The organism is Pseudomonas sp. SAS7 (assembly GCF_052112345.1).
GTDB lineage: Bacteria > Pseudomonadota > Gammaproteobacteria > Pseudomonadales > Pseudomonadaceae > Aquipseudomonas > Aquipseudomonas putida_Q.
In genome coordinates, this window is record NZ_JBEGGO010000015.1 from 1 (window position 1) to 113,908 (window position 113,908).

Here is a 113,908-nt window from a genome sequence, read left to right on the forward strand (position 1 = left end):
CCGCGAAAGGGCCAGCACAGGTTGAAGATCAGCCGCGGGCCTTGTCGATGATCTCGATGTACTCAGGTGCATTGCGCTGGTCGGCAATTTGCTCGACGAAGGTCTTGCCGTGCTCGTCCTTGCCATCCAGGTCCAGGCCAGCTTCGACAAAGAAGCCGACAAAGCGCTCGAAATCGTCGACACGCAGCCCGCGGTACGCCTTGACCAGCTTGTGGTGCGACGGCGAGGTCACGCCATCGGCCGGTTCGAACTGGAGGAACGACTTGATGTAGTCATCGCTGATTTCGTCGCCGATTACCTGTTTCTTGTCTTTACGCATTGCCGACTCCAACTGGGCCATCACGGGATTTCGAAGGCCGGCAGTTTACCCCTCGCAGGCTGCGTGCCTCAACGCGTACGTACGGTGCCGGTGTGCAGGTCGGCCCAGATGTGGCCGTTGCCATAGGTGAGAAACTGCACGTACAAGGTCTCGTTGCGCAGCAGGTCCATGATTACCCGGTAGTCACTGAGCGGGTAATTCAGGCTCAAAGTGCGGCTTTTTTCGTCATACATGGGCTTCTTCAAGCTCTTGGCCGCTTCGCCGTCGAAGGTCAACAACACCTGCGCAATGGTCGCGCCCTTGCTCAACGGCTTGCCCTTCAGGCGCACCTGCAACGACGAGGTGATCGGGATCGGCTGCTGGTCGGATTGGCGCTGGGCCCCCACCACCACCGAGTAGTCGGTCACCTGCAGCAGTTGCTGGCCGGTCGGCGCTTCCTGGCGCAGGGACTGGTCGTCAGGCGGCAGGAACTGGCTGTGCAGCGGTGCGGCGGCGAGTGGCAGGCTGACCGCCAGCAGGAGGGGAAGAATCGCACGCATGTGAGGCTCCTTGAATGAAGGAGCACTCTAGCATGCAGGGCGGCGCTGGATTAAAGCCCCTTGACGGCGAAAATGCCGTTGGCATTGCGCCAGTAGCCTTTGTAGTCCATGCCGTAACCGAAGATGTAGCGATCGACACACGGCAGGCCCACGTAGTTGGCCTTGAGGTCCGGGCTGGCCTTGCGGTCGTGGTCCTTGTCGATCAGGACTGCGGTGTGCACCGAGCGCGCACCGGCATGCTTGCAGAACTCGATGATGGCGCTGAGGGTGTGGCCTTCGTCGAGGATGTCGTCGACGATCAGCACGTCACGGTCGATGAACGACACTTCCGGCTTGGCCTTCCAGAACAGCTCACCGCCGCTGGTCTGGTTGCGGTAGCGAGTGGCATGCAGGTACGAGGCTTCCAGCGGGAACTGCAGGTGGGTCAGCAGTTTGCCAGAGAAGATAAGGCCACCGTTCATCACGCAGAACACCACCGGGTTCTTGTCGTGCAAGTCCTTGCAGATCTGCTCGCCGACTTTGGCGATGGCCGCTTCGACTTCGGCTTCGGTGTACAGGCAGTCAGCTTCACGCATGACTTGACGGATGTGCTCGAGATCGGCGGACATGGCGCTCTCCGGGGGTGCATTTTGGAAAAGCGGGCAAAGGTACGCATCCGCTCGTCCCAGATCAAGCATTTATGGACTAACGTCCAGAATGACCAGACGACAGCACAGGCTGAATAGATTAATCTAGCGCGGTTTTTTTGCCCGCCTTTCGGAGCCCCCCTATGCCCACTCGTGAGATCCGCCACCCGCTGATCCGCCACAAGCTCGGCCTGATGCGCCGTGCCGATATCAGCACCAAGAATTTTCGCGAACTCGCCCAGGAAGTCGGCGCGCTCCTGACCTATGAAGCCACCCAGGACCTGCCACTCGAAACCTACGAGATCGACGGCTGGTGTGGCAAGGTGCAAGTTGAAAAAATCGCCGGCAAGAAGATTACCGTAGTACCCATCCTGCGCGCCGGCATCGGCATGCTTGACGGCGTGCTCAGCCTGATCCCGGGTGCCAAGGTCAGCGCCGTCGGCGTTGCCCGCAACGAAGAAACCCTCGAAGCCCATACCTACCTGGAAAAGCTCGCGCCGGACATCAACCAGCGTCTGGCCCTGATCATCGACCCGATGCTGGCCACCGGCGCTTCGATGGTCGCTACCATCGACCTGCTGAAGAAGGCCGGCTGCAAAGAGATCCGCGCCATGGTGCTGGTCGCCGCGCCAGAAGGCATCGAAGTGGTGGAAAAAGCCCACCCGGACGTGAAGATCTACACCGCCTCGATCGACCAGCGCCTGAACGAACACGGCTACATCGTGCCGGGCCTGGGCGATGCCGGTGACAAGATCTTCGGCACCAAGCAAAAGGACGCCTGACCATGCAGGACGGCTTCAACGACCCGCTCTGGCGCCAGGTCGTTTCGGGCGCGCAGATGCTCTTCGTGGCATTTGGCGCGTTGGTGCTGATGCCACTGATCACCGGCCTCGACCCGAACGTCGCGTTGTTCACCGCCGGCATCGGCACGCTGCTGTTCCAGCTGGTTACAGGCCGCCAGGTACCGGTGTTCCTGGCCTCCAGCTTTGCCTTCATCACCCCGATCATCCTCGCCAAGGGCCAGTTCGGCCTGGCCGAGACCATGGGCGGCGTGATGGCTGCAGGTTTCGTATACACCTTCATGGGCCTGATGGTAAAAATCAAAGGCACCGGTTTCATCGACCGCATGCTGCCACCTGTGGTGATCGGCCCGGTGATCATCTCCATCGGCCTGGCCATGGCGCCGATCGCTGCCAACATGGCGATGGGCAAAGGTGGGGACGGCGCAGCACTGATGCCGTACAAGACCGCCATGCTGATCTCCATGCCAGCCCTGCTGACCACCTTGATCGTCGCCGTGTTCGGCAAGGGTATTTTCCGCCTGGTACCGATCATCTCCGGCGTGCTGGTCGGCTTTGCCCTGTCGTTCGCCTTTGGCGTGGTCGACACGGCCAAAATCGCCGCCGCACCGTGGCTGGAAATCCCCAATTTCACCGCGCCGGCGTTCAACTGGCAGGCCATCCTGTTCATCGTCCCGGTTGCCCTGGCACCGGCGATCGAGCACATCGGCGGGGTGATCGCGGTTGGTAGCGTGACCGGCCGTGACTACCTGAAAAAGCCTGGCCTGCACCGCACCTTGCTGGGTGACGGCCTGGCCACCACGGCAGCCGGCCTGTTCGGCGGCCCGCCCAACACCACCTACGCCGAAGTGACTGGCGCGGTGATGCTGACCAAGAACTACAACCCGAAGATCATGACCTGGGCGGCGGTCTTCGCCATCACCCTGGCGTTTATCGGCAAGTTCGGCGCGCTGCTGCAAAGCATCCCGGTGCCAGTAATGGGCGGCATTCTTTGCTTGCTGTTCGGTTCGATCGCGGCAGTGGGCATGAACACCATGATCCGCCACAAGATCGACCTGGCCGAAGCGCGCAACCTGGTGATCGTGTCGGTAACTTTGGTGTTTGGTATCGGCGGCGTGCTGATCGGCAGCGGTGACGGCCCGGATGACTGGGGCCTGAAGGGCATCGCCCTGTGCGCCATCGTGGCGATTGCCCTGAACCTGATCCTGCCGGGCAATGATGGCTGGAAGCACAAGAAGCTGGATGATCAGTTGCCTTGATCCGGCTTTAACCTGCACCGGCCTCTTCGCGGATAAACCCGCTCCTACAGGTTTTTCCGTTTCCCATAGGTTAACGCTATACCTGTGGGAGCGGGTTTACCCGCGAAGAGGCCGGTACAGACGACCTGAAAATCAGGCCTTTTCGCACATATCCGCCAGCACCCTCACCCACTCCGGGTGATCATTCAGGCACGGCACCAGCACCAGTTCCCGCCCGCCAGCCTCGACAAACTGTTCGCTACCGCGCATGCCGATCTCTTCCAGCGTCTCGATGCAATCGGCCACGAACGCCGGGCACATCACCAGCAGCTTCTTTACGCCGGCCTTGGCCAGCTCATCCAGCCGCGTCTCGGTGTAGGGCTCGATCCACTTGTCCCGCCCCAGCCGAGACTGGAACGATACCGACCATTTGCCATCCGGTATGCCCATTTTCTGCGCAAAGGCTTTGGCCGTAGCCAGGCATTGCCCGCGATAACACACCGCACGCACCTCGGCGGATGCACCGTGGCAGCAATCGGCGATACGCAGGTCGTGCTTGCTCCCCTTTGGAAACAGCTTCTTCAAGTGCCGCTCCGGCAAGCCATGAAAGCTAAGCAACAGGTGGTCGTAATCCTGTTCAAGGTAAGGCCGGGCGCTGGCAGCCAGTGCCTCGATGTAGTCAGGGTGCTCGTAGAACGGCTGCAGCACGCGCATCTGCAGCGGCAGCTGGCGCTCGCTGATCACCTGTTTTGCCAGCTCGACCACAGTGGTCACGGTACTGTCGGCGAACTGTGGATAAAGCGGCGCCAAGGTCACCTTGCGCACGCCTTGGGCTGTCAGGCGTTCCAGCACTTCGGGCAAGGCTGGCTGGCCATAGCGCATGGCAATTTCCACCGGGCCATGGGGCCAGTGCTCGACCATTGCGGCCTGCAGACGACGGGTCAGCACCACCAGCGGCGAGCCCTCCTCCCACCAGATCGAGCCATAGGCATGCGCCGACTGCTCCGGGCGCTTGATCAGGATCAACGACACCAGCAGGCGCCGCACCGGCCAAGGCAGGTCGACCACGTACGGGTCCATGAGGAACTGGTTGAGGTAGCGGCGCACATCGGCCACCGAGGTGGAAGCCGGGGAACCCAGGTTGACCAGCAGCAGGGCGTGATCGGTCATGCAGCGTCCTATGTCAGAGGCGGCTGGACAGGTTGTCCAGGGCCGATTGCAGATCGTTGAAGCGGAAGGTAAAGCCAGCCGCCAGCAAGCGTACCGGGCGTGCCCGCTGGCCGCCCAGCAGCAAGGTCGACATCTCGCCCAGGCCAGCCTTGAGCAACAATGCCGGCACTGGCAGCAGCGCCGGCCGATGCAGGGCCCGCCCCAGGCGCCTGGCGAACTCGCGGTTGCGCACCGGCTCCGGGGCGCAGGCATTATAAGGACCGCTGGCATCGTTGTGCTGCAAGAGAAAATCAATCAGGGCGACCTGGTCGTCTATATGAACCCACGGCATCCACTGCCGCCCATCGCCCAATGGCCCGCCCAGCCCCAGCTTGAAAGGCACGCGCAGGCGCGACAAAAAGCCGCCATCGCTGGCCAGCACCAGCCCTGTGCGCACCAGCACCACGCGGATACCTTGCGCCTGGGAGCGCTGGGCTGTCTCTTCCCAGGCAATGCACAACTGGCTGGCGAAATCTTCGCGCACCGGTGGCGAAGCCTCGGTCAGTTCGCGTTCGCCACCGTCACCGTACCAGCCCACCGCGGAGCCGGAGATCAGCACGTGTGGGCGTTGCTCACGGGTGCCCAGCCAGGCCAGCAATTGCTCGGTCAGGGTGACCCGGCTGGCCCACAACAGGTTGCGCCGAGCAGCCGTCCAGGGCCGATCGGCAATCGGCGCACCGGCCAGGTTGACCACCGCATCAAGTTGATCGTCCGCCTCCAGTTGCTCCAGGCGGGCGATACCGCGTACGCCACTGCCGCATATTTTCGCCACCTGTTCAGGTCGCCGGCTCCAAACCGTAAGCCGATGCCCCTGGCCAAGCCAGTACTGGCAAAGATGCTTGCCAATCAAACCGGTGCCACCTGTCAGCAATATATGCATGGCTGTGTCCTCGCAGAGTGCGGCGGTGGTCTATTTTTAACATCAAGGCACTTTTTTGACCCGACGCTCTCGGATAAACATAGGCCAACCTGACCGCCAAAGCGGAATAACCTTATACAGAATTTCTGGATTGTACAGGTTTGCCTGACAGCGTAGTCTGCTAACAGCAAGGTTTGAAGAGGCCATCATGACAGTACCTATTGCCATCATTGGGGCCGGTATCGCCGGCTTGTCAGCCGCCCAGGCGCTGCAAAAAGCGGGGCAATCCGTGCATCTGTTCGACAAAGGCCACGGCAGTGGTGGGCGCATGGCTAGCAAGCGCAGCGAGGCCGGCGCGCTGGACCTCGGCGCCCAGTATTTCACTGCCCGTGACCGCCGCTTCGTCGAGCAGGTGCAACAGTGGGTTGCCGCCGGCTGGGCCGAGCAGTGGAAGCCACAGCTGTACAACTACCGCGATGGCGAACTCACCCCCTCCCCTGACGAACAGACCCGCTGGGTGGGCGTGCCACGCATGAGCGCCATCACCCGTGGCCTGCTCAAGGATGTGACAGTTAACTTCGGCTGCCGCATCGCCGAGGTGTTCCGCGGCAAGCAGTACTGGCACCTGCAAGACACCGAAGGCTGCAGCCATGGCCCTTACAGCCGCGTGGTGATCGCCGTTCCGGCACCGCAGGCCACGCCACTGCTGGCCTCCACCCCGAAACTGGCGGCCGTGGCTGCGGGCGTGCAAATGGAGCCTGTCTGGGCGGTCGCCCTGGCCTTCCAGACACCTCTGGACACCCCGATGCAAGGCTGCTTCGTGCAGGACAACCCGCTTGACTGGCTGGCCCGTAACCGCAGCAAGCCCGGCCGCGATGAGCAACTCGATACCTGGGTGCTGCACGCCACCTCTGACTGGAGCCGGCAGCACATCGACCTGCCCAAGGAGCAAGTGATCGAACAGCTGTGGGGCGAATTTGCCGAGCTGGTCGGCTGCGTGGTGCCGGCGCCCACTTTCGCCCTGGCCCACCGCTGGCTCTATGCGCGCCCCAGCAGCAATCATGAGTGGGGCGCACTGGCCGATGCTGACCAAGGCTTGTACGCCTGCGGCGACTGGTGTCTGTCCGGGCGGGTAGAAGGCGCCTGGCTCAGCGGCCAGGAAGCGGCGCGACGGCTGCTCGAACACTTGGAGTGATGTAGCGTTATACACAAATTCTAGTTTGCATAACTTCCCGGCTGTGCTGGAATAAACTTGTACAAGATTTTATATTCGTACAAGTTTACCGGAGGCAGCCATGCACGATCCTTCAGCCCACAGCAAGCCGCGTATCGCCATCAGCGCCTGCCTGACCGGGCACAGCGTGCGTTACAACGGCGGCCATAAGGCCTCGGACCTGTGCCGTACGCAGCTTGATGCCCATTTCGATTGGCTACCGGTGTGCCCGGAAGTCGCCATCGGCCTGGGCATACCGCGCGACCCGATCCGCCTGGTGGGCAATCCGGAACGACCGGGAGTGGTCGGCACCCGCAACCCTGGTATGGACCTGACCGGCCCGCTACGCAACTATGGCGAGCAGATGGCCGCCGAACTCGACGGTATCTGCGGCTATATCTTCATGCAGAAATCGCCCTCCTGCGGCCTGGAGCGGGTCAAGGTGTATCAGGACAACGGCCACCCGGCCATCCAGGGGGGACGCGGCGTGTATGCCCAGGCCTTCTGCGCACAGCGCCCGGACCTGCCAGTAGAAGAAGAAGGTCGTCTGCATGACCCCGTGCTGCGCGAGAACTTCATCAGCCGCGTGTACGCCTACGCAGACTGGCAGCGCCTGCTGGCCGAGGGGCTTAGCCGCGGGGGCCTGGTGCGCTTTCATTCGCGCTACAAATACCTGGTGATGGCCAATAACCCCCAGGCATACCGCACCTTGGGCCGCCTGCTCGGCAGCATGAGCAAGGATGACGACCCACACAGCATCGGCCCACGCTACTTCAGTCAGCTGATGCAGGCCCTGCGCCGCTGTGCCAGCCGCGGCACCCACTGCAATGTGCTGCAGCACCTCAGCGGGTATTTCAAGGACAGCCTGACGCAACAGGACAAAGCCGAGTTGCAGACAATCATCAGCCAGTACCAGCAAGGCGTGGTGCCGCTGGTGGTACCGCTGACCCTGCTCAAGCACCATTTGCGCAAGCACCCCGACCCGTACCTGCTGCAACAGGCCTACCTGCAGCCGCATCCGGAAAGCCTGGGCCTGCGCAATGCAGTCTGAAACCTTGCTACCCATCGGTGAACTTGCCCGACGCACGGGCGTAAACCCGGTCACCCTGCGCGCCTGGGAGCGCCGGTATGGCCTGCTCAAGCCGCAGCGCACCGCCAAGGGGCATCGCCTGTATCCGCTGGACCAGGTTGATCGGGTCGAGGCAGTCCTTGGCTGGTTGCAGCGCGGGGCATCGGTCGGCCAAGTACGCGAGCTGCTCGACAAACCCTCCAGCACGCCCCCCAAAGGTGACTGGCAAGCCCGGCAATTCCAGCTGATCGAGGCCATCGCCAACCTGTCACAGCGCGCCCTTGACCAGCAGCTCAACCAGGCCATGGCCCTGTACCCGGCCGTTACCCTGTGCGAACAACTGCTGCTGCCGCTGCTCGACCTCCTCGACCTGCGCTGGCGCAATTACTTCAATGCGCAGCTGGAGCAGGTGTTTTTCCACAGCTGGCTACGCAGCAAGCTAGGTGCCCGCGTCTACCATGACAACCAGTTATTGCAGGGCCCTGCGGTGTTGCTGGTGGAAGACAGTGAACGTGCCTTCAGCGCCGGTTTATGGCTATGCGCCTGGCTGTTCACCAGTAACGGGTTCCCAGTCGAGGTACTGGAAAACCCCGTTGCTGGCCCGCACCTGCAACGCGCGGTCAGCACACTCAACCCCCGCGCCGTGCTCCTGCACCTGGGGCCGCGCATCGATGGCAAGGCACTGCAACGCACCCTGCACAACCTGCCCATGCCAATCCTGGCCGGCGGCCCGACGCTGTTGCTGCATGAAGCGCAGCTGCGTGCCCTCGAGCTGCCCAACCTCGCCCTGTTCGACACCCCGCAGGTGGCATTGCGCTTGCTTCAAGCCCCATGACCGCCAGCCTGTAGAGATGAATGCCCCATGCACCTGACCTGGCTGCGCAGCGACCTGCGCATCGATGACAACACCGCACTCAGCGCCGCCACCGAGCGCGGGCCGACCATTGCCCTGTGGCTGGTCAGCCCCGGGCAATGGCAAGCCCATGATGACGCCGCCTGTAAAGTCGATTTCTGGCTGCGCAACCTGCGCGACCTGCGCCAGTCGCTGGAAGGCCTGAACATCCCGCTGCTGATCCGCAAGATCGACACTTGGGACCAGGCACCACAAGCCGTGCTTGAGGTATGCCGCCAGCATCAGGTGCAAAGCGTGCACTGGAACGACGAGTACGGCATCAACGAGCAGCGCCGTGACGATGCCACCCGTGCCCTGCTGGAAAAGTCGGGCATTCAGGCCCACAGCCACCTCGACCAGCTGTTCTTCCGCCCGGGCACCATCCTGACCCGCAGTGGCGACTACTTCCAGGTTTTCAGCCAGTTCAAGAAAACCTGCCTGGAGCACCTGCACCGCAGCCTGCCTGCCCTGGCTCATCGGGTGAAGCGTCAGGCACCGCTGCACATCCCTGCCGACCCAATACCGCAACACGTGGACGGTTTTGAAACACCCGCGCGCGCCTTGCGTGACCATTGGCCGGCGGGTGAAGCCGAGGCGCAGGCGCGGCTGTCCCGCTTTCTCGACGAAACCATCGATGACTACCAGCAACTGCGTGACCTCCCCGCCAAACCGGGTACCAGCCAGCTTTCGACCTACCTGGCCGCCGGCGTGATCTCGCCACGGCAGTGCCTGCACGGGGCACTGGCCAGCAACCGGGGTGAGTTCGACAGTGGCAGTACCGGCGTGCAGACCTGGATCAACGAGCTGCTCTGGCGCGAATTCTACAAGCACATCCTCAGCGGTTATCCACAGGTCTCGCGCCACCGCGCCTTCCGCGCCCAGACCGAAGCCCTGCCCTGGCGCGATGCACCGGCCGACCTCGAAGCCTGGGAACAGGGGCGCACGGGTTTCCCGATTATCGACGCCGCCATGCGCCAGTTGCTGCACACCGGATGGATGCATAACCGGCTGCGCATGGTCGTGGCCATGTTCCTCAGCAAGAACCTGTTGATTGACTGGCGCAAGGGCGAGCGGCACTTCATGCGCCACCTGATAGACGGTGACCTGGCTGCCAACAATGGCGGCTGGCAGTGGAGCGCGTCCACCGGTACCGACGCAGTGCCCTATTTCCGCATCTTCAACCCGATTTCACAGTCTCAACGTTTCGACCCTCAAGGGCATTTCATTCGGCACTGGCTGCCGGAGCTACGTGACATAAGCGAGAAAACTATCCATGAACCGATGAAATCCACGGATCTATTTGCTAATAATTTGTATCAAAGTCCTATGGTCGATCTCAGCAGCAGTCGCCAGCGTGCACTGGAAGCCTTCAAGGCCCTTCCACGTCGGCAGGATTAGAGGACAACGTCTTGACTGACTCACGAAGTTTTTGGGTTACGGGCGCCAGCAATGGACTAGGTCTGGCTTTGGTGGAACGCTTGCTCGAACAGGGCCATCGCGTTGCCGCCAGTGCTAAGGAAAGCGATGAATTGAATAGGTTGGCAGCGCAACATGGTCGGCGTTTTTTGCGCCTGCCGTGGCGGCTGCATGCCGAACCCGATGCAGCCGATGCCTGCCAGCAGATATGCCATGCCTGGGGCTCGCTGGATGGCTTAATCATCAATGCCGGTACCAGTGATTACCTGCCGGACGATGTAGCAGATAGCGAGCTGTTCGAGGCGATAGCCTCTACCAACCAGCTGGCAGGTGAGCTGTGCCTGACCAAAGCGCTGCCTTTGCTGGCCAAGGGCGATTCGCCGCAGGTGATGGCATTGTTCAACCGTTATTCAGCGTTGCAACTGTATGCACCGACACAGGTCATTGCGGGCTGGAACAACCTGCCGCAATGGATGCGTGAGCAACGCAAGCCTCTGAAGGAGCTGGGAATCGGGCTGACTGTAGTGGCGCCACAGTCGCTGAAGGTGACGGTGACATCGGTGCAGGCGATACCGGAGCAATGGACGCCACAGAGTGTTGCACAAGAGTTGCTGCGTCGGTGGCCGCAGGGGGAACCGGAACTGATCCTGGAAACCCTGGACGTCAGTAGCCTGTGGCCGTTGACGCGCTAATACCTGAAAACAGGGTTAGCTTCTTCGCGGGCGCGCCCGCTCCCACAGGAATACCCAGATCTTTAATGCTGCGGTATCCCTGTAGGAGCGGGTTCATCGAAGCGTCGAACCGCCGCGAAGACCCAGGCGCAGGTGAACTCAGAGTGCCATGCGGTAATGGAGGCTGTAGCTCTCCACACCATCGTTGGGCTGTTTGATACCCGCGTTGGAGTAGTGGATCGCCCGCACTCCGATCTCATGCCCGCCGGCAAAGCGCAAACCGAAGCCGATCCGGTCCTCGAACTGGAATGCCGAGCCTAGCTCGTTACTTTCCAGCTCGGTGCTGGAAAACGCCGCCACACCGATCCCCGCCTCGATGTAGGGCTTCACCGACTCCCCGGCAAATTCATAGACGAAGACTGGCGCAAACGACAGGCTATGGTTGCTCGCCGTCTCGTCACCATCCCAATAGGTGTAGGCCCCATCCCAGTAGCCGGTCAGCCGACCAACGCTGGTCTGCCACCAGCTCGCATCCCAGTTCGATTGCAGCCCTAATCGGTAGACCATGGTCGAGTCACCGGTTTGCCCTACCGAAAACGAAACGTCGGCAGCCTGTGCCGACATCGCTTGCCCCAAGGTAAAGGCAGCAGCCGCCGCCAAGCCAAGCAGTTTCCTCATAAGAAACATCCTTCTTCCTGATGCTGTTATTAGTGTCCGCCTCAAGCAGGCAAGCGGTAGAAAGCGGAAGTGGAACGATAGTTCAGCTGTCTTTCACGTTTTTTTCACAACGCAAAGCTTTGCACATCGTCGGACTTATGCCACAGCACAGGTAGGATTTTTCTGAGATTTTCTGGATCAGCACTGGTCCAGAAGCGGGCATCGCCCGCCGGGCCTTCGGCCAACAGATCATTGGCACTCAGCAGCCGCTGCAGTTGGCGCGCCACAGCGGCGCCGGTGTCGATGATAGCCACGTCCGCTGGCACCAGGTCGGCCAGTAACGGACGCAGGAAGGGGTAATGGGTGCAACCGAGGATCAGCGTGTCGCAGCCGGCGGCCAGCAACGGCTGCACATAGCCAAGCAGCATCTGGCGCAGCGCCAGGCTGGTCAGGTCGCCGGTTTCGATCAGCTCGACCAGCCCCGGGCAAGGCTGGGTGATGACCTGTACGTCGTTGGCGAAGCGGTCGAGCAAGGCTGCGAACTTGGCGCTCTGCAAAGTACCTGTGGTTGCCAGTACACCGACTACACCCGACCGGGTAGCGGCCGCCGCAGGCTTTACGGCCGGTTCCATACCCACCAGCGGCCAGGTTGGGTACAGCTCGCGCAAGTCAGCGACCGCCGCCACCGTGGCGGTGTTGCACGCCAGGACCATGGCCTTGGCGCCTTGTGCATGGAAGAACGCGGCAATACGCCGGCAGCGTTCACGGATGTAGTCTGGCGACTTCTCGCCATAAGGCACATGGCCGCAGTCAGCCACGTACAGCAGCGTCTCGTTGGGCAGCAGGCGCTGGATCTCGGCGAGCACCGACAAACCGCCGACCCCCGAGTCCATCACGCCGACCGGCGCCGAGCGCTCAGCCATCGCGCTTGCCGCAAACAGTACAGGCCGGGTCACGCTTGACCCGCAACTCGCGAATGCGGGTGCCGAGGGCATCGATCAGCAGCAGGCGGCCAACCAGGGGCTCGCCGAACCCGGCCAGCAGCTTCATCGCCTCCAGCGCCTGCAGGCTGCCCACCAGGCCCACCAGCGGCCCGATAACGCCCGCTTCGCTGCAGGTCAGCTCATCTTCACTGCCATGCCCATACAAACAGTGGTAGCAGGGGCTGTAGTCGCGCCGAGGGTCGAACACCGACAGCTGCCCTTCCAGGCGGATCGCCGCGCCGCTTACCAGCGGTTTGCAAGCAGCCACACAGGCAGCGTTGACCGCTTCACGGGTAGCGAAATTGTCGGAGCAATCCAGCACCAGGTCGACCGCCGCCACAGCAGCGGCCAGCGAGTCTTCATCCAGGGCCTGGCGATGGGCGACCAGGCCGATCTCCGGGTTGATCGCCTGCAAACGCTGCAAGGCCGAATCGACCTTGCTCATGCCGACGCTGGCACTGTCGTGAATCACCTGGCGTTGCAGGTTGGTCAGGTCGACGGTGTCGAAGTCGGCCAAATGCAGCTCACCGACCCCGGCGGCAGCCAGGTACAGCGCAACCGGCGAGCCCAGGCCGCCGAGCCCTACGATCAGGGCCTTGCTCTGCTTGAGCCGCAACTGGCCGTCGATGTCGATCTGGGCCAGCAATACCTGCCGGCTGTAACGCAACAGTTCCTCATCACTCAGCATGGCAGGCGCCCCAGGGTAATGCGTTCATGGCCACCCAGGTCCGTGCGGCTGGCAACCTCGATAAAACCTTGCTCAGCCAGCAAGGCGCGTACTGAAGCTGCCTGGTCGTAACCATGCTCCAGCAGCAACCAGCCACCCGGCAGCAGGTGCGCTGGGGCCTGGGCCGCGATCACGCGCAGGTCGTCCAGGCCATCGGCGCCGGCCACCAGCGCACTGCTGGGCTCGAAGCGCACGTCACCGGCCACCAGGTGCGGGTCGGCGGCGGCGATGTAGGGCGGGTTGCTGACAATCAGGTCGAAACGCTCGCCGGCCAGGCTGTCGAACCAGTGGCTTACCCGCACCTGGGCGTTGCCCAGGCCCAGGCGCTGGCGGTTGCGCTCGGCCAGGGCAGCGGCCTCCTCCACCCGGTCAACCGCAGTTACCTGCCAGGCCGGGCGATCGCTGGCCAGGGCCAGGGCAATTGCACCGGTACCGGTGCCCAGGTCGAGGACCTTGGCTGGCGAGGCGGGTTGCAGCTCGAGGGCCGTCTCGACCAACAGTTCGGTATCCGGCCGCGGGATCAGGGTATGCGGCGCCACTTCCAGGTCGATCTTCCAGAAGCCCTGCTGCCCGAGGATGTAGGCGACCGGCTCGCCGCCACGGCGGCGCTGCAGGTAATCGGCGTAGGTCTGGGCATCCTCGCTGCTGACAATTCGCTCGGGCCAGGTGTGCAGGTAGCTGCGCGATTTGCCGATGGCAGCAGCCAGCAGCAATTCGGCATCCAGCCGCTCGGTGGGCGATTCGGGCAGCTGCGCGTTGCGCAGCAAGCTGGCGATGATGGTCATCAGTCCCCCAGGGCAGCCAGTTGATCGGCCTGGTATTCGGCCAGCAGCGGTTCGATCACTGCGTCCACGCCACCGCTGAGGATGTCGTCCAGCGAGTACAAGGTCAGGTTGATACGGTGATCGGTCACCCGGCCCTGTGGATAATTGTAGGTGCGGATGCGCTCGGAACGGTCACCGGAGCCCACCAGCAGCTTGCGCTCGCTGGCGATGGCGTTCTGTGCTGCGCTGGTCTGCATGTCGTTGAGCTTGGCCGACAGCCAGGACATGGCACGGGCGCGGTTCTTGTGCTGCGACCGCTCTTCCTGGCATTCGACCACGATACCGGTGGGCAAGTGGGTGATACGGATTGCCGAGTCGGTCTTGTTCACGTGCTGGCCACCGGCGCCAGATGCGCGGTAGGTGTCCACGCGCAGGTCTGCCGGGTTGATTTCGATGGCGGCTTGTTCGTCCGGTTCGGGCAGCACCGCCACCGTGCACGCGGAAGTGTGCACGCGGCCCTGGGATTCGGTTTCGGGCACGCGCTGGACGCGGTGCGCGCCAGACTCGAACTTGAGCTTGCCGTAGACGTTCTCACCCTCGACCCGGGCGATGATTTCCTTGTAGCCGCCGTGCTCGCCTTCGTTCTCGGACAGGATCTCCAGGCGCCAGCCGCGTTTTTCGGCGTAGCGCGAATACATGCGGAACAGGTCGCCGGAGAAGATCGCCGCCTCGTCGCCACCAGTGCCAGCGCGGATTTCGAGGAACACGTTGCGGCCGTCGTTGGGGTCTTTGGGCAGCAGCATGCGTTGCAGCTTCGCCTCCAGCGTCAGCAGCTGCTCCTTGGCTTCACGCACTTCTTCCACGGCCATTTCGCGCAGGTCCGGGTCGCTGTCCTTGAGCAGCGCCTGGGCACCTTCAAGGTCGCCCTGGACTTTGCACCACTCTTTATAAGCAGCGTAGACCGGCTCGACCTCGGCGTATTCACGGGAATACGCGCGAAAGCGCGTCTGGTCGGAAATGACCTCGGCATCACCAAGCAGTGCGGTGAGCTCTTCGAAGCGGTCCTGGAGGATATCCAGTTTGTTCAGCAGCGACGCTTTCATTGCGGGGATTTGTCCGTGGAGCCCTCGTTGAGGGCAAAGAGTTCCTGGGCCATGGCCAGCGCATCAAGGCGGCCCTCGGCCGAGAGCTTTTTCAACTGCACGCTGGGTGCATGCAGGAGTTTGTTGGTCAGCCCCCGGGCCAGCTGTGCCATCACGTCCTCGGGGTTGCCGCCGTTGGCCAGCAGGCGCAGGGCCTTTTGCAGTTCGTCGTCGCGCAGGCGCTCGCTCTGCTGGCGGTAGGCCTTGAGCACGTCCACCGCCGCCAGTTCGCGCAAGCGCACCATGAAATCTTCGGCGCCCACCGATACCAGCTCTTCGGCAGCCTGGGCGGCGCCCTGGCGGCTCTTGAGGTTTTCCGCCACCACGTCGTGCAAGTCGTCGACAGTGTACAGGTAGACGTCGTCCAGCTCGCCGACTTCCGGTTCGATGTCGCGCGGTACGGCGATGTCGACCATGAAGATCGGCTTGTGCCGGCGCTGTTTCAGCGCACTCTCGACCGCGCCCTTGCCCAGGATTGGCAGTTGGCTGGCGGTGGAGCTGATGACGATGTCGCTGTTGGCCAGTTCCTGGGGGATGTCGGCCAGCAGTACCGCGTGTGCACCAAACTGCTCGGCCAGGGTACTGGCCCGCTCCAGGGTACGGTTGGCCACGACGATACGCCGCACGCCTTGCTCATGCAGGTGGCGGGCGACCAGGGTGATGGTTTCGCCGGCGCCGATCAACAAGGCCTGGCTTCGGCCCAGGTCGCTGAAGATCTGTTTGGCCAGGCTGACCGCGGCAAACGCCACCGATACCGGGTTTTCACCGATGGCGGTGTCGGTACGCACCTGCTTGGCAGCGCTGAAGGTGGCCTGGAACAGGCGCCCGAGCAGCGGGCCGACGGTGCCGGCTTCGCGCGCCACGGCGTAGGCGGACTTCATCTGGCCGAGGATCTGCGGCTCGCCGAGCACCAGCGAGTCCAGGCCCGAAGCCACGCGCATCATGTGCTTCACGGCGTCGTGCTCTTCATGCACGTAGGCACTGGCGCGCAGCTCGTCCAGGCTGAGGCGGTGGTAGTCTGCCAGCCATTGCAGCACGGCGTCGGCGGACAGGTGGTCCTGCTCTATATAGAGCTCGCTACGGTTGCAGGTCGACAGGATCGCCGCTTCGCGGCTGGACGTCAGTCGGCAGAGCTGCTGCAGGGCGTCTACCAGCTGCTCTGGGGTAAACGCCACGCGCTCGCGTACGTCTACCGAGGCAGTCTTATGGTTGATACCAAGTGCAAGAAAGGCCATGCAAGGTCGCTGGTTGTGACGGGAAGCCGATAATTGTCCTCTTTCGCAGGTTTTAGAACAACCACCGTTCGCTATTGCGCTGATAGCGCTGCGGCTATCGCCGCTCGCGGGCCAGCATGAGCGTCGATTTCAGCTTTCACTCCCGCTTTTGATCTGGCGTTTGATCTGGCTTTTGATCTGGCCTTTGATCTTCGCGACTTCAGGAGGCCGAACGCAGGCCTTGCGAAGGGAGGTGACGGGCATGGATGCCCGTCAAGCGCTGGGCCCCAGGATGGGGCCTGCAGCGCGGTCCTCCCGGGAGCGAGGCCGGAGTGAGGGAACCCCGGAGCGCAGCGCAGGGGCCGGATGATCGGAGCGCAGCGTTTTTTGGTTACTTTTTGTCGCGTGTAGAGACCGTACACGTGTCCACCATGTGTCCGGTCTCTACAGTCGCGCTTGACAAAAAGTGACTCGCCGTAAGGGCGAAAAGGTGAGTCAGCGTCGGCATCGCAAACGGACTGTTCGCTGCACCAAAACACCCAGAACCGCTTTCCGCTTCGTGCGATGTGGGCCCTAACACAGTGTAGACATTCGTTCGCGCAGGTGGCGCTGAGTCACCTTTCCGCCCTTCCGGCGGGTTACTTTGGTCTTGGCCAAAGTAACCAAAGCCGTCCGCTCCCATCATCCGGCCCCTGCGCTGCGCTCCGGGGTCCCCTCGCTCCGGGCTTGCTCCCGGGAGGACCGCGCTGCAGGCCCCATCCTGGGGCCCAGCGCTTGACGGGCATCCATGCCCGTCACCTCCCTCCGCAAGCCCTGTGCTCGGCCTCCTGAAGTCGCAATCTGCGTCGCCTGAGCTATCGCGCGCTTAGAAGCAAGAGCAAGAGCAAGAGCAAGAGCAAGAGCCGGACCGGAGCCGGAGCCGGAGCCGGAGCCCTGGGCATTGTGGCAAGCCTGGGGCGAACCCTGCGCGCGCTGCGCGGTCTGCATGTGCTAAGCGTAGCTTCATACCTTCGCAGGTGGGTTTTGCCCCCGCGCTTGTGTCATCATGCTCCGACCGCCGGTGAGTCCTCCTATAAGCCTTTCTATGAACAAACCATACGCATTGCTGCTTGCCTTCGCCCTGCTCCAGGGCTGCCAGAGCCTGGCCCCGCAAAAGGCCGAGCCTCCCGTCGCCGAAACCGGCAAGGGCGAGGCGGAAAAGCCCGTGGTGTATGGCTCGTTCAAGCAGGACACGCTGTATAGCCTGCTGGTCGCGGAACTGGCCGGCCAGCGCAACCGCTTCGACATCGCCCTGGCCAACTACACCGACCAGGCAGCAAAAACCCAGGACCCCGGGGTTTCCGAGCGCGCCTACCGCATTGCCGAATACCTCGGCGCCGACGAGCCAGCGTTGGACAACGCACTGGTCTGGGCCCGCAACGACCCGCAGAACCTCGACGCCCAGCGCGCCGCCGCCATCCAGCTGGCCCGCGCCGGCCGCTATGACGACTCCATGGCCTACATGGAAAAGGTGCTGCAAGGCCAAGGCGACACCCACTTCGACTTCCTCGCCCTGTCCGCCGCCGAAACCGACCAGAGCACCCGCGACGGCCTGCTGCAAAGCTTCGAGCGCCTGCTGGTGAAATACCCCGACAATGGCCAGCTGGTGTTCGGAAAGGCCCTGCTGCTGAACCAGGACGGCAAGGCCGAAGAGGCGCTGGAACTGCTCGAATCGCACCCGTCGCAAAACGGCGAAATTGCCCCGATCCTGCTGCGCGCCCGCCTGCTGCAAGCCCTGGACCGCGGCCCCGAGGCACTGCCCCTGCTGCGCGGTGCAATTCGCGACAACCCGGATGACAAGCGCCTGCGCCTGACCTACGCCCGCACCCTGGTCGAGCAGGACCGCATCGCTGACGCCAAGGGCGAGTTCCTCAGCCTGGTCCAGCAATACCCCGACGATGACGAGCTGCGTTACTCACTGGCCCTGGTGTGCCTGGAAAACAAAGACTGGGATGAAGCCGAAGGCTACCTGCAGGAGCTGGTCGAGCGCGACAGCAACGTTGACGCCGCACACCTGAACCTGGGCCGCATCCGCGAAGAACGCCACGACCCCGCTGGGGCCCTGCGCGAGTACGCCCTGGTCGGCCCTGGCCCCGATTACCTGCCGGCGCAGCTGCGCCAGGCCGACATCCTGATTGCCAACGGCCGCGGCACCGAGGCCTCGCGCCTGCTCGCCGAGGCCCGCGAAGCCCAGCCGGACTACGCCATCCAGCTGTTCCTGATCGAATCGGAAAGCTATAGCAACAACAACAAGGACGCCCAGGCCAGCCAGGTGCTGCAGCAAGCCATCCAGCGCTACCCGGACGACCTCAACCTGCTGTACACCCGCGCCATGCTGGCCGAAAAGCGTGACGACCTTGGCCAGCTGGAAAAAGACCTGCGCGCCATCATCGCCCGCGAACCAGAAAACGCCATGGCCCTGAACGCCCTGGGCTACACCCTGGCCGACCGCACCACGCGCTACACCGAAGCCAAGGCGCTGATCGACAAGGCCCACCAGCTGACTCCGGACGACCCGGCGGTACTCGACAGCCTGGGCTGGGTCAATTACCGCCTGGGCAACCTCGACGAGGCTGAAACCTACCTGCGCCAAGCCTTTGCCAACTTCCCCGACCACGAAGTGGCTGCCCACCTGGGCGAAGTGCTGTGGGCCAACGGCAAGCGCCGCGAAGCCCGCCAGGTATGGGCCAAAGGCTTCGAAGCCCAGGCCGACAGCCCCATCCTGCGCAAGACCCTCCTGCGCCTGACCGGATCCGAGACCCTTTAACGCCATGTTTTTGCGCCATTGCATCACCATCACCCTGATCGCCCTGCTGGCCGGCTGTGCCGGCTTCGGTAGCCGCGAGGCCCTGCAAGGTCACGGCGACCCACAACAGTGGCGGGCCCATAAAGAGCAGTTGAGCAGCCTTGATGGCTGGCAGATCAACGGCAAGGTCGGCATCCGCGCCCCGCGCGACTCCGGCAGCGGCACGCTGTTCTGGCTGCAGCGCCAGGACTATTACGACATTCGCCTGGCTGGCCCGCTCGGCCGTGGTGCCGCACGCCTGACCGGCCGCCCCGGCGGCGTGGTACTGGAAGTGGCCAACCAGGGCCGCTTTGAGGCCACCAGCCCGGAAGCCCTGCTGGAAGAGCAGCTTGGCTGGCAGCTGCCCGTGTCGCACCTGGTCTGGTGGGTGCGCGGCCTGCCCGCCCCCGACAGCAAGAGCAAGCTGACCCTGGACGGCGACAGCCGCCTGGCCAGCCTCGAGCAGGATGGCTGGCAGGTGCAGTACCTGAGCTACACCGAGCAGAATGGCTACTGGTTGCCCGAGCGCCTGAAACTGCACGGCAAGGACCTGGACGTGACCCTGGTGGTCAAGGACTGGCAGCCACGCCAGCTGGGGCACTGATTTCATGCACACGCTCACCCTGCCCGCCCCGGCCAAGCTCAACCTGTGGCTGCATATCATCGGCCGCCGCGCGGATGGCTATCACGAGCTGGAAACCGTGTTCCAGTTTCTCGACCATGGCGACGAACTGAGTTTCGCCGTACGTGACGATGGCGTGATCCGCCTGCACACCGAGATCGAGGCCGTACCGCACGACAGCAACCTGATCGTGCGCGCCGCACGCAAGTTGCAGGAACAGTCCGGCAGCCCGTTGGGTGCCGACATCTGGCTGACCAAGGTGCTGCCCATGGGTGGCGGCATCGGCGGCGGCAGCTCGGATGCCGCTACCACCCTGCTGGCCCTGGCCCACCTGTGGCAACTGGACTGGGACGAAGACCGCCTGGCTGCACTGGGCCTGAGCCTGGGCGCCGACGTACCGGTATTCGTGCGCGGCCATGCGGCGTTCGCCCAAGGCGTGGGCGAACAGCTGACCCCGGTCGACCCGCAAGAGCCTTGGTATGTCGTGCTGGTGCCGCAAGTGTCTGTCAGCACAGTAGAAATTTTTTCACATCCACAGTTGACACGTGATTCCCTCCCCCTTAATATGCGCCCCGTTCCCGAGGGAAACAGTCGAAATGACTGCCAACCGGTGGTAGAGCAGAGTTACCCAGAAGTTCGCAATGCGTTGAATTCACTGGGTAAATTCACTGAGGCTCGACTAACCGGCACTGGAAGTTGTGTGTTTGGGGCCTTCCCAAGCAAAGCCGAAGCTGATAAAGTTCTGGCCCTTCTTTCAGCGACCCAAACAGGGTTTGTGGCGAAAGGAAGCAATATTTCGATGTTGCATCGCAAGCTGCAAAGTCTGGTCAAGAAGTCGAGCGCATAGGCGTTCGCAGCAACAGATACAGGGGCGTCGCCAAGCGGTAAGGCAGCAGGTTTTGATCCTGCCATGCGTTGGTTCGAATCCAGCCGCCCCTGCCATTTTCCTTATACTCATCCAGGTATACCCTCAGCCTTCAGGTACTGCGCGTGTCCAAGATGATGGTCTTTACGGGGAACGCTAACCCCGATCTGGCTCGGCGTGTCGTACGTCAGCTGCATATCCCTCTCGGTGACGTCTCTGTCGGTAAATTCTCCGACGGCGAGATCAGCACTGAGATCAATGAAAATGTTCGCGGTAAAGACGTTTTCATTATTCAGCCGACTTGTGCCCCGACCAACGATAACCTGATGGAACTGGTAGTGATGGCCGATGCCTTCCGCCGCTCCTCAGCATCCCGAATCACCGCCGTGATTCCTTACTTCGGATATGCCCGCCAGGACCGCCGTCCGCGTTCGGCACGTGTAGCCATCAGCGCCAAAGTTGTCGCTGACATGCTCACTGTCGTGGGTATCGACCGTGTTCTCACTGTCGACCTGCACGCTGACCAGATCCAAGGCTTCTTCGATATCCCCGTCGACAACATCTACGGCTCGCCCGTACTTGTCGACGACATCGAAGACCAGCGTTTCGAGAACCTGATGATCGTCTCCCCGGACATTGGTGGTGTCGTGCGCGCACGTGCCGTTGCCAAGTCCCTGGGCGTCGACCTGGGTATCATCGACAAACGCCGCGAGAAGGCTAACCACTCCGAGGTCATGCACATCATCGGCGACGTCGAAGGGCGCACTTGCATCCTGGTAGACGACATGGTCGACACCGCCGGCACCCTGTGCCATGCGGCCAAAGCCCTGAAAGAGCACGGCGCTGCCAAGGTTTACGCCTACTGCACGCACCCTGTCCTGTCGGGCCGCGCGATCGAGAACATCGAGAAGTCGGTACTGGACGAGCTGGTGGTGACCAACACCGTTCCGCTGTCCGCCGCTGCTCAAGCCTGTGACCGTATCCGCCAGTTGGATATCGCACCGGTTGTGGCTGAAGCGGTCCGCCGCATCAGCAACGAAGAATCGATCAGCGCGATGTTCCGCTAAGCGGAACGCGTGTTGATGTGAAGCGCCCCGCCCCAACATGTGTTGGGGCGGGGCTTTTTTGCCATCCCCGTTGGCGCTGGTCGCAAACGCCCTCGGGGGGCTATTTTGGAGAAACAAAATGACTGATTTTATTCTGAACGCCCAAGCGCGTACTGACCTGGGGAAAGGTGCGAGCCGCCGCCTGCGTCATGCGCTGAGCATTCCTGCCGTTGTCTACGGTGGTGACAAAGAAGCTCAATCCCTGACCATCCTGGCCAAGGAAATCACCAAGCTGTTCGAAGACGAAGCTGCCTTCAGCCACGTGATCGAGCTGAACGTTGACGGCGTCAAGCAAAACGTCATCGTCAAGGCCATGCAGCGTCACCCTGCCAAGCAGTTCATCATGCACGCTGACTTCATCCGCGTCGTTGCTGGCCAGAAGCTGACCGCTGTTGTTCCAGTGCACTTCATCAACGAAGAAGCACCGGTCAAGAAAGGCGGCGAGATCTCGCACGTTGAATCGCAGATCGAAGTTTCCTGCGAAGCCAAAGACCTGCCTGAATTCATCGAAGTTGACCTGGCCAACGCTGAAATCGGCACCATCATCCACCTGTCGGACCTGAAAGCTCCGAAAGGCGTAGAGTTCGTAGCTCTGGCCCACGGTGATGACAAAGCTGTTGCCAACGTTCACGCTCCACGCGTTGCTCCAGAAGCAGAAGGCGCTGCCGAGTAATCCACTCGCACGCCGGCGTTGATCGGGTTACAGTGCCGCGCGCACTGTAACCCACCAACTCCAAGGAAGAGCCCCTGACGTGACCGCCATCCAGTTGATCGTTGGCCTGGGTAACCCCGGCCCCGAATACGAACAGACCCGGCATAACGCAGGGGCTCTTTTCGTTGAACGCATTGCCAGCGCACAGCGTGTTTCGCTCGCCGCTGACAAAAAGTATTTCGGCCTGACGGCTAAATTCAGCCATCAGGGCAACGACGTTCGTTTGTTGATCCCCACCACCTACATGAACCGCAGCGGCCAGTCCGTGGCGGCCTTGGCCAATTTCTTCCGCATCAAGCCGGAAGCAATCCTGGTGGCGCACGACGAACTCGACCTGCCTCCGGGCGTTGCCAAGCTCAAGCGCGGCGGCGGCCATGGTGGGCACAACGGTCTGCGCGACATCATCGCGCAGCTCGGCAACCAGAACGACTTCCACCGCCTGCGGCTTGGCATTGGCCACCCGGGCGACGCCAAACTGGTCTCCAACTTCGTCCTGGGCCGCGCGCCGCGCGCCGAGCAGGAGAAGCTCGACGCCAGCATCGATTTTGCCCTCGGCGTGCTGCCGGACGTGCTTGCCGGCGATTTCGCCAAGGCGATGCGCGAGCTGCACAGCCAGAAGGCCTGAATTCCTTTAGAGAGGGGAATACCCATGGGTTTCAATTGCGGCATCGTCGGCCTGCCCAACGTCGGCAAGTCCACCCTGTTCAACGCCCTGACCAAGTCTGGCATCGCGGCGGAGAACTTCCCTTTCTGCACCATCGAGCCAAACAGCGGCATCGTGCCGATGCCCGATGCTCGTCTGGCTGCGCTGGCTGAAATCGTCAAGCCAAACCGCATCCTGCCGACCACCATGGAATTCGTCGACATCGCCGGCCTGGTTGCCGGTGCCTCGAAAGGCGAAGGCCTGGGCAACAAGTTCCTCGCCAACATCCGCGAGACCGACGCCATTGCCCACGTGGTGCGCTGCTTCGAAGACGAAAACGTGATCCACGTTTCCAACAGTGTCGACCCCAAGCGTGACATCGAGATCATCGACCTCGAACTGATCTTCGCCGACCTCGACAGCTGCGAAAAGCAACTGCAGAAGGTAGCCCGCAACGCCAAGGGCGGCGACAAGGAAGCCCTGGCGCAAAAGGCCATACTGGAAAAGCTGATCCCGCACTTTACCGAAGGCAAGCCTGCGCGCAGCCTGATGAAGAACATGGCTGACGACGAAAAGGCCGTCATTCGTGGCTTCCACCTGCTGACCAGCAAGCCGGTAATGTACATCGCCAACGTTGCCGAAGACGGCTTCGACAACAACCCGCACCTGGACGTGGTCAAGGCCATTGCCGAGGAAGAAGGCGCGGTGGTTGTACCGGTGTGCAACAAGATCGAAGCAGAAATCGCCGAACTGGACGACGGCGAAGAGAAGGACATGTTCCTCGAGGCCCTGGGCCTGGAAGAGCCTGGCCTGAACCGCGTGATCCGCGCCGGTTACGAGCTGCTGAACCTGCAAACCTACTTCACTGCCGGCGTGCAGGAAGTGCGTGCCTGGACGGTTCGCATCGGTGCCACCGCACCGCAAGCGGCCGGGGTTATCCACACCGACTTCGAAAAAGGCTTCATCCGCGCTGAAGTGGTGGCCTATGACGATTTCATCCAGTTCAAGGGTGAAAGCGGTGCCAAGGAAGCCGGCAAATGGCGCCTGGAAGGCAAGGATTACATCGTCAAGGACGGCGACGTGATGCACTTCCGCTTCAACGTCTAAGCGTTGGCCTGCAGTACACAAACCCCCTGAGGCTCGCACCTCAGGGGGTTTTGTTTTTCCCGGACATGCACGCATGCCATCACACGTGACTTGATCTCTCGCATATGAAGCAAGATCACAAATGATGTGCCTGGCCACTGGATACTCACCTCGCGCCATATCCCGCAAAGTAGTGGCCGTAGACGCAGCCCCAGGCGTCTCACCGGGCCACAATCATAACCTCCAGCCCGGCCGCCTCCCCCGCCCGCACAAAAACCAGAACTCCGGCGAAGGCACCCTTTCGTCTTGCGATCCCCAAATCCGGAGTACTGAACATGAGCAGATCCAGCACCGGGCTGCATCCCGGCATCCTCACTCTGGCTATCACCGCTTTCGCAATCGGTGTTGCCGAGTTCATCATCGTCGGTATTCTGCCGTCGATCTCTACCGCCTTTTCCATCTCCCTCGCTAGTGCCGGCAGCCTGGTAGGGCTATATGCCCTGGCCTTGGCCATCGGTACGCCGTTCATCGTCATCGGCCTGGGCCGTTTCCCGAAAAAAACCGTGCTGATGATGTTGATCGGCGTATTCCTGCTGGGGAACCTGGTGTCAGCCTTGGCGCCGAACTACCCGATCTTGTTGGTGGGTCGGATCATCACTGCGCTGGCGCATGGCAGCTTCTTCGCTATCGGCGCTACAGTGGCCGCGAGCCTGGCACGGGAAGGCCAGGCCAGCAAGGCGATTGCGGTGATGTTTGCAGGCCTTACCCTGGCGATGGTCATCGGTGTGCCGCTGGGCAGCTACCTGGGCAACGCCCTTGGCTGGCGCCTGCCGTTCTATGCCGTGGCGTTGCTTGCCCTGCTGGCGCTGCTGGCCACCGCGCTCTGGCTGCCCCGGCAGCCCGCCGACAAGACGGGCAATGCCTTGGGCCAGTTAGCTGCGCTACGCAGCCCGGCGATCTGGGCAATGATGTCGGTGACGATCCTGGGCTTCGGCGCCAGCTTCTCGGCGTTTACCTTCATCACGCCAATCCTGACAGACATCACCGGGTTCTCGACCTCCAGCGCCAGCGTGCTGCTACTGGTATTCGGCGTAGCAACCATGATCGGCAACCTGCTCGGTGGCCGGTTGTCCGATAGCCTGGGCTGGGAACGCACCCTGCGTCTGCTGTTTGGCGCATTGGCCCTGACGCTGGTAGCCGTGGCGCTGTCGCTGCAGTACAAAGCGCTGATGGTGGTTACCCTGTTTGTCTGGGGCATCGTCGCTTTCGGCATGACGCCAGCGTTTCAGACCGGCATGTTGTCCACTGCCCGGTTGCATACACCCAAGGCCGTGGACTTTGCCTCCGGGTTGAATATCTCTGCATTCAACCTTGGCATCACCCTGGGGGAACGGGCCGGTAGCGTGCTGGTGGAAAACGGCCAGCTGGCGCTGACCCCCTGGGTAGGTGTAGCTGCGGCCTTGCTGGTGAACCTGCCGCTGGCCTGGTTGCTGTGGCGCCGCAAGGTGACCACGGCGACCTGCTGATCGACGGTGCCTGATTCGCTCTGCTCCAGCGAGGTGTTGTATGCCGGCTGGAGCAAGAGCAAGCACCAGGAAGCTGAGAACAGCCATGACGCAACAGGCCGCAACCGCAGTCAAAGTATGCTGCGAATAGTCCCGCCTTCCACGCGCATGGCCATACCATTGAGCGCCGGGGACGCTGCCAGGTGCACCACACTGCGGGCCACCTCCTCCGGCTCGATCATGCGGCGGATAAGTGAGGTGGGCTCGGTCTGGTCAAAGTAGTCGGCCACCACCTGCTGCGGGCTGATGCCTTTCTCCTCGGCGATCTCGGCATGATAACGACGTACCGCCTCAGTACTGGTGGGCCCTGGCAGGATGCTGTTGACTCGCACCGCACTCCCCTTGGTCAGTTCGGCCAAGGCCCGGGATATGCCTAGCAGGCAGGACTTCATGGCACCGTAGTGGACCATCCACGGCTGGGGCTTGACGCCCGACTCACTGCTGATGAACACCACCGATCCCTCTCCCGCTGCCAGCATGTCGGGCAGCACCAGGCGAGTCATGCGCACTGCGCTCATGACGTTCACGTCGAAATAGTGAAACCACTGCGCATCGTCGGTCTCGAAGAAGTCGCGTACCTCGAAGATGCCCACGCAATTGATCAGGTAGTCGATGGGGCCATTGCGCCGAGCATGCTCGACAAGACACTGCGCGACACCCGGCTGGGTCAGATCGCCAGCGAGTCCGCTGCTGCGCGGACCGAGGGCTTCGCAAGCTTCGGCGACCATTGCGTCAGTCAACCCACTGACCACCACGTTGGCACCTTCATCCACAAAGCACTGGGCAATAGCCCTGCCGATACCCGTGGCGCCGCCGGTGATCAGGACGTTCTTGCCGGCCAGTTGGTAATCCATGATGCAGATCCTTTTGTAGTTGTTCTTGCAAGGAATCTATTACGAATCGGCGCGGCAACCGTATTCACTTCCCGTGGAAACACTATTCAGCAAACGTTGATACGAATCGGCGTCACAAGAGTTGTGCGTGATCAGCGGCTGGTGGCGCATTCGGCAAGTTCTTACCGTAGGGCGGTAAACCAGATTGCATCCCTCCACTCACCAACAAGAAAGGTCCACGATGAAAATCTTCATTACCGGCGCTTCGGGCTACATCGGTGGCTCGGTGGCCAAGTACCTGGCGGACGCCGGGCACGAGGTTACCGGCCTGATCCGCGACCCTGCCAAACGTGATGCCCTGCAAGCCTTGGGGATCACTCCGGTGCTTGGCACCCTGGATGACAGTTACATCCTCACCCAGCAGGCCCAGGCCGCCGATGCCGTGGTGCACACCGCCGACTCCGACCATCGGGCCAGCGTCGAGACCTTCATCAACGCCCTGCGCGGCAGCGGTAAGCCGTTCATCCACACCTCTGGCTCCAGCGTGGTCGGCGACGACGCGCGCGGCGCGTACGAACGGGAGGCGATCTTCACCGACGAGACGCCGTTCGAACCGATGGACATTCGTCGCGACCGCGTAGCGATCAACCAACGGGTGCGCAATGCCGGCGTGGAACTGGGCATCCGGGCCATTGTGTTCTGCCCGACCATGATCTACGGCGATGCACTGGGCCTGCCGACCGCCAGCGACCAGTTGCCCAAGCTGCTGGCCAAGTCGCGTCAGTTCGGCGCCGGCGCTTACCTGGGCGCAGGGGTACACCGGTGGTCCAACGTACACATCGAGGACCTCGCCGAGTTGTATCGCCTGGCATTGGAAAAGGCACCTTCGGCCTCGTTGTTCTTTGCCGAAAATGGCGAGGCTTCCTTCATCGAGATCGCGACCTCCATCAGCCACGCACTGGGTTACGAAGGGCGTATCGAAAGCTGGCCGGCAGACGAGGCGATTGCCGAGCTAGGTGACTGGGCACGCTTCGCGATTGGCTCGAACAGCCGCGTACGGGCGGTGAATGCGCGGGAGTTGCTGGGTTGGCAGCCCAAGCGTGAGTCAATTCACCAGTGGCTGCGCACGACCAACGTGCATTGGTAAAATGAAAGGTTCAGTCTGCCCGCCATCGAGAGGCAGACTGGATCACGATGGGGCGGGTGCAGGCCACCGCGCACCCGCCCCACTACCGTATCACTTCCACCAATACTCCACCTGCACCCCGAAGTTACTGCCATGCAGCGCACTGCCGAAGGCTCCGTTTTCAGACAACGCCGAACCTGCCGCAATCTCATTGGCGGCGCGCTGTGCTGCCCGGTTCCAGCGGGCATGGGTGTAGTAAAGGCGTATCTCCGGTCGTTGCCAGAAGCCCGGCCCTGCTGGTGACCATGTGGGTGCGATGGTGAACTTGCTCAACTTGCGCGTGCCCCCGGGGGCATCGATCTGGTCGCGGCCAAGCTCAGTGATAAGCTTGAAATGGTCGCTGAACGCGTACACCGGGCGCACCCCCACCGACAACCAATCCTGGTCATTCCCGTCAGGGCGCCGGTCCTTCTGGTAGACAACCTGGAACTGCCCGCCGAAGCGCGGCGTCAGTTGCCAGTCGAAATACTCGACCGCCCGCCAGCTCTGATTGCCGTTATCCAGGGCAGGGTCACCGGTGTAACCCAGGGCGGTGCCGGGGCCACGGCCGTATTGCAGGGCGAACGTGTTCAACCCGCCGAGAAAGCCTTTTTGTTTGTGCTGCGCAGCCACTGACCAGCCGCTGTGGGCATCGCGGCTGTCGGGCCGTTGCAGGTAACTCACGCCGAACTCCAGTTCGCCCCCCACGTTGCTCTTGAAACCACCTACGTTGAAGTCGTGGCGGTTGATGTAAGGCTCCTGAAAGACGTTGTCCTTGCGCGAGAACACGTAGCTGTACTTGAGGTCGCCAATGGCCACTTCGTCAAAACCGAAGCCTGTGGCGCTCTGGTTCCAGTAGAAATAGTCGGAGATGTGAATGTCGTTACGTCGATAGTAGCGGCGGCCGGCCCAGAACGCCCCACCGTTGAGTACCGGCATGTCGCGCCACTGGGCGTACATTTGCACCATCCGGGAATAGCCGTGCTGGCCAGTGAACTGTGGCGTATGGCCATAGCCCGCGAACAGCTGGGCCATGCCCACCACACTCAGGGTCGAGCCGTCGCCAGGTTTGATCAGATCCTGGGCCAACTGTAGTTCAGCGAGCTGTTCGCACTCGTTGCCCAAGCGGTACTTCGAGGGCGAGCCAGGCAGCTGAAAGCAGCTCTGGCTGCCGCCACTGGAAGCGCCGCCGACGCCGGTTCGCACGTAGCCAGTGAATTCCAGCGAGTAGGCTGGCAATACGAGGGTAGCCAGAGACACCCCGGCAATTGTGGTGAGGGACTTCAGTTTCATGTGGTGCTCCGCGTTGTTGTTTTTGTGTTGCGGGCGATCAGTTTTCTGCGGGCGTCAGCCGTCCGTGGCGAGGCGTCAGACACGCGCTCACCCGCCGCGCGATCGCGGCGAAAATCGTTTAGTGGGGTTTTGTCGGGGTTGTCAGCCTGAGGAACAGGTCATGGCTTGCTCTCTTGTTGTTTTTTTCGGGCAAGATTTGGGGGATGGCACGGTCAGCCCTGTCGGGTGTGGCCAGCACACCCCTGCAGATGTGGCGATGCTCGCTGCAGGAGGGTGCTTGCCCTGCCGTGGGGGAACCGCAGTTTCAGGTCAGTCGATCAACTCGCGCGCCACGCTCTCGATGCCTTCGGCATCCAGTTTGTAGTGGCGATAGAGATGGGTAGGCGGGGCGATCAGGCTGTACTCGTCGTAGATGCCGTGACGGCGTATGCGCGTGCCGATGCCGGCCTCGGCAATCACCTCGCACACCGCACCACCCAGACCGCCGATGATGTTGTGTTCTTCAACGGTAAGAATCGCCCGGCTCTCGCGCGCCACACGTAGCACGGCCGCTACATCCAGTGGCTTGACCGTGGTCATGTCCAGTACGCCAACCGAACGGCCTTGGGCGTTGAGCGCCTTGGCCGCCTGCAGCGCCGGGTGCACGGTGGAGCCGGTAGCGATGATGGTCAGCTCGTCACCGGTAAGCAACGTGGTGGCCTTGCCAAACTCGAACACAGGTTCCTCTGCATACACCACCGGATCACGCCCGCGCTGGATGCGGAAGTAGATCGGCTGCGGGTGATTGGCCGAGGCCTTGATCGCGGCCTTAAGCTGGTTGGCATCGGCCGGTGCGACGATGGTGATGTCCGCAATGGCGCGCATGATCGCCAGGTCTTCGGTGGCATGGTGCGAAGTGCCATAGAACCCCAGGGATATCCCGGCATGGTGGCCAATCAGGCGTACCGGTAGCGCCGAGTAGGCGACATCCATGCGAATCTGCTCGCAGCACAGCAGTGGCAGGAACGAGGCAAAGGTAGCCACGAACGGCTTCATACCAACGGCAGCCATACCGGCTGCGCACGACACCATGTTCTGCTCCGAGATACCGAACTGCACGAAGCGGTCCGGGTGATGCTGAGCGAACTTGGCCAGGCCATTGGAGTACTGAAGGTCCGCGGTACCCGCGACCACCGGCTCGCCCTGCTCGACCAGTGCCAGCAAAGCGTCGGACAATGCGTCCAGGCCGGGTGTCTGGGTATTGAGGGCACGGTACTGCCAGGAGTTGGCAGACAGGGGTGCAGTATTCATGGTCATATCACCTTGCTCTTGATTTCGTCGATGGCGCGCTGCGCGTCTTCCGGGTCCAGGTAACCCAGGTGCCAGCCCGGCTCGGTTTCCATGTAGGAGACGCCTTTGCCCTTCAGGGTCTGGGCAATGATGCACACCGGCTTCTCGCGGCCTTTCTCGGCCTTGATGCGGCGCAACAGTGGGGTGAGCGCGGCCAGGTCGTGGCCGTCCACGTCGTAGACCTCCCAGCCGAACGCGCGCCACTTGTCAGCCAGCGGCTCGACACCGATGACATCGTCGACGCTGCCGTCAAGCTGGAAACCGTTGCGGTCGACGATTGCCACCAGGCTGCCGACCTTGTGATGGGAGGCAGCCATGGCCGCTTCCCATACCTGGCCTTCCTGCATCTCACCGTCGCCGAGCATCACGAAAGTGGTGAAGTCCTGGCCGAGCATACGCCCGGCCATCGCCATGCCCAGCCCGCCCGATAGCGCGTGGCCAATGGAGCCGGAGGAAAAATCGACACCCGGCACCTTGCGCATGTCCGGGTGATCACCCAGCGGGTTGCCCAGCCGGGTGTAGCCATCGAGGATCTCCTTTTCGAAGAAGCCCCACTCCACCAGCACCGGGAAAAGGCCCACGGCGGCGTGGCCCTTGCCCATCATGAAGCGGTCGCGCAGCGGCCACTTGGGCTCGCCGTGGCGCAGGGCCATCACGTCGTAATACAGCGCGGCAAACAGTTCAGCCGCGGAAAACACCGAGGTGTAGTGGCCAACCTTGGCGATCTCGATGAGGCGGATGGTTTCCAGACGGATGAACTGCGCCTTGTCACGCAGGCGCGCCAGCTCGGTGGGCGTGAGGGCGTACTCGCCGGTGTTGCTCGGATCAACTGCTAGGGTCATGTTGCACCTTGGATCGGTAGTCTGTCAGAGGGCGCCGGTCAGGCGCTGACGGCCACGGCTGCATCGAGACGCGGCTGCATGTAACGGCTCAGTCGTGGCATCACTTCACGGGCGGTGAGTTCCATCGAACGCCGCCACAGGGCCTCGTTGTCCCACTCGTGGAAGGTGGTCATCAGGGTGCCGAACGGCCCGGTCTGCTCGCTGAACGCGACCAGTTGATCGACCACACTGCCGACATCTCCGTAGATCACCATTTCGCGAATGCAATGATCGACGGTGACTTCGGCGTCAGTCATGTCCGGGCGGGTCTTGAAAATCTGCATGTAATTGTTGCTGGCGAGGTTATCGACCATGTATTCGAAGTAGCGCCGCAGCGTGCAGTCCGGGTCTGCCAGGTAGTCCTCAGCCTGGGCCTGGGAGTCTGCGACGAACACCGAGCGCGCCACACGCCAGTTGCGCGGGTCGGCCTGGTGGCCGGCCTCCTCGGCGCCCTTGAGGTAAGCCTGCCAGTGCGACGCTACTGTGGCGGTTGGGTTGAAGTTCGCGGACATCAGGTCCCAGTCCTTGCTACCGGCCAGTTTCGCAGTGCTGGAGAACGGGCTCATGGCGGTAGTGGCAGGGCGCGGGAACGGCTGCTGGAACGGCTTGGGCATATAGCCGATCTCCAGCTCATGGTTGACCGTATTCACCAGCGACACATCGAAGAACTCACCAGCGAACTGGTACGGCGCATTGCTGCTCCAGATCTTGCGGATCATCTCGTAGCACTCGACCATCATCCGGCCACGGTCCTTGCCGTTACTGCCATAGACCTCAAAGTCGGAGGCCAGCCCGCCTGGGCCGATCCCCATGATGAAGCGGCCACGGCTCATGTGGTCAAACATGGCGGCATCGGCGGCAATGCGCGCCGGGTGGTGGTGCGGCAGGTTGAGCACGCCGGTGCACAATTTGATGCGCTGAGTCAGCGGGATCAGTGCGGACATGAACTGCAGGGCATTGGTGATTGGCTCGGTGCGCTGCGAGGTGTGTTCACCGATCCACATTTCGTCGTAGCCAACCTGATCGGCGTGGACGACACAGGCAATGTCCTGGTCATACATTTCATGGTAGTCCCAGCCCTTGTGGTGCAGGGGCTGCATGAACATCGCAAGTTTCATGATGGTTCTCCTTTATCAGGCGATAGCGTGCCCAGGCACCCGCACGGGCGCCTTGGCGGTGGGGCGAGGGAGTCAGCTGCCATGCAGCAGCCAACCGCCGTCGACCGTGATGTCGGTCCCGGTGATATACGAAGCCAAGGGCGAGGCGAGGAACAACGCCACGTTGGCGATTTCATAGGGTTCGCCGGGGCGGCCCAGCGGGATGTTTTCAAGCACACGGTTGTGCTGGTGTTGGCGGAACAATTCAGGTTCCAGGTTGCCGGGTGTCGCGGTCAGACCGGGCGAGATGGAATTGACCCGTATGCCATGGCGGCTCAGGTCCTTGGCCAGGCTGCGAGTCATGGCCAAAATCGCGCCCTTGCTGGTGTCGTAGGTCACATGATTTGCCATGGGCCGGTGACCGCATACCGAGGACAGGTTGATGATGCTGCCGCCCTCCCCGTGTCGGCGGATTTGCGCCTGGGCGCACTGGGCGCCAAAAAACGCGGCGCGGGTGTTGATCGCCTGCATGCGGTCCCAGAAGCCCCCGTCCACCTCGTCGATGGTCTTGAGTGGGTAGATGCCAGCGTTATTCACCCAGATGCGAAGCTTGCCCTGCCCGCTCGCTTCGGCCCCCAGCCGTACCAGTTGCTCACGGCAGCTGACATCGGTAGCAACGAAGTGCACGTCCAGCCCTTCGTCCATCAGCTCATCGGTGCGCTCGCGCGCCAGGCTACCGATTACCACGCGGGCACCGGCTTGAGCCAGGCGTCGAGAGATGTCCAGGCCGATGCCAGAGCTGCCGCCGGTGACCACTGCCACTTGGCCACGCAGGTCCAGCAGATTTTCGAACGGCGTTTCAGGTAGATGCTGGTATTCGATAGCGTCCATCGTTACCCCTCAGGCTGTCGCCAGCGCCATGATCTGCTGCGGTGCGACTTGCTCACCGTCGAGAATGCCCTGGCAGGTGCCACGGGCCATGACCATCACACGGTGGGAAAGCCCAATCACCTCATCCAGGTCCGAGCTCACCACCACCACGGCAGCGCCGCTGGCGGCGAGGTCGGCGATCAATTGGTAGATCGCCGCGCGGGCCCCCATGTCTATGCCACGGGTCGGCTCGTCGAGGATGATCACCTTGGGCTGACGGGCGATCCATTTGGCAATCACCACCTTCTGCTGGTTGCCGCCGGAGAGCTTGTCCAGTGGCTTGTCCGGGTCGCCCTTGACGCCGAGGGTGGCAATGCGCTCGTTGGCGAAGGCATCGATTCTGCCTCGCGTCAGCAACCCTCGAATGCCGAGGCGGTCGAGGTTGCAATAGGCCAGGTTCTCGGCGATCGAATGGTCCAACACCACGCCTTCGGCCTTGCGGTCCTCGGGCACCAGCACCACACCGGCGTCAATCGAGCCGCGCACACCGTTCAGGCGCAGGGCCTGGCCGTCGACTGTGACCTCGCCGCTGGCCACCGGATCGACCCCGGCAATAGCCCGGATCACCTCGCTACGCCCGGCGCCAACCATACCGGCAATGCCAAAAACTTCACCGGCGCGCACCGAGAACGAAATGTCCTGAAAGCGCTTGCTTCGGCAGGTCAGCTGGCGAACCTTCAACACCTCTCGGGCGCTGGGCGCTGCGATCACCGGGAACAGGCGCTCGATCGAACGACCAACCATCTGTGCCACCAGCACATCTACCGCTATATCCGCTTGAGCGTGATGGGCCACCAGGTGGCCGTCACGCATGACCACGATGCGGTCAGCAATGCGGCCGATTTCTTCCATTCGGTGGCTGATGTAGATGAACGACACGCCTTCGCGCTTGAGTGCCTCAATTTGCTCGAATAGCCGTTCAGTCTCCTCCCCACCCAGGGCAGCGGTGGGCTCATCAAGGATCAGCAGCCGTGAATTCAGGGTCAGGGCTTTGGCAATTTCCACCAGTTGCTGAGCAGCAATGCTCAGCTCGCGCACCCGTGTGTCCGGCGAAATATCCAAGCCCAGGCGCTCAAGCTGCACCAGTGCTTCGCGGCGCATACGCTGGCGGTCGACTACCCCATTGCGGGTCGGCAGATGGCCCAGAAAGATGTTCTCCGCCACGCTCAGCTCAGGCAGCAGCTGAATTTCCTGGTGAATCATGTTCACCCCCAGGGCGATGGCATCCTTCGGGCAGGTCGGCGCGTAGGGCTGGCCCTCGAGGGTCATGCGGCCACGGGTCGGGCACAAGGAGCCGGCGATGATCGACGACAGCGTGGACTTGCCAGCGCCGTTTTCGCCGAGTAGCGCCACCACTTCACCGCGGCCGATTTCCAGGCTGATGCTCTCCAGCACACCGATACCGTTGAAGGACATCCCCAACTGGTCGGCGCAGAAGAATGGCGCGAGTGTGCTTGCCATTTTCATGCTCGGCGTCCTTTTCATGGGTGGCGGGCGATGAACGTCTCGACGTTCTCGCGGGTAGTGACGAAGGCTGGCAGCGCCTGCACTTTTTCGACCTGCGAGCCAGCCTTCAGGGCAAGTGCAGTACGCAGGGCTGTACGGCCCATTTCCACGGCTTGCTGGGTGATGGTCATGTCCATCTTGCCGTCACGCACTGCCTCCAACGCGGGGCGCAGCCCGTCGTAGCCGAAAATCCACACCTTGTGCGACACATTGGCCACGCGTACGGCTTGGGCAGCCCCCAGGGCCGGGGCATCTGAGCGGCCGACGAAGACGTCGATCTGTGGATGCTTCTGCAACATGTCCTGGGCCACCTTGAAGCCGTTATCCTGCAGCCAGTCGGTGGGTTTGCGATCAACGATCACCATCCCCGGGGTCTTGGCCAGTTCCACGTCGAAGCCTTCGGCGCGGGTCTTCTCGGTGGTGTCGCCCAGCGTTCCTTGCAGCAGGCCGACCTGCGCATTGCCACCGGTAAGCTTCACTACCTGGCGGGCCAGCTCGGCAGCGGCGGCGGTGTTGTCAGTGGAGATGTAGGCGTCACACTCGACGTTCTTCGGGAAGTTATCGACGCACACCACCGGTACACCCTGCTGCTTGGCCAGGCGCACTGGCACAGCGGAGGCGGCGGAGCCGGTGGCGGTGTACAACAGCACGTCGATGCCTTTGCTCAGCAAGTCCTGGATCTGGCTGACCTGGCGGGCGGCGTCTGCCTGTGCATCGACAACCAGCACCTCGCTGACGCCATCCTTTTTGGCCTGCTCCAGCACCCCATCACGCACCATCAGGTAGAACTCCCATTGCAGGCTCGGGATCGACATACCCACTTTCAACGGTTTGCTTTCGGCACTGGCCAAGGCGGGAAGCAGCAGCAAGGCAAGAAATACGCGCACGCGGGGAGAGAAAACGTTCATTTGGACGCCTCCAGAATTGTTCTGATTGTCAAAGGCTGATGTGGGGTTAGGTGGTCTTTCGCTTCATGGCATCAAGCATCACTGCTGCGGCAATGACGGCACCAATGATCACCTGCTGGACGAAGGGCGAGATGCCGGCCAGGTTCAAGCCGTTGCGCAGCACGCCGATGATCAGGACGCCAACCAGCGTGCCGGCCACGCTGCCAGCCCCCCCTTTGAGGCTGCCGCCGCCGATCACCACCGCAGCGATCACATCCAGTTCATAGCCGACACCGGCGCCAGCGCCAGCAGTGTCAAGGCGTGACGTGAGGATGACCCCACCAAGGGCGGCGGTGATGCCGCAGATCACGTAGACAATGGCGGTATGGGTCCTGACCCGAATGCCGGACAGCTTGGCCACCTTGGCGCTGCCACCGATGGCGTACAGGCTGCGCCCGGCCACGGTAAAACGCAGCACGAACCAGAACAGCAGGGCCAACACCACGAAACAGGCCACCGTCAGCGAAACCACGCCGGCATAGCGGATGATGGAAAGGTTGCCGAACCATTCCGGGAAGCCGCTGATCTGCGTACCGTCGGTGACCATGTAGGCCAGGCCACGGGCAACGGACATCATTGCCAGCGTGGCGATGAACGAAGGCAAGCCGGCGCGCACCACCAGCAACGCAGTCACGCCACCGCAGGCTGCGCCGGTGAGCAGCGCCGCGCCAATCGCCAAGCCCATGGGCAGCCCCATGGCGTGCTCGGCCCAGCTCATCACCATGATCGACACGGCCAGCACCGCCCCGACCGACAGGTCGATGCCGCCGATCAGGATAACCAGGGTCATGCCCAGGGCCATGATGCCCAGCACGGTCACCTGGTCGAGGACGTTGAGGAGGTTGCTCAAGGTGAGAAACGCGTCGGTGGTCAGGCTGAGTACCACGCACAGCAGGACCAGGCCGAGCAACGGGCCGGTAATGCCCGACGCCTGGGCGTTGAGCTTGAGTGAAGGCGGAATCAGGCGGACCTTGGAAATGAAGCCATACATACGAACACCACTTCTTGTATTTATTTGAGGGGTACGAGCTTTGATTGCTGTCAGGCGGCCAACTCCCTGAAGCGCCCACCCATGTAAACGAGTGGCGACTCCAGCGACTGGGTCATGACGTTGACGACATTGCCAATGAAGATGGTGTGAGAGCCGTATTCCACCTCCTGGACGACTTCGCAGAAGATCGAAGCCTGGGCATCGGCCAGGTAGCGCAGGCCGTTGACGCCTACAGCCCAGTCGCCGTCGACGAAACGCCGGTCTCGCAGCTCAGGCTTGCTGAAGATGGCGCACAGGGCCTCATGCTCCTTCTGCAACATGTTCACGCAGAACAGCCCGGATCGCTTGATGATTGGTGAAGCGCTGGAACTCCGGTTGACGCAGACCAGCGCGGAGGCAGGGTCCATTGAAACCGAGGAGAACGCGGTGGCGGCCAGGCCGTGCGGGCAGCAGTGCTCGTCAACAGTGGTGACCAAGGTGACCGATGAGGCGAAACGCCCCATGGCGCCACGAAACAGTTCGGCGACGTCCTGATTGCCGTGGGTGGTTTGATTCGATGCAACAGACATCATTCAACTCCTCTTAGCATTGAGCCTGTTGCCATGTTAAGGAGCGTTCCGGCCCGACAAGTATTCGATTTTCCCGGAATGACTTTTCAGCTAACTTGAAAGCCTCCCCCCTGTATTGGCCGCCGCCAAGCCATTACATTGCCAAGCTTTAAGCAGGCGTGAAAAATGATGCCCTTGCACGCAATCACAACAACGAGGTGACGCCGTGGCAGACAGGCTCCAGGACCTACGGCTTTTCAGGCTGGTGGTGCAAAGCGGTTCATTGTCGATGGCTGGGCGTCAGCTTGGCCTTTCGCCGGCGGCCATGAGCGGCCGCCTCAAGGCGATGGAGGAGTTCTACGGTCTTCGCCTGCTCAAGCGCAACACACGTGGCCTGAGCCCTACTGCGGAAGGGTTGTACCTGTTTGAGTCGGCGCAGAAGATCCTGGAGGACGTGGAGGCGCTGGACAGCGTCATCCGTGGTGGTAGCGCGCAATTGCGTGGCACGATCGGCGTGACCTGCCCCACCGACCTGGGCCGCCAGTGGGTCAGCCACCTGGTCGACGCTTTCGTCGAGGAGCACCCCCATGTGACCGTGCGGCTGTTCTTTACCGACCGACTGCTGGATTTCGTCGAGTCCGGCTCGGACATCGCGATACGCTATGGCAACCTGCCCGACAGCACCTTGGTGGCGCGTTCGTTGGGCGGCGACCGTCGCATTGTCTGCTGCTCGCCCGACTACCTGGCACGCCATGGTACGCCGCAGCTCCCGGAGCAGTTGCTGGAGCACAACTGCCTGATCCATCTGCAGGCGGATTTCCCACAGGACAAGTGGCGTTTCACGCGTGAAGGAGAAACCTTTTCGGTACACGTCAGGGGTAATCGCCTGGTCAACGATGGTTTCACCCTGCGCCAGTGGGCGCTGCAAGGGTTGGGGATTGCCTGGAAGTCTGTCTGGGAGGTTGCCGAAGATATCCAGGAGCAACGCCTGGTCCCCTTGCTGGAGGATTTCAGTTGCCCGGCGGCCGGCTTCCACCTGCTGACCGAAGGTGGCAAGAAACTGCCGCAGCGGGTACGGGCGTTCGTCGATTTCGCTGTGCGTTACTTCAACGAACTGGAAACACCTGCGCGCCACCTGCTCAGGCCGGCAGCACATTGAGCATTCAAGAAAGTTTGCAACCGCAATGAGGCCAGCCCTCACCGGTTCACATACTTGCCAGCCTGGCCATGTCCCGAAACACTGGCCCCAGCGCATCCAGCATCCGGCCGTACACTTCCCGCCGCTGCTGGTACAACACGTGCCTTGACTGGTCCGGCAACGTGAAGCCGGTCACCGCCCCCGCCACCTGCCCGGCAGCCTTGCGCAGGTCAGTGAAAACCCCAGCGCCGTGGCCAGCCAACAGTGCCGCCCCCTGTGCAGCGGCCTCGAATACCCCGTGGCGACGATAGGCCAGCCCTAGCACGTCGGCCTTGATCTGGTTGAACACTGCGCTCGAGGCCCCCCCGCCTACCACCAGCACACCGCCATCCAAGGGCCTCAGGCCTGTGGCCAGCATGGCCTCGAGAAAGCTGGCGTACTCGAAGGCGGTGGCCTCGACCATCGCCCGTTGCATGTCAGCCAGGCCATGCTGCCAGGTCAGGCCGACAAAGGCACCGCGCATATCGGCAAACAACGGCAAGTGACGCCCCCCCATGTGCGGTACGAACAACAACGGTGGCACCTGTGTGAGTTCGCGCAATGCCGCGCTGACATCCTGAGGCGGGCGGGCTTCAGCCCGCAGCGACTCCAGCCAGTCACAGCACAAACCGCCGCCACCGACATAGCCGGCGCTGTAGTAAAGGCCCGGTATGCAATGACGCAGTGTCAGCAATGTGTGGCGCTGAGCGTCGACGCTGAAGTCGCCGCGTACGGCGCAGAACACAGAGCCGGTGCCAGCAATGTCTACCAGCTGCCCCGGCATTGATACGCCACTGCCCAGCAAAGTCGCGGCAACATCGCCGCACCCGGCGAAGACCGGCGTGCCCTGTAGAAGGCCTAGCGCCCGGGACATGTCGCGGGCCAAGCCACCCATCCGCTCCCACGGCTCCACGACGCGCGGCAAGTGCGCCGGGTCAAGCTCCAGGGTCCGGACCAGGTCAAGGTTCCATCCGCCAGCGGCAACATCGGCAAAACAGTTGAACCCCAGGCAGGTGGTATCCATGAAAGCCGCTTGCCCGGCCAGCCCACACAGCCGCCCGGCCACCAGAGCAAAAGGAACCGCCAACTTGCACAAGCGCTTGTAGAGATCTGGCTGTTGCTGGCGGATCTGCAGCCACCTGGCGCCATGGCTGGCGATCAGCTGGCTGCCCGAGCGCGCCACGATCTGCGCTTCATGGGGGCGCAGCAAGGTCACGCTCGAGGCGCAGGTCAGGTCGAGCCATGCATCGCAGGAGGTGGCGGGTCCTCCCCGGGCATCCACCGCGCACAGTCCGGCCATCTGCCCGGTCAATGCGATCCCGACGACCTGCGAAGGGCTCGCGCGGGCTTGGTCAAGTGCTTGCCGAATGGCCGCCAGTGGCGCCTCGAGAAACCCTTCCCGTACCATGCCCTGCCCGGCCCGTCGCGCCATTGGTACATTGCCCACACGCGCGACACCACGCGCTGTGCCCTGGGCGTCAAGGGCTACGGCCCGGGTGCTGGAGGTACCCAGATCGACACCCACGAGAATCGCCTGGCTGCTCACGTTGCGCACCTCGACCAAAGTGACCGGAGCAGGGCCACCGTCATTTGACGTGCACGTGCTCGACGAGAAAATCCAGCACCGCGCGAACCCGCAGCGGCACGTAGCCGTCCTGGCCTACGAATACCGCATGGACCTCTTCCAGATCGCCTGGGTTGTACGCCTCCATCACCGGTAGCAGACGCCCTTCGGCGATGTCCTCGCGCACCCGGAACGCGGCCAACCTTGCCAGCCCTGTGCCATTCAGTGCCAGGCGGCGCAAGGCTTCGCCATCACTGGCCTGAACGTTGCCGGCGGTGACCACCTTGATCACCTGACCACCGTCCTGCAGCGGCCAGCCATTGAAGGCTCGTGCATAGTTGGCTGTCAGCAGGTTGTGGCGCTGCAGTGCAGCGGGGCTATCCGGCACACCATGAGCTTGAAGATAGCCTGGCGCGCCAACGATCACCATGCGCGTGTGGCCAAGCTTGCGAGCGACCAGGTTGGAGCTTTTCATGGGGCCGGCCCGCACAGCGATGTCGGTGCGCTGACCGACCACGTCGACCACCTCGTCGGTCAGTATCAGATCGAGCTTCACTTCTGGCAGGTGCTCGATCAGCAGTGGGACCAGCGGCAACAGGTAGTGATAACCGAAGGCCATGTTGGCATTGATGCGCACCCGTCCTCGTGGCGCATCCTGGGAGGCAACATTGCGCTCCAGTTCGTCCAGATCGGCGAGCAGACCTTCACCACGCTCGTAGTAAGCGCGACCTTCATACGTCAGGCTCAGTTGGCGGGTCGAGCGGTTGAACAGGCGCGACCCCAACCGTCCTTCCAGGCGTGCGACCAGCTTGCTCACCGCCGAAGGCGTGATACGCAGGTCCCGCGCCGCCGCCGAGAAGCTCCCGGCCTGAACCACGCGCACGAATACTTCCAGTTCACCGGAGCGGTTGATATCAAGTCGGGCCATTGCTGATCCTTGGGCACAAATAGGGAAAGGTTAACGTGCGGTGCGAAGGCTGAGCAGGCGGGTAATGGTGAAAACTGTTTTCGAGGAGACTGAAAAATGGGCATAGCCCTTTCAACAGAATCGATAGCCCTCAGAAACATGCACGAACCTGAGTCACAACAGATATGAATTATTCGAGGCTACTGCACCACCTGAAGCTGCCTTAGGCTGAACGTTACTTCCTGCCTTGCGATCCCAGCCATGAACCCTACCCTGCACAAACTTGCCCCGGGAGGCCTGAGCATCGGCCTCGAACTGCCCTTGGACAACGATTGGAACCGCGTGCGCGAGCAGGCTCGGCAACGAGCAGGTACGCCGTTCGGGGTACCCGATCTAGCCGACCACGCACGCCTGGCCACGCTCGCCGATCGCCTGGGTTTTCGCGCGCTCTGGGTGCGCGACGTGCCCCTGTACGACCCACAGTTCGGTGACGCGGCACAGGTGTTCGAGGTGTTCACCTACCTGGGCTTCCTGGCTGGGGTGACCAGCAACATCCTGCTCGGCACTGCGGCGGTGGTGCTACCGATTCGCGAACCGTTACTGACCATGAAGGCGGCTGCCAGCGTCGACCTGCTCAGTGGCGGGCGTTTGCTGCTGGGGGTGGCCAGTGGTGACCGGCCCGTGGAATACCCTTTGTTCGGCCGCGATTTCGACAGCCGTGGCGAGGCGTTTCGCAAGCACATCACCTTGCTGCGCGAATGGCGCAGCAACGATCTGCCGGCCGGTGTCGAAGTACTCCCGAGGCCGCGCCACGCCCTACCGCTGCTGGTGGCGGGGCTGGCGCAGCAGAGCCCGGCCTGGGTCGGCGAGCACCTGGACGGCTGGCTGGCCTACCCCGGCACCCCGGCCGAGCACGTGCACCGCGCCGGGGTGTGGCGTGAGGTGGCGGGAGACAAGCCGTACGTGTCGTTCATTCACCTGGACCTGGACGAAAACCCCGAAGCGCCACTTCAGCGTCACCGCTTTGGCTGCAAGGTCGGGCGCCAGGGGCTGATTGCCGAACTCGAGGCCATGCGCGCAGCAGGCGTGGCGCATATCGGTCTGCATTTGCGGCACAACCGACGCCCGTTGGACGAAACACTGGAGGAGTTGGGAGCATTTGTCCTACCGCATTTCCATGGCTAGTCGGCTGGCCCGCTGGCATCAAAGAGCGCTGCGCCCGATCGATGCGCCACCATCCACGTAGATTGTCTGCCCGGTAATGAAAGCGCTGCGATCGCCCAGCAGAAAGGTCACTGCCGAAGCGATTTCGTGTGGCTGTCCGAGCCGCCCCATCGGCACCGCGTCGATATAAGCGGCTTCGCCTGCACTACCCGCCGGGTTGCCAGCGCGGAACAGCTCAGTCTCGATCGGCCCTGGCGCAACCGCATTGACCGTGATGCCTGTCTGCGCCAGCTCCAGCGCCCAACTGCGGGTGAAGCTCACCAGCGCTGCCTTTGCAGCCGCGTAGGCAGTGCGCTGGCGGATGCCGAGTACGGTCAGGCTGGAGATGTTCACCACCCGGCCCCAACCGCGTTCGCGCATGCCGGGCAGCAGCGCCTGGGTTACCTGCAACGCGGGGTGCAGGTTGACCCGCATGACTTCGTCGAAGCTTGCCAGGTCGATTTCGCCCAACGGCTGGGGACGGACCAGGCCGACGTTGTTCACCAGGCCATCGAAAGCATAGTGCCTGGTCAAGTCCGCCAGCAGCGCATTCACACGCCCTGCGTCGCTCAGGTCGGCGGCGATCAGTTCGCCGGGAAAGCTGACATCCCCGGCCTGGCGAGCGATGCCAACGACCTGATGGCCCTCCTCGACCAGTTGCTCGGAAATTGCCCGGCCGATGCCCTTGCTGGCTCCGGTAACAAGAAAAGTACGTTGGGTCATGGCATACCTCTACTGGTCAGTGTTTTTGCAGACGATGCAATATGGCTTGGCCCACCTGGGCCGCTGACGCCGGATTCTGCCCAGTGATCAGCTCGCGGTCGATGACAACGTTAGGCGCCCACGGCGACGGGTTGCTCTGATACTGCCCGCCCGCGCGCTCCAGGGCGGTCTGTGGATAGAACTTCATCTGCCCACCGCCGAGCAGGCCCTTGGCCTGTTCTTCCTCCTGGTTGCTGATGACTGTCATGCGATAGCCGGAGTAAATCCAGTCCTCGGGCGCCGCTGTCTGCTTCCCGGCCTCCAGTGCCTGGATCAGTGCCTGCGGCTGGTCCAGCGCCGAGAGCAGAGCGATGGGACCGTGACAGACCAGCGCGGTGGTTTTACCCTCGGCGTGGAAAGCGCGAAGCAGACGCCCCAGGGCCGGGTCGGCGAGCAGGTCTTGCATAGGGGCGTGGCCGCCAGGCACATACACTGCATCGAACTGACCGTAGCCAATCTGCTCGACACGGGCCAGGCTGATCACCGGCGAATGCTCCGCAGAAGTTAGCTGCAGCTGGTCCAGCAGCGCCTGGTATTGCGCCAGTTGCTTCGGGTCGTTGCCGAAGTACTGGGCAGCGGCCGAGCTGCGGTCCAACGTCGGCGCGCGACCGAGTGGCGTGGCGAAGGTGACTTGATGGCCTGCGTCCAGCAGCGTCTTGGTCGGTTCCAGCAGTTCGTTGAGGTAAAAGCCGGTCGCGAAGGCCTTGCCATCACGTAGCTCCAGGTGGCTCTCGTCAGACAGCACGACAAGTACGTTGGCGGCATGCGCGCCCAAGCTCGCACTGCCGATGACGGCAGCCAGGGCCAGTCGTTGATAAGTGCCCACAGCATTCCCTCCCATTCAGGCACAAGCCGGATGCCGTGCACTGATCAGTACTTTATTCATGATCACGCAGGCGATAAATTGGGCCTGTGGAAAAGCATTTTTGCTTTGGAGAACAAGATGGCGCGACGATTTGGTCACCTGGGCGATGTCGAGGCGCTGCTGGAAGTGGTCGAGCGTGGTTCGCTCAGTGCGGCAGCAGTGGCCCTGGCCACCACCCCGTCGGTGGTAAGTCGGGCGATTTCCCGGCTTGAGGCGCACCTGGGGGTGCAGCTACTACGCCGCACCACGCGTCGCCTGAGCCTGACCGACAGTGGCCTGGAATACGTCGAGCAGGCGCGCGCTGCGTTCCAGCAGATCGCCAGCGCAGAGCGAGCCCTGAGCGGCCATGGCGAGGTCCAGGGCCGTGTGCGCCTGAGCGCGCCGACCACCTATGGGCACCACCGGTTACCGGCCATGCTGGCAGCCTTCGCCCTGCGCTATCCGAAAGTGCAGGTAGAACTGAACATCACCAACCGGAATGTCGACTTGGTTGCCGAAGGGTATGACCTGGCTATTCGCCTTGGCGACCTGCCGGACAGCAGCCTGGTAGCGCGTCGGCTGGAGGAGGCTCGGCTATGCCTGGTGGCGGCGCCCGCTTATCTCGCGCGTGCCGGCAAGCCGCAATCACTGGCAGCGCTGGCTGAACACAACTGCCTGCCGTTCATCATGCCCAGCAATGGCAGGCCAGGCGTTTGGCAGTTCCGCCAAGGTGAGGAAGAACTGCTGTTCGTTCCGCAGGGCAATCCGGTGGTGGCGGACGATGTGCTGGGTTGCATCTCGCTGGCCGAGCAAGGTGTAGGGATCTGCCAGACGTACGAGTTCATAGTCGCCGAACGCCTGCAGCAAGGCCGGCTGGTGCGCTTGCTGGAAGAATACGAAGGTGCCCGCCGGCCTTTCTCGATCATCTACCCGCCACATCGCCAGCTGTCGGTGGCCAGCAGGGCGCTGATCGATTCTTTGCTGACCGCGGGAGTGGATGCAGGGCATGTGGGCGCGGCAGGTGGGGTTGATCGGCAGCCCTGAATTTCCTGTGCCGGCCGCTTGCGGGGTTAACCGCGAAGTAGCCCACGCCGATGCCGAAGCCGGTCAAACCAGATCAGCATCACACTGGCATACACCGACACCGCCAGAAACAGCGCCATGCGCACCGCAAACGCCTTGTACACATCCTGCCCACCCGCACTGTCCTGCACCGACTGCCCCAGCAGGATCAGCAGGGTGGTCAGGCAACTGACCCAGTACGCCGGGCTCTGCCGGTTGGGCACCGCCTGATACAGCCGCCGCGCCTGCCACAGGACGAACAGCAGCACCCAGAGGAAGAACATCCACAGGTGCACGAACAGGCCCAACGCGCCCCACATCAGGATCGCCAGCAAGCCGGCAAGCAAGGTCGAGCCGATCAACTCGCGGCTGGCGTGCCGAGCGCGGGTTTCGCCTGCTTGTTGCCCCACGCTCACTGCCTTCATGATCAGCGGCATGTACTGGTCAGGGGCGATCAACGCCAGCAGAAACGCAGGCATCACGATCAGCGTGGCGCGCAATGCCACCCAGCTGACATGCTCGCTGCCCAGCAGCGGTGGTACCGGTTGCGCCGGTGCACCAGCAGGTTCGGGAAACAGCACATGCGCCAGCGCCGTGCCCAGCACTGCCAGCAGCATGCCTTTGGCCAGCGCTTCGACCACCGACAGCGCCAAGATGAAGTCGCTGGTGCCGGCGGCCGCGATCATGGTCAGGCCGACCACCAGCAAGTTCGCCAGCAGGCCGTTGCCTCCCTTCAGCGCGTAGCGCAAGGTGAGGAAAACGCCTACGCCCACCAGCAACACCCCGCTCACCGCCGCGTGACGCAACAGCGGAACCAGCAATAGCCCGCTGCCACAGGCGAGCAGTACCAGCACCGCCAGTGCCGGTGCCGCACGCAGAGGCAGTGGCTGGCTGCGCATGGCCAGCAACAGCACGGCGAACACCGGTGCCAGGATCGGCACCGGCAAGCCAATACCAAAACTCACCGCCAGGCACAGCGCCACACCCCAGGCCAGGCGCAGGGCACGCAAGCGGCGCACCTCAATAGGCATAGGACAACCAGCTCATCAGCCACATGAACAGCCGGCCGAGCAGGTTCAGCGGGTTGCCTTCGCTGGGCAGCGCCATGACCTCGGCCTGCCCGCCTACCCGCAGCCCGCGCTTGTCCGGCAGCTGATCACGCTCCAGCTCGACAACCACCGGAAAGCGCTGGGCCGAACGCAGCCACTCGCGGCTGTTCTGCACGGTGGGCAATGTGCCCGGCGGGGTGCCCTGGCCCACGCTCACGCCGTAGCCGATGCTGCGAATACGCCCCTTCAACACGGTACCGGGCAATGCATCAAGCACCACCAACACCGGGGTGTCGGGGCGCAGGCGGCCGAGGTTGTTCTCGGTCATGTCGGCACTTATCCACACGTCATGGATACTGATCAGGGTCATCATCGGGCTACCCGCCCCAACATAGTGGCCAACGTCGGTGCGCAGGTCGGTGATGAGCCCGTTGGCATCGGCGCGCACCACGGTGCGAGCAAGGTCCAGGCGGGCCTTTTCCACATTGGCCGCGGCACTGCGCAACTGGGCGTTGTCATCTTGCGCCCCGCCCTGCTGCTCACGGGCGCGCTGCACTTCGGCACGGGCCGCTGCCACCTGGCTCATGGCCTGGTCGCGGGTGGCCTGGGCGCCTTCCAGGCGGCGCACCGATACCGTGCCGGGGTCCTCATCGATCAGGCGCTTGAGCCGCTCGGCATCCTGCCGCGCCTTGCGCTCGTTGGCCTGAGCGGCCACCAGCGCTGCCTGGGCCGAATCGATGCCGGCGGTACTGGCGCCGATCTGCCGGCGCACCGTATCGAGGTCTGCTTCGGCGCGGGCCAAGGCAATGCGGTACTGCTCCTGGTCGAGTTCGAACAGCACATCGCCCTGGCGCACTTCCTGGTTGTTGCCTACTGCCACGCGCTTGATCTGCCCTGCCACCTCGGCGGCCACCGGTACCACGTAGGCCTGCAGGCGCGCCTGCTGGGTGTATGGCGTGAAGCGGTCGGCCAACAGGTACCAGAGCAGGCTCACGGCGATCAGCAGCAGCACCCAGCGCATGCCGCGATCAGGGGCTGACGGGGGCGTGGTGTCGCTCATTGGCTTTCACCTTGTGCATGTGCGGTGGGGGCTGGCGGGTCGAGCAAGTCGCCCCAGTCGGTACGTTGTTGCATCTGCTGACGCGTGGCCGGGTCGATCGGTGCGCGGCTGGCGTCCCAGCCACCGCCCAAGGCCTTGTACAAGGTCACCAGGCTGCTGACGGCATTACCGCGGCTGACCAGGTAGCCGTCCTGTTGTTGCAATAGCAGTTGCTGGGCGTCGAGCACGCGCTGGAAGTCGGCGAAGCCCTCGCGGTACTGCGAGCTGGCCAGGTCCAGCGAGCGTTGCGCAGCTTGGGAGGCCTGGTCGCGAATGGTTGCACTCTGCAGCGAGCGCACCAACCCGCTGGCAGCATCGTCGGCCTCGCGGGCGGCTTCGCGCACGCCCTGGTGGTACAGCTCGATCAGTTGCTGCAAGCGGGCATCCTCTACCCGCACCGCGTTCTTGCGCCGGCCGTAGTCGAACGGGTTCCAGATCAGGCTGGGCCCGGCGGCGATGTCGAAGGTATTGGGCAGGTGGCTGGCCGAGACGAAGCTCCAGCCGATGCTGCCCAGCAAGCTCAGCTGTGGATAAAGATCAGCCTGGGCCACGCCGACCAGCGCCGATTGCGCCGCCACTGCCTGCTCGGCGGCGCGGATATCCGGGCGGCGCTGCAGCAGGCTGACAGGTACGCCTTGCAGCACTGCGCGGTCTGGCAACGGCAGCTGGCCATGGCCGGGCTCCAGCTGCGGCAGCGGCCCGGGTGGGCGGCCCAGCAACGAGCACAGCACGTTGCGCAGGGCGTTGAGCTGGTTCTCGAATTCGGGGATGGTGGCCAGGGTCGCCAGGTATTGAGTGCGCGCTTGCTGCCAGTCGAGTTCGTCATTTTCGCCATGGCGGAACAGCCGTTCGGTGATCTGCAGGCTGCGCGCCTGGCGCTTGCCGTTCTCTTGCGCGATTGCCAGCCGTGCCTCGGCAGTACGCAGGGCAAAGTAGGTGTCGGCCACTTGTGCACGCAGCAGCAGCATGGCGTCGGCATAGTTGGCCTGTGAGGCGAAGTAAACGGCATCGGCGCTTTCGATGGCGCGACTGAAGCGGCCCCAGAAGTCGATTTCCCAGCCAATGTCGACGCCGACACTGGATTGCCAGAACACCGAATCGCGCGCAGTGGCCGTGCCGGACTGGTTCTGCTTCAGGTACAGGCTCTGCGCACTCAGCTGCTGTAGCTGTGGATAACGCCCGGTCTGCACGATGGCCAACTGGGCGCGGGCTTCAGCAATGCGCAGGCCAGCCACACGCAGGTTGGTGTTGTTGGCATCGGCCTCGGCAATCAGCGCGTCCAGCATCGGGTCGGCAAACACCGCCCACCACTGGCGCAGGTCGGGTGTTGCGGCGCTACGCCCTGCCTGTTCCAGCAATGGCGTGCTCCAGCCGTCCAGCCACGGCGCCTGGGGCTTTTCGAAATCCGGGCCGACCTGGGTGCAGCCGGCCAGCACCATCAGCAGGCCCAGGCCACAGCGGCAGTTGGGCATGGCTCAGGCAGCAGGTGGTGCCGGTTGCTCCGGCACCTGCAGCGCAACCCATTTCCAGAACAACACGTAGGTTACGCCAAGGATCACCGGGCCGATGAACAAGCCGATGATGCCTTTGACCACCATGCCGCCCAGTGCCCCGATCAGCACCACCGGCATCGGTACGTCCACACCGCGCCCCAGCAGCAGCGGCTTGAGCACGTTGTCGGCCAGCCCGGCGACAAAGGTGTAGATGGCGAAGATGATGGTGGCCACAGTGAAACCTTCGACGTTGAACACGTAGATGATCACCGGCACTGTGACCAGGGTGGCGGGGGCCTGGGCAATCCCCAGCATGAGGATGACGATGGCCAGCATGCCGGCCCCGGGCACCCCTTTGATCACAAAGCCAACGCCGATCAGCAGCATCTGGATGAAGGCGATGCCGATCACGCCCTGCGCCACCGCGCGAATGGTGGCGGTACACAACTTGGCCAAAGGTTTGCCGCGCTCTTCGCCCGATACCCGCATGGCGATACGCTGCGCGGCGACTTCGCCGCGGTCACCGAAGGCCATGATGACTCCGGATATGATGATCGCACCGATGAACAGAAAAAAGGCCGCACCGGCGCTGGCCGCAGCGCCTAACACCGTAAGCCCGGCACCCTTGATTTGCGGCATCCACTGATTCAGTACGCTGGCCATGTTTTCGGAGGCCGCCAACCATAGCGCATGCACCTTCGGCCCGATCAGTGGCCAGGCGGCCACAGACTCAGGTGGCGTCGGCACGCTCCAGGCCCCGCTCTTTAGCAACGTCACGAGGCTGTCCACCGACTCGCCGATGGACATTACCACCAGGTAGATCGGCACCAGCAGCACCACCAATACCAGTAGCACCACCAGCGTCGCCGCATAGCCATGCTTGAGCCCGGTACGGCGCTGAAGGCGGCAATGCAACGGGTACAAGGTAACCGCCAGGATCACCGCCCACAGCATCAGCTCAAGGAACGGCTGGAACACCTCGAACGCGAATATCACCAAGGCAGCCACCAGGCCAGCCTTGATCAACACATCGAGCAAGCCCCGCGACAGCGCACTGTCCAGCTTGATACCCGGTTGCATGCTGCACCTCCGAACATTCAGTTCGCGTGTGTCTCGATTCAGGGGTCCGTTTCCGGGTTTGCCTGCGCGGGGGGGACGTCGCGCAGCCGCCGCGCCAAAGCCATCATCACCAACGGCACCACGGCCATCGACAGGGTGATGGCCAGTACCAGCAAGTCATGCACCTGTGGCGACAACACCTGATGGTCCCGCGCCAGCTTGAACACCACGAAGGCAAACTCGCCCCCAGAGGCCAGCACCACGCCCAGGCACAACGCCTGGGACGGGTTCAGGCCACCGGCCATGCGCCCCAGGCCATACAGCAACGGCAGCTTGATGCTCACCAGCAGCAGCGTCAGCCCCAACACCGCCAGCGGCATGCCCAACAGCAGGTGCAGGTCGGCGCTCATCCCCACGCCCACGAAGAACAGCCCCAGCAGCAAGCCCTTGATCGGTTCGATCTGGGTTTCCAGTTCGTGTCGAAACGGCGACTCGGCCATCAGCACGCCGGCCAGAAATGCCCCTAGCGCCATCGATACGCCCACGTGCTCCATCAACCAGGCAGTGCCCAGCACCACCAGCAAGGCCGTGGCGGTCGACAGCTCGGGCAGGCCCGAACCCACCGTCCACTTGAAAACCGGGGTCAACAGATAGCGACCAAAGATAATCAGCACACCAATGCCCACAGCCACAGCCAGCAACGGCCAGGCCCCTTCGTCGGCAGTGCTGACATCGCCACCGAGCAGCGGCACCACGGCAATCAAGGGAATGGCTGCGATGTCCTGGAACAACAGGATGGCCACAGCCAGGCGGCCGTGGGGCTTGCCCAGGTCCTTGCGCTCGGCCAGTACCTGCAGGCCAAACGCGGTGGAAGACAGCGCCAGGCCCACGCCCAGCACGATGGCGGCCGGCCGCGACTGGTCGAACAGCCAATAGGCCAGGAGCCCAAGCACCACGGCGCTCAGCCCCACTTGCAGCGTACCCACACCGAACAGCGCCCGGCGCATGGTCCACAAGCGCCGGGGCGATAGCTCCAGGCCAATGACGAACAGCAGCATCACCACGCCCATCTCTGACAGGCGCGCCACGTTATCGGGGTTGTTCAGCAGGCCGAGCACCGAGGGGCCGATGAGCATGCCGGCCAGCAGATACCCAGGCACAGCGCCCATCCGCAAACGCTGCGCCAGTGGCACCAGAAGCACCACGGCCAGCAGGAACACCACCGTCGCCTGCAACAGGCTGCCGTCATGTGGCATGAGCTCTTACCCTCGCAGCTCCCCGCAGGGAGGGGTTCAGAAGCGTTCTTCGACGACCTTGAACGGGTAGGCCACAGCCTTGTACTTGCCGATCTTGCCGCGCTTGGGCAGCTTCACCACCTGGTCACGGGTGATGTCCTTGTACGGAATCCGGCTGAGCAGATGGCTGATGATGTTCAGCCGGGCGCGGCGTTTATCGTTGGAATGGGCCATGAACCACGGCGCCCAGGCGGTATCCGACGCGGCGAACATGTCGTCACGCGCCTGGGTGTAGTCATCCCAGCGGGTATACGACTTGAGGTCCATGGGCGAAAGCTTCCACAGCTTGCGGCCATCGTTGATGCGATCCTGCAGGCGGAGGGTCTGCTCCTCGGCGCTGACCTCGAGCCAGTACTTGATGAGGATGATCCCCGACTCGACCATGACCTTTTCGAACACGGGCACACCGGTGAGGAACTTGTCGACGAGTTCGTCGGAGCAAAAGCCCATTACCCGCTCGACGCCCGCACGGTTGTACCAGCTGCGATCGAAGATCACCACCTCGCCCGCTGCGGGCAAATGCCCCAGGTAGCGCTGCAGGTACATCTGGGTTTTTTCCCGCTCGGTCGGTGCCGGCAGCGCCACCACGCGAAACACCCGCGGGCTGACGCGCTCGGTAATGGCCTTGATGGTGCCGCCCTTGCCGGCGCCATCGCGGCCTTCGAAGACGATGCATACCTTGAGCCCCTTGGCCACCACCCACTCCTGCAACTTCACCAGCTCCACATGCAGGTGCTTGAGCGCTTTCTCGTACGCCTTGCCGCCCAGTTTTTCTGGCTGTTCCTGGGTGGGTTTCTTCCTGGACGGCTTCGACATGACATTCTCCTGAAGGCGAATGAAGAGTCAGTATGGTCGATTCATGACGGTTTGCCGCTTCGCTTGCAGATTGGGAGGGGCTGCCTTGCAGCCCCCACGAGGCGCTATTTGGCCAGCTTGTTGTAACTGGTCATCAGGTTGCGGTAGTCCGGGATATGGTTGGAGAACAGGGTACCCAACCCCTCGACGTCGTTACGCCAGTCCCGGTGCAGCTCGCAGGCCACGCCAAACCAGGTCATCAACTGCGCCCCCGCCGCCTCCATGCGCCGCCAGGCCGAATCACGGGTCAGTTCGTTGAAGGTGCCGGAGGCGTCGGTGACGACGAACACCTCAAAGCCCTCCTCCAGCGCCGACAAGGCCGGGAAGGCCACGCACACCTCGGTGACCACACCAGCAATAAGCAGCTGCTTCTTGCCAGTGGCTTTTACCGCTTTGACGAAATCTTCGTTGTCCCAGGCGTTGATGTTGCCGGGGCGTGCGATGTAGGGGGCGTCGGGGAACTGCTCTTTCAGCTCCGGCACCAGCGGGCCGTTGGGGCCGGTCTCGAAGCTGGTGGTGAGAATGGTCGGCAGCTTGAAGTACTTGGCCAGGTCGGCCAGCGCCAGTACGTTGTTCTTGAAACGGTCGGGGTCGATGTCCCTTACCAGCGAGAGCAGACCGGCCTGGTGGTCGACCAGCAGGACGGCGGCGTTGTTCTTGTCCAGACGCTTGTATTGGAAGGTCACGGTGAACTCCTTGCTTCAGCGGGTTGGGAGTATCAGCGTAGGCAAGGATCAAGGGTGGGACAGACCGTCAGTCGGTTCGCTTGTTGTTGCCAGTATCGGCCTCATCGCCGGCAAGCCAGCTCCCACAAGGTACTGTGTCTTCCTTGGGCATCAGGCACGGGGAGATGGCAGAAATGTGGCTGAACATTCGCTGCTGTGAGATGGCAGTTGGATAACTGAGGCAGATCTCAATGGGAGCGGGACGTAGCCTACTTGGCAACCCGACGATACTGCTGCTTGGGACTGCGAGGTGAATTTGGATCTGTCATTTCGATCAAGCCAGCAGCCAAGGCCGGATGCAAATAACTCTTGCGGAATGTGGCACGGTGCGAGAGACCCAGCTGATGCATGAGATCACTTGTCTTCAAAGCAACACCAGCGGGCAGCACCTTGAGAAGATTCGCTACTTGGTCGGTTACTTGGTCGGTTACTTGGTCGCTCTCTTTGGCTTCTACAAGCGCACTTAGCAACGCTTCAAGCATGTACTCGACAAACGGGGTAGCTTCAGCAGCCTGGTCAGCCGCAGCCAGCGCTGCGTAGTAAGCGTCCTGCTGCTCACGGATAACGGTTTCGACCGGCAGGTAGGCCATCGCTGGTCGCCACCGGCTAAGCAGAAGGGTTTGCCATAGCCGTCCCATGCGCCCGTTGCCGTCAGCAAACGGGTGGATGAATTCGAAGAAGCATTGCCATCACTTCACAAATTCCTGAACTGATTATTTGCCTCCAGCGATTTGTCCCCTCTTCAACCACCACCAGAATCGCTTCACCATAATCACAAAAACCGTGAGGCCACTCCCGTGGACCAGACCCTTCAGGTGCGCCAAGCCGCCGCCGACCTCGTTGCCGCGTTCGCCAGCAACGACACCGCCCGCTATTTCGCCTGCTTCAGCGAAGACGCCACGTTCCTCTTCCACACCTTGCCGCAACCGCTGCTGTCGCGCCGTGCCTACGAAGACCTCTGGGCCCAGTGGCAGGCCGATGGTTTTGCCGTGCTTGCCTGCGAGTCGGGCAATGCCCACGTGAGCCTGCAAGGTGACGTGGCGATCTTCATGCACGATGTGGCCACGCATATCCGCATCGCCGGCGAAGAACACCAGTTGAGCGAGCGCGAGACGATCGTCTTCCGCCGCCAGGGTGACCAGTGGCTGGCCTGCCACGAGCACCTGTCGGTCGTCTCGCCGGCCTGAACACCTTTTTACGCGGCCCTGCCGCCCTGCCATCGCACCCACAAGAAGGCCCGCGCACTGCGCCGGCTACAACAACCGCGCTGGAGCATCACCATGAGCCACTCGACCGGTATCGAGACCAACGGCGTCGAACAGATCCCTGATGATCAACGCGACGCCTCCCCGCTGGACCTGTTCCGCCTGATTTTCGGCGGCGCCAATACCTTCGCCACCGCAGTGCTGGGCAGTTTCCCCGTGCTGTTCGGCCTGTCGTTCCAGGCGGGCGTGTGGGCCATTCTGCTCGGCGTTGGCGTGGGCGCGCTGATTCTTGCGCCAATGGGATTGTTTGGTGCGCTTAACGGCACCAACAACGCCGTGTCGTCGGGCGCACACTTTGGCGTGCACGGGCGTATCGTCGGCTCGTTCCTGTCGCTGCTCACGGCGGTGGCGTTCTTCTCGCTGTCAGTGTGGAGCTCGGGCGATGCCCTGGTCGGCGGCGCCAAGCGCCTGGCCGGCCTGCCGGAAACCGACCTCACCCTGGGCCTGGCCTACGGCCTGTTCGCGGTGCTGGTACTGGTGGTGTGCATCTTCGGCTTCCGCTTCATGCTGTGGGTCAACAAGATTGCCGTGTGGGCTTCAAGCCTGCTGTTCCTGCTGGGCATCGTCGCCTTCGCCGGGCCTTTCGATGCCGGCTACGCAGGCAGCGTCAACCTTGGCCAGGCAGGCTTCTGGGCGGCATTCGTCGGCGCGGCGATCCTGGCCATGAGCAACCCGGTGTCGTTCGGCGCCTTCCTGGGCGACTGGTCGCGCTATATCCCGCGTGAAACGCCCAAGGCACGCATCATGCTGGCGGTAATTGCCGCCCAGGGCGCAACGCTGATTCCGTTCCTGTTCGGCCTGTGCACCGCAACTTTGGTAGCGACCCAGGCACCGGACTACATCGCCGCCAACAACTATGTGGGTGGCCTGCTGGCGGTGGCGCCAAGCTGGTTCTTCCTGCCGGTATGCCTGATTGCGGTGATCGGCGGCATGTCCACCGGCACCACTGCGCTGTATGGCACCGGCCTGGACATGTCCAGCGTGTTCCCGCGCCTGCTCAGCCGCGCTGGCGCCACGCTGCTGATAGGCGTGCTGGCGATCGGCTTCATCTTCATCGGCCGTTTCACCTTCAACCTGGTGCAGAGCGTGTCGACCTTTGCGGTCCTCATCATCACCTGCACTAGCCCGTGGATGGTGATCATGATCCTCGGCCTTGTCACTCGCCGCGGCTTCTACCACGCCGATGACCTGCAGGTATTCACCCGCGGCCAGCGTGGTGGCCATTACTGGTTCCTGCATGGCTGGAACTGGCGCGGCATGGGGGCGTGGCTCCCCAGCGCTGCGGTCGGCCTGTGTTTCGTCAACCTGCCCGGGCAGTTCGTCGGCCCGCTGGGCGACCTCGCTGGCGGCATCGACCTGAGCCTGCCGGTCACCCTGGGGCTGGCTGGCGTGCTGTACCTGCTGCTGCTCAACCTGTTCCCTGAACCTGCTGGCGTGTATGGCCCCCAGGGCCCGCGTTGGGTGCGTTGCAAAAGCACCGCGCACACGCCTGTGACCACTGCCGAAATGGCCTGACTGGAAACCGACCATGACCAATTCCCACTACATCGCCGGCCGCTGGGTCGAAGGCCAAGGCAGCGACTGCATCAGCGTCAACGACCCTGCGCTGGGGCAACCGTTCGCCGAGTTCATGGCTGCCAGCGTGGCCCAGGTCGACCAGGCCGTAACCGCTGCCCGCAGCGCCCTGCCCGCCTGGAAAACCACCAGCGCCAGCGAACGCGCGGCCTACCTGCGCGGCTTTGCCGAACAGCTCGGGCAACGCCGCGAAGCGTTGATCACCTTGCAGATGCGCAACAACGGCAAGCCGCGGCACGAAGCCGAGATCGACCTGGACGACGCCATCGCCACCTTCGGCTACTACGCCGAGCTGGCCGAGCAACTGCCTGCCAAGAATCGCGACGTGCCACTGGCCGCCCCAGGCTTCACCGCGCGCACTCGCCTTGAGCCGGTGGGTGTGGTCGGCCTGATCGTGCCGTGGAACTTCCCGCTGGTGACCAGCGCCTGGAAGCTAGCCCCGGCGCTGGCTGCGGGCTGCACCGTGGTGCTCAAGCCGTCGGAAGTCACCCCGCTGATCGAACAGGCCTACGGCCAGATCGCCGACGCCCTGGGCCTGCCGGCCGGGGTGCTGAACATCGTCAACGGCAAGGCCGAGACTGGCGCCGCACTGAGCAACCACAACGGCCTGGACAAACTGTCGTTCACCGGCAGCAACAGCGTCGGCAGCCAGGTAATGCGCAGCGCGTCGGCGCAGTGCCGGCCGGTGACGCTGGAGCTGGGCGGCAAGTCGGCCATCGTGGTGTTTGACGATTGCGATGTCGACCAGGCGGTCGAGTGGATTGTCGCCGGCATCAGCTGGAACGCGGGGCAGATGTGTTCGGCCACCTCGCGGCTGCTGGTGCAGGACGGTATCGCCGATGCGCTGCTGCCACGCTTGCAGGCGGCACTGGAAAACCTGCGGGTTGGCAATCCGCTGACCGAAGAGGTCGACATGGGCCCGCTGACCAGCCAGGCCCAGTGGCTGAAGGTGGCCAGCTACTTTGCCACGGCGCGGGAAGAAGGCTTGCAGTGCCTGGCCGGTGGCAAGGCGTTGGACCGCGACGGCTGGTTCGTCAGCCCTACGCTGTACACCGATGTGCCGAAACACAGCCGCCTGTGGACCGAGGAAATCTTTGGCCCGGTGCTGTGTGCACGCCGGTTTGCCAGTGAGGAACAGGCGATTGCCGAGGCCAACGATAGCCGCTTCGGGCTGGTCGCGACGGTTTGCTCTGCCGATTTGGACCGCGCCGAGCGCGTGGCCGATGCGCTGGAGGTTGGCCATGTGTGGATCAACTCGGTGCAGGCGGTGTTCGTCGAAACCTCGTGGGGCGGTACCAAGGGTAGTGGCATCGGCCGTGAACTGGGGCCTTGGGGGTTGTCGGCCTACCAATCGGTCAAGCATGTGACCCGTTGCCTCGGCTGATATCGCAAGGGGCCGCGTTGCGGCCCATTCGCGGGTAAACCCGCTCCCACAAGTACGGCGCTGTCCTTGAAAATTGCACTGAACCTGTGGGAGCGGGTTCACCCGCGAAGAGGCCGGTACAGGTGGAACAAAACTCCGCCCCGCGTGACTTTCCCCGCCCGCTGCAAAGTCCCACTTCCTGGTACCCCAACAATCACAACACCAGGCCGGACCACCCATGCACCCTCAACGCACCGCCTTGCACAACGAATTGCACGCCCGCCCGTCGCTGTACTTCGACGGCCCTGCGCATGTCTTCCACCTGGCCTTGCTCGGCGGTGATGCTGCCTGTGCAGCGCTGCTGCAACGCTGCTGCCCGGAGGCCCTGGACACCGCTGCCGCCCAAGGCATCACCCGCCTGGATGGCCACCCGTTCAAGTGGGAACGCCACACCGAGTTCTTCACCCTGACACTGGTGGTGCCCTGCAGTAACACCGGGACTGAATGGCAGCCCCTGCCGCCGGTGCTGGCCGAGGCAATTGCCCCGCAGGCAGCGCAGGTAATCAACGCCGTGCAGGTGCTGGTGCGTGACGAACAGGACCTGAACCTGGCCCACTACGGTTTCAAGGACCCGTGCGGCTCGTGCGTTGGCGGGGGCGATGCGGTGGTGTGGAGCGATTTCCGCCTGACCGAAGATGGCACCAACCGTTTCCTGTTCATCAACCGCCGCCTCAATGCCTACCGCCAGGGCCGCATGATCCGCCGTCTGCTGGAAATCGAGACGTACCGCATGATGGCCTCGCTGACCCTGGCTACGGCCAAGGCCCTGAGCCACGAACTGGACACTTTCGACAAGACTCTGGTCAGCCTTTCGGAGCGTAGTGCCGGGGGGGACGGCCATGACTCCAAAGGGCTGCTGGACGCCATTGCCCACTTGTCACGCCAGGTGGTCAGCCACACGGTGAAAACCCGCCATCGCTTCGGCGCCACCCAAGCCTATGCGCAACTGGTGTTCGAACGCCTGGGCGAGCTGCGGGAAAGCCATGTGGGCGACTGCCAGCGCCTGGGGGTGTTCATCGAGCGTCGGTTCAAACCGACTGTGCGCTATTGCGCGGCTACCGAACAGCGGCTGGAGCAACTGGCGAAGAACGTGGCAAACCTGGGCGATCTGTTGCAGGCGCGGGTGCAGGTAGAGATGGAAGAACAGAACGCCGAGATCCTGCGCAGCCTCAATGCCCGCGCTGATGCCCAGGTGAAGATCCAGCGGGCGGTAGAGGGGCTGTCGATCATTGCCATCACCTACTACCTGCTGAATTTGTTCAAGCTGCTGTATGGCGGGCTGAATGTGCTGGGGTTGGGGCTGACGGCGCGCGATGGATTGCTGGCCATGGCGCCGCCGGTGCTGCTGGTGTTGTTGGTGATTCTGCTGCGGATCAAGCAGGCCAAGCAGCATTGAATTTGGGGGGGCGCAATGCGCCCCGCTCTTTACACCAATTCATCAGCGGGGCGCGTACCCTCTTGCACCAGCACCATGCTCTGCGGCGAAGACAGCGGAATACCTTCATCACGCAGCCGCCCAAGAATGGTGAACAGCAGGTCGCTGCGGGTACCCGATACCTGCCGCGGCCCCGCCACGTAACCACTGACGCCAATCACCATGCCACTGGCCGTCAGGTCCTTGAACGACACCGAAGTGGCGGGCGCATCCAGAATCGCCTCATGCTCGTGGTACGCCGCCAACAACAGCTCGCGTACCCGGTTGGCATCGGTCTCCAGTGGCAGGGTCAGGCTAATGCCGACCACGCCCAGCGCATTGCCCATGGTCACGTTGCGCACGTTCTGCGAAATGAACTGCGAGTTCGGCACGATCACCGTCGAGCGGTCGGACATCTGGATTTCGGTGGCACGCACGTTGATGCGGCGGATATCACCCTCGACGCCCGCCAGGCTGACCCAGTCGCCCACCTTGACGGGGCGCTCGGTGAGCAGGATCAGGCCGGATATGAAGTTCTGCACGATCTGCTGCAGACCAAAACCGATACCTACCGACAGGGCACTGACTACCCAGGTGAGGCTGGTGAGGTTGATGCGCAGGGTCGACATGACCAGCATGGCCAGGAACAGAAAGCCCAGGTAACCCACCAGGGTCACCAGCGAGGCGCGCATGCCGGCGTCCATGTCGGTTTCCGGCAGCAGGCGTTCACTCAGCCAGCGCTTGACCACGCGAATGGCGAACAGGCCGCCGAAGAAAATCGCCAGCGCCAGCAGGATGTCCTGCGGCACGATGTTGAGGTTGCCAAGCAGCTTGCCGCCGGTGCCGTCCCAGTCGCCCAGGCTCATCAGCAACTCGCTGGGGCTGGTGCCCGACGGCATCAGCGCCAGCAACAGTGCCAGGAACAGCACGATGGTACGGCCGATGCCGGCCAGGATGGTGCTGGCCTGCGCCTGGTGGCGAGGCGCCAGGCCCAAGGTGGAGGCCAGCGCCAAGCCACCTGGCTGGCGTGGCGACAGCAAGGTTTCGCACAGGTCACCGAAGAAGGTGGTCAGCAGGTACGCACAGGTGACCACCAGGCTGACCCACAGCAATTTGGCGGTGAGGAAGTAGGCGAGCGTCAGGTAGCCGGTAAGCAGTGCCAGCAAGATCAGCGTCAGCCAGACAACCATCACGAACGGGATCAGCCCGACCAGACCGGTGGGGCGCTCCAGGTCATGCTTGCGCAGGGTTCGGCGATAACGCAGCAGCGCCCCGGCAAAGATGAACGCCACGACCAGCGCGGTGAGGCCATTGACCGCCACGGTCAGCGCCAGGCTGGCGCCGATGACGCTGTTGATGCGCTCCATGGTCATCATCACCATCAGCGCCAAGGCCAGTACCTTGGGGAACCAACCGAGCGCACTGGCCACTTCGTCATGCATCGGCGGCAGGCGCCAGGACGGGCGCTGCAGCATCAGCATGGCGCGGCCCAGGCCGGTGATGAAGGCGCTGAACACCACCAGGGTGAGGATGTGGTTGACCAGGCTGGCGATATCCGAGCCCAGCTCGGCGCTGCTCTCCAGCCCCCAGCGCAGCAGCGATACAGAGCCGGCAATGGTACCCAGGGTTGCCAGGCTGACGCCCAGGGCCAAGGCGCTGCGGCGCAAGCGGCCCTCGGGCAACCAGCCGACCATGGCACTGGCCAGCAGGCGCTCGAGCACGCGCCGCACCAAGGTCCAGACCAGAATCGCCGCCACCAGGCTGGTGATGAACAGCCAGCGGTTTTCGGCGCTGAAGGCACTGCCGATGGCGTCGGCCGCCTCGCCGCGCAGGTCACGCAGACGCGCCACGTCGTCCTGGGTGGGGCGGATGATGCTCTGCCAGAACGCCGGGGTCAGTGGCGAGGCCGCGCGGCTGGTGATTTGCGAGTTGAACTGGCTACGGCGCAGGTTGACGATTTGCGTGGAAAGGTCGCGGGCCGACTGATTCAGCTTGGTGGCCTGGTCCTGCTGGGTTACCAGCGCTTTTTTCTCGGCCTCCAGCGCTTTGCGCTGCTGGGTCAGGGTGGCGGCCTCGTCCGGCTGCACCGGGCCGATGACCTTGAGCTTGTCCTCGAGCTTTTCTATGTCGGCGGTGCGCTGTGCACTCAATGCATCAGCCTGGCGCTGAACCTGCATCGCCGCCAGGCGCAACTGCGACAGCAAGTCGTCGTTGGCCTCGCTGGTAACGCCCTGGCGGATCAGGTCCAGCCGGTCGCTCAGCTGTTCGATGCTGGCGTTTTCATCCAGCGCTGGCGCTTCGGCAGCCGCCAGATTGGACAATGGCGTGGCCGGCGCCGACCAGGCCGGGCTGGCAATGGCCAGCATCAGGGCCAGCAGAACCATCAGGCCTGGGCAATAACGGGCAAGGCTGACACGCCTCATCGAAGTATCCTCTTTACAACTCGATTTGGCGGGGGATTCTACGCGGCTTCAGGCAATCAGGAGAGTGCCGTCTCTCGCTTGAGCAGTTGCTGTTTGCGCTCGACACCCCAACGGTAGCCGCTGACGTCGCCGTCCCGACGCACCACCCTATGGCAGGGGATGGCCACGGCGATGTGGTTGGCCGCACAGGCCATGGCCACTGCGCGCACCGCTTTGGGCGCACCGATACGTTCGGCAATGTCGGTGTAGCTGACCCGGCTCCCGGCCGGCACCTCGCGCAACGCCTGCCACACCCGCTCCTGAAACGCCGTACCTTGCACATCCAGCGGCAGCGCCAGGCCCAACGCCGGGGCTTCGACAAAGCCCACCACTTCGGCGACCAACTGTTCGTAGGCGCTGTCGCCACCGATCAGGCGGGCCTTGGGGAACTGGTCCTGCAGGTCGTGCAGCAGGGCCTCAGGGTCGTCGCCCAGCAGAATCGCGCAAATGCCCTTCTCGCTCTGGGCCACCAGGATCGCCCCCAGCGAACACTGGCCGAGGGCAAAGTGGATGGTGGCCCCTGCGCCACCGGCGCGGTACTGGCGGGGGCGCATGCCCAGGCGCTGATCGGCGCTATCGTAGAAGCGGCTGTTGGAGTTGAAGCCGGCATCGTAGATGGCGTCGGTGACTGAACGCTGGCCATCTTCCAGGTGCTCCCGCAGGCGCCGGGCACGGAAGGCGGTGGCATAGGCCTTGGGGGTAACGCCGGTTTCGGCCTTGAACAGGCGGTGCAGGTGGAAGGGGCTGACGGCCAGTTGCGCACTGAGCTGGTCGAGGCTGGGCGCAGGGTCGCTGGTTTCGATCAGGCGGCAGGCGCGGGTGACCAGTTGGCTATGGCGGGTGGTGCTGGCCTTGCTGATACAACGCTTGCAGGCACGGTAACCCGCAGCTTCGGCGGCAGCGGGGGTGTCGTAGAACTCGACATGGGTGCGCTTGGCCATGCGTGATTTGCAGCCGGGATGGCAGTAGACGCCGGTGGTGCGTACGGCGTAGACGAAGTGGCCTGTGGCGGTGGAGTCGCGGGACTCGACGGCTTGCCAGCGTTGGTCGGGGGTGGTGTAGAGCGTCATGGGTTAGCTTCCAGATAAGTTGTCGCCTGTACCGGCCTCTTCGCGGGCACGCCCGCTCCCACAGATCCTCTGCAGGGTTCGAGCCTTGCGCGGTCCCTGTGGGAGCAGGCATGCCCGCGAAAGGGCCAGTACAGGCGATGCATAAACCTCAGGCCCGCCACAGGTACCAGGCCGCCACGGTTCGAAACGGCCGCCAGCCGCCGCCCAGCGAGCGCATCTGCGCAGGTGTCGGCGCCTTGTCCAGCCCCTTCAGCCGTCGGTACCCCTCGCGCACGCCAAAATCGTCCACCGGCAGAATGTCCGAACGCTCCAGGCTATAGATCAGCAGCATCTCCACCGTCCATCGCCCTACCCCGCGCAAGGCTACCAGGCGTTCGATCAGTGCCTCGTCGGCCATGGCCAATGCCTCTTCCCGCGTCGGCACCAGGCCTTCCAGCCGTGCCTGGGCAATGCCTTGCACCGTGGCCATCTTGCTTGCCGAGAACCCACAGGCGCGCAGGGTTTCCGGGCTGACCGTCAGCAACTGCTGGGGCGTCGGGAACGCAACCTCCGGGAACAATGCCAGCAACCGGCCAAGGATCGCTTCGGCAGCCCGGGCATGCAGTTGCTGGTAGGCAATCGCCCGCACCAGCGCTTCGTAAGGCTCACGCCCCGGCGTGGCCTGGTGCAGGCAAGGCCCGATTGCAGCAATGTGCCGCGACCAGTCCGGGTCGAGTGCTGCCAGGTATTCAGTGGCCTCGCAGTAGGCCTCGGGTGAAAGGTCGGCCAGAATCATGGCGCCTCCAACAGGTTGAATGCAGGCCCAGCTTAGCTCAGCCGTTCATCGGCTAAACGCCAGTTCTTGCGCGGCTAATTCCTGGCATACCATTGCCCTGCGTCGCGTTCCCCGCATAGAATTGAGAACTATTCACAATCGCACAGTTCACAAGGCCGGGTCTTCGCTACGATGCAGATCAACGACACGCTCAAGCCGACCGAGGTCGCTCTGCTCTACCAGGCCCACCATAGCTGGCTGCGCGGCTGGTTGCGCAACCGCGTAGGTTGCAGCGAGCATGCCGCCGACCTGGCCCAGGATACCTTCGTGCGGCTGCTGCGGGCCCGCCAGGCTTCACCACTGAAAGAGCCACGCGCCTATCTCAGCAGCATCGCCCGTGGCCTGATGATCGACCAGTTCCGCCGTCGCGCACTGGAACACGCCTACCAGCAAAGCCTGGCCCACCTGCCCGAAGCCGAGGTACCCAGCGAAGAGCACCGCCTGGTCATTCTCGATGCCCTGCACCGCCTCGACCGTGCCCTGCACCAGCTCAAGCCGCGTGTTCGCCAGGCGTTTCTGCTGGCTCAACTGGACGGCTTGAGCATCGTGCAGATCGCCCAGCAGCTGGAGGTGTCGCGGGCCACCGTGGAGCGCGACCTGGCCAAAGCCTTGGGCGTCTGCTACCGGTTACGTTATGCCGATGCATGAGCCCGCGCCAGCGCAGGCGCAGGTCGACCAGGCCATCGACTGGCTGGTGAAGCTGCGCTTCGACCGCCCCAGCGCACATACCGAGCAGCAATTCCAGCACTGGCTGGCCAGCCACCCGCACAACCCGCTGGCCTGGCAACGGGTCAGCCAACTCGGCGACGAACTGGCCGGGCTGCCCAAGGACCTGAGCCGGCGCACCCTGGACGGCAGCCAGCGCCAGCGCAGCAGCCGCCGTGACCACCTCAAGTTACTGAGCCTGCTGGCCGTGGGCGGCAGCCTGGGCTGGGCCACGCGCGAACCTCTGGGCCTGCCGCAACTGCTGGCCGACAGCAGCACCGCCACGGGTGAACGGCGCCAGTGGCAAGTCAGCGATGGCAGCCATATACAGCTCAACACTGCCAGCGCCATCGACCTGCATTACAGCGCCGAGCAACGCCAGTTGGAACTGGTACGTGGCGAGGTCAGCCTGGACAGCAACCCCAACGATACCCGTCCGTTCTACATCGACACCCGCATCGGCACGCTGACCACCCTCAACGGCCAGTTGCTGCTGCGTGAAAACAACCAAGGCCTGCTGCTGGCAGTGCGACGTGGTGAAGTTACGCTGTTCCCCACGTCGGCCACACCGCGCCAGGTGCATTCGGGCGAAACGGTACAGGTGGGGGCCAATGGCAGTGTCCACACGGTGGCGCTGCACAGCGACCCTTGGGGCTGGACCGACGGCGTGCTCAGCGTGCAGCAGATGCCACTGGGCGAGTTTGTCGCAGAGCTCGCCCGCTACCGCCCGGGCCTGTTGCGCTGCGCCCCTGAGGTGGCGAACTTGAAGGTCTCAGGCACCTATCAGTTGGCCGATACCGGTCAGATTCTGCAGTTGCTAACCCGCAGCCTGCCGGTACGTGTCGACTACAAAACGCGCTACTGGGTAAGCATTGGCGCAGCCTGAAAAGCACATCACTCCGCCACGGCGCGCATGCGGCCCGCGCGTCGGTACGATTGCCGGGCAAAACACACGAACAACCCGGCCATCAGCGCCAGTGCCATGGGCAGGCCATGCGGGGCCACATCCATCGCCGCACCACTCACCAGCGGGCCGATCAGGCTACCAACGCCCCACAACAACCCCACACTGGCATTGGCAGTGACCAGGTCCTGGCCTTTGAAACGCTGCCCGATCAGCACCAGCGCCAGGGTATAGATGCCCCCCGCCACCGCGCCCAGCACCACCAGCAGCGGCCAAAGCAGCCAGGTCATGTTCAGCAGCCACGGCAGGCCGATGCCAATCGACATCGCCACCAACCCGCACACCAGGTGTAGCCCGGTGCGCTCCACCCGGTCGGCCAGCCAGCCCAACGGCAGCTGGAACAGCATGTCGCCGGCAAACACCACGGTCACCATCAACGCCGCCACGCCCACGGCAAAGCCATGGCTGGTGGCGTACACCGGCAACAGCGACAGCACCACCGCATCGAAGAACGAGAAGAACAGCACCGCCACACATAGCGCAGGTGCCACGCGGAAGAACCCGGCCAGGCCGAAGCTCTTGTCGCCCTCCTCATGCTCGACATGGTCATTGGGTACGGTCAGCACGATGCACAGCAACGCCAGGCCATAGCAGGCGGTGACCACTCCGGTGATCCACGGGCTGTTGGCGCCCAGCACCGCGAGCATGGCCGGGCCCAGCACCTGGAAGCCGGTAAAGCTGGTGGCATAAAGGGCCATGATCTTGCCGCGATTGTGCTCAGGGCACAGCTCGTTGACCCACGACTCGCCGAGGATGATGGCGATGCCCATACCCAGCCCCAGGCCCAGGCGCAGCAGCGCCAGCAACCACAGCGAGCCGAAAGCCGATTCGAGCAGGGCGATGCTGACGGTGCACAGGCTGAAACTCAGCAGGTAGATGGTGCGCCGGGTGAGGTGGCGGCAGCAGGCATCGACCAGGAACGCCGAGAGCATCATGCCCGCAGCGGGGATGGCCGAGATGATGCCGATTTCCAGGGTACTCGCCCCGGCCTCATGCAGGCGCAACGACACCAGCGGCAGGCTGGCCCCCAGGCTGAAGCCCACGACGGAAACGGCGAACAACAGGCCCGCCAGCAAACGCATGTTCATGTACCACTCCTTGCAAACCAGAAAGACGTGCAGACACAGGCGCGCACGCCGAGGCGGCGAGCGACGCAAAAGCGCAGATCAGTTCAGGCGAGGTGTGGCGAGAAGGTGAAGGCAAACAGCACGCTGCGGCGACGCTTGAGTACCGTATCGCTCGGCCAGGCACGACGCAGGGCCTGGAGGGCAGGCTGGCGGGCATGTGGGAGGGACGGGTTACGGCGCATTGCTTTGGCTACTACGCAGGTGGTGGGTAAAAAGAGGCGGCACTCTAGCTACCTCAAGGGGGGGTAGTCAATCGGCCAGGGGCCTCTACGAGGCCCATTCGCAGCACAAGGCTGCTCCTACAGGGAGCGCGTGCTGCCTGTAGGAGCAGCCTTGTGCTGCGAATGGGCTGCAAAGCAGCCCCCAGCGATTTCAGCGTTTACCTGTAGACGGCAAGAACACCGCCAGCAACCCGAACAACGGCAGGAACGAGCATAGCCCGTACACATACTCGATACCGCGCAGGTCCGCCACATACCCCAGCAGCGCCGCGCCAATGCCGCCAAAGCCGAACATCAACCCGAAGAAGATGCCGGCGATCATGCCCACGCTACCCGGCACCAGTTCCTGCGCATACACCACGATCGCGGAAAACGCCGAGGCCAGGATAAAGCCGATCACCACGCTCAGCACGGTGGTCCAGAACAGGTCGGCATACGGCAGCGCCAAGGTGAACGGCGTCACCCCCAGGATCGAGAACCAGATCACGGCCTTGCGCCCTATGCGGTCACCGATCGGGCCGCCAAAGAACGTGCCCGCCGCCACTGCCCCCAGGAACAGGAACAGGTGCAACTGCGAGCTGGCCACCGACACATCGAACTTCTCGATCAGGTAGAAGGTGAAGTAGCTGGTGAAGCTGGCCATGTAGAAGTACTTGGAGAACACCAGCAGGCCCAGCACGATCAGCGCCGCGATCACCCGATTGCGTGAAATGCCATGGGTGGCCTGCACCGCCTTGCGCGCCTTGGCCTGGTTGAGGTGCTCCTTGTACCAGCTACGCAGCATCAGGGTTACACCGAGGAAGAACAACGCCGCCAGGCCGAACCAGGCCACGTGGGTCTGGCCGAACGGAATGACGATGGCCGCCGCCAGCAACGGGCCCAGTGCGGAGCCGGTGTTGCCGCCCACCTGGAAGGTCGATTGGGCGAGGCCGAAGCGCCCGCCAGAGGCCAGGCGCGCAATACGCGAGGTTTCCGGGTGGAACGTCGACGAGCCTATGCCCACCAGCGCCGAAGCCAGCAGAATCATCGGGAAGCTGCCGACGAATGCCAGCATCACGATGCCCACCAGCGTGCACAAGGTGCCGAGCGGCAAGAGGTTCGGCGTTGGGCGGCGGTCAGTAAAAAAGCCGACCCAGGGTTGCAGCAGCGAAGCGGTGATCTGGAACGTCAGGGTGATCAGGCCGATCTGGGCGAAGCTCAGGTCGTAATTGGCCTTGAGCATCGGGTAGATCGCCGGCAGCACCGACTGGATCAGGTCGTTGATCAAGTGCGCCAGGGCGCAGAAGCCGATGATGCGCATTACCAGCGGCGTCGCTTGGCTCGCCGCTGCGCTGGTGGACGCCGTGGAGGCGCTACTGGTGGCCATGTGCCTGAATCTCCGTCCGCAGTTTGGGATCCGATTATCGGGAAACAAATAGATACATAGCTACCTTTTTTATCCCTCCGTCGTAACGTACTTGAAAATGGTTCTCAATATAATTAGCATCCTCGACCCATACCCCTGTCATCGTTGGGCGAAACGGCCCCTATCGTGAGCAGACTGAACCCATGAGCCCGATGCCCGCCAAGCAGCTGCAGCAGTCCGACCCACAGCAAGAAGCGCTGGAATGGTTTTCGCTGTTGCGCCAGCCCGGTTGCGACGAAACCCAGCGCCAGGCATTTGCAGCCTGGTGCCAGGTACCCGAAAACGCCCACGCCTACGCCGAGCTGGAAACGTTCTGGCAACAGCTGCAACCACCACCCGCCCGCCCTCGCCCACGGCACGTCACGGTACGCCGCAGCCACCTGGGCAAATGGCTGGCGCTGGTGTTCCTGGTCGGGTTGGCCGCCGCAACCTACCTGTACTGGCCGCTGCTGCAGCGCCTGGCCAGCGAGTTGCACACCGACGTGGGCGAGCGGCGCAGCACACGCCTGGCGGATGGAACTACCCTGAACCTGGACAGCGCCAGCGCAATGAACATCGACCTGCGCGGCCGCACCCGCCAACTGCATTTGGTGCAAGGCCAGGTGTCCCTGGAAGTCGTGCTCGACGGCCGGGCCATGGAAGTGGACGTGGGCAACGCACGCATCCAGGTGTTCGGCACCCGCCTGCAGGTAGCCCGCCATGCCGGTCATGATGAACTTGTCGTACTCAGTGGCAAGGCCATGGTCACCCAGGGGGGGGAACAGCGCATGGTCTCTGAAGGCGAGCGGGTCACCTTCAATGACACACGCATCGACCCGGTGCAGAAGGCTGACCTGAAAACCGCAGACAGCTGGCGCAACGGCCGCCTGAAAGCCACCGACATGCCATTGGGGCAGGTGCTGGAGCGCCTTGCCGGCTATCAGGGGCAGCGCGTGTGGATGATGGATGAACAGATGGCCCACCGGCGCGTCAGCGGCGATTTCAACCTCGACCGGGCTGGCGAAACCCTGCAATCCCTGGCGGCGGCCCAGCATCTGCAGCTTCAGGGCGTGCTCGGGCACTGGCTGGTGGTGCACTGAAACCAAGCCCGGCCGCTAAGTTTTTGAAAGCGTGCAAATTTTTTTTGAAATGAGTGTTGACAGAGGGCCCGTTCAAGAGAATAATGCGCGCCATCGGCTACATAGCTCAGTTGGTTAGAGCATAGCATTCATAATGCTGGGGTCCGGGGTTCAAGTCCCTGTGTAGCCACCAAACAAGACGAAGGGCTTACCGCAAGGTAAGCCCTTTTTCTTTGCCTGCGAAAAAGCTGCACGCTTTCAATTTGAGCAAGCAGCTACCCCCAACATGCAAACGCCCCTCAACGAATCCCCGTCACCGCCACTGCCAGCCCAAGCCCGATCAAAGCCAGCCCGATGACGCGATCCACCAGCACTTGCCGGTCGATCATCGCCTTGCGCAACGCAGTACTGGAGAAAAACACTGCAACCAGGCTGAACCACAGCCAATGGGCAAAGGACATGAACGCGCCGTAGGCGAAATCCAGCGCCAGCGGGCTGCCCGGCTGCACCACCTGGGTGAAAGCGCTGATAACGAACAACATGGTCTTGGGGTTCAGGGCATTGGTCAAAAAGCCCGTGCGCAGGGCGCTCAGCACGCTGGCGGCGGGTTGACTGCCGCCCTCGAGGTGGATGCGCTGAGTGTTGGTCAGCGACTTGTAGCCCAGGTAGATCAGGTAACCCGCACCGAGCACTTTCATGACCAGGAACAGCGCCGGGCTCTGGCTGATGATCACGGCAATGCCCAACACCGTGTACAGCACGTGCACCTGCACCCCCAACGCGATGCCGATCGCGGCGGCCAGCCCGGCCTTGCGGCCTTGTGCATAACTGCTGCGGGTGACCATGGCGAAATCGGCGCCAGGGCTGATGACGGCGAGCAAGGTGAACAGGGCGACGGCGATGATTTCGGTCATGCTGATGGCTCTCGATAGGCGATGAAAATGCACAGGCCAGGGGATTATCGAGGGCTTATGAACCAGGAAAAATCGATTTATAGTGCGGCATATCTGATAGTTTTACTCACAGATAATTAGCCCCTGCACCGGCCTCTTCGCGGGTAAACCCGCTCCCACAGGTAATGTGCTTTTCTCAGGTGTGATGAGATCCCTGTGGGAGCGGGTTCACCCGCGAAGAGGCCGGCACAGGCAAAAAGGGATGCCATGAAACTGCCGCCGCTCAACGCCTTCCGCTACTTCGACATCGCCGCCCAGACCGAGAGCTTCGTGCGCGCCGCCGAGCACCTGCACGTCACCCACGGCGCGGTCAGCCGCCAAATACGCCTGCTTGAAGAAAGCCTTGGCGTGGCGCTGTTCGAGCGCCGTAACCGGGCCATCTTCCTCACCTCCGCCGGCCGTGCCCTGCAAGGCACCACCCAGGCGATCTTCGAACAGCTCGAAGGCGCCGTGCAGCGCTTGCAACAACAGGCGCGCGACAATGTGCTGGTGCTGTCCTGCGAGCCGACCATCGCCATGCGCTGGCTGATCCCGCGCCTGCCCCGCTTCCATGCTGACCACCCCGACCTGCAGTTGCACCTGGTGGCCGCCGGCGGGCCGCTGGACTTCGCCCGCAGCGGTGTCGACCTGGCAATCCGCCGCGACGACTTCCACTGGGACAACCAGCTGTTCAATCAAAAAATCTGCGACGAATGGATCGGCCCGGTGTGCCACCCCACCTCCCCCACCCAGCTCGACGGCCAACGCCTGCTGCACAGCACCACCCGCCCCGCTGCCTGGCCCACCTGGCTGCGCCTCAGCGGCCAGCAGGCGCGGCACAACGAACGCAGCGACTACGAACACTTCTACCTGACGATCCAGGCCGCCAGCGCTGGCCTGGGCCTGGCCATGGCCTCAGCCCTGATGGTGCGCGACGAACTCGACAGCGGGCAGCTGCAGGCACCGTTCGGTTTTGTGCGCGATGGCTCGGCTTATCACCTGCTTAGCCCACAGCCCCTGGACGACAGCGGCAAGCGCCAGCGCTTCGCCGAGTGGGTAATGGGCGAGTGCCAGCGCTGCCTGGCTCACTTGGGTTTGACGCAGAACGACGACCCCGCGCTGCCATCGCCGCCCCAGGTGCGATAGCCCGCGGTATCCAGATGGATGCGCCCCGACGGGTAGCGCCCCAGGCCCATGCTCCACGCCTGGCCATGCTGCTGCCAGAAACGGCACAGCGGGTTAGGGTCGGCCCAGGCCGGCAACAGAATATCGACGGCGAAGGCGCGGGTATGGGCACTGTTGGCAGCACCGCCTGCGCACGTATTCAGACGAGGGTCGCGATAGGCCGAAACCACCTCGAACTGGCGCAGGATGCCTTGGTCGTCGAGGGTCTTGATCAGCGAAAGGGTCGAGCGTACAGCCGGCCAGTTGCTGGCAGGCGGCACGGCGAAGGGAGACGCGTGGCACAGCTTCCAGTCCGAGGCCGAACGCAGCAGTTGGTGGATAGGCACAACACCGTAAAGACGGGCATCCACCAGCATTTCACGAAAGGGACGGGTTTGATGGTCGCCGGCCCACTGGGCGAATATCCACAGGTCGCGTTGGTCGGCGTGGGCAGTACCCGCTATCAACAGGCCTGCCGCCAGAAGCAGTTTTTTCATTCTTCATCCATCCCTGCATAGAGAACAAAGAAAGCTGCGCGCTGGATGGCACCGACTATGCCAGGTCAATCCTCAAGCAGGGTGCAGGCCATCACCAGGGCATCTTCACGGCCACCGGCAATTGGATAATAGTCGCGGCGGCGGCCTATTTCGTTGAAACCGTAGCGCTCGTACAGACGATAGGCCGACTGGTTGCTGGCGCGAACTTCCAGGAAGCATTCGCGGCCATTGAGCTGGTAGGCCCGGGCCATCAGGTGCTCCAGCAGGCGCAGGCCCAAGCCGCGCCCTTGGTTTTCCGGTTTGACGGTGATGTTGAGCAGGTGCGCCTCGTCGATGATCACGTTGATCACACCATGGCCAACCTGCTGCTGGCCATCGAACATCAGCCAGACTTCGTACGACTTGAGAGCATCCTGAAAGATCCCGCGGGTCCAGGGGTGACTGAACGCGGCGTATTCGATCTTAAGTACGGCTTCCAGATCCGCCTCGGTCATCGGGCGGAAACTGATCGATTCACTCATTCAACGCTCTTCCAGCGCGCCATCAGCTGGCGCATGGCTTTCCAGACGTCCGCCTTGCGCTGCGGCTCGTCCATCAACAATTCAAGGCCCGGCAGCGCCCAGGCATCGCCCAGGCCGTCAAGCTCAAGGGTTTGGTAATAGGCCTCGGCATCGGCATTGGCGGCAAAGCGCAGTGCCGGCAAGCCGATCAGCCACAGGCAGGTACTCGGGGCGTCTTCCAGGCGCGCCTGGACAAAGCCCCGGACGAAGTCACGCGCGGCTTCGGGGCCCTGGTCCATGTTGCCGCGTACCAGCAACGGCCAGCGCACCGGTTCGCCGATGATCTGCGGGGCGTCAGGCAGGCCGGCGGCGCGCAGCATGTCCTTGAGCAGCAGGTAGGACGGGTCGCGGCTCTGGAACGGCTGGCCGGTGGCCAGTTCGACCAGCAGCAGGCAGCTGCCAGCGCGCAGCAACTGCAACGAGAAGCGCGGTGGTGGCACCGGGGCCGGGCGTGGTAGTACGGGCTGCTCTTCGGGCTCGACGGGTTTGGCGGCGGGCTTGGGCACGCTACCCGGGCGCGGGATCTCGATTTTCGGCCGCTCACCGGAGCGGACCTGCGGGCTGACGGGCGCTTCGTTTGCAGCTGGTACAGGCCTGACTTCGAAGTCGATGTCCTCGACCGGCACCACCGGCAATAGCAGCTCGGGGCGCGACGGTGCGGCGAACGGCAGTTCGGCGCGCGGCAGCCAGTGCACCACTTGCATGGCGGAAAGGTAGGCGCGGCGACGGGGTTCGGTCAGCAAGGGGCGGGTATCCGAGGGGCTCAAGACAGTTGGGCATTCTAACGTGTACGCCTTGGTTTTTGCAGCGCCTATCAGACCGAGCGCCGCCCGCGCGGCGCTTCGCAGCACAAGGCTGCTCCTACATCTGTTTCGGGCCAGTTATTCCTGAGACAAAGGCGCGCGCCCCTGGTGTTCACCTGGACATCGTGTCGAACAAACCAGGCGGTCGCGCGCATGGGTACAGGCGTCACTGGCCCGAAACAGATGTAGGAGCAGCCTTGTGCTGCGAAGCGCCGCGCGGGCGGCGCTCGATTTCAAAACCACCCCAAAAACAACGCCATACACCCACAAACAAAAAGGTTATCTCTCATTACAGACCAAGGGGTGAAAACCTCCCCCCCGGATGCAGTACAATCGCCCCCTTTTTCTTGGCAACGAGTCGAAGCCAATGATCGAACCCAAGCGCGTCCTGCGCGCCCTAGCCGAACACTGGGCCCTGATCGAGCCGCTGTGCGAGCGTTTCGACCAGGGCACCCTGAGCCTGGTCGAGTTGCGCCAGCATGTGGGCCGCCAGCAGCTCGAAAGCACCCCGCAGGACATCACCCAGCTACTCGACGTATGGATCCGCCTGGATATCCTGGTCCCGGTAGCCAAGAGCCCGAACCGCTTCGAGCTCAACGCGCAGATCCACGACTTTCTTGCGTACCTGCGCCGCGAACACCGCCTGGGCCTGTGCCTGGAGATCGAAGCCTACCTGCGCCACCTCGAACGACTCGCCGGCCATATCCAGGACGCCTTCGACAACCGCGACAGCGACGACCTGGCGCGCCAGCTGCGCTTGCTCGACATGCGCGTACGCGATGTACTGAAAAAGCTCGATAACGACGAACAGGCACTGGTCGCCGTGGCCGAGCGGGCCAAGACCAGCAACCGCCAGATCCCGCTGCGCCAGCGTTATGCCGAAGTACTGGCCACCTGGGACGAATACGTCGAGCCGATGATCCAGCTGGTGAACGCCGACGGCGCCTTCGAACAAGGCGTGCGCAAGGTCGAGACCGTGCTGCTGAAGCTGCTGGGCGAACAGGCGCGCCTGGGCCACCTGGTCGATGACGACATGCTGCTGCGCACCCACGCACGCATCCTGGAAATGCAGACCAGCGCCCAGCTGACCCTGCGCCACGCCCGTGAACTGCTGTTGCCGCTGCGTGAAGAAGCCCGCCGACACAACGCCGTGACCCGCGGCGCGGCGCTGGCCCTGTCGGTGATACGGCGCAAGGGCATCGACGCCGTGCCGCAGGCGGCCATGCCGATGTTCACCCGCCCGCAAAGCACCTTCCTCGGCAGTGCCAGCCAGGTCGAGGCCTATGTGTACGCCCTGGCGCGCTTCGAGCCCAAGCCGGCGCGCTTCCCCAAGGCCCACAAGACCCAGTCCGGCGCCCTGCCCCGTGCACCACGCACGGTCAAGGAAATGGCCGAACGCTGCGAACAGGCCCTGCCACTGCCCGACCTGATGGTCTGGCTGCTGGAACAGGAACCCGAAGGCGCCACCGACGAACTGCTGTACTGGTTCTCGCGCCTGTCGCGGGAAAAGCGCTTCAAGCGCGAACGCCTCGACCGCCGCGAATACACCACCCAGGAACACCTGGTCAGCCTGCGCTCGTACGCCCTGACCTCCAGCCGCGAAGACGCCACCCGCGCGCCTACCGAACCCAACGCGAGCCCAGCCCATGCATCTTGATCTTTCCGAACTGTCCCAGCTCGCGCCGATCTTCCGCGAGCTGTTCAAAGGCTTCCACGTCAGCCGCCGCGACCCCGAGCTGTACGCCCAGCTGTCGAACTTCCAGGACCAGTACCGCACCCTGTTCAAGGCCCTGGGCTTCGAGCTGGTGTGCGACACCCGCGGTTTCTATTACTTCGTGCCTGACATGACCGCCGCGCAGGTCAACAAGACCGCGCAGCGCCTGTCGCTGTTCACCTTCATCCTGGTCGAGCACCTGGCCGACCAGGGCCGTGACCCGATGGCCGTGCTGGACGGAGGCAGCATCGGCCGCGACGAACTCCCCTCGCTGCTGGACAAGTACCGCGACCTGTTCCTGCAGGCCGAAGTGCAGACCGTGGACGAGCTGGAAGAAAAAATCCTGCGCCGCATGACCCAGCTTGGCTTCGCCCATGAAGAAGGCGGCATCTACCGCTTCCTGCCGCCGATGCACCGCTTCCTCGATGTGTGCCTTTCGGTCCAGCAGGACCGCGACCTGGCCGCCACCCTGCACAGCGTCCTGCCGCTGCCGACCCCGGTACTGGTCGAGGAAGAAAGCCCCGAAGAACTCAACCGCACCGACGACCCGCTCGACCTCACGCCCTTCGAGGGCGAGGAAAGCGAAGAGGACGCCCTGGCCCGGGCCATCCGCGAAGAGCAACAGGAGATTGACGCATGAGCCAGGAACGCTACGGCATCCGCCGCTTTGCATTGCTCAACACCGCCGGCTACAGCCTTGGCCTGTTCCCGCTGGAGCATCCGCTGTCGGTATACGGTGCCAACAACCTGGGTAAATCGGCCTCGATAAACGCCCTGCAGTTCCCGATCCTGGCGCGTATGTCGGACATGAGTTTCGGCAAGTACAGCCTTGAGCAGTCGCGCCGCTTCTACTTCGCCAGCGACACCTCGTACATTCTCTGCGAACTGAGCCTGCCCCACGGCCCGCACGTGATAGGCGTGGTCGGCCGCGGCCCGGGCGGCGGCTTCGGTCACCAGTTCTTCGCCTACAAAGGCGAACTGGACCTGGCTCACTACCAGAAGAACGACACCTGCCTGCGCCAGAAAGAGCTGTTCACCAACCTGGAACGGCTGGGCATCAAGGCCTACGAGCTGAAGCCGGACGAACTGCGCCGCCTGCTGGTTGGCGGCCACACCTCGGTGCCGCTGGACCTGACCATGATCCCGCTGCGCTCCACCAGCGAGCAAAGCCTGAAAACCTTCCGCGCGCTGTTCATCAACCTGCTGCACATGCGCGAAATCACCGCGGCCAAGCTCAAGCAGCTGTTCCTTGACGCCTTCGAGCACAGCCTGCGTTCGGGCAGCGTCGACTACATCGCCGCGTGCGAGGAAGCCTTCCGCGACGTGCGCCGCATGGAGCAGGACTACAACGCCCTGGTCGCCGCCGGCCCGCTGGTCGAGGCCCTGGCCGGTGGTGTCGCCCAGCGCGACATCCTGCGTGGCAAGCTGCACCGCATTTCGCCAGTGCTCGACACCCTGCTGGGCACCTGGCAGGAATACGCCATGGCGCGCAAGGAAGAGCTGGTCATCCAGTCCGAGCACTACCGTGGCGAGCAGGACCGCCTGCAGAACGACCAGCGCGGCGGCACCCAGGAGCTGATGCGCCTGGAGCGTGAAATCACCGGCATCCAGCGCTGGCTGGGCGAGCTGTCGGTGCTCAAGCACCGCTTTGCCCTGGTCGATGACGTCAAGGTACTGGAGCAGCAGCTGCTGGCGGCCAAGGATGCCCACGACGAACTGGCCGGTGCCCTGGCGCAGTCGCGCCAGTTCAGTGCCGAAGACCTGGACGAGCGCGTACGCGACCTGGAAAAACGCCTGAAGCAGGTCAAGCAGCAGCTGGACCACGCTGACAACAACAGCTACGCCCGCCTGCGCGAAGAGTTCTCTCAGCAGGACGTCGACCGCCTGATGCGCCTGTTCAACGGTGCACTGTTCAGCCTGCCGCTGGGCGAGCGTGGCATTGAACTGGACGACAGCGACCTGTGGGTAAAATCGCTGGAAGCGGTGCTGGACGGTTTCAAGGGCGAGCGTTTCGAAGCCCCGGGCCTGTCCATCGACCTCACCCACATCGACCCACCGGCGCTGCAGGCCCTGGCCGACCGCGCCGCCCTGCGCGACCAGAAAGAGCGCCTGGAAAAAGAGCTGAAGCAGCTCAAGACCCAGCAGGCTGTTACCGCTGACCGCACCGCCTCCAAGGCGCAGACCGAAACCCTGTACCAGCAGGTGCTGGACGCGCAGAAGGCGCTGGAAGACTTCCGCCGCAGCGAAACCCTGGCCGCCGAAGAACCCGAGAAGCTGGAACAGCTGTCGCAACTGGAAGCCGCCCAGGACGAACTCAAGCGCTCCAGCGATGCCTTCACCGAGCGCGTTCAGCAGCTGTCGGCCAAGCTGCAGCTGGTGGGCCGGCAGATCGGCGACCTCGAGTCCAAGCAGCGCACCCTGGAAGATGCCCTGCGCCGTCGCCAGCTGCTGCCGGCCGACCTACCCTACGGCACCCCCTTCATGGAAGCCATCGACGACTCGATGGACAACCTGCTGCCCCTGCTCAACGACTATCAGGACAGCTGGCAAGGCCTGCAACGGGTAGACAACCAGATCGAGGCGCTGTACGCCCAGGTGCGCCTGAAAGGCGTGGCCAAGTTCGACAGCGAAGACGACATGGAGCGCCGCCTGCAGCTGCTGGTGAACGCCTATGCGCACCGTACCGAAGAAGCCCTGACCCTGGCCAAGGCACGCCGCGCTGCGGTCACCGACATCGCCCGGACCCTGCGCAACATCCGCAGTGACTACGACAGCCTCGAGCACCAACTGGCCCTGTTCAACCGCGAGATCAACAAGCGCCAGGTTTCCAACCTGGAGAGCTTCCGCGTGGTGCTGGCGCCGAACAAGGAAGCGCTCAAGCACATCGACCAGATCATCCACAGCGCCGGCCAGTACGAAGAAGGCGAAACCTTGTCGGTGTTCGACCTGACCCAAAGCGCCGAGCAGGACAACAAGAACGAAGAGGCCAAGGAATACCTGGCACGCCTGGTGGCGGCCAACCACAACCAGCTGGGCCTGAAAGACCTGTTCGAGCTGGCGTTCGAGATCACCAAGGTCAACGGCCAGCCGATCATCCACGCCGACATCGACGGCGCCGCGTCCAACGGCACCACCATGACCATCAAGGCGCTGACCAACATGTACTTGTTGCTGCACCTGATGGACCGCGACCTGGCCGGGCGCATTCGCTTGCCGTACTACCTGGACGAAGCAGCGGACATCGACGAACGCAACCAGGCCGCGCTGCTGGAGACCAGTTTGCAGCTGGGCTTCGTACCGATTCTGGCGAGTGTGAAGCCACAGGTATCGGCGCACGTGGCGATCGACCTGGAAGGCGGCAGCGGGCCGAACGGCATCTACATCGACGAGGCGGACTGGAAATTCATCAGCCGGCTGGATGAGGTGAAGGCGGTTGTGCGTGAGGATCAGGCCGAGGAACTGGCCTGATATTTGTGTATGGGGCCGCGTTGCGGCCCATTCGCGGCACAAGGCCGCTCCTACAAGGGGACGCATATCCCTGTAGGAGCGGCCTTGTGCCGCGAATGGAGGCCGAAGGCCTCCCGGCAATCTACCAGGCTATCAATGAGCCCAAGGCAGGATCGGGATCGCGGTCACAGCGTTCTGCGGGCTGCCTTCGATCATGCGGTCGCTGTACACCAGGTACACCAGCGTATTGCGCTTCTTGTCCAGGAAGCGCACCACCTGCATGGTCTTGAACACCAGCGAGGTGCGTTCCTTGAACACTTCCTCGCCGTCTTTCAACTCACCCTTGAAGTTGATCGGCCCGACCTGACGGCAGGCAATCGACGCCTCCGCACGGTCCTCCGCCAGCCCCAGGCCACCCTTCATGCCGCCAGTCTTGGCCCGCGACAGGTAGCAGGTCACGCCCTCCACCTTGGGGTCGTCAAACGCTTCGACCACGATGCGGTCGTTCGGCCCGAGGAACTTGAAGACAGTGGACACCTGGCCGACTTCCTCGGCCCCGGCCAGCATTGGCAGCGCCAGCGCCACCACGGCAATCACTCGCTTGAACAGGCTCATACCAGCACCAGATTGTCGCGGTGTACCAGCTCGGGCTCAGCGCTATAGCCAAGGATCGACTCGATACCGTCGGACGACTGACCGATGATCTTCTGCGCCTCCAGGGCGCTGTAGTTGGCCAACCCGCGGGCCACTTCAACACCGTCCGGGCCAACGCACACCACCATCTCGCCACGGCGGAAACTGCCCTGCACGGCCTTCACGCCAACCGGCAACAGGCTCTTGTTGGCCTGGCGCAGCGCCTGCACGGCGCCGGCGTCCAGCACCAGGGTGCCACGGGTCTGCAGGTGGCCAGCCAGCCACTGCTTGCGCGCAGCGAGCATGCCGCGCTCGGGCGACAGCAAGGTACCCAGGCGCTCGCCCGCCTTCAGGCGGTCCAGCACGCGCTCGATGCGGCCACCGATGATGATGGTGTGGGCACCGGAACGGGCGGCCAGGCGCGCGGCGCGCAGCTTGGTCTGCATGCCGCCACGGCCCAGGGCACCCCCGGTACCACCGGCCACGGCATCCAGCGTCGGGTCGTCGGCACGGGCTTCGTAGATCAGCTGGGCTTCGGGGTTGTTGCGCGGGTCGGCGTCGAACATGCCATCGCGGTCGGTGAGGATCACCAGCAGGTCGGCCTCGACCAGGTTGGCCACCAGCGCCGCCAGGGTGTCGTTGTCGCCGAAGCGGATTTCGTCGGTGACCACGGTGTCGTTTTCGTTGATCACCGGCACCACGCCCAGGTCGACCAAGGTGCGCAGGGTGCTGCGGGCGTTCAGGTAACGCTTGCGGTCGGACAGGTCGTCATGGGTCAGCAGGATTTGCGCGGTGTGCTTGCCGTGCTCGCCGAAGCTCGACTCCCAGGCCTGCACCAGGCGCATCTGGCCGAGCGCGGCAGCGGCCTGCAGCTCGTTCATCGCGCTCGGTCGCGAAGCCCAACCCAGCTGGCTCATGCCGGCAGCAACGGCCCCGGAGGAGACCAGTACCAACTCCACGCCTGCCTCACGCAGCGCGACCATCTGCTCGACCCAAACGGCCATGGCACCGCGGTCGAGGCCCTTGCCATCGGCGGTCAGCAGAGCACTGCCAATCTTCACGACCCAGCGCTTGGCGCCCGTCACCTTGCTTCGCATCTTCTTCCAACCTATGTCGAATCTGTAGATACCGTGGATACAAAAACGCCGCTCCAGAGAGCGGCGTTTAGTGTACTGCAACCGGTCAGTCGCGCACGTAAATGATTTCCGGGCCGTCTTCGTCGTCCTCGAAATCATCGTCCCAAGCGTCATCGTCGCCGATGTCGTGCACGCTCTTGACGCCAGTACGGCGCAAGGTACGCGCGTCGTCCAGGGCCTGCAGCTGGGCACGGGCTTCGTCTTCGATGCGCTGGTCGAGGTCGGCCAGCTCGGCGGCGTAGGCCGGGTCGTTGGCCAGGCGGTCGGCGCGGTCTTCGAGGTAGCGCATCAGGTCGTGGCTGAGCTTGTCGGTACCCTGCTTGGAGATAGCCGAGATCACATAGACCGGGCCTTCCCATTCCAGGCGATCGATCACCTCCTGCACACGCTCATCGCGCTCGTCGTCCATGACCATGTCCGACTTGTTCAGTACCAGCCAACGCTCACGCTCGGCCAGCGACGGGCTGAAGCGGGTCAGCTCGTTGACGATCACTTCGGCAGCATCGGCCGGGCTGCTTTCGTCCAGCGGCGCGATGTCCACCAGGTGCAGCAGCACGCGGGTGCGCGCCAGGTGCTTGAGGAAGCGGATACCCAGGCCGGCACCGTCGGAAGCGCCTTCGATCAGGCCCGGGATGTCGGCGATGACGAAGCTCTTCCAGCGGTCGACGCTGACCACGCCCAGGTTTGGCACCAGGGTGGTGAACGGGTAGTCGGCCACTTTCGGCTTGGCGGCCGAGACCGAGCGGATGAAGGTACTCTTGCCGGCGTTCGGCAGGCCCAGCAGGCCCACGTCGGCCAACACCTTCATTTCCATCTTCAGGTCGCGCTGGTCGCCCGGCTTGCCTGGCGTGGTCTGGCGCGGTGCACGGTTGGTACTGGACTTGAAACGGGTGTTGCCCAGGCCATGCCAGCCGCCTTGGGCGACCATCAGCTTCTGGCCAGGGGTGACCAGGTCACCGATCACTTCCTGGGTGGAAGCGTCAATCACGGTGGTACCGACCGGCACGCGCAGGAACAGGTCTTCACCCTTCTTGCCAGTGCAGTCGGTGCTGCCGCCATTGGAGCCGCGCTGGGCTTCGTGGTGACGGGTGTAGCGGTAGTCGACCAGGGTGTTCAGGTTTTCGTCGGCGACCATGTACACCGAGCCGCCGTCACCGCCGTCACCGCCGTTAGGGCCACCATTCTCGATGAACTTCTCGCGACGGAAGCTCATGCAACCGTTGCCGCCGTCACCGGCCTTGACCCGAATCGATACTTCGTCAACAAACTTCATTAAAACCGCCTCTCGTCGGTAGACGAGTTGAATGAATCAAAAACATGAGGCTCTTGCAAAAATGAGCGCGGCGGCCCCGTACGACCGTAGAAACCAACGCCGGCAACCCAGACAAACAGCTTTGCAAGAGGCTCACCACAAACGAAAAAGCCCCGTCGCATGACGGGGCTTCTGGAGCGACGTCGCGATTAAGCGGCGACGATGCTCACGTAACGGCGCATGAACTCGCCTTTCTTCTCGAACTTGATCACGCCTTCGATCTTGGCGAACAAGGTGTGGTCCTTGCCCATGCCAACGCCGTAGCCAGCGTGGAATTCAGTGCCGCGCTGACGGACGATGATGTTGCCTGGCTTGATAACCTGGCCGCCATACATCTTCACGCCAAGGCGTTTAGATTCTGAGTCGCGACCGTTACGAGTACTACCACCAGCCTTCTTGTGAGCCATGGTTCAATTCTCCAAATAAATTCAGGGGATCTAGGGGATTAAGCCTGGATGCCGGTGATTTTGATCTCGGTGAACCACTGGCGGTGGCCCATACGCTTCATGTGGTGCTTACGACGACGGAACTTGATGATGCGAACCTTGTCGTGGCGGCCTTGCGAAACGACTTCGGCCACTACTTTAGCGCCAGCAACAACTGGAGCACCGATGGTGACTTCTTCACCGTTGGCGACCAGCAGAACGCGATCGAAAGTCACGGATTCGCCAGTGGCGACTTCCAGTTTTTCGATCTTGAGGAATTCACCTTCAGCGACTTTGTACTGCTTGCCGCCGGTAACGATTACTGCGTAAGACATGGTATTTCTCCGATAATCCTGCTCACCCAGCGCTTTATATGATGAGTATTGGCTGGCATGGCTGCACAAGGCTGGAACGGCCCGGCGCAATTGCGTAAGGCAGGTGCTGCCCAGGAAGTTAGGGTGCGCGATTGTACGCAACCCTGGTTTTGCTTGCAAGTGCAGCCCCCGGCCCGCTGGCACCGCGCCTTGACACACCGGTACCCGCGACCTAGCATGCCGCGCAACCTCACTGGAGCAGCCGATGCAACCCCAAACCTTCTACCGCGCGGTGGCTGATGATTTCAGCGCCGTCGACGAGATCATCAAGAAGCAGCTGACCTCGCGCGTGCCGCTGGTATCGAAGATCGGCGACTATATCACGTCGGCCGGTGGCAAGCGCCTGCGTCCCCTGCTGGTACTGCTGTGTGGCAAGGCCCTGGGCCGCGAAGGCGACGACCTGCGCCTGCTGGCTGCCACCATCGAATTCCTGCACACCGCCACCCTGCTGCACGACGACGTGGTCGACATGTCCGGCATGCGCCGTGGCCGCTCCACCGCCAACGCCCTGTGGGGCAACGCGCCGAGCGTGCTGGTGGGCGACTTCCTTTATTCGCGCTCGTTCGAAATGATGGTCGAACTGGGCTCGATGCCGGTCATGCAGATCCTGTCCAAGGCCACCCGCGTGATTGCCGAAGGTGAAGTGCTGCAGTTGTCGCGGGTACGCGATGCCAGCACCACTGAGGAAATCTACATGGAGGTCATCCGCGGCAAGACCGCGATGCTGTTCGAAGCCTCGACCCACAGCGCCGCTGCGCTGGCCGAAGCCACCGACGAGCAGCGCGAAGCCCTGCGCACCTTCGGTGACCACCTGGGCGTGGCCTTCCAGCTGGTCGACGACCTGCTGGACTACAAGGGCGACTCGCAAACCTTGGGCAAGAACGTCGGTGACGACCTGGCCGAGGGCAAGCCTACCCTGCCGCTGATCTACACCATGCGCGAAGGCACTGCCGAGCAGGCTGCGCTGGTACGCCAGGCGATCCAGAAGGGCGGCCTTGAGGATCTGGAACAGATCCGCGTGGCGGTCGAAGCGTCAGGCGCGCTGAAGTACACCGCAGAGCTGGCGCGCGACTATGTGAAGCGCGCCATTGCCTGCCTCGAAGTGCTGCCGGCCAGTGAATACCGGGATGCCCTGGTCGAGCTGAGCGAGTTTGCGGTCGCGCGTACGCACTGACAGAACGAGTCGCCTTCATTCGCGGGCAAGCCCGCTCCTACAGGACTGTGTCGCCTGTAGGAGCGGGCTTGCCCGCGATGCTTTTTGTCCGGACATAATCACTTCTGGGAAAATACCTTTTACAATGTGGGTTTTTAACCGCCCGTCTGTTTGTTTGAGGAACCGAAGTGAGCACTTTGCCACCCTGCCCAAAATGCAATTCCGAGTACACCTATGAGGATGGCACTCAGCTGATCTGCCCTGAATGCGCCCACGAGTGGTCTGCCAGTGGCGACGCCGAAGCGGCCAGCGACGAGGCGGTGAAGAAGGACTCGGTCGGCAATATCCTGCAGGACGGCGACACCGTCACCGTGATCAAGGACCTCAAGGTCAAGGGTTCGTCCCTGGTGGTGAAGGTCGGCACCAAGGTCAAGAACATCCGCCTGTGCGACGGCGACCACGATATCGACTGTAAGATCGACGGCATCGGCGCCATGAAACTGAAGTCCGAGTTCGTTCGCAAAGTCTGATTACACAAAAAAAGCCAATTGGCGCTTGCTATTCTGATAATAAGAATTATTCTCATTGGAACTGGTATCCAAGGAGAATAGCCATGACTTATCTGATTGACGCTTGGCTTGACCGCCCTCACCCCTACCTGCGCATTCTTCATCGAGAAACAGGCGAAGTGTGCGCGGTGCTTGAAGAAGAAGCGCTCGACGAACTGCGTGACCAGGGCGACCTGGACATGAGCGGGTTGAATTCGAGTGAACCGGGGGTGCTCAAGGAGCTGGTGCGCAACCTGTTTCTGTTCTGCTATGCGCGGGCATTGCGCCCGATGGGAACAGACTGGAACTGAGGGCCCTGGCGAGGGCTTCGCCCTCGATCGCGGCGCAAGGCCGCTCCTACAGGGGACGCATCCCGCCGAGGGATCGCATATTCCTGTAGGAGCGGCCTTGTGCCGCGAATGGGCCGCAACGCGGCCCCAGCGGTATTACAGAACGTCGAGCAGCTCGACGTCGAACACCAGCACGCTGTGCGGCGGGATGCTGCCAACGCCTTGGGCGCCGTAGGCCAGCTCGCTCGGCACGTACAGGCGCCATTTGCTGCCGGCATTCATCAGCTGCAGGGCTTCGGTCCAGCCAGCAATCACGCCACCTACCGGGAATTCAGCCGGCTGGCCACGCTCGTAGGAGCTGTCGAACACGGTGCCGTCGATCAGGGTGCCGTGGTAGTGCGTACGCACGTTGTCTTCGCGGGTCGGCTTGGCGCCTTCACCTGCGGTCAATACTTCAAACTGCAGGCCCGAAGCCAGGGTGGTGATGCCCTCACGCTTGGCGTTTTCGGCCAGGAATTCCTTGCCAGCGCCAGCAGCAGCTTCTGCCTTGGCAGCCGCTTCGGCTTGCATGATGTCGCGGATCACTTTGAAGCTGGCCGACAGGTCGGCTTCGCTGACGCGGCTGTCGGCGCCGTTGAAGGCGTCGGTCAGGCCGGCCAGGATGGCTTCCAGGCTGACGCCTGGTGGCGGGTTGTCGCGCAGCTGGCCGCCCAGCTGACGGCCGATACCGTAGCTGACGCGCGTTTCGTCGGTAGACAGATTGAGTTCGGACATTGTCGTGCTCCACTGCAGGGCGCAGTGCAGCCGCGCCCTTGATGAAAAGGGCGAGCAGCCTAGCACACTGGGAAGCTGCGAGCAGCTACCAAGCCGAACGCTGGGAAATCGGCACCTTGAGGTCTTCTTCGGGGTGCGAACCCATGCCGCACATCTCGTCCTGCACCGACCAGTGCACCAGGTTCATCGAGACCATGGGGATGGTTTGCAGCAACTTGCGGGCGTCCTCCACCGAGTGCACGCGCAAGCGCTCGCCACGGGTGTCAGACAGCGGGTGGGCGCGCCCTTTGAGGCGGGCTTCAATGAGGTAATCGCCGCCTTCGATGGCGATCAGGTTCACTTCGTCGACATGGCCAGCCCTGGCCTCGAGATTGAGCTGATGCAGGTTCATGTAAGCACCTCGCGATGAGAACCACGCATGAGTGCTCATTTTTCGTACAGGCGAGCATAAAGCACAAGCCAGAAACGACACCGCCCGTCCGTTTTGCAACGGCCGGGCGGTGCAGGCAACAACCGGGCTCAGTGCTTGGTCAGCTTGTCCAGGTAGCCCATGCAGAACGCCGAAACCACAAAGGTCATGTGGATGATCACGTACCACATCAGGTAGTCGGTGGAGATGTTCTGCGCATCCATGAACACCCGCAGCAGGTGAATGGACGAAATTGCCACGATCGACGCAGCCACCTTCATCTTCAACGACGAGGAGTCCATCTTGCCCAGCCAGTTGAGCTTTTCCTTGCTGTCGTCGATGTCCAGTTGCGAGACGAAGTTCTCGTAGCCGGAGATCATCACCATCACCAGCAGGCCACCCACCAGCGACATGTCGATCAGCGAGAGGATCACCAGGATCAGGTCAGCTTCGCTCAGGGCAAAGACGTTGGGCAGGACGTGGACCACTTCCTGGAAGAATTTCAGCGCCAGGGCCAGCAGGCCGAGGGACAGGCCGAAGTAGATGGGGGCGAGCAGCCAGCGCGAGGCATACATCGCGTTTTCGAGAATACGTTCCATGGAGGGTTTGGGACTCGTCAGGTGACTAAAAAAACGACAGCGAGTATAGCCAGCCACCTGTTACAGCAAAAGCCCGGTGAATGGGGCTGCTTTGCAGCCCATTCGCAGCACAAGGCTGCTCCTACAGGAGATCGCAGTCCCTTGTAGGAGCAGCCTTGTGCTGCGAATGGGCCGCAAAGCGGCCCCGGCAATGGTTCAGGTCTCAGGATGAAACTGGTAATCCCCCAGGTTCCGGCACCGCTCGCCATTGATCCGCCGCAACTGGGCCTGCAGGTGCAAGCACCAGATCTGCGGGTCTTCGGATACCTGGTAGCCATGCAAGGTCAGGCTGTCGACGATGGCGTTGAGCACTGATTCGGCCACCAACGGCCCATGAAACGGCCCCTGGGCCTTGATCGCGGAAGGTTGCTCACCGGCCATGCCGGCGGCGAACAGCAGCGTCCACATGCCGTTATCCCCGGCCAGTGGGCGAATACTGCATTCGATGCGGGTCACCAGGCCCAGGCACTGGCGTGTGAGGCTGAGGTTGCGCATGGCGGCGTCCCCTCCAATAAGCCTTGTTCAGCCTGAACACCAGGCTGTTTCCATCCTGAACGCTGATACTGTCCTTAAGTTCCAGCATAGAATAACAGCACAGAAAGATGGAAAACCGGCGCTGAACGGTAGCACATCGCCGCTAGCGCCGGTTTATTGACTCAGGCCGGCTTGGCCTGGGCGATCACCTCTTCCAGGCGTTCCTTTTCCGCCTTCTCGATGTCTTCTTCGCTGATCATCTCGGCGATTTCACGCAGGCGTTCCACCACACGGGCGTTGACGCTGCCCTCGGTAAACTGGCCCTGCTCATCGGGCACCCCGGCCTCCTCGCCCACCAGCAGGCTCAGCGCCTCATCAGCCTGGCTGACCGCATAAACGTGGAACATGCCGTTCTCCACGGCCTGCAGCACGCGCTCGTCGAGCATCAGCGTGGCGACGTTGGCACGCGGGATGATCACCCCCTGCTCGCCGGTCAGGCCACGCGCCTCGCAGAGACGGAAGAAGCCCTCGATCTTCTCGTTGACCCCACCCACCGCCTGTACTTCACCAAACTGGTTGATGGACCCGGTGATGGCAAAGCACTGCTTGAGCGGCGTGCGCGACAAGGCCGAGATCAGCGTGCAGGCTTCGCCCAGCGAGGCGCTGTCACCGTCCACATAGCCGTAGGACTGCTCCAGGGCAATGCTCGCGGAGATCGCCAGCGGGAACTCCTGGGCATAGCGGCTGCCCAGGTACCCGGTGAGGATCATCACACCCTTGGAGTGGATCGGCTGGCCAAGGTTGACCTCGCGCTCGATGTCGACAATGCCGCTGCCGCCCGGGTACACGGTGGCAGAGATACGCGCCGGCATACCAAACGCCGAGTCGCCCACTTCCAGTACGGTGAGGCCGTTGCACTTGCCAATGGCCGCACCTTCGGTGTCGATCAGGATGATGCCGGCCAGCATGTCGTCCAGCACCCGCTGCGAAACACGCCCGGTGCGGGTGGCCTTGGCCTTGAGCGCACGTTCGATGTGCCCGGCGTCGGTCATTTCGTCACTGGCCAGCTGACGGATGAAATCGGCTTCGCTGACCAGCTGGAACAAGTCACCGATACGCGCCGACAGGCGTGACTGGTTTTCTGCCAGGCGGGCGCTGTAGGTGGCCAGGCGTGCTACCGCGTCACTGGTCAGCGGCGCCATGCCCTCTTCGTTGGTACGGGTACGCAACAGCTGGGCGAACTGCTCCAGGTTCTCGTCGACCATGGGCATGTCTTCGTCGAAGTCCACCAGCACGCGGAACATCTCCTGGAAGTCCGGGTCGTGGTCCTGCAGCGCGTAGTACAGCTGGCGTGAGCCGATGATCACCAGTTTCACGTTCAGCGGAATCATCTGCGGCTGAAGGCTGACGCTGGCCACACGGCCCAGCTCACCGATCGGTGACTCCATCTTCAGCTTGCGCGACTGCAGCGCACGCTTGAGCGCATCCCACACGAACGGCTCGCCGAGCATCTTCTCGGCTTCAAGAATCAGGAAGCCGCCGTTGGCACGGTGCAACGCGCCTGGGCGCAGCTGGCGGTACGAGGTATACAGCGCGCCCTGGTCGGTGCTGTATTCGATGCGGCCGAACAGGTTATCGTAAGTCGGGTGCGGCTCAAACACCACTGGCGCGCCACCGGCGGCATGGTGGCCGACCACCAGGCTTGGGGCGTACTGCTCTTCCAGCAGCTTGCGCGCGACGGCGTCGGTCTTGCTGTCGTCGACCAGTTGCTCGACCACGGTACGCAGCAGGTTGAGTTGCACCGACTGCAGGTAGGCGCACACCGCTGCGTTCTCGGCGTACTTTTCCGACAGCGGCGCCAGCAACGGCTGCAAGGCCAGGGTGATGGTTTCTTCGTTGAGCTGGCGCAGCTGGTTGTTCGACTCGCGCTTCCACTGCGGCAGGCTGGCCAGCTCTTCGTTCAGCTGTTCCTCGAGCAAGGCAATGTCTTCGTGGAACTGCTCGCGCACCGCTTCCGGCAACTGGGCGAACTCGGCTTCGTCCAGCGCCTTGCCCTCAGCCATCGGCGTGAAGGCGACGTTGCTGGCGTCGCGGTACAAGGCCACGTCCTTTTCCAGCGAGGCCCGCTCGATCACATCCAGGGCGCGGTCGTAGCGCTGGTTGAAGGCGCGGTCGATGGCGCCTTTCTTCTGCTGGTACGACGGGTGCTCGAACACTGCCGGGAAGGTGGACAGCAGGTTGTCGATCAACCCGCCCATGTCGCTGATGAACTCGGCGGCGCTGCCCGACGGCAATTCCAAGGCACGGGGCTCGCGGGTGTCATCGAAGTGGTTGACGTAGACCCAGTCGGCCGGGGTGTGCTGGCGCTTGCCCTCGGCCTTGAGGTAGCGCTTGACGAACGAGAAGCGCCCGGTGCCGGGCTCGCCCATCACGTATACGTTGTAACCGGGGCGGGGCATGGCCACGCCGAACTGCAGGGCCTCGACAGCACGTTCCTGGCCCAGGACTCCGCGAAACGGCTCCAGATCGTCGGTATGGGTAAAGGCAAACTGCTCGGGGGAGAAACGCCGGGTCAGGGCTTCAGGCGCGAGACGCAGGCGCGCAGCGACAGGATCGGGCATTGGGTTTCCTTACTTCGGCGGGCAGATGAGCAGCATTCTGGCGCTGCCCCAGCGCGCCTTGCAAGGCTCTACGGGACTTTATATCGCGGCAGGTCGCAGCCCGTGCAGGTCATGTAACAGCAAATTTTTCGCAATCAACAACGCAACCTTTAGATCGTGCCTAAACTCCAAGCTGCGCGGGTGGGTGAAAAGCTTTCCCGACCTGGCAACCGAGTTGCCAGAAACCCTGACCCTTGGTTAAGACAAAGAGAACAAATGCTATGAAACGGATTCTTCTGGGTACTCTGTTCACCGTGGTCTCGCTCAACGCCATGGCCGAAGCGCCTGGCGGCCCGAACTGCGGTTGGGGCAACATGCTGTTCGAAGGCCAGCGTGGCACTCCGGCACACTTCCTGGCTTCTACCACCAACGGCACATCCGGTAACGCCACCTTCGGCATGACCTCCGGCACCAACGGCTGCTCCACCAAGGCTTCGCTGACCTACGGCGGCAAGTCCTGGTTTGCCATGAACGGCATGATGAACGAGCTGTCCGAAGACATGGCCATGGGCCAGGGCGAAGCACTGACCACCTATGCCGTAGTGCTTGGCGTGGCCCCGGAAGACCGCGTCTACTTCAACTCGGTTACCCACCAGCACTTCAACCAGATCTTCAGCAGCGCCGATGTCACCGCCGAAACTGTCCACACCAACACCCTGGCCGTTCTGAAGAGCGACCCACGCCTGGCCAAATACGCTACCGAGGCCTAAGCACTGCTGTTCCCGCCCCCCCACGGGGGCGGGTTTCGCCTTTTTCGGCATCGTGAAGAAGTAGTTGCCCGATATGCTCAAACGCCTCGCTTCCCTGGCGCTGTGTGCCTGCGCCCCTGTTCATGCCGCGCCCGTGCTGGATCAAGGCCGTCTCCAGCAACTGGCCAATACCCCTTACTGGCTCGCCATTGGTCACTACGAAACCGCCAAGCTCGGCGGCTGGCGTAGCTATGTGGACGATGATGCCTTCTTCCTCGCCGAAGACGGTGCGCACCACCCGGATCAAGAACTCAAGGCTACGGTCGATGCGCTGTATGCCCCGGCCAGCCTCGGCGACAAGCACGCCCAATGCGTATTCCCCGCGCGCACCCGCTGGCTGCGCGAACAGCTTGACCTGCAAGGCTTGCCGCAACCGGACTGCCAGGAGTTCAAGACCTGGTACCAGTCGATCGACCCGCACAGCGCCGCGTTGATCTTCCCGGCGGCCTACCTGAACAGCCCGTCGTCGATGTTCGGCCACACCCTGCTGCGCATCGACCAGTCCAGCACGCGCAACGACGACACCACGCTGCTGAGCTACGCGATCAACTTCGGCGCCTACATCGAAGGCAGCGACAACAGCATCCTGTACGCCTGGAAGGGCCTGATGGGCGGCTACCCAGGGCTGTTCGCGCTGATGCCCTACCAGGAAAAACTGTCCGAATACCGCAGCCTGGAAAACCGCGACCTGTGGGAATACCAGCTGGACCTCACCCCCGAAGAAACCGGGCGCATGGTCGAGCATGTGTGGGAGCTCAAGCAGATCCAGTTCGACTACTTCTTCTTCGACGAAAACTGCTCGTATCGGCTGCTGGAGCTGCTGCAAGTGGCTCGGCCGAGCCTGGACCTGACATCGCAGTTCCCGCTGACCGCCATCCCGACCGATACGGTCAAGGCCGTGAAACAGTCCGGCCTGGTCGCCAGCGAGGTCTACCGCCCTTCCCGCGAACGTGAACTGCTGGCCCGTGCGGAGCCGCTCGACCACGACGAAAAGCGTCAGGTGCTGGCCGTGAGTGCCAACACTGCACAGTTGCAAAGCCCCGAATTCAAGGCCCTGCCCCGTGAACGCCAGGCGTTGGTACAAGACGCCGCCTATCGCCTGGAGCGCTACCGGGCCAACGGCCAGGAACGCGACCCCGGGCAGGCCAAACGCAGCTTCGAGCTGCTGCGGGCGATCAACAGCAACCCGCCGCCGCCCTTGCAGATCGAGCGCCCCGGCCTGCCCGAGGATGGCCATGACTCACGCACCTGGCAACTGGGCGTGGGCACCCGTGAAGACCGCGCTTACGCCGAGTACGGCCTGCGCATGGCCTACCACGACCTGAACGACAATGCCTACGGCTTCCCGCTGGGTGCGCAAATCGAGATCCTGCAGCTGAAGGTGCGCCAGTACGAGGGTAATGACTGGCAGGTGCAGCGCCTGGACCTGGCCACCATTCGCTCGCTGACACCCCGTAACGAGCTGCTCAAGCCCTGGTCGTGGCAAGTGGCCGGCGGCCTGGAGCGGGTGCCGGGCAAGCATGATGACGAGGTGCTGTTAAGCCACGTGAACGGCGGCGCCGGTGGCACCTGGCAACTGGCCGACGGGTTGCTGGGTTTTGCCCTGGGTACGGTGCGGGTCGAGCATCACAACGACTTCGCCCAGTTCATTGCCCCGGCGGCAGGGTTCAATGGCGGGCTGCTGTGGCGCAACGGCTTGGGCAACATGACGCTGGAGGCCAAGGGTGATTACTTCACCAACGGCGAAGTGCGGCGCAGTGTGAGCCTGAACCAGCAGTGGGAGCTCAGCCAGAACCTGGGGCTGCGGTTGAGTGCCTCGCGCGAGTTCAGCCACCTGGCTACGGCGCAGAACGAAGTGATGCTGGAACTGAAGTGGTATGACTACTAGCTGGTCGGGCCTGCGCGCTTTTTGTAGGAGCGGCCTTGTGTCGCGATCGGGCCGCAGCGCGGCCCCAGCAATTTTTGCATCTTCGCTGAAACCCCGGGGCCGCTCTGCGGCCCATTCGCGGCACAAGGCCGCTCCTACACAGAGCGCGTCAGACTGGAAACTGTGTATCCAATCGACTCTTTGACACTGTTTTGACAGCTCCTCGACAAATGGCCGCCTAGACTTTCCATTATCTACGGGAGGGTCTGGTGGTCATGTCGCGGTACTGGTTCGGCGTGTGCGTTGCGTTGTTGCTGTCAGGTTGCGAAACCACCCACGAGCAGATGCTCAGCCATGGTTATCCCCCTGCCTATGCCGATGGCTTTCAGGATGGCTGCAGCAGCGGCCGGCAGGCGGCCGGGCTGATGGTGGGCGGCTTCAGCAAGAACGTGCCGCGCTACCTGCACGAGCGCCAGTACGAAACCGGCTGGGACGACGGCTTCCGCCAGTGCCATGCCATGCAGAACAGTGAAGAACAGCGCGAGTACCACGAACGCTTCTGGGACCAGCGCGACCGCGATTGGGAGCAGGAAAAGGACCGCGGCGCCGCCAAGGCTTATCGCCACAACTGAGTCGCAAACGGACATTCCTTGAAACCGGCGGCCTGCCATGATGGTCTCCTGCAAATAGGAGGCCCTGCATGAGCCGAGCATTCGTCAACGAAGACCAGGCTGCCGCCCAGGCCGACCAGCCGGTGGAGCGTCGCGTCAGCGAACAACCCAACTACGTCACCGCCAACGGCCTGCGCCAGCTCCACGCCCGCGTGGCCGAGCTTAATGCCTTGCGCAGCGAACTGCAGGCACAGGGCGAACGGGGCGACAAGCAGCGGCTGGCCGATACCGAACGGGACCTGCGCTACTTCAATGCGCGGGTGCAGAGTGCTCAGGTAGTGCCGGCAGCGACTTCACGCAGCAAGGTGCAGATTGGTAGCCGGGTGCGGTTTGTCGATGCGCAGGACCAGGAGCATGTGGTGCAACTGGTAGGCGAGGATGAAGCGGATGCTGGGCGGGGGTTGATCAACTGGGGTTCGCCGCTTGGGCGGGCTTTGCTGGGCGCGGGGCCTGGGGATGAAGTGGTTTGGCGGCGGCCGGTGGGGGATCAGGTGATTGAAGTGGTCGGGATCGAGGTCGAGGGTGAACATTGAGGGCCAAGGGGGCTGCTTTGCAGCCCATCGCGACACAAGGCCGCTCCTACACAGGGGCCGCGACAACCTGAATGATCGCGCGATCCTGTAGGAGCGGCCTTGTGTCGCGATGGGCCGCAAAGCGGCCCCCTGCGGCTTCAGGTCAGACTACGCCTTGGGCCAGCATCGCATCAGCCACCTTCACAAAGCCTGCGATGTTCGCACCTTTGACGTAGTTGATACGGCCATCGGCCTCTTCACCGTAGTGCACGCAAGCATGGTGAATCGACTGCATGATGTTGTGCAGCTTGCTGTCCACTTCACCGGCAGTCCACAGCAGGCGCATGGCGTTCTGCGACATTTCCAGGCCCGACACAGCCACGCCACCGGCGTTGGAGGCTTTGCCCGGGGCATACAGGATGCCGGCGTCCAGGAAGATATCCACAGCTTCGAGGGTGGTCGGCATGTTGGCGCCTTCGGCCACGCAGATGCAGCCATTGCGCAGCAGCGTACGGGCGTCTTCGGCGCCCAGCTCGTTCTGCGTGGCGCACGGCAGGGCGATGTCGCACGGCAGGTTCCACGGGGTCTGGCCCTTGCGGAACTCCAGGCCGTACTGCCCGGCCAGTTCGCTCAGGCGGCCGCGCTTGACGTTCTTCAGCTCCATCAAGGCGTCCCACTGGGCATCGGTCAGGCCGGCTTCAACGTATAGGGTGCCTTCGGAGTCGGACAGCGAGATCACCTTGCCGCCTAGGTCCATCACTTTACGCGCCGCATACTGGGCCACGTTGCCCGAGCCGGAAACCGCCACGCGGCGCCCGTCGATACGCTTGTCATGGCGCTTGAGCATTTCTTCGGCGAAGTACACGCAGCCGAAGCCGGTGGCTTCCGGGCGGATCAGGCTGCCGCCGTAGGTCATGCCTTTACCGGTCAGCACCGACGTGAACTGGTTGGCCAGGCGCTTGTACTGGCCAAACATGAAGCCGATTTCGCGGGCACCCACGCCGATGTCACCGGCCGGTACGTCGCAGTCAGCGCCGATGTGGCGGTACAGCTCGCTCATGAACGCCTGGCAGAAGCGCATCACTTCGGCGTCGCTCTTGCCTTTAGGGTCGAAGTCCGAGCCGCCCTTGCCGCCGCCCATGGGCAGCGAGGTCAGGGAGTTCTTGAACACCTGCTCGAAGGCCAGGAACTTCAGCACGCTGAGGTTTACCGACGGGTGGAAGCGCAGGCCGCCCTTGTACGGGCCGATGGCGCTGCTCATCTGGATGCGGTAGCCGCGATTTACCTGCACCTTGCCCTGGTCATCCACCCAGGAAACGCGGAACAGCACCGCGCGCTCAGGCTCGACCATACGCTCGAGAATGCCCGATTGCAGGTAGTGGGGGTTGGCTTCAAGGAATGGCCACAGGGTGCGCAGCACCTCTTCCACCGCCTGGTGGAATTCCGGTTGGCCAGGGTCACGCTGTTGCAGGCGTGCAAGGAAATGGTCGACAGATTCGATCATGGTAGACATCTCACCAAGAGGATTGGACTTATTGGTTTTTTTTCGAATGTACCAAGAAGCAATCGCACTGGAATAGGGCGAAATGTCGTTTTTTTGAAATTATTTGGTGCGTTTTATATAAGTGTATACAAAGCACGCGCTCGATCAGCTGTTTTCCCGTTTGAGCCAGGCACAAAAATGGGGCCACCAAGGGCCCCATTCTTGTGCATCAGAAAACCGGCTTACTGGGCCAGTTTCTTGTGCCGTACACGGTGCGGCTGGGCAGCAGCATCGCCCAGGCGCTTCTTGCGGTCGGCTTCGTACTCGGTGTAGTTGCCTTCGAAGAACACCACGTTCGAGTCGTCTTCGTACGCCAGGATGTGGGTAGCCACACGGTCCAGGAACCAACGGTCGTGGGAAATCACGATCGCAGCGCCCGGGAAGTCCAGCAGGGCTTCTTCCAACGAACGCAGGGTTTCGACGTCGAGGTCGTTGGACGGTTCGTCGAGCAGCAGGACGTTACCGCCCTCCTTCAGGGTCAGGGCCAGGTGCAGACGGCCACGCTCACCACCGGACAGGTCCTTGACGAACTTCTGCTGGTCGCCACCTTTGAAGTTGAACCGGCCAACGTAGGTACGCGACGGGATCTCGTAGTTGCCGATGCGGATCTGGTCGGAACCGTCGGAAATCTGCTGGAACACGGTCTTGGCGCCGTCCAGGTCTTCGCGGCTCTGGTCCACGCAGGCCAGTTGCACGGTTTCACCGATCTCGATGCTGCCCGAGTCCGGTTGTTCCTTGCCCATCAGCATGCGGAACAGGGTCGACTTACCGGCACCGTTACCACCGATCACGCCGACGATGGCGCCTTTTGGCATGGCGAACGACAGGTTGTCGATCAGCACGCGGTCGCCGTAGCCTTTGGAGACGTTCTTGAACTCGATGACCTTGTCGCCCAGGCGCGGGCCAGCCGGGATGTAGATCTCGTTGGTCTCGCTGCGTTTCTGGAATTCCTGCGACTGCATTTCTTCGAAGCGCTGCAGACGGGCCTTGGATTTGGACTGGCGAGCCTTGGCGCCTTTGCGCACCCACTCCAGTTCCTCTTTCATGGCCTTCTCGTGGGCGCTCTGCTGCTTGGATTCCTGCGCCAGACGGTCCGACTTGGCTTCCAGCCAGCCCGAGTAGTTGCCTTCGTACGGGATGCCGGCGCCGCGGTCCAGTTCCAGGATCCAGCCAGCGACGTTGTCGAGGAAGTAACGGTCGTGGGTAATGGCTACCACGGTGCCCGGGAAGTCGTGCAGGAAGCGCTCAAGCCACGCCACCGAATCGGCATCCAGGTGGTTGGTCGGTTCGTCGAGCAGCAGCATGTCGGGGGCCGACAGCAGCAGGCGGCACAGGGCCACACGGCGCTTTTCACCACCGGACAGGTGCTCGATTTTTGCGTCCCAGGCCGGCAAACGCAGGGCGTCGGCGGCGACGTCCAGCTGACGCTCCAGGTTGTGGCCGTCGGCGGCCTGCAGGATGGCTTCCAGCTTGGCCTGCTCGGCAGCCAGCTTGTCGAAGTCGGCATCCGGGTCGGCGTAGGCGGCGTAGACCTCGTCCAGGCGGGCCTGGGCGTCCTTGATCACGCTGACCGCTTCCTCGACCACTTCACGCACGGTCTTGGTCGGGTCCAGTTGCGGTTCCTGTGGCAGGTAACCCACGTTGATGTCGGGCATCGGACGGGCTTCGCCGTCGAATTCCTTGTCGACGCCCGCCATGATCCGCAGCAGGGTCGATTTACCGGCGCCGTTCAGGCCGAGCACGCCAATCTTGGCGCCCGGGAAGAACGACAGGGAAATGTTCTTGAGAATTTCCCGCTTCGGCGGCACGACCTTGCTCAGCCGATGCATGGTGTAGACGTATTGAGCCAAAACCAAGCCCTCTAATTCAGATAGGTAAAGACATCGACGATCGCCCAGGCAGCGTGGCCAGGGGGATGCGTGTTCGGGTGTCATTGGACAAAGACGACCATTCTACGCCAACGCGCGGCGTTGCATAGGAGGGGTCGAGAGTGGGGTGGGATCGGTGTTGTCCCTGGGGGGAATTTGTTGCCTTTGCCGGCCTCTTCGCGGCTAAAGCCGCTCCCACAGGTACTGCATTGCCCTTGAAGGCGGTGATATCCCTGTGGGAGCGGCTTTAGCCGCGTAAGGGCCAGTACAGCAAGCCAGGAAGGCTCAGACTTTACGCTGCTTGCCCTTGCCCCGCGGCAACCGGCAACGGTCGCCCTGCTCGGCCAGGCGCGCGGCCCAGGCGGACTTCACGCTGAAGCCGCCGCTGCGGGCAGGTTGCTGCTCGGCCACATTGGCCGGTTTGGCCGGTTTGGCAGCCGCAGGCGCAGTGCCGACCACCTTGGCAGCAGGCTTGACCGCCGCCTCTGCCGGCGTTGGCGCTGCCGCCGCCTTGGCGGTCTTGCGCAGTTCAGCCAGCGAGGGCGCTTTGCTCTTGGCGCTGGCGCCAGCGTCAGGTTTGACCAGCGAGCGCTGGCAAGACTTGCAGGATACGTCCTCGGTCACGGCAGTGCTGACAAGGGTCTGACTGCTGCGCCCACAGGCGGAATCGAGGCCATTGGAGGAAAAGTGAGTAACCAAAACCGAACATCTCCGATGCGTTGTCATGTATAGCGGGCGCTATTCTCGCACAGGTTGCAGGGGCTTGCCGAACCACCGGGCCGGCACCATCGGTCAACATGGCTGGCACTTTGCCATAATCCTAGGCATGCTAGCCGGTTTCGGGTGTCCGGCCTTATAGTGCGCCACCGTTGTGCGCCACCCGACACCGGCACACACCGTGCATGATGCTTCCCTGCCATCGCCAGCCCAATCGCAGGATCAACGCTTGACCAACCTTACTCATCCGTCGACATTGCGTACCGCGCCACAGGCGCCCGCCGCTACCCTGCGCGGGTCGGTCAAGGGTGCGCTGGCGATGCTTGCCCTGATCCTGCTGGGCCTGCTGCTGTGGCAGCTTTTTGCCCAGTTCAACCACACCCAGGCCGACCTGCGTAAACAAAGCCTGGACGCCACTGCGGAACTGGCCGACCACCTGAGCCTGAACATGGCGTTCAAGGCGCAGCAGGCGGTAAATGTGGTGCAGCCTTACGTCAATGCGCCGACGCCCGCCGCCCTGCCGAGGCTTGTGGATACCTTGCGCGAGCGCCTGCCCGCCTTGCAGAGCGTGGCCTGGCTGGACAGCGCCGGGCAACTGCGCGCCGACAGCCTGACCGGCAGCCCCGACCGCCAGTTGCTTGACGAGTTGCTCACACTGAACCAGGGCCGCCCGTACTTCTTCACCAATGCAGCCGACAACCGCACCCTTTACCTGCTGCTGCGCCAGCCCCCCGAGCAGGACCGAGGCTATTGGCTGCTGCGCCTGTCGCCGGACTACTACCGCACCCTCACCGTTTACCTCGATGGCGCCGGCCACCCCCTGTGGCTACTGGAAAACAGCCGCAGCGGCGAGGTACTGCAGCGCCACGCGCCGGCCGACACCGGCAGCGAGCCGCTACAGAGCGTGATGCTGGCCTTCATCGACAACAGCACCTGGCAGCTGCGCGGCCTGTTCGACGCTCAGCTGACCCAGCAGAAACTGCTGCCTGCGCTGATCGGCAAGTGCCTGCTGGTGCTGTTCTGCGCCCTGCTGCCGGTGCTGGCCCTGATCAACATGCGCCGCCGCCAGCGCGCGCTGCAGGAAGATCGCCGGCGCTACCAGGAAATTTTCGAAGGCACCGGCGTGGCTTTGTGTGTGCTCGACCTGTCCAGCCTGCCCGGCCAGCTCGACCGCTACCACCTGCGCAACCGCGCCGCGCTCAAGCACAGCCTGGCGTTGGACCCGAACCTGCGCCGCTCGCTGCTGCTGGAGCTGAAAATCACCGAGGTCAACCAGGTTGCCCGCCAGTTGCTGAACATCAACTGCCACGAAGGTGCCTGGCAGCGGCTGATCGACGGCACGGGCGATGGCCGCGACAGCATCGGCATGCAACTGATCGACGCGCTGATCGAACACCGCCCGCTGCTGGAGCTGGAAGTACGCCTGCCGGCGCCGCTGGGCGGCGAGCTGCACCTGTGGCTGATGGCACGCCTACCGCAGCAGCGGCGCGACTACCAGGCGGTCATTCTCAGCATCAGCGACATCACCAGCCGCAAGCAGGTAGAGCTGTCGCTGCTTGAGCGCGAAAGCTTCTGGTCGGATGTGGTGCGCACCGTCCCCGACCAGTTGTATGTGCAGGACGTGCTCAGCCAGCGGATGATCTTCAGCAACCGCCACCTTGGCCAGACCCTGGGTTACGACCGCACCGAACTTGCGCAGATGGGCGACCGCTTCTGGGAGTTGCTGCTGCACCCCGAAGACGCCGCGCACTACCAGGCCCTGCGCCAGCAACAGCGCGACAGCGGCCATGACCACCCGCTGCACTGCCAGTTACGCTTCCGCCACCGTGATGGCGGCTGGCGCTGCTATGACATCCGCGAGCAGGTGCTGACCCGTGACGCCGAAGGGCTGGTAACGCGCATCATCGGCGTGGGCAAGGACGTGACCGTGCAGATAGAGGCCAGCCAGTCGCTGCGCGACAGCGAACAGCGCTACCGCATGCTGGCGGAAAGCATCAGCGACGTGATCTTCTCCACCGACAGCCTGCTCAAGCTCAACTATGTCAGCCCTTCGGTGCAGAGCGTGCTGGGCTACCAGGCCGACTGGATCTTCGCCAACGGTTGGCAGTCGATCATCGCCAACCCGGCCCAGCTCACCGGCATCTACAGCCTGATGGAGCGCGTCAGCAAGGCCATGGGCGACCCGGTCCAGCTGGCCCAACTGCGCAGCCAACTGCCGACCCAGCTGTTCGTGTTCGACTGCCTGCGCGGCGATGGCCGCAAGATCCCCATCGAACTGCGCCTGGTGCTGGTGTGGGACGATGACCAGCGCTTTGAAGGCGTGCTTGGGGTAGGCCGTGACATCAGCCAGCAACGCCGCGCCGAAAAAGACCTGCGCATGGCCGCGACGGTGTTCGAGCATTCCACTTCGGCCATTCTCATCACCGACCCGGCTGGTTATATCGTGCAGGCCAACGAGGCGTTCAGCCGCGTCAGTGGTTATGCCGTGAGTGAAGTGCTCGACCAACTGCCGGGCATGCTCACCGTGGACGAACAGCAGGAAGGCCACCTGCGCTATGTGGTCAAGCAACTGCACCAGCGCGGCAGCTGGGAAGGCGAGGTATGGCTCAAGCGCCGTGACGGCGACCACTATCCGGCCTGGGTGGGCATTACTGCGGTACTGGACGACGAAGGGGACCTGGCCAGCTACGTGTGCTTCTTCACCGACATCAGCGAGCGCAAGGCCAGCGAACAGCGCATCCACCGCCTGGCCTACTACGACGCCCTCACCCACCTGCCCAACCGCACACTGTTCCAGGACCGCCTGTACAACGCGCTGCAACAGGCCGAGCGGCAGAAGGGCTGGGTGGTGCTGATGTTCCTCGACCTCGACCGTTTCAAGCCGATCAACGACTCCCTCGGCCATGCTGCCGGCGACCGCATGCTCAAGGACATGGCCCTGCGCCTGCTGGCCTGCGTGGATGACGACGACACTGTGGCGCGCATGGGCGGCGACGAGTTCACCCTGTTGCTGCAACCGCGCGCCAGCCGCGAACTGGCGCTGAACCGCGCCATCCACGTGGCCGAGAACATCCTCGGCAGCCTGGTGCGGCCGTTTGTGCTGGAAAACCGCGAGTTCTTCGTTACGGCCAGTATCGGCATCGCCCTCAGCCCGCAGGATGGCAGCGAGCTGAGCCAGCTGATGAAAAACGCCGACACCGCCATGTACCACGCCAAGGAACGCGGCAAGAACAACTTCCAGTTCTACCAGGCCGAGATGAACGCCAGCGCCCTGGAGCGCCTGGAGCTGGAAAGCGACCTGCGCCACGCCATGGAGCAGAACGAGTTCATCCTTTACTACCAGCCGCAGTTCAGCGGCGACGGCAAGCGCCTGACCGGCGCCGAAGCACTGCTGCGCTGGCGCCACCCCACCCGAGGCCTGGTGCCGCCGGGCGACTTTATCCCGGTGATCGAGGAACTGGGCCTGGTAGTGGACGTGGGCGACTGGGTGCTGCGCGAGGCCAGCCGCCAGCTCAAGGCCTGGCACAAGGCCAAGGTGCGGGTGCCGAAGGTGTCGGTGAACATTTCGGCACGGCAGTTCTCCGACGGCCAGCTGGGCACGCGGATTGCCAATATTCTTGAAGAAAGCGGCCTGCCACCGGCCTGCCTGGAGCTGGAGCTGACCGAAAGTATCCTGATGCGCGAGGTGAACGAGGCGCTGCAAATTCTGGCCAGCCTGAAAAACCTCGGCCTGAGCATTGCGGTTGACGACTTCGGCACCGGCTACTCATCGCTCAACTACCTCAAGCAGTTCCCCATCGACGTGCTGAAGATCGACCGCACCTTCGTCGACGGCCTGCCCGAAGGCGAGCAGGACGCGCAGATAGCCCGGGCGATCATCGCCATGGCCCACAGCCTCAACCTGGCGGTAATCGCCGAGGGCGTGGAAACCCACGAGCAGCTGGAGTTCCTGCGCGAGCATGGCTGCGACGAAGTGCAGGGCTACCTGTTCGGGCGGCCGATGCCGGCACACCAGTTCGAGGCGCAGTTCTCCAACGAAACGCTGTTCATGTTCCATTGAGCCACGGTCTCCCGCCCTGCGCGGACTCTTGTAGGAGCGGCCTTGTGCCGCGAAAGGGGCGCGCAGCGGCCCCACGATAGAGGCTCTGCAGCCGACATCGCCGGGACCGCTTTGCGGTCCTTTCGCGACACAAGGCCGCTCCTACAGGGACCGCGCCAGCCTGAAAGCTGCGCCAGGAAAAACGGACCTGAAAGTCAACTCGGACGCCCACCCAGCCCAGACACGGCGCGGGATGCAACATGAGCCCCATTGGTCCGCGACTTGATGCCACTTCATATGCCAGCTGCGAATCAATCGGTTAGAATGCCCCCCCAAACTACCCCGATCCTTGAGGACCGCCATGTTCAGCCGTGATTTGACCATTGCCAAGTACGACGCCGAGCTCTTCGAAGCCATGCAGCAAGAAGCCCTGCGCCAGGAAGAGCATATCGAGCTGATCGCTTCGGAAAACTACACCAGCCCGGCAGTCATGGAAGCTCAGGGCTCGGTCCTGACCAACAAGTACGCCGAAGGCTACCCGGGCAAGCGTTACTACGGTGGTTGCGAGTACGTCGACATCGTCGAGCAACTGGCCATCGACCGTGCCAAGGAACTGTTCGGCGCCGATTACGCCAACGTCCAGCCGCACGCTGGCTCCCAGGCCAACGCCGCTGTCTACCTGGCCCTGCTGTCGGCCGGTGACACCATCCTGGGCATGAGCCTGGCCCACGGTGGCCACCTGACCCACGGTGCTTCGGTAAGCTCGTCGGGCAAGCTGTACAACGCCATCCAGTACGGCATCGACGGCAACGGCCTGATCGACTACGACGAAGTCGAGCGCCTGGCGGTCGAGCACAAGCCGAAGATGATCGTTGCCGGCTTCTCGGCCTACTCGCAGGTTCTGGACTTCGCCCGCTTCCGCGCCATTGCCGACAAGGTCGGTGCCTACCTGTTCGTCGACATGGCCCACGTTGCCGGCCTGGTTGCCGCTGGCGTGTACCCGAACCCTGTTCCGTTCGCCGACGTGGTCACCACCACCACCCACAAGACCCTGCGCGGTCCACGTGGCGGCCTGATCCTGGCCCGTGCCAACGCCGACATCGAGAAGAAGCTGAACTCCGCTGTCTTCCCAGGCGCCCAGGGCGGCCCGCTGGAGCACGTCATCGCCGCCAAGGCCATCTGCTTCAAGGAAGCCCTGCAGCCTGAGTTCAAGACTTACCAGCAGCAGGTCGTGAAAAACGCCCAGGCCATGGCCAGCGTATTCATCGAGCGTGGCTTCGACGTGGTGTCGGGTGGCACCCAGAACCACCTGTTCCTGCTGTCGCTGATCAAGCAGGAAATCTCCGGTAAGGACGCTGACGCCGCTTTGGGCAAAGCCTTCATCACCGTCAACAAGAACTCGGTACCGAACGACCCTCGTTCGCCGTTCGTCACCTCGGGCCTGCGTTTCGGCACCCCAGCCGTTACCACCCGTGGTTTCAAGGAAGCCGAGTGCAAGGAACTGGCTGGCTGGATCTGCGACATCCTGGCTGACCTGAACAACGAAGCGGTGATCGACGCCGTACGTGAGAAGGTCAAGGCCATCTGCAAGAAGCTGCCGGTTTACGGCAACTGATTGGCGCCAGCCTGAAGTAAAGAAGCCCGGCCCAGTGCCGGGCTTTTTTGTTTTTCATGAACCAGGTTCGCTAACCTGTCGCGGTCCCTGTGGGAGCGGGTTTACCCGCGAAGAGGGCAACGAGGTGGATGGCACCGGCTACGCCGGTGTTCGCGGGTGAACCCGCTCCCACAGGTAATATGCTTGCCTTCACTACCTGGGCTCAATTCAAGTTGCTTCCACATTACCAACCACAGGCCACCCCTTGACCAGAGAACAACTCGAGACCCACCAGATCCCGATCTACTTCGCTGCCGTGCTCGCAGCCGTTGCCTTCGGCTTGATGGCCAGCGACAGCGCGCGCCACCTGGAAACCCTGGTCACCCCCGCCATTGCCGTGCTGATGTACGCGATGTTTCTGCAAATCCCTTTCCTCGACCTGCGCCAGGGCCTGGGTAATCGCCGTTTCATGGGCGCCCTGCTGCTCGCCAACTTCATTCTTGTGCCGCTGTTGGTCTGGGCGATCACCCGCGGGTTAGTCGAGCACCCGGCGATCCTTGTCGGCGCCCTGCTGGTACTGCTTACACCCTGCATCGACTACGTGGTGGTGTTCACCCACATCGGCAAAGGCGACTCGCGCCTGATCTTGGCCGCCACACCCGTGCTATTGCTGGTGCAATTGGCACTGCTGCCGATCTACCTGGCCCTGATGCTGGGAGACAGCAACAACGTGGCCATTTCCATCACCCCGTTCGTGGAAGCCTTCGTGCTGCTGATCGTGCTGCCCATGCTGCTTGCCGTGCTCACCAGCCTCGGTGCCCGCCGCTCGCGCGCAGTCGCGGCCTGGAATGACGCCTGGGCGTGGTTGCCCGTGCCGGCGATGGCCTTGGTACTGGTGGTTGTGATCGCTTCGCAGATTGCCGTGGTGCTGCGTGATTTCGACCGCTTGCTGCCGGTGATCCCGGTGTACATCGGCTTCATGCTGCTGGCGCCAGGGCTCGGCTTCATCGCGGCGCGGCTGCTGCGCCTGCCGGCCACCGAAGCGCGTTCGGTAATGTTCAGCGCCGCCACGCGCAACTCGCTGGTGGTGTTGCCGCTGGCGCTGGCGTTGCCTGAAGACATGCGTGGGCTGGCCGCAGCGGCAGTGATTACCCAGACGCTGGTGGAACTGGTGAGTGAGCTGATCTACGTGCGGGCAGTGCCAAGACTGATACGCAGATCCAGCTGACGCCGCTTGCTCCGCTCACAAAGCTTTCATCTCGGCAATATCCCGCGCCACCTGATCCGCCGAATGGTCGAACATCGCCTGCTCCTGCGCATCCAGCGGCAACTCGATCACCCGCGCCAGCCCTTGGTCTGCCAGTACACAGGGCACGCCCATGGCAATGTCCGTGCGCCCGTATTCACCCTGCAGAATCGCCACCGCCGGCAAGATGCGGTTTCGCCCATTGGCGATGGCATCCACCATCTGCGCAATGGCCACACCCGGTGCATCGCAGGCGCTGCCCAGCTTCTTCAAACCAAGAATCTCGCCGCCACCCTTGCGCGTGCGCTCGACAATCTGCTCGATCTGTTCACTGGACAGGAAGTGCGACAGCGGTACCGAGCCGATCTGGCAGTAACGCATCAGCGGCACCATGCTGTCGCCATGCCCGCCCAGCACCAGCGCCGTGATATCCCGGGCAGAAAACCCGGTCTGTTCGGCGATGAAACACTTCATGCGCGCGGTATCCAGCACCCCTGCCTGCCCGAACACCTTGTCGCGCCCAAGGCCGCTGACGCTCCAGGCGCGGTAGGTGAGCACGTCGACCGGGTTGGACACCACCAGCACCGTGGCTGCCGGCGCATGCTGTTTGATGTCAGCCATGATGCTGTCGAGGATCGGCAGGTTGATGCTCAGTACATCCTGGCGCGACTGACCAGGCTTGCGCGGCACGCCCGCGGTAATCACCACCAGCTCGGAACCGTCCAGCATGTCGGCCTTGGCCCCGCCGTAAACCCGGGTATCGGAGCCTGATTCCACGGCTGCCTGCCACACGTCCAGCGCCTTGCCCTGCGCCAGCTCACCCTGCACGTCCATCAGCACCAGCTCACGGCACAACTCGTCCCGGGCAATGATCTGCGCCGCCGCCTCGCCGACCAAGCCGGCGCCCACGATTGTTAGCTTGTTCACCTGACACCTCCCAGCGGCGCGTGCCACCAGGAACACGCCTGCGTATACAGGGAAGTATTGACCGCTGAAGCGAAAAGACCACCCAAGATGATGCCTGGCTGAATCCAAGCCTCAACCTGCCTTAGCTGGCCTTGTCCTTCACCATCCCGAAGCCGCGCGGAACCAGTTCCGGATGGGCGCACCATTCAGGTCAGCTTAGCCTGTCCGTCTTGCTCACCAACCGGAAAAACACCATGGCCGATCACAAGAACCTGTCATTCACCGCAATCCTGCAAATTGCCGGAAGCCCTCTGAATACCCTGGACAGCATGTGCACAGGGCCCATTATTCTCAGCAGTCCCATCGACAGTTTTGATCCTGACATCGATGGCAGCCGTGCCATTGGCATGTTCAATTGCTCAGACGACGATTGGCAACTAGGTAAGGACAGCGGGCTGTTGACCTTTGACAGGGGTCCCAGTGCGCAATCGCTGCTTCTGTATTTCCGCCATTTTGATGGCGGCTATCGGCTTTACCTACGCAGCGGCGAGCATCTGGGCGAAGGCGTGTTCACCAATGCCAATGGCGTGATAACTGTGCAGCCCATAACAGCCAGTGATCCTTCCCTATGGAGCATTATCGATGCCCAAACCGGTCAACCTTTCGACCTGACGCAGTGCGAAGGCACTGATTGTGATATCAAGCTGACAAGCGCCGACGGGCACCCAGTCGAAGCTCATTACTTGTACCCAGTCGGCGCATTCCTGGCTTGTTACTCCGCCGCCCATCAAAGTGACCTGAGCTTGATCATTCAGGAGCGGGAAGTCGACTGGCTCAATGCAGACTGACAAGCGTCGGCCAGTATCCAAGCGGGCCCCATTCCAGGCCCAGACATACTACCCTGTGCCACTTCCAACAACCGGTAGATCCTGATCTACTTCACTGGTCACGGCAGGGGTGGCCCACTGCCATCCCTACCCTACGGATTCCTTCTGCATTTCTACTTATATGCCTGGGCTCATGGCCGCCCCTCGCTTAATCGACCAGAGCGTCCGCCGCTTCGATTTCAACGTAGTTTGACTCCCCACCACCCTGTGCCCCCGACAACCAACCCCATACGAAATGGAGCGTAGTACGCCCCGCATCATCGACCATGACCCTGCCACGTGACCAACCGGCGAGCATTTCGCCGTCGTTAGTGATGCAGTGGTAAAGCAGCTCGATGGTATCGGGGCCAGTTACTCGACCCACCTGGTGGCCAGTCCGAATCCGGCCACCCTGGTAGGTGCTGGTGATCGCAACACCATCGACCTGGTAATGGAAAACTGTGCCAGTGCCAGACAGGCCCTGGGCATTGTTGGCGACTGCAAAACGACGATTGTGCAGCCGGTCTTTGACTTGGGCGAAAGTGCTTTCCATAGCGATGTATTCTCGATGTTGGATGGAACGGGGAGCAGCTAGCTGCCGGTAAATCATCGGAGCAAGCTGCGAACCACAACAAACAGTACTACCAGGCCCACAAGCCCAAAAGCAACCAGCCACCCGGTCGAGGCCATTGCCTGGAAAAACCCCGGGAAGAAAGGAATTCTCCCAAGCTTGACCTGCGCCAGGCAAAGCCATGGCATCAGGATGATGAAAAGCAGCGGGATATAGACGATTGCCTGAAGGAATAGCGTCAGTCCGCCGGCCCAGTCATTCCAGTGGTGGTTGGACATGGTGATTTCCTTTTCTTGACCGTGACGGGAAATCGTCCGCCTCTTGCTACCCCATACCCCCGGTAGTACACAAGGAATGGGTTCGATGCGGCCGGTGTGGGAGCTGGCTTGCCTGCGATGGGCTGCGCAGCAGCCCCATACCCCGGCCTGGCAGGAATAACCCACCATCGGCCTTCGACAGAAGGAGCCAGCTGCAACCCCGACATCTGGCCCCCATTCATCAACGACCTCCCCTATCCCTCCAACTCATGGCCGTTCCGCTCCATCACCTTCCCACACTGCTCACTGGCCAGCCGGCTGATAATCCGAATCGCCTGATGGATACCGGCCGTGTTGCGAAAGCTCAATTGTGGATTGTGTTCGCACTCCAGCATTTCATCGTGCTGGACCAGGGCCTCGCCTAGCAGTTCCAGGGTCCAGGCGTAGCTTTGGATGGTGGAGAGGCGTTCTTGATCAGTCATGGCGTGCCTCCGATTGGGCGGAGACGGAGCTGGATTTGCTGACGGTGAAGTAGCCGGGGACTGTCGAGGTACGACGGTGGAGAACGAATGCGAGGATCCTGGATGGACTTGAGATGAGCATGCATGCGGTCCTTTTCGATTGAAGCACCACGCTAACCGTTGCCAAACGATTAGGGTGGCAGCTGTACGCAGGTTGGCGAACCGAGGAAAAGGAACTCGGCAGACCCGAAGGTCTCCCACGCACAGCCGCCATTACACGAAACTGCGGACGCAAAAAAAGCGCCTGCAATCGTGGTCGGGGGCGCCGATGCGCCTTTTCGTTCGGGTCGCCAAACCCGGTCGCGGAATTGGCCGCGACTTGAGTACGGTATCGCTGCGGGGGTTGCAATGCAAGGTTCGGGGCTATGTGAATGGCCGCTGAGTGTCGTAGGAAAAGTCAGGGAGCATGGCGTCTGATGTCACGCAGCAGGACCAAGTTCAGCAGACGGAGATCGTGATGAGAAAAAGCTGCATCAAATCTGCTGAACTGGTGCGGAGACAGGAATCGTATCAACACGAAAGAGGCTGAATTCAATGGGTATTGTTCTTCAGGGTATGACTCATTATCTCTAAAATTATCCTCAGCCTATTTCCAGATGGCGAACCATCGTGAAAAAGCCCTGACTTGCGGCAGACCAGTCTGGAAGGAATTCAAAGTGATACGCCGAGCCACCCACATTCAGCAGGAGGGTGGTCATCAATAGCTTTCATTGCCGAGCTTATGCACTGCGCTGACAGTCGAACACGGTAAGTGCTAGGACGAATGACTCGATGGCTTCGATAGTCTGGGTCCGCTCGCCGTGCAGCAGCCTTGCAGCGGCATTCGCAATCGAGAGCTCGCCTTGAAGAGCGGCATCCACAAGTTGCAGGCCAGCCTCCTTGATGTCATCCGTGAGCGCCAAGTTGCTCCAAGCCTCCCTCGCTTCGTTGAGAGTCTCGAAGATCGCCCGATAGATGCGTTCCTCCTCGGGCATCCTGGTTCCCTTGCTGCTCCAATACGCATCAATACCTTGGAGCTCTGCCAACGGATTGGTGAGACGAGTAAATACGTTTAGCGAATCCAGTGGAGCTGCCTGGAGTCCTGCGGCGGCACACCAGGGTTGCGCCAGTTCATTTGGTAGGACAGGGAACAGACTGTCGAAGCCAGATGTAGCGAGATTCGTCAATCCGAGCTTGTTCATGACCGGCAGGACGCAAATCTTGCGCCCGTCATCAACGAGAGCGCGCCAGGCTGGCCAGCCACTCTCTAGATCCACGCCTGTTCCATCGGTGTTCACAGGCAAGGTGACCAACACATCCGCAGGCGGCCACACCCCGGGAATGGTAGCCTCAGGCAGCAGATGAACGCCGATGCCAGGGCTTATCGCGGTCAGCTCGGCCCTTAGTCTACCTTCCAAGTTATTGAACTCGGCCTCGCGATATCGGCGCGCTGCAAGTGCAGCTTTGCCAAGCGCACTTCCCTTTGGGGCCGTCTGGCAGCGGTGGGTGAGGAACGGATGCAGCCCTCTTTTCTCGGACTCACCGGCCATGGTCTGAAACATTTCCACGAGGCGCCGTAGCTCATCCAACTCTTTCGGAGCCTCGATTGACAACACATCCCATGACTCCTCGGACGCCGCAATCGTGATGCTTTTCTTTAGGTCTGCAAGCCACCCCATGTAGGCCGAAGCACCCTGCGGCAGCGCAAGAAACCTCCGGACGAGGTCCGTGGAGCAGCTGGACAGGATCGATGGCAGCCTCGACCAGCTCTGAACCTCAGCAGTTGGCTGCTCCTCCTGTGGCGCCACCAAGCTGATAGCAACGTCGTATACGCGCCCCAAAACGTTGAGTGCCGTTGTATCAGTCTTCCCTCTGAATTGCCCGTCAAGCAGGGCTCTGAGGTTCGGGACGAGCAAATTGAGCAGATCCAGGCATTGCGCTAGATATGCGGTGTAGCTCTTAGCAGCTAATTCCGCGTTGAGAATGGCCAGCCACGCACGATTGCGGGCAACCTGTTCGGGCGCAGGAACGTTCGCTCTGGGCATGCGTTTGCAAGCAAGCGGGTAGCCTCCAATTGTGGACGGGACGATGCGCCCGTCAGCTCCGAGCGCGTTGCTGGAGACAATATCTGCTGCAGGTGTCAGCGCCAGCAAGCTCTCACAAGTCTGATACACCTCGTGATTAAGGTCGGTTTGCACGGAGGTTGCTACATACCAGAAGTCTGAGCGAACCTCTTTACCTTCTTCGCATGGGCTCAGACGCGGCGCTTCGGCCCATGCCACATGGTCGCAGAAGCGCTGGAACAACACCTCTTGCCCTACTGCATCGACCCAACTGATCGCCAGCGCCCTGTCGACCCTTGCTGTGACTCTTAGTAGCGAAACTATGGCTTGAAAGTCCGCGTCGACAAGCGGTGGGGAATGTGTGGCCAGCTCCCTCAAGTGCGAAGCTGGGATGACTTGGCCGAGTAGAGAAGCCATGAGCCGGGTCAAGTCCCCCATGCTGCTCCCCGCCTGGAGCGTGCGGCGCAGATCGCTTGGAGCTAACCGAGCCAAAAAGCGAGCGGTCAAACCTGAAGCGATGACCTCAGTCCTGATTTCAGTAAAGCGTCGAGATACCGAGACTATCGGACCGATATCTGGTGGCTCGACGTCGCCGATCGCAATTCCAGCAGGCGTTCCCAGCAACGACTTCGCCATCGCAAGTGCTTCGGCGGTCTGGAGCCATCGTCCGATCACCCGATGCGCGTTCGTGTGATCCAGCCCTGTCAGAATTGCGCTGAGGAGCGTCGTTCTCGGTGCTGCCTCCAATCTAAGTGCCAGGCCTTCAATTACCTCGTCATCGCATCCCTCGTGCCTAGAGAGCGTGCGCTCAAGGAACCGAGACATCTCGGATGCGGAGACCAGCCAAACTGCAGTTGCGACCGTAGTCGACAACAAGGGCGGCGCGAACTCGTGGGACAGACGAAGTAGCTCTGCAGATCTCAACTCATGCAGCCCCACTATCCTGCCGTCATGTGTGTCTTGAACCAGGTGCTCATCCTTGAGTCTGGTCAGCGCTAGCGAGACCGTAGTCGCTGGTTTGGACAAGACGCGAGGCAATACTGACACATCGGCACTGCAACCCGCAGCGTTCACACAAGCCACCATCCTCAAGACATCCAGCTCGTCGTGTCGAGTGACGTCGTTCATCCGCGCAGCAATCTGCTCGTGCAGCGTCTCGCTCAATCGATGCCCCTGGGTAAGCACGTGGGTGTACTCAAGTAGGTGGCCAGCCGCCAGCGCCCAAGGTTCTCGCCATCCTTGCCAAGCGGTTTGCCCTCTACCCCTCAACTCTCGCCACACTCGTTCAGCAAGAGTGTCGTCGCCCTGAACCTTGACCTGGGCAGCGCGACGGTTATCTACCAGCGGATAGCGATCCTCCTCTCGTACAGATGCCAAAAGCAGCAGCCCGGGAGTGCGATTTACCTCCGCAGTCAACGCGGTCCAACCCTCCGAGAACCCTCGCCCCACGTCATCGATGATGAAACCGACGGGCGCATCTGCAGTCGCTCGTCTGGAGCGAGCAAGCTGGACAAGTGACGCAACTGCTGTCGTCGGCAGACGATGAATCTGAAACCAACGCACTGCGTGGCGACTAGCATACGCGGCTTCCCAAAGAACTGCTGACTTTCCTGAGCCGGAAGCACCGTGAATGAGCGCGTTTCTGCGGCTTTCCAGTCCTTGGAGAACGGCTGCACGGAGCTCAGGGCGTTCCACAACAAGTCCTGCTGCTACATGTGATGCCTGCGCATCGACACCCAGGTAGAACTGCGGATCCTCATCAGGAGTCAGGAAGTCCACAGCTGAACACAAGCCCTCAGTTAGCGCTGCCTCGACTAGTGCTGAGGTCAAAAGCGGCTGTAGCGCATCGAACCGCTGCTGAACATCAGATACTGCAAGCCCAAGATAGGCGTTCTCCGGCCGAGTACCATTTACATCAGAAAGATGCCCCACCACGCCCAAGAGGTCCGCGAAGTACATCTCGGCTTCGAAGGGGGTGCAGTCCTGCCTAGCCGAAATCTGGGCTAATGCGCTTCCGCGAGGGTCAGGCAGCACAAGCACCTTGGTTCGCGCAATGAGGCCAGCCAGCCCCTTGCGTCCCTTCAGCTGGGCTACGACGGTCGGATAGGCGGAAAGGTCCTGCAACTGGCGGATGGCAGTGCGACGTTCGCCAACGTTACTTTCGAGCACCAGCAGAAATTGGTCGCCAGGAAGCCCTTCTCCTTCCCACATTTTCGTGACGAAGCCCGCCACTGAACGAGCTGAAAACGGCCCCATGTGGTCGCGTCGTGACTTGACCTGCGCGAGCGTTCTAGCGCTGGCCGTCCGGACCTCAAGATCGTCACCCCCTTCAGGGACGACACTGCCGTAACCAAGCTGGCCGACTAAGTTTTCCACAGCAAGGCTTGCCGCAACCGCATCCTGATAGCGAAACCCACGTCCCGCATGAGAGCCAGCTCTTGTCGCCAAACCAAACCTCCCTTTCCGATGGCCAAAAACAATTCGTCGCGCATTCGCTCCAAGCGGCGACTAGAGGACGATATCTCGTGAAGACATTACTCCCGGAAGTGCAAGTTATGAAACAGGGGGCGCCAGGAATATGATGTCTTATAGCTTTTCACCCAGCGGTATTCACACTGTGATTCGGCTCCGTCTACCCATATCTAGCATCGAACGGCAGTTTACAGGCGTTCAACATTCGGCACGTCAGGCAACGGTCGTCCTAACTCCCGCCATCTTGCTGACTTTCGGCTAAGAGCGCACCAGATCAAGCACAAAAACAATCACACGTCCCTCACGTACTGATTTGCTTCCGGTAATGAGCATCTCCCGCAACTCACTCGCTGTTTGAGGTGACTCCGTACCTCGCCCTGGTTTTTTAAGGCACTTGTTTGGCAGATTCTGATCGCCAAACCAGAGGACGAGATAGATGCCACGACCCTCTGCTCGCCAATCTCGGGTGTAGAGTGCATCAAGCTGCATGTCCGCACCTCTCCAGAGTTCCGGGTGCCACTGCCCCTTCACTTCGATCGGTATCCTAAGTGCACCCGCTGAACAGGCAATATCGACTTCCTTGTCTGCAGCGACATGCGCCTCAGGATCAAACGTGATCTCTTTCGATCCTTGGCGAAGCAGCCCAAGAAGATGATCACGACAGCGTTCCTCCGCGAAGGGCGTACCGTTGTCATCATAGAAGCCACGCCATGATTCGGCATCGTCGCTCTTGACCTTCGCTTGGGCGATCGAAAGCTCCTCGAGCACCAACGCCTGCAGATCAGCGGCGGATACAGGAAGAAGATTACGTGTAATCGCATTGATCGTTTCAAGCGCGAGAGGAGCATAAGATGATTCGACACGGATGCGCGCTTGCTCTGCGACAACAATCTTAATCGACTCGGTGTAACCGTCGGTTGGCGCGTTCCTCAAGCGCATCAACGCAGCGATTGCATCTTCACTGGTGTCATTGCCTAGACGACGGATTAGATGGATCAGATGATTACTCGCATCCCAGGGATTGGTATTGCCCCCGGTAGTCCCGCTTGGACGATTAACCATTGGCCAACGCGGGCGGAATGTAGTGATGATCCATTCAAGCTGCGCTGGCCCCAGAGCAACATAGGAGCCGTCGTCAGAATGTCCACCTGTGGAATCACGCAAATGCCAGAGCAGCTCTGGTTCAATCTGGGAAACACTCAGCCGCGCAGCCGTCTGCTCAAAATCGACGACAAGGCCAATCGTATCCCAGTTGCGCCTACGCTCATCGTCAGTCAGCTTTACGCGACCAACGGCAACGCGGCGTAATACCTCGAATCGTCCCGAGCGGATAAGCCGATAGATCAACTCTGCTTCCGGTCCGACCGGAAGATCTGGGAAGCGCTTTAGCCATTCGGCAGCAAGCTCAGCAGCAAGTTCTGCATGACGTTCATCTCGCACAAGTGCATAGAGGCCGTCTACTGATTCACAGCGCGCTTGAAGCTGAGGTTCATGGTAGAGCCGCATTGCGTCCCCCCAACCTCCGCGAGCCTGGATAGCGGCCTCGATCGCCTCTCTGAGACCGACAATCCCTGCGTGGTCGTCGATGCAAGTTCGGCGCAGTACAAACAGTCCCGCCATCAGGCGCTCATCAGAAAGATCATCGAACCCTACGCCTTTCCGAAAGCGCTCGGCAAGCGCAGCAACGATAATGTAGCCAGCTTCGTAGTACTGACCTTGTGCAACACCTTCCGCAATCTCGTGCGCTGTGGGCGTGGCTGGTTCAAGCACCATAAATGCTTCGAACCCCACATGCGCAACATCCCCGATATCGTCGCCAAGCCATTGAGCAACGCGCTCGTGGGCAGGCACTTCGTCTCCGACATCATTAAACAGATTGAGATAGGCTTTGGCCGGATCGATGATTGTCCCGAAGTCGCCGACACCCATTTGATCAATACAAGTCGCATAGCTCTTTCGGTGCTGGGCGTGCGCGGCAGCTTGCTTTTCTTGGCGGATACGTTCGCTTTCAGCTTGCTCGATCTTCCATTCGGGTATAACCGGCTTGGCAAGCCTTTCGATCCAGTTCAATAGGTCAGGGCAGTGTGCAGCGAATGGCCTTGCGGCTGCACGAACCTCGGCACCTATTTCATCGTCGTGCGGAGTGAGCTGAACCAAATCGCGCCAACGTTCATCGCTGTGATCTGAAGGATCAAGCACCTCAAGTAACGCAACGACGTCAGCCGTGGTCGCCGCAAAACCGGAGGACCGCCGGTTCAATTCCCAGGCCAGCTGCCAAGGACTTTGATCACTAGGCCGTTCGAACAGTACGTAGCGCTGTATGGCCTGGCGAAAATAAACATCGCCCCGGATGAGGGCATCTAGTTGCTGACGAGATTCGCGCTGATATCCGACGCTGGCATCAAATGGTTCTAGCCAAGACCAAATTTTTTCGGCCGTGACGCCACCGGCCGCCACGGCACGTGCGATCAGGTGATATGCGAAATCAGTTAGGACGTAATTTCCGGGGCGTTCATACCGATTACCAAGCGTCTTTGCCACCATAGCTAAACGGTCAAGGATACCTTCAATCCTAAGATCAGGAAGACGCCTCTTTAGGCCTGATAACACGCCAATCGTGCGACCGTCATTTCGGGCATGAGCAACTACAAGGTCGACTACAAGGTTATCGTGGATCAGCTCGTAACCAATGTCCTCGATCAGCTCGATTGCCAGTCGAATCGAGAGCTCATCGTCATAACTGTGTAATGCGGAGAGAATAGTCGACCAATCTTCTTCACCATCTAGCTCAGAAAGCGCCTCACCTGCGGCTCTCCGGCTCGCGAAAATCGCCTGTGGGTCGAGAACGATCTTCCGAAAGTCATCTGCTAAGGCTGGAGAAATCTTGTTTCCTTTGACCGCTTCGAGCACAAGAAGGCGTAGAGCGAACGGTGTTTCCGGTACGGTAATCAGTCGCCGTATTTCTTCGATTAGCTCGGGCTGTATGATTCCACGCACAGAATAGGGTCCCCAATCGCGAAAACGAGGACTGTCCGTTGCCAGTAGCTCTAGTGCCCCTATTAGTGAGCGAGCTTGCTCGACCGTTAAATCGTCTGCATCACCGTACTCGATCACGCCCATTGGATCAGCGGCGATCACCGCCTGAGCAAGTGCCGGATCATAAGCGAGCCACGCATGAATGCCACGTAGACTTGCCGGCACGAGACCATGACTGTGGAACATTGATAAGAGGCGCCTGCGTTTAGCCGGGGTATCAGCCTGCTTCGCAAGCCATCGAGCCCCCAAATATTCACCGACACGGCGATGTAGATATCCAAAGCGATCAGCACCATCGGCTCTGAACAACCGTGTGCCAAGCATGTCCCCTATGGATTCTCCCTGAGGTAGGCAGGAAATATCGGCGAGTTGCAACTCGCCTTCAACGGAGTTGGCTGCGGAAGTTCGGACGATGGCTTCACTGCCAGTAAGGATCAAGCCAGCAAATGCAGCACCCGCAGCGTCAAGCCCTACTTCTCGTGCGAGCTGACCGTAGGCCTTTGCATCCCGGTGCTCGACCCGCAGTACCTCAACTGCTCGGCTGAAGAGCTCACTACGTGTCTCAGGCAGATTTCCCGAGCCGGCGACCCGGGAGATGAGTTCGAGAGTC

At 62.5% G+C, this 113,908-nt stretch carries 101 protein-coding genes, 2 tRNA genes and 2 pseudogenes (1 of these 105 cut by a window edge); 43 read left to right on the forward strand and 62 right to left on the reverse strand.

Features of this window, described 5'->3' with window-relative positions; genetic code table 11:
• Positions 1-28: 28 nt before the first annotated feature.
• The 3 genes from ABI582_RS21710 to ABI582_RS21720 all read right to left on the reverse strand — a co-directional run bounded on the left by ABI582_RS21710 (position 29) and on the right by ABI582_RS21720 (position 1,466).
• A complete protein-coding gene (locus ABI582_RS21710) occupies positions 29-319 on the reverse strand; it encodes a PA4642 family protein (RefSeq protein ID WP_019470524.1) in 291 nt (96 codons plus the stop codon).
• A 68-nt stretch (positions 320-387) separates the two neighbouring features.
• Positions 388-858 carry a hypothetical protein gene (locus ABI582_RS21715; protein ID WP_063423733.1) on the reverse strand — a complete coding sequence of 157 codons (471 nt, stop codon included), beginning with the start codon at positions 856-858 and terminating at the stop codon, positions 388-390.
• A 50-nt stretch (positions 859-908) separates the two neighbouring features.
• Positions 909-1,466 carry a hypoxanthine-guanine phosphoribosyltransferase gene (locus tag ABI582_RS21720; protein ID WP_016501490.1) on the reverse strand — a complete coding sequence of 186 codons (558 nt, stop codon included), beginning with the start codon at positions 1,464-1,466 and terminating at the stop codon, positions 909-911.
• 161 nt (positions 1,467-1,627) lie between these two features.
• Between ABI582_RS21720 and upp the strand changes: the two genes are divergently transcribed.
• A complete protein-coding gene (upp, locus tag ABI582_RS21725; RefSeq protein WP_016501492.1) occupies positions 1,628-2,266 on the forward strand; it encodes a uracil phosphoribosyltransferase in 639 nt (212 codons plus the stop codon).
• A 2-nt stretch (positions 2,267-2,268) separates the two neighbouring features.
• Positions 2,269-3,543 (forward strand): uracil-xanthine permease family protein, encoded by a 1,275-nt coding sequence (locus tag ABI582_RS21730; RefSeq protein WP_258655209.1) that lies wholly within the window; start codon positions 2,269-2,271, stop codon positions 3,541-3,543.
• A 132-nt stretch (positions 3,544-3,675) separates the two neighbouring features.
• Here the strand turns inward: ABI582_RS21730 and hemH are convergent, their stop codons facing one another.
• Both hemH and ABI582_RS21740 read right to left on the reverse strand, forming a co-directional pair.
• Positions 3,676-4,692: a ferrochelatase gene (gene hemH, locus ABI582_RS21735; protein WP_442120229.1), complete on the reverse strand. Its 1,017-nt coding sequence runs from the start codon at positions 4,690-4,692 to the stop codon at positions 3,676-3,678.
• Positions 4,693-4,705: 13 nt separating this feature from the next.
• Positions 4,706-5,611 carry a TIGR01777 family oxidoreductase gene (locus ABI582_RS21740; RefSeq protein ID WP_368977930.1) on the reverse strand — a complete coding sequence of 302 codons (906 nt, stop codon included), beginning with the start codon at positions 5,609-5,611 and terminating at the stop codon, positions 4,706-4,708.
• A gap of 187 nt (positions 5,612-5,798) precedes the next feature.
• Between ABI582_RS21740 and ABI582_RS21745 the strand changes: the two genes are divergently transcribed.
• From ABI582_RS21745 to ABI582_RS21765, 5 genes and pseudogenes are all read left to right on the forward strand, one after another.
• Positions 5,799-6,785 (forward strand): NAD(P)/FAD-dependent oxidoreductase, encoded by a 987-nt coding sequence (locus tag ABI582_RS21745; RefSeq protein ID WP_338746071.1) that lies wholly within the window; start codon positions 5,799-5,801, stop codon positions 6,783-6,785.
• A 100-nt stretch (positions 6,786-6,885) separates the two neighbouring features.
• Positions 6,886-7,854, forward strand: coding sequence for a YbgA family protein (locus ABI582_RS21750; protein WP_338746070.1), 969 nt, complete (start codon positions 6,886-6,888; stop codon positions 7,852-7,854).
• A pseudogene (locus ABI582_RS21755) lies at positions 7,844-8,744 on the forward strand (MerR family transcriptional regulator). The gene ABI582_RS21750 and the pseudogene ABI582_RS21755 overlap by 11 nt, the downstream one beginning before the upstream one ends.
• Positions 8,735-10,162: a deoxyribodipyrimidine photo-lyase gene (gene phrB, locus ABI582_RS21760; RefSeq protein WP_442120230.1), complete on the forward strand. Its 1,428-nt coding sequence runs from the start codon at positions 8,735-8,737 to the stop codon at positions 10,160-10,162. The pseudogene ABI582_RS21755 and the gene phrB overlap by 10 nt, the downstream one beginning before the upstream one ends.
• A gap of 11 nt (positions 10,163-10,173) precedes the next feature.
• Positions 10,174-10,872, forward strand: coding sequence for an SDR family oxidoreductase (locus tag ABI582_RS21765; RefSeq protein WP_442120231.1), 699 nt, complete (start codon positions 10,174-10,176; stop codon positions 10,870-10,872).
• 138 nt (positions 10,873-11,010) lie between these two features.
• Here ABI582_RS21765 and ABI582_RS21770 read toward each other — a convergent pair whose 3' ends face one another.
• The 6 genes from ABI582_RS21770 to hemA all read right to left on the reverse strand — a co-directional run bounded on the left by ABI582_RS21770 (position 11,011) and on the right by hemA (position 16,359).
• On the reverse strand, positions 11,011-11,529 hold the full coding sequence (locus ABI582_RS21770) for an acyloxyacyl hydrolase (RefSeq protein WP_063423725.1): 519 nt from the start codon (positions 11,527-11,529) through the stop codon (positions 11,011-11,013).
• A 104-nt stretch (positions 11,530-11,633) separates the two neighbouring features.
• Positions 11,634-12,431: a glutamate racemase gene (gene murI / locus ABI582_RS21775; protein WP_442120232.1), complete on the reverse strand. Its 798-nt coding sequence runs from the start codon at positions 12,429-12,431 to the stop codon at positions 11,634-11,636.
• On the reverse strand, positions 12,424-13,179 hold the full coding sequence (locus ABI582_RS21780; RefSeq protein ID WP_049277203.1) for a molybdopterin-synthase adenylyltransferase MoeB: 756 nt from the start codon (positions 13,177-13,179) through the stop codon (positions 12,424-12,426). Before ABI582_RS21780 ends, murI begins: the two co-directional genes overlap by 8 nt.
• A complete protein-coding gene (gene prmC, locus ABI582_RS21785; protein ID WP_442120233.1) occupies positions 13,173-14,003 on the reverse strand; it encodes a peptide chain release factor N(5)-glutamine methyltransferase in 831 nt (276 codons plus the stop codon). Before prmC ends, ABI582_RS21780 begins: the two co-directional genes overlap by 7 nt.
• Positions 14,003-15,085 carry a peptide chain release factor 1 gene (gene prfA, locus ABI582_RS21790; protein ID WP_016501505.1) on the reverse strand — a complete coding sequence of 361 codons (1,083 nt, stop codon included), beginning with the start codon at positions 15,083-15,085 and terminating at the stop codon, positions 14,003-14,005. Before prfA ends, prmC begins: the two co-directional genes overlap by 1 nt.
• Positions 15,082-16,359, reverse strand: a complete 1,278-nt coding sequence (hemA, locus tag ABI582_RS21795) for a glutamyl-tRNA reductase (RefSeq protein WP_258655190.1) — start codon at positions 16,357-16,359, stop codon at positions 15,082-15,084. The genes prfA and hemA overlap by 4 nt, the downstream gene beginning before the upstream one ends.
• Before the next feature lie 1,063 nt (positions 16,360-17,422).
• Here hemA and ABI582_RS21800 point away from each other — a divergent pair.
• The 9 genes from ABI582_RS21800 to ABI582_RS21840 all read left to right on the forward strand — a co-directional run bounded on the left by ABI582_RS21800 (position 17,423) and on the right by ABI582_RS21840 (position 25,722).
• Positions 17,423-19,144, forward strand: a complete 1,722-nt coding sequence (locus ABI582_RS21800) for a tetratricopeptide repeat protein (protein ID WP_442120234.1) — start codon at positions 17,423-17,425, stop codon at positions 19,142-19,144.
• 4 nt (positions 19,145-19,148) lie between these two features.
• Entirely contained in the window at positions 19,149-19,766 is a 618-nt protein-coding gene (gene lolB, locus ABI582_RS21805; protein WP_442120235.1) for a lipoprotein insertase outer membrane protein LolB, read from the forward strand.
• Between the two features lie 4 nt (positions 19,767-19,770).
• The gene (ispE, locus tag ABI582_RS21810; RefSeq protein WP_442120236.1) at positions 19,771-20,631 is read left to right on the forward strand and encodes a 4-(cytidine 5'-diphospho)-2-C-methyl-D-erythritol kinase; all 861 of its coding nucleotides are present in this window, start codon (positions 19,771-19,773) and stop codon (positions 20,629-20,631) included.
• A 20-nt stretch (positions 20,632-20,651) separates the two neighbouring features.
• Positions 20,652-20,726 (forward strand) — tRNA-Gln (locus ABI582_RS21815).
• A 48-nt stretch (positions 20,727-20,774) separates the two neighbouring features.
• Positions 20,775-21,716 (forward strand): ribose-phosphate pyrophosphokinase, encoded by a 942-nt coding sequence (locus tag ABI582_RS21820; RefSeq protein ID WP_003247410.1) that lies wholly within the window; start codon positions 20,775-20,777, stop codon positions 21,714-21,716.
• Positions 21,717-21,834: 118 nt separating this feature from the next.
• Complete coding sequence (locus ABI582_RS21825; RefSeq protein WP_016484861.1) at positions 21,835-22,428, forward strand: 50S ribosomal protein L25/general stress protein Ctc; 594 nt, start codon at positions 21,835-21,837, stop codon at positions 22,426-22,428.
• Between the two features lie 79 nt (positions 22,429-22,507).
• Positions 22,508-23,092, forward strand: a complete 585-nt coding sequence (pth, locus tag ABI582_RS21830; RefSeq protein ID WP_028631692.1) for an aminoacyl-tRNA hydrolase — start codon at positions 22,508-22,510, stop codon at positions 23,090-23,092.
• Between the two features lie 24 nt (positions 23,093-23,116).
• A complete protein-coding gene (ychF, locus tag ABI582_RS21835) occupies positions 23,117-24,217 on the forward strand; it encodes a redox-regulated ATPase YchF (protein ID WP_138737767.1) in 1,101 nt (366 codons plus the stop codon).
• 314 nt (positions 24,218-24,531) lie between these two features.
• A complete protein-coding gene (locus ABI582_RS21840; protein WP_258655182.1) occupies positions 24,532-25,722 on the forward strand; it encodes an MFS transporter in 1,191 nt (396 codons plus the stop codon).
• Between the two features lie 110 nt (positions 25,723-25,832).
• Here ABI582_RS21840 and ABI582_RS21845 read toward each other — a convergent pair whose 3' ends face one another.
• On the reverse strand, positions 25,833-26,615 hold the full coding sequence (locus ABI582_RS21845) for an SDR family NAD(P)-dependent oxidoreductase (RefSeq protein WP_442120237.1): 783 nt from the start codon (positions 26,613-26,615) through the stop codon (positions 25,833-25,835).
• A 220-nt stretch (positions 26,616-26,835) separates the two neighbouring features.
• Between ABI582_RS21845 and ABI582_RS21850 the strand changes: the two genes are divergently transcribed.
• On the forward strand, positions 26,836-27,741 hold the full coding sequence (locus ABI582_RS21850) for an NAD-dependent epimerase/dehydratase family protein (protein WP_258655179.1): 906 nt from the start codon (positions 26,836-26,838) through the stop codon (positions 27,739-27,741).
• Between the two features lie 90 nt (positions 27,742-27,831).
• Here ABI582_RS21850 and ABI582_RS21855 read toward each other — a convergent pair whose 3' ends face one another.
• The 9 genes from ABI582_RS21855 to ABI582_RS21895 form a co-directional block, all read right to left on the reverse strand.
• A complete protein-coding gene (locus tag ABI582_RS21855; protein WP_442120238.1) occupies positions 27,832-29,052 on the reverse strand; it encodes a maltoporin in 1,221 nt (406 codons plus the stop codon).
• Between the two features lie 309 nt (positions 29,053-29,361).
• Positions 29,362-30,342 (reverse strand): transketolase family protein, encoded by a 981-nt coding sequence (locus ABI582_RS21860; RefSeq protein ID WP_258655178.1) that lies wholly within the window; start codon positions 30,340-30,342, stop codon positions 29,362-29,364.
• A gap of 2 nt (positions 30,343-30,344) precedes the next feature.
• Positions 30,345-31,223 carry a transketolase gene (locus tag ABI582_RS21865; protein ID WP_258655176.1) on the reverse strand — a complete coding sequence of 293 codons (879 nt, stop codon included), beginning with the start codon at positions 31,221-31,223 and terminating at the stop codon, positions 30,345-30,347.
• A gap of 38 nt (positions 31,224-31,261) precedes the next feature.
• Positions 31,262-32,380 carry an LLM class flavin-dependent oxidoreductase gene (locus tag ABI582_RS21870; protein WP_442120239.1) on the reverse strand — a complete coding sequence of 373 codons (1,119 nt, stop codon included), beginning with the start codon at positions 32,378-32,380 and terminating at the stop codon, positions 31,262-31,264.
• Between the two features lie 72 nt (positions 32,381-32,452).
• Positions 32,453-33,250, reverse strand: coding sequence for an SDR family NAD(P)-dependent oxidoreductase (locus ABI582_RS21875; protein ID WP_442120240.1), 798 nt, complete (start codon positions 33,248-33,250; stop codon positions 32,453-32,455).
• Between the two features lie 9 nt (positions 33,251-33,259).
• Positions 33,260-34,756 (reverse strand): sugar ABC transporter ATP-binding protein, encoded by a 1,497-nt coding sequence (locus tag ABI582_RS21880; RefSeq protein ID WP_442120241.1) that lies wholly within the window; start codon positions 34,754-34,756, stop codon positions 33,260-33,262.
• A gap of 14 nt (positions 34,757-34,770) precedes the next feature.
• Positions 34,771-35,703, reverse strand: a complete 933-nt coding sequence (locus ABI582_RS21885; RefSeq protein ID WP_338746055.1) for a sugar ABC transporter substrate-binding protein — start codon at positions 35,701-35,703, stop codon at positions 34,771-34,773.
• Between the two features lie 46 nt (positions 35,704-35,749).
• The gene (locus ABI582_RS21890) at positions 35,750-36,733 is read right to left on the reverse strand and encodes an ABC transporter permease (protein ID WP_338746054.1); all 984 of its coding nucleotides are present in this window, start codon (positions 36,731-36,733) and stop codon (positions 35,750-35,752) included.
• 50 nt (positions 36,734-36,783) lie between these two features.
• The gene (locus ABI582_RS21895) at positions 36,784-37,302 is read right to left on the reverse strand and encodes a flavin reductase family protein (protein WP_258655168.1); all 519 of its coding nucleotides are present in this window, start codon (positions 37,300-37,302) and stop codon (positions 36,784-36,786) included.
• A 205-nt stretch (positions 37,303-37,507) separates the two neighbouring features.
• Here ABI582_RS21895 and ABI582_RS21900 point away from each other — a divergent pair, with 205 nt between their 5' ends.
• Entirely contained in the window at positions 37,508-38,440 is a 933-nt protein-coding gene (locus ABI582_RS21900) for a LysR family transcriptional regulator (protein ID WP_442120242.1), read from the forward strand.
• 46 nt (positions 38,441-38,486) lie between these two features.
• Here the strand turns inward: ABI582_RS21900 and ABI582_RS21905 are convergent, their stop codons facing one another.
• Together ABI582_RS21905 and ABI582_RS21910 are read right to left on the reverse strand one after the other, a co-directional pair.
• Positions 38,487-40,004, reverse strand: coding sequence for a xylulokinase (locus ABI582_RS21905; protein WP_442120243.1), 1,518 nt, complete (start codon positions 40,002-40,004; stop codon positions 38,487-38,489).
• Between the two features lie 40 nt (positions 40,005-40,044).
• Complete coding sequence (locus tag ABI582_RS21910) at positions 40,045-40,950, reverse strand: LysR family transcriptional regulator (RefSeq protein WP_442120244.1); 906 nt, start codon at positions 40,948-40,950, stop codon at positions 40,045-40,047.
• Between the two features lie 240 nt (positions 40,951-41,190).
• Here ABI582_RS21910 and ABI582_RS21915 point away from each other — a divergent pair, with 240 nt between their 5' ends.
• Complete coding sequence (locus tag ABI582_RS21915) at positions 41,191-42,114, forward strand: TIGR03571 family LLM class oxidoreductase (protein WP_258911516.1); 924 nt, start codon at positions 41,191-41,193, stop codon at positions 42,112-42,114.
• Positions 42,115-42,132: 18 nt separating this feature from the next.
• Here the strand turns inward: ABI582_RS21915 and ABI582_RS21920 are convergent, their stop codons facing one another.
• Entirely contained in the window at positions 42,133-42,855 is a 723-nt protein-coding gene (locus ABI582_RS21920; protein ID WP_258655161.1) for an SDR family oxidoreductase, read from the reverse strand.
• A gap of 16 nt (positions 42,856-42,871) precedes the next feature.
• Complete coding sequence (locus ABI582_RS21925) at positions 42,872-43,720, reverse strand: type 1 glutamine amidotransferase domain-containing protein (RefSeq protein ID WP_442120245.1); 849 nt, start codon at positions 43,718-43,720, stop codon at positions 42,872-42,874.
• 117 nt (positions 43,721-43,837) lie between these two features.
• Here ABI582_RS21925 and ABI582_RS21930 point away from each other — a divergent pair, with 117 nt between their 5' ends.
• Positions 43,838-44,782 (forward strand): LysR family transcriptional regulator, encoded by a 945-nt coding sequence (locus ABI582_RS21930; protein WP_338746049.1) that lies wholly within the window; start codon positions 43,838-43,840, stop codon positions 44,780-44,782.
• Positions 44,783-44,808: 26 nt separating this feature from the next.
• On the opposite strand, the gene ABI582_RS21935 is transcribed toward ABI582_RS21930, so the two are convergent.
• The 8 genes and pseudogenes from ABI582_RS21935 to ABI582_RS21970 all read right to left on the reverse strand — a co-directional run.
• Complete coding sequence (locus tag ABI582_RS21935; protein ID WP_442120246.1) at positions 44,809-45,831, reverse strand: DUF2955 domain-containing protein; 1,023 nt, start codon at positions 45,829-45,831, stop codon at positions 44,809-44,811.
• Positions 45,821-46,909: an HlyD family secretion protein gene (locus ABI582_RS21940; protein ID WP_442120247.1), complete on the reverse strand. Its 1,089-nt coding sequence runs from the start codon at positions 46,907-46,909 to the stop codon at positions 45,821-45,823. The genes ABI582_RS21935 and ABI582_RS21940 overlap by 11 nt, the downstream gene beginning before the upstream one ends.
• The gene (locus tag ABI582_RS21945) at positions 46,906-48,420 is read right to left on the reverse strand and encodes an efflux transporter outer membrane subunit (protein WP_442120248.1); all 1,515 of its coding nucleotides are present in this window, start codon (positions 48,418-48,420) and stop codon (positions 46,906-46,908) included. Before ABI582_RS21945 ends, ABI582_RS21940 begins: the two co-directional genes overlap by 4 nt.
• 3 nt (positions 48,421-48,423) lie before the next feature.
• Positions 48,424-49,521, reverse strand: a complete 1,098-nt coding sequence (locus tag ABI582_RS21950) for an AI-2E family transporter (RefSeq protein WP_442120249.1) — start codon at positions 49,519-49,521, stop codon at positions 48,424-48,426.
• A 38-nt stretch (positions 49,522-49,559) separates the two neighbouring features.
• Complete coding sequence (locus ABI582_RS21955; RefSeq protein ID WP_442120250.1) at positions 49,560-50,756, reverse strand: monovalent cation:proton antiporter-2 (CPA2) family protein; 1,197 nt, start codon at positions 50,754-50,756, stop codon at positions 49,560-49,562.
• A gap of 36 nt (positions 50,757-50,792) precedes the next feature.
• Positions 50,793-51,611, reverse strand: a complete 819-nt coding sequence (ppk2, locus tag ABI582_RS21960) for a polyphosphate kinase 2 (protein WP_016501519.1) — start codon at positions 51,609-51,611, stop codon at positions 50,793-50,795.
• A 104-nt stretch (positions 51,612-51,715) separates the two neighbouring features.
• Positions 51,716-52,336 (reverse strand): isochorismate family cysteine hydrolase YcaC, encoded by a 621-nt coding sequence (ycaC, locus tag ABI582_RS21965; RefSeq protein ID WP_016484856.1) that lies wholly within the window; start codon positions 52,334-52,336, stop codon positions 51,716-51,718.
• Positions 52,337-52,584: 248 nt separating this feature from the next.
• Positions 52,585-53,052: pseudogene (locus ABI582_RS21970) on the reverse strand (Fic family protein); the annotation flags it as partial.
• A gap of 120 nt (positions 53,053-53,172) precedes the next feature.
• Between ABI582_RS21970 and ABI582_RS21975 the strand changes: the two are divergent.
• The 4 genes from ABI582_RS21975 (at position 53,173) to ABI582_RS21990 (ending at position 58,034) form a co-directional block, all read left to right on the forward strand.
• Entirely contained in the window at positions 53,173-53,562 is a 390-nt protein-coding gene (locus tag ABI582_RS21975) for a YybH family protein (RefSeq protein ID WP_338746043.1), read from the forward strand.
• A 93-nt stretch (positions 53,563-53,655) separates the two neighbouring features.
• The gene (locus ABI582_RS21980; protein ID WP_442120251.1) at positions 53,656-55,155 is read left to right on the forward strand and encodes a purine-cytosine permease family protein; all 1,500 of its coding nucleotides are present in this window, start codon (positions 53,656-53,658) and stop codon (positions 55,153-55,155) included.
• A 13-nt stretch (positions 55,156-55,168) separates the two neighbouring features.
• On the forward strand, positions 55,169-56,599 hold the full coding sequence (locus tag ABI582_RS21985; protein ID WP_442120252.1) for an aldehyde dehydrogenase family protein: 1,431 nt from the start codon (positions 55,169-55,171) through the stop codon (positions 56,597-56,599).
• A gap of 217 nt (positions 56,600-56,816) precedes the next feature.
• A complete protein-coding gene (locus ABI582_RS21990) occupies positions 56,817-58,034 on the forward strand; it encodes a DUF3422 domain-containing protein (protein WP_442120253.1) in 1,218 nt (405 codons plus the stop codon).
• 29 nt (positions 58,035-58,063) lie between these two features.
• Here the strand turns inward: ABI582_RS21990 and ABI582_RS21995 are convergent, their stop codons facing one another.
• From ABI582_RS21995 to ABI582_RS22005, 3 genes are all read right to left on the reverse strand, one after another.
• Complete coding sequence (locus ABI582_RS21995; RefSeq protein ID WP_442120254.1) at positions 58,064-60,475, reverse strand: DUF3772 domain-containing protein; 2,412 nt, start codon at positions 60,473-60,475, stop codon at positions 58,064-58,066.
• A 56-nt stretch (positions 60,476-60,531) separates the two neighbouring features.
• On the reverse strand, positions 60,532-61,584 hold the full coding sequence (gene ada / locus ABI582_RS22000; RefSeq protein WP_442120255.1) for a bifunctional DNA-binding transcriptional regulator/O6-methylguanine-DNA methyltransferase Ada: 1,053 nt from the start codon (positions 61,582-61,584) through the stop codon (positions 60,532-60,534).
• 148 nt (positions 61,585-61,732) lie between these two features.
• Positions 61,733-62,359, reverse strand: a complete 627-nt coding sequence (locus ABI582_RS22005; RefSeq protein WP_138737759.1) for a DNA-3-methyladenine glycosylase family protein — start codon at positions 62,357-62,359, stop codon at positions 61,733-61,735.
• Positions 62,360-62,530: 171 nt separating this feature from the next.
• Here ABI582_RS22005 and ABI582_RS22010 point away from each other — a divergent pair, with 171 nt between their 5' ends.
• Positions 62,531-63,046 carry a sigma-70 family RNA polymerase sigma factor gene (locus tag ABI582_RS22010; RefSeq protein WP_442120256.1) on the forward strand — a complete coding sequence of 172 codons (516 nt, stop codon included), beginning with the start codon at positions 62,531-62,533 and terminating at the stop codon, positions 63,044-63,046.
• Entirely contained in the window at positions 63,033-63,989 is a 957-nt protein-coding gene (locus ABI582_RS22015; RefSeq protein ID WP_442120257.1) for a FecR domain-containing protein, read from the forward strand. Before ABI582_RS22010 ends, ABI582_RS22015 begins: the two co-directional genes overlap by 14 nt.
• 8 nt (positions 63,990-63,997) lie before the next feature.
• Here the strand turns inward: ABI582_RS22015 and ABI582_RS22020 are convergent, their stop codons facing one another.
• From ABI582_RS22020 to ABI582_RS22030, 3 genes are all read right to left on the reverse strand, one after another.
• On the reverse strand, positions 63,998-65,155 hold the full coding sequence (locus tag ABI582_RS22020; protein ID WP_338746034.1) for an MFS transporter: 1,158 nt from the start codon (positions 65,153-65,155) through the stop codon (positions 63,998-64,000).
• A gap of 83 nt (positions 65,156-65,238) precedes the next feature.
• Positions 65,239-65,376, reverse strand: coding sequence for a hypothetical protein (locus ABI582_RS22025; RefSeq protein ID WP_016484845.1), 138 nt, complete (start codon positions 65,374-65,376; stop codon positions 65,239-65,241).
• 190 nt (positions 65,377-65,566) lie between these two features.
• A complete protein-coding gene (locus tag ABI582_RS22030; protein ID WP_338746033.1) occupies positions 65,567-66,781 on the reverse strand; it encodes an MFS transporter in 1,215 nt (404 codons plus the stop codon).
• Positions 66,782-66,972: 191 nt separating this feature from the next.
• Between ABI582_RS22030 and ABI582_RS22035 the strand changes: the two genes are divergently transcribed.
• Entirely contained in the window at positions 66,973-67,899 is a 927-nt protein-coding gene (locus tag ABI582_RS22035; protein WP_442120299.1) for a FecR family protein, read from the forward strand.
• A gap of 95 nt (positions 67,900-67,994) precedes the next feature.
• Positions 67,995-68,071: transfer RNA gene (locus ABI582_RS22040), tRNA-Met, on the forward strand.
• A gap of 106 nt (positions 68,072-68,177) precedes the next feature.
• On the opposite strand, the gene ABI582_RS22045 is transcribed toward ABI582_RS22040, so the two are convergent.
• Positions 68,178-68,792, reverse strand: coding sequence for a LysE family translocator (locus ABI582_RS22045; protein WP_016501533.1), 615 nt, complete (start codon positions 68,790-68,792; stop codon positions 68,178-68,180).
• A gap of 246 nt (positions 68,793-69,038) precedes the next feature.
• On the opposite strand from ABI582_RS22045, the gene ABI582_RS22050 reads away from it, so the two are divergent.
• Positions 69,039-69,956 (forward strand): LysR substrate-binding domain-containing protein, encoded by a 918-nt coding sequence (locus ABI582_RS22050; RefSeq protein ID WP_063423703.1) that lies wholly within the window; start codon positions 69,039-69,041, stop codon positions 69,954-69,956.
• On the opposite strand, the gene ABI582_RS22055 is transcribed toward ABI582_RS22050, so the two are convergent.
• The 3 genes from ABI582_RS22055 to ABI582_RS22065 form a co-directional block, all read right to left on the reverse strand.
• Positions 69,896-70,471: a D-Ala-D-Ala carboxypeptidase family metallohydrolase gene (locus tag ABI582_RS22055; RefSeq protein WP_442120258.1), complete on the reverse strand. Its 576-nt coding sequence runs from the start codon at positions 70,469-70,471 to the stop codon at positions 69,896-69,898. The genes ABI582_RS22050 and ABI582_RS22055 overlap by 61 nt on opposite strands.
• Positions 70,472-70,536: 65 nt before the next feature.
• The gene (gene rimI, locus ABI582_RS22060; protein ID WP_016484839.1) at positions 70,537-70,992 is read right to left on the reverse strand and encodes a ribosomal protein S18-alanine N-acetyltransferase; all 456 of its coding nucleotides are present in this window, start codon (positions 70,990-70,992) and stop codon (positions 70,537-70,539) included.
• Positions 70,989-71,774, reverse strand: coding sequence for an energy transducer TonB (locus ABI582_RS22065; protein WP_442120259.1), 786 nt, complete (start codon positions 71,772-71,774; stop codon positions 70,989-70,991). The genes rimI and ABI582_RS22065 overlap by 4 nt, the downstream gene beginning before the upstream one ends.
• A gap of 427 nt (positions 71,775-72,201) precedes the next feature.
• Here ABI582_RS22065 and mksB point away from each other — a divergent pair, with 427 nt between their 5' ends.
• The 3 genes from mksB to mksF are packed head-to-tail and all read left to right on the forward strand — an operon-like array spanning position 72,202 to position 77,016.
• Entirely contained in the window at positions 72,202-73,491 is a 1,290-nt protein-coding gene (mksB, locus tag ABI582_RS22070) for an Mks condensin complex protein MksB (RefSeq protein WP_442120260.1), read from the forward strand.
• Positions 73,481-74,188, forward strand: coding sequence for an Mks condensin complex protein MksE (mksE, locus tag ABI582_RS22075; RefSeq protein ID WP_016484836.1), 708 nt, complete (start codon positions 73,481-73,483; stop codon positions 74,186-74,188). The genes mksB and mksE overlap by 11 nt, the downstream gene beginning before the upstream one ends.
• Positions 74,185-77,016 (forward strand): Mks condensin complex protein MksF, encoded by a 2,832-nt coding sequence (gene mksF, locus ABI582_RS22080; RefSeq protein ID WP_338746028.1) that lies wholly within the window; start codon positions 74,185-74,187, stop codon positions 77,014-77,016. The genes mksE and mksF overlap by 4 nt, the downstream gene beginning before the upstream one ends.
• A gap of 132 nt (positions 77,017-77,148) precedes the next feature.
• Here mksF and ABI582_RS22085 read toward each other — a convergent pair whose 3' ends face one another.
• The 5 genes from ABI582_RS22085 to rplU form a co-directional block, all read right to left on the reverse strand.
• Positions 77,149-77,610 carry a CreA family protein gene (locus tag ABI582_RS22085; protein ID WP_049278050.1) on the reverse strand — a complete coding sequence of 154 codons (462 nt, stop codon included), beginning with the start codon at positions 77,608-77,610 and terminating at the stop codon, positions 77,149-77,151.
• Positions 77,607-78,725 carry a glutamate 5-kinase gene (gene proB, locus ABI582_RS22090; RefSeq protein ID WP_442120261.1) on the reverse strand — a complete coding sequence of 373 codons (1,119 nt, stop codon included), beginning with the start codon at positions 78,723-78,725 and terminating at the stop codon, positions 77,607-77,609. Before proB ends, ABI582_RS22085 begins: the two co-directional genes overlap by 4 nt.
• An 85-nt stretch (positions 78,726-78,810) precedes the next feature.
• On the reverse strand, positions 78,811-80,037 hold the full coding sequence (gene cgtA / locus ABI582_RS22095; RefSeq protein ID WP_016501543.1) for an Obg family GTPase CgtA: 1,227 nt from the start codon (positions 80,035-80,037) through the stop codon (positions 78,811-78,813).
• Positions 80,038-80,225: 188 nt separating this feature from the next.
• Positions 80,226-80,483, reverse strand: coding sequence for a 50S ribosomal protein L27 (gene rpmA, locus ABI582_RS22100; RefSeq protein WP_003247464.1), 258 nt, complete (start codon positions 80,481-80,483; stop codon positions 80,226-80,228).
• A 38-nt stretch (positions 80,484-80,521) separates the two neighbouring features.
• Positions 80,522-80,836 (reverse strand): 50S ribosomal protein L21, encoded by a 315-nt coding sequence (gene rplU, locus ABI582_RS22105; protein WP_003247466.1) that lies wholly within the window; start codon positions 80,834-80,836, stop codon positions 80,522-80,524.
• 244 nt (positions 80,837-81,080) lie between these two features.
• Between rplU and ABI582_RS22110 the strand changes: the two genes are divergently transcribed.
• The 3 genes from ABI582_RS22110 (at position 81,081) to ABI582_RS22120 (ending at position 82,887) form a co-directional block, all read left to right on the forward strand.
• A complete protein-coding gene (locus ABI582_RS22110) occupies positions 81,081-82,049 on the forward strand; it encodes a polyprenyl synthetase family protein (protein ID WP_016501544.1) in 969 nt (322 codons plus the stop codon).
• 167 nt (positions 82,050-82,216) lie between these two features.
• Positions 82,217-82,558 (forward strand): zinc ribbon domain-containing protein YjdM, encoded by a 342-nt coding sequence (locus ABI582_RS22115; protein WP_016484830.1) that lies wholly within the window; start codon positions 82,217-82,219, stop codon positions 82,556-82,558.
• Positions 82,559-82,641: 83 nt separating this feature from the next.
• A complete protein-coding gene (locus tag ABI582_RS22120; RefSeq protein ID WP_016484829.1) occupies positions 82,642-82,887 on the forward strand; it encodes a PA4570 family protein in 246 nt (81 codons plus the stop codon).
• 135 nt (positions 82,888-83,022) lie between these two features.
• Here ABI582_RS22120 and ABI582_RS22125 read toward each other — a convergent pair whose 3' ends face one another.
• The 5 genes from ABI582_RS22125 to ABI582_RS22145 form a co-directional block, all read right to left on the reverse strand.
• Entirely contained in the window at positions 83,023-83,640 is a 618-nt protein-coding gene (locus ABI582_RS22125; RefSeq protein ID WP_132846719.1) for an FKBP-type peptidyl-prolyl cis-trans isomerase, read from the reverse strand.
• 85 nt (positions 83,641-83,725) lie between these two features.
• Positions 83,726-84,031: a DUF6482 family protein gene (locus ABI582_RS22130; RefSeq protein WP_016501545.1), complete on the reverse strand. Its 306-nt coding sequence runs from the start codon at positions 84,029-84,031 to the stop codon at positions 83,726-83,728.
• A 128-nt stretch (positions 84,032-84,159) separates the two neighbouring features.
• Positions 84,160-84,648 (reverse strand): TIGR00645 family protein, encoded by a 489-nt coding sequence (locus ABI582_RS22135; protein ID WP_016501546.1) that lies wholly within the window; start codon positions 84,646-84,648, stop codon positions 84,160-84,162.
• 195 nt (positions 84,649-84,843) lie between these two features.
• Complete coding sequence (locus ABI582_RS22140; RefSeq protein WP_016484826.1) at positions 84,844-85,182, reverse strand: PA4575 family protein; 339 nt, start codon at positions 85,180-85,182, stop codon at positions 84,844-84,846.
• A 161-nt stretch (positions 85,183-85,343) separates the two neighbouring features.
• The gene (locus ABI582_RS22145; protein WP_338746026.1) at positions 85,344-87,782 is read right to left on the reverse strand and encodes a Lon protease family protein; all 2,439 of its coding nucleotides are present in this window, start codon (positions 87,780-87,782) and stop codon (positions 85,344-85,346) included.
• Positions 87,783-88,042: 260 nt separating this feature from the next.
• Here ABI582_RS22145 and ABI582_RS22150 point away from each other — a divergent pair, with 260 nt between their 5' ends.
• The 4 genes from ABI582_RS22150 (at position 88,043) to ABI582_RS22165 (ending at position 91,641) form a co-directional block, all read left to right on the forward strand.
• Positions 88,043-88,531: a DUF3015 domain-containing protein gene (locus ABI582_RS22150; RefSeq protein ID WP_016501548.1), complete on the forward strand. Its 489-nt coding sequence runs from the start codon at positions 88,043-88,045 to the stop codon at positions 88,529-88,531.
• 73 nt (positions 88,532-88,604) lie between these two features.
• Positions 88,605-90,458, forward strand: a complete 1,854-nt coding sequence (locus tag ABI582_RS22155) for an Lnb N-terminal periplasmic domain-containing protein (protein WP_442120262.1) — start codon at positions 88,605-88,607, stop codon at positions 90,456-90,458.
• 254 nt (positions 90,459-90,712) lie between these two features.
• On the forward strand, positions 90,713-91,069 hold the full coding sequence (locus ABI582_RS22160) for a hypothetical protein (RefSeq protein ID WP_338746024.1): 357 nt from the start codon (positions 90,713-90,715) through the stop codon (positions 91,067-91,069).
• Positions 91,070-91,137: 68 nt separating this feature from the next.
• Positions 91,138-91,641, forward strand: coding sequence for a GreA/GreB family elongation factor (locus tag ABI582_RS22165; protein WP_442120263.1), 504 nt, complete (start codon positions 91,138-91,140; stop codon positions 91,639-91,641).
• Positions 91,642-91,783: 142 nt separating this feature from the next.
• On the opposite strand, the gene gdhA is transcribed toward ABI582_RS22165, so the two are convergent.
• The 3 genes from gdhA to ABI582_RS22180 all read right to left on the reverse strand — a co-directional run bounded on the left by gdhA (position 91,784) and on the right by ABI582_RS22180 (position 95,730).
• Entirely contained in the window at positions 91,784-93,124 is a 1,341-nt protein-coding gene (gdhA, locus tag ABI582_RS22170) for an NADP-specific glutamate dehydrogenase (RefSeq protein WP_442120264.1), read from the reverse strand.
• Positions 93,125-93,345: 221 nt separating this feature from the next.
• The gene (gene ettA, locus ABI582_RS22175) at positions 93,346-95,013 is read right to left on the reverse strand and encodes an energy-dependent translational throttle protein EttA (RefSeq protein ID WP_016501553.1); all 1,668 of its coding nucleotides are present in this window, start codon (positions 95,011-95,013) and stop codon (positions 93,346-93,348) included.
• Positions 95,014-95,316: 303 nt separating this feature from the next.
• Positions 95,317-95,730, reverse strand: coding sequence for a hypothetical protein (locus ABI582_RS22180; protein WP_442120265.1), 414 nt, complete (start codon positions 95,728-95,730; stop codon positions 95,317-95,319).
• A 247-nt stretch (positions 95,731-95,977) separates the two neighbouring features.
• Here ABI582_RS22180 and ABI582_RS22185 point away from each other — a divergent pair, with 247 nt between their 5' ends.
• From ABI582_RS22185 to ABI582_RS22195, 3 genes are all read left to right on the forward strand, one after another.
• On the forward strand, positions 95,978-99,808 hold the full coding sequence (locus ABI582_RS22185) for a sensor domain-containing protein (protein ID WP_442120266.1): 3,831 nt from the start codon (positions 95,978-95,980) through the stop codon (positions 99,806-99,808).
• 340 nt (positions 99,809-100,148) lie between these two features.
• On the forward strand, positions 100,149-101,402 hold the full coding sequence (glyA, locus tag ABI582_RS22190; protein WP_063423692.1) for a serine hydroxymethyltransferase: 1,254 nt from the start codon (positions 100,149-100,151) through the stop codon (positions 101,400-101,402).
• Positions 101,403-101,646: 244 nt separating this feature from the next.
• Positions 101,647-102,609 carry an arsenic resistance protein gene (locus ABI582_RS22195; RefSeq protein ID WP_442120267.1) on the forward strand — a complete coding sequence of 321 codons (963 nt, stop codon included), beginning with the start codon at positions 101,647-101,649 and terminating at the stop codon, positions 102,607-102,609.
• Positions 102,610-102,624: 15 nt separating this feature from the next.
• Here ABI582_RS22195 and ABI582_RS22200 read toward each other — a convergent pair whose 3' ends face one another.
• Complete coding sequence (locus ABI582_RS22200) at positions 102,625-103,554, reverse strand: malate dehydrogenase (RefSeq protein WP_442120268.1); 930 nt, start codon at positions 103,552-103,554, stop codon at positions 102,625-102,627.
• A gap of 233 nt (positions 103,555-103,787) precedes the next feature.
• Between ABI582_RS22200 and ABI582_RS22205 the strand changes: the two genes are divergently transcribed.
• The gene (locus tag ABI582_RS22205; protein ID WP_442120269.1) at positions 103,788-104,381 is read left to right on the forward strand and encodes a hypothetical protein; all 594 of its coding nucleotides are present in this window, start codon (positions 103,788-103,790) and stop codon (positions 104,379-104,381) included.
• 187 nt (positions 104,382-104,568) lie between these two features.
• Here ABI582_RS22205 and ABI582_RS22210 read toward each other — a convergent pair whose 3' ends face one another.
• The 5 genes from ABI582_RS22210 to ABI582_RS22230 all read right to left on the reverse strand — a co-directional run.
• Entirely contained in the window at positions 104,569-104,952 is a 384-nt protein-coding gene (locus ABI582_RS22210; protein WP_442120270.1) for a hypothetical protein, read from the reverse strand.
• 53 nt (positions 104,953-105,005) lie between these two features.
• The gene (locus tag ABI582_RS22215; protein WP_442120271.1) at positions 105,006-105,248 is read right to left on the reverse strand and encodes a hypothetical protein; all 243 of its coding nucleotides are present in this window, start codon (positions 105,246-105,248) and stop codon (positions 105,006-105,008) included.
• A 233-nt stretch (positions 105,249-105,481) separates the two neighbouring features.
• Positions 105,482-105,709 carry a hypothetical protein gene (locus tag ABI582_RS22220; protein ID WP_019471225.1) on the reverse strand — a complete coding sequence of 76 codons (228 nt, stop codon included), beginning with the start codon at positions 105,707-105,709 and terminating at the stop codon, positions 105,482-105,484.
• 758 nt (positions 105,710-106,467) lie between these two features.
• The gene (locus ABI582_RS22225; protein ID WP_442120272.1) at positions 106,468-110,046 is read right to left on the reverse strand and encodes a hypothetical protein; all 3,579 of its coding nucleotides are present in this window, start codon (positions 110,044-110,046) and stop codon (positions 106,468-106,470) included.
• Between the two features lie 474 nt (positions 110,047-110,520).
• A protein-coding gene (locus tag ABI582_RS22230) for an NACHT domain-containing protein (protein WP_442120273.1) crosses the window boundary here: on the reverse strand, positions 110,521-113,908 show its 3' portion. Its footprint extends 539 nt past the window's final position; only the last 3,388 of its 3,927 coding nucleotides appear in the window; the start codon falls outside the window, past its right edge; it ends in the stop codon at positions 110,521-110,523.

Excerpts from the sequence above, each read along its gene's own strand:
- lolB (WP_442120235.1), top strand. The coding sequence starts at position 19,149 with ATGTTTTTGCGCCATTGCATCACCATCACCCTGATCGCCCTGCTGGCC.
- ABI582_RS21710 (WP_019470524.1), bottom strand. The coding sequence starts at position 319 with ATGCGTAAAGACAAGAAACAGGTAATCGGCGACGAAATCAGCGATGAC.
- prfA (WP_016501505.1), bottom strand. The coding sequence starts at position 15,085 with ATGAAAGCGTCGCTGCTGAACAAACTGGATATCCTCCAGGACCGCTTC.
- ABI582_RS22125 (WP_132846719.1), bottom strand. The coding sequence starts at position 83,640 with ATGTCCGAACTCAATCTGTCTACCGACGAAACGCGCGTCAGCTACGGT.
- ABI582_RS22155 (WP_442120262.1), top strand. The coding sequence starts at position 88,605 with ATGCTCAAACGCCTCGCTTCCCTGGCGCTGTGTGCCTGCGCCCCTGTT.
- mksE (WP_016484836.1), top strand. The coding sequence starts at position 73,481 with ATGCATCTTGATCTTTCCGAACTGTCCCAGCTCGCGCCGATCTTCCGC.
- ABI582_RS21750 (WP_338746070.1), top strand. The coding sequence starts at position 6,886 with ATGCACGATCCTTCAGCCCACAGCAAGCCGCGTATCGCCATCAGCGCC.
- hemA (WP_258655190.1), bottom strand. The coding sequence starts at position 16,359 with ATGGCCTTTCTTGCACTTGGTATCAACCATAAGACTGCCTCGGTAGAC.
- ABI582_RS21990 (WP_442120253.1), top strand. The coding sequence starts at position 56,817 with ATGCACCCTCAACGCACCGCCTTGCACAACGAATTGCACGCCCGCCCG.
- ABI582_RS21740 (WP_368977930.1), bottom strand. The coding sequence starts at position 5,611 with ATGCATATATTGCTGACAGGTGGCACCGGTTTGATTGGCAAGCATCTT.
- ABI582_RS22045 (WP_016501533.1), bottom strand. The coding sequence starts at position 68,792 with ATGACCGAAATCATCGCCGTCGCCCTGTTCACCTTGCTCGCCGTCATC.
- ABI582_RS22205 (WP_442120269.1), top strand. The coding sequence starts at position 103,788 with ATGGCCGATCACAAGAACCTGTCATTCACCGCAATCCTGCAAATTGCC.
- ABI582_RS21940 (WP_442120247.1), bottom strand. The coding sequence starts at position 46,909 with ATGAGCGACACCACGCCCCCGTCAGCCCCTGATCGCGGCATGCGCTGG.
- glyA (WP_063423692.1), top strand. The coding sequence starts at position 100,149 with ATGTTCAGCCGTGATTTGACCATTGCCAAGTACGACGCCGAGCTCTTC.
- ABI582_RS21730 (WP_258655209.1), top strand. The coding sequence starts at position 2,269 with ATGCAGGACGGCTTCAACGACCCGCTCTGGCGCCAGGTCGTTTCGGGC.
- ABI582_RS22025 (WP_016484845.1), bottom strand. The coding sequence starts at position 65,376 with ATGCGCCGTAACCCGTCCCTCCCACATGCCCGCCAGCCTGCCCTCCAG.
- ABI582_RS22130 (WP_016501545.1), bottom strand. The coding sequence starts at position 84,031 with ATGAACCTGCATCAGCTCAATCTCGAGGCCAGGGCTGGCCATGTCGAC.
- rplU (WP_003247466.1), bottom strand. The coding sequence starts at position 80,836 with ATGTCTTACGCAGTAATCGTTACCGGCGGCAAGCAGTACAAAGTCGCT.
- ABI582_RS22020 (WP_338746034.1), bottom strand. The coding sequence starts at position 65,155 with ATGAACATGCGTTTGCTGGCGGGCCTGTTGTTCGCCGTTTCCGTCGTG.
- ABI582_RS21995 (WP_442120254.1), bottom strand. The coding sequence starts at position 60,475 with ATGAGGCGTGTCAGCCTTGCCCGTTATTGCCCAGGCCTGATGGTTCTG.
- ABI582_RS22030 (WP_338746033.1), bottom strand. The coding sequence starts at position 66,781 with ATGGCCACCAGTAGCGCCTCCACGGCGTCCACCAGCGCAGCGGCGAGC.
- ABI582_RS21715 (WP_063423733.1), bottom strand. The coding sequence starts at position 858 with ATGCGTGCGATTCTTCCCCTCCTGCTGGCGGTCAGCCTGCCACTCGCC.
- ABI582_RS21885 (WP_338746055.1), bottom strand. The coding sequence starts at position 35,703 with ATGAACGTTTTCTCTCCCCGCGTGCGCGTATTTCTTGCCTTGCTGCTG.
- ABI582_RS22140 (WP_016484826.1), bottom strand. The coding sequence starts at position 85,182 with ATGCGCAACCTCAGCCTCACACGCCAGTGCCTGGGCCTGGTGACCCGC.
- ABI582_RS21800 (WP_442120234.1), top strand. The coding sequence starts at position 17,423 with ATGAACAAACCATACGCATTGCTGCTTGCCTTCGCCCTGCTCCAGGGC.
- ABI582_RS22150 (WP_016501548.1), top strand. The coding sequence starts at position 88,043 with ATGAAACGGATTCTTCTGGGTACTCTGTTCACCGTGGTCTCGCTCAAC.
- proB (WP_442120261.1), bottom strand. The coding sequence starts at position 78,725 with ATGCGAAGCAAGGTGACGGGCGCCAAGCGCTGGGTCGTGAAGATTGGC.
- ABI582_RS21950 (WP_442120249.1), bottom strand. The coding sequence starts at position 49,521 with ATGCAACCGGGTATCAAGCTGGACAGTGCGCTGTCGCGGGGCTTGCTC.
- ABI582_RS21845 (WP_442120237.1), bottom strand. The coding sequence starts at position 26,615 with ATGGATTACCAACTGGCCGGCAAGAACGTCCTGATCACCGGCGGCGCC.
- ABI582_RS22160 (WP_338746024.1), top strand. The coding sequence starts at position 90,713 with ATGTCGCGGTACTGGTTCGGCGTGTGCGTTGCGTTGTTGCTGTCAGGT.
- ABI582_RS21955 (WP_442120250.1), bottom strand. The coding sequence starts at position 50,756 with ATGCCACATGACGGCAGCCTGTTGCAGGCGACGGTGGTGTTCCTGCTG.
- hemH (WP_442120229.1), bottom strand. The coding sequence starts at position 4,692 with ATGACCGATCACGCCCTGCTGCTGGTCAACCTGGGTTCCCCGGCTTCC.
- ABI582_RS21745 (WP_338746071.1), top strand. The coding sequence starts at position 5,799 with ATGACAGTACCTATTGCCATCATTGGGGCCGGTATCGCCGGCTTGTCA.
- ABI582_RS21780 (WP_049277203.1), bottom strand. The coding sequence starts at position 13,179 with ATGCTGAGTGATGAGGAACTGTTGCGTTACAGCCGGCAGGTATTGCTG.
- ABI582_RS21770 (WP_063423725.1), bottom strand. The coding sequence starts at position 11,529 with ATGAGGAAACTGCTTGGCTTGGCGGCGGCTGCTGCCTTTACCTTGGGG.
- rpmA (WP_003247464.1), bottom strand. The coding sequence starts at position 80,483 with ATGGCTCACAAGAAGGCTGGTGGTAGTACTCGTAACGGTCGCGACTCA.
- mksB (WP_442120260.1), top strand. The coding sequence starts at position 72,202 with ATGATCGAACCCAAGCGCGTCCTGCGCGCCCTAGCCGAACACTGGGCC.
- ABI582_RS22005 (WP_138737759.1), bottom strand. The coding sequence starts at position 62,359 with ATGATTCTGGCCGACCTTTCACCCGAGGCCTACTGCGAGGCCACTGAA.
- ABI582_RS22225 (WP_442120272.1), bottom strand. The coding sequence starts at position 110,046 with ATGGGGCCGTTTTCAGCTCGTTCAGTGGCGGGCTTCGTCACGAAAATG.
- ispE (WP_442120236.1), top strand. The coding sequence starts at position 19,771 with ATGCACACGCTCACCCTGCCCGCCCCGGCCAAGCTCAACCTGTGGCTG.
- ABI582_RS22120 (WP_016484829.1), top strand. The coding sequence starts at position 82,642 with ATGACTTATCTGATTGACGCTTGGCTTGACCGCCCTCACCCCTACCTG.
- ada (WP_442120255.1), bottom strand. The coding sequence starts at position 61,584 with ATGACGCTCTACACCACCCCCGACCAACGCTGGCAAGCCGTCGAGTCC.
- ABI582_RS22220 (WP_019471225.1), bottom strand. The coding sequence starts at position 105,709 with ATGACTGATCAAGAACGCCTCTCCACCATCCAAAGCTACGCCTGGACC.
- ABI582_RS21840 (WP_258655182.1), top strand. The coding sequence starts at position 24,532 with ATGAGCAGATCCAGCACCGGGCTGCATCCCGGCATCCTCACTCTGGCT.
- ABI582_RS21945 (WP_442120248.1), bottom strand. The coding sequence starts at position 48,420 with ATGCCCAACTGCCGCTGTGGCCTGGGCCTGCTGATGGTGCTGGCCGGC.
- ABI582_RS21825 (WP_016484861.1), top strand. The coding sequence starts at position 21,835 with ATGACTGATTTTATTCTGAACGCCCAAGCGCGTACTGACCTGGGGAAA.
- ABI582_RS21875 (WP_442120240.1), bottom strand. The coding sequence starts at position 33,250 with ATGGACGCTATCGAATACCAGCATCTACCTGAAACGCCGTTCGAAAAT.
- phrB (WP_442120230.1), top strand. The coding sequence starts at position 8,735 with ATGCACCTGACCTGGCTGCGCAGCGACCTGCGCATCGATGACAACACC.
- ABI582_RS22110 (WP_016501544.1), top strand. The coding sequence starts at position 81,081 with ATGCAACCCCAAACCTTCTACCGCGCGGTGGCTGATGATTTCAGCGCC.
- ABI582_RS21895 (WP_258655168.1), bottom strand. The coding sequence starts at position 37,302 with ATGTCTGTTGCATCGAATCAAACCACCCACGGCAATCAGGACGTCGCC.
- ABI582_RS22165 (WP_442120263.1), top strand. The coding sequence starts at position 91,138 with ATGAGCCGAGCATTCGTCAACGAAGACCAGGCTGCCGCCCAGGCCGAC.
- ABI582_RS21720 (WP_016501490.1), bottom strand. The coding sequence starts at position 1,466 with ATGTCCGCCGATCTCGAGCACATCCGTCAAGTCATGCGTGAAGCTGAC.
- rimI (WP_016484839.1), bottom strand. The coding sequence starts at position 70,992 with ATGAGTGAATCGATCAGTTTCCGCCCGATGACCGAGGCGGATCTGGAA.
- ABI582_RS21880 (WP_442120241.1), bottom strand. The coding sequence starts at position 34,756 with ATGAAAATGGCAAGCACACTCGCGCCATTCTTCTGCGCCGACCAGTTG.
- ABI582_RS21930 (WP_338746049.1), top strand. The coding sequence starts at position 43,838 with ATGGCGCGACGATTTGGTCACCTGGGCGATGTCGAGGCGCTGCTGGAA.
- ABI582_RS22010 (WP_442120256.1), top strand. The coding sequence starts at position 62,531 with ATGCAGATCAACGACACGCTCAAGCCGACCGAGGTCGCTCTGCTCTAC.
- ABI582_RS21870 (WP_442120239.1), bottom strand. The coding sequence starts at position 32,380 with ATGAAACTTGCGATGTTCATGCAGCCCCTGCACCACAAGGGCTGGGAC.
- ABI582_RS21915 (WP_258911516.1), top strand. The coding sequence starts at position 41,191 with ATGAACCCTACCCTGCACAAACTTGCCCCGGGAGGCCTGAGCATCGGC.
- ABI582_RS21985 (WP_442120252.1), top strand. The coding sequence starts at position 55,169 with ATGACCAATTCCCACTACATCGCCGGCCGCTGGGTCGAAGGCCAAGGC.
- gdhA (WP_442120264.1), bottom strand. The coding sequence starts at position 93,124 with ATGATCGAATCTGTCGACCATTTCCTTGCACGCCTGCAACAGCGTGAC.
- ppk2 (WP_016501519.1), bottom strand. The coding sequence starts at position 51,611 with ATGTCGAAGCCGTCCAGGAAGAAACCCACCCAGGAACAGCCAGAAAAA.
- prmC (WP_442120233.1), bottom strand. The coding sequence starts at position 14,003 with ATGACCATCATCGCCAGCTTGCTGCGCAACGCGCAGCTGCCCGAATCG.
- ABI582_RS22210 (WP_442120270.1), bottom strand. The coding sequence starts at position 104,952 with ATGGAAAGCACTTTCGCCCAAGTCAAAGACCGGCTGCACAATCGTCGT.
- ABI582_RS21980 (WP_442120251.1), top strand. The coding sequence starts at position 53,656 with ATGAGCCACTCGACCGGTATCGAGACCAACGGCGTCGAACAGATCCCT.
- ABI582_RS22085 (WP_049278050.1), bottom strand. The coding sequence starts at position 77,610 with ATGAGCCTGTTCAAGCGAGTGATTGCCGTGGTGGCGCTGGCGCTGCCA.
- ABI582_RS21860 (WP_258655178.1), bottom strand. The coding sequence starts at position 30,342 with ATGAATACTGCACCCCTGTCTGCCAACTCCTGGCAGTACCGTGCCCTC.
- ABI582_RS21890 (WP_338746054.1), bottom strand. The coding sequence starts at position 36,733 with ATGTATGGCTTCATTTCCAAGGTCCGCCTGATTCCGCCTTCACTCAAG.
- ABI582_RS22215 (WP_442120271.1), bottom strand. The coding sequence starts at position 105,248 with ATGTCCAACCACCACTGGAATGACTGGGCCGGCGGACTGACGCTATTC.
- ABI582_RS21935 (WP_442120246.1), bottom strand. The coding sequence starts at position 45,831 with ATGCCTATTGAGGTGCGCCGCTTGCGTGCCCTGCGCCTGGCCTGGGGT.
- cgtA (WP_016501543.1), bottom strand. The coding sequence starts at position 80,037 with ATGAAGTTTGTTGACGAAGTATCGATTCGGGTCAAGGCCGGTGACGGC.
- ABI582_RS21855 (WP_442120238.1), bottom strand. The coding sequence starts at position 29,052 with ATGAAACTGAAGTCCCTCACCACAATTGCCGGGGTGTCTCTGGCTACC.
- murI (WP_442120232.1), bottom strand. The coding sequence starts at position 12,431 with ATGGCTGAGCGCTCGGCGCCGGTCGGCGTGATGGACTCGGGGGTCGGC.
- mksF (WP_338746028.1), top strand. The coding sequence starts at position 74,185 with ATGAGCCAGGAACGCTACGGCATCCGCCGCTTTGCATTGCTCAACACC.
- ABI582_RS22050 (WP_063423703.1), top strand. The coding sequence starts at position 69,039 with ATGAAACTGCCGCCGCTCAACGCCTTCCGCTACTTCGACATCGCCGCC.
- ABI582_RS22035 (WP_442120299.1), top strand. The coding sequence starts at position 66,973 with ATGCCCGCCAAGCAGCTGCAGCAGTCCGACCCACAGCAAGAAGCGCTG.
- ABI582_RS21920 (WP_258655161.1), bottom strand. The coding sequence starts at position 42,855 with ATGACCCAACGTACTTTTCTTGTTACCGGAGCCAGCAAGGGCATCGGC.
- ABI582_RS21910 (WP_442120244.1), bottom strand. The coding sequence starts at position 40,950 with ATGGCCCGACTTGATATCAACCGCTCCGGTGAACTGGAAGTATTCGTG.
- ychF (WP_138737767.1), top strand. The coding sequence starts at position 23,117 with ATGGGTTTCAATTGCGGCATCGTCGGCCTGCCCAACGTCGGCAAGTCC.
- ABI582_RS22145 (WP_338746026.1), bottom strand. The coding sequence starts at position 87,782 with ATGCCCGATCCTGTCGCTGCGCGCCTGCGTCTCGCGCCTGAAGCCCTG.
- ABI582_RS22055 (WP_442120258.1), bottom strand. The coding sequence starts at position 70,471 with ATGAAAAAACTGCTTCTGGCGGCAGGCCTGTTGATAGCGGGTACTGCC.
- ABI582_RS22015 (WP_442120257.1), top strand. The coding sequence starts at position 63,033 with ATGCCGATGCATGAGCCCGCGCCAGCGCAGGCGCAGGTCGACCAGGCC.
- ABI582_RS21865 (WP_258655176.1), bottom strand. The coding sequence starts at position 31,223 with ATGACCCTAGCAGTTGATCCGAGCAACACCGGCGAGTACGCCCTCACG.
- ABI582_RS21850 (WP_258655179.1), top strand. The coding sequence starts at position 26,836 with ATGAAAATCTTCATTACCGGCGCTTCGGGCTACATCGGTGGCTCGGTG.
- ABI582_RS22135 (WP_016501546.1), bottom strand. The coding sequence starts at position 84,648 with ATGGAACGTATTCTCGAAAACGCGATGTATGCCTCGCGCTGGCTGCTC.
- upp (WP_016501492.1), top strand. The coding sequence starts at position 1,628 with ATGCCCACTCGTGAGATCCGCCACCCGCTGATCCGCCACAAGCTCGGC.